Below are 96,825 nucleotides of genomic sequence, written 5' to 3' on the forward strand. Positions count from 1 at the left end.
GAGTTTTGGGGGGCGGGCGTGGTTCTTCCTCCCCGGGTTTTTGGGAAGCGCGGTCCGGTGGAGGTGTCTGGCGCGGCCGGCCGCGCCTCGACCTGACGGACGTTGCCGAGCCGGGCGATCGTCTGCAGCGCGTAATGGAGCTGGAAGTCCTCGATCCCGCGCGCCTTCAGCTCCTCGGGCGTGGCGGCGAAGCGCGGATCCGGGCGGCCGTCGTCCTGCAGCACGTCCTCGCCCACCGCCGCCTCGTTCACGAGGTGGCGGCGCAGGTCCGATTCGCGGATGCGGGTGCGGGTGCGGTAATCCGGGTCCGAAATCTGCGGCACCATGATGTCGGGCGTGATGCCGCCTTCCTGCACCGACTTGCCGGACGGGGTGTAATAGCGGGCGGTGGTCAGCCGGATGGCCGCTTCACCGCGGCCGAGCGGGATCAGCGTCTGCACCGATCCCTTGCCGAAGGTGCGGTCGCCCATCACCACCGCGCGGCGATGGTCCTGAAGCGCGCCGGCGACGATCTCGGCGGCCGAGGCGCTGCCGGCATCGACCAGCACCACAACCGGCAAGCCCTTCGCGGCGTCGCCGGGGCGGGCATAATAGCGTTCGATGTCGGTGCGCTTGCGGCCGCGCTGCGACACCACCTCGCCCCGCTCGAGGAACAGATCGGTGAGGCTCACCGCCTGGTCGAGCAGGCCGCCGGGGTTGGAGCGCATGTCGAGCACATAGCCGAGCGGCTTGCCGCCGACCTGCCGGTCGATGTCGGCGATCGCCTGGCGGACCATATCGGTGGTGGTGCGGTTGAAGGTGACGACGTTGATGATGCCGACCCGGTCCTTCACTTCCCACTTCACCGCCTGAAGGTCGATGACGGCGCGGGTCAGCGTGACGTCGAACGGCCGGTCGCGGCCGGGGCGCACGATGGTGAGGCGGATCGACGTGCCCGGCTGGCCGCGCATCTGTTCCACCGCCTCGTCGAGCGTGCCGCCGTAGATCAGCCGCCCGTCGAGATGGGTGATATAGTCGCCCGCCTTGATGCCGGCGCGGTCGGCCGGCGTGTCCTTGGTCGGGGCGATCACCTTCACCGCCCCGTCCTCGATCGTGACGCTGAGCCCCAGGCCGCCATAATTGCCGTCGGTGGTCGACATCAACGTGCGGAAGTTGCGTTCGTCGAGATAGGAGGAATGCGGGTCGAGGCTGGACAGCATGCCGTCGATCGCGCCGCGCATCAAAGTCGCGTCGTCGACCTGGTCGACATATTCGGCGCGCACCCGCTCGAACACGGCGAGGAACTGGCGCACCTCGCGATAGGTCGACACGTCGACCTGCGCCATCGCCGCCGTGGCCATCGGAACCATCGCAATCGCGCTGACAAGTCCCAGCGAACGAACGAGATTTTTGGGCATCATCTATCCTTGGAAGGCACGCGGCCGCTTTACCCTCTTTTTAGCGCGGCGAAAAGCAACGTCCGATGAACGTTCAACTCCGTTCGACGAGCGCGGCGACCGGCACCGGCCGGCCCCCGCGGCGCAGCTCCAGCGACACGCGCGGCCGCCCCTCGCCCGCGGCCCGGCCGAGCGGCGCGCCGCGGCCCACCGTCTGCCCGGCGACGACCTCGCTCTCGCCGAGATCGGTGAGCACGGTGGCATAGCCGCGGCCATGGTCGATGATCACCACCTGGCCATATCCCCGGAAGGCGCCCGCATAAGCGATCCGTCCGGCCGCGGGCGCGACCACCCGCGCGCCGGGCGCGGTCTCGAAGGTGAGGCCGCGCGAATGGACGCCCGCGTCCGATATCTCGCCGACGCCGGCGACCAGCCGCCCTTCGACCGGGAGGAGATAGCGCGGCCCCTGCTCCGCGCGCGGCGGCGGATCGCCGGGGCGGGGCAGCGGACCGGGAAGCTCGGCCAGCTGGCCGGCGAGCCGCGCCTGGAATTCGCGGGTCCGCACCAGCCGGTCGAGCGCGCGCGCCTCCTCGCCCAGCGCCAGCGCGCGGTCCGATTCGAACAAGGCGGATTCGGCGAGGTCGCGGGACCGCTCGCGCTGCGTGGCTTCCAGCCGGGCGAGATCGGCCCGCCGCTGCTGCAAGGTCGCGCGGCTGTCGACCAGCGCCGCATAGGCGACCCGCGCCTGCTCGGCGAGCCGGTTGCCGGCCGCGACCTCGCGGCGCAGCGCCTCGGTGCGCTTCTCGATCACCGGCAGGGTGGAGGCGAGCAGCGAGCGGACATGGACCACGTCCTCGATCGAACCGGGCTGGACCAGCGCCAGCGCCGGCGGCCGCCGGGCCATGGTCTGGAGCGCGGCGGTGAGCCGCACCACCGGCGCCTGCCGCTCGGCCAGCCGGGCGCGCTGTTCGGCCTGCAGCGCCTCGATCATCCGCACCCGCGTCTCGGCGGCGGTGATCTCCGCTTCGGCCGCCTCGATCCGCGCGGCGAGCGCCTCCGCCTCGGCGCGGGCGCGGGCGGCGGCGTCGGTCGCACCGGCCGCCTGCCGCTCCAGCTCCTCCGAGCGGCGGGTCGCTTCCTCCGCCTCCGCCTTGGCGCGGCGCAGCTCCGCCGCCTCGCCCCCGCCGCCCGGCTGCGCCCAGGCGAGGCCGCCTCCGACGGTGGCGGCGAGACAGAGGCTGAGAAGGATGCGGCGCATGGCTCATCCTTCCCTATGATAGGGGTGGTTCGCAAGGATGGAGGTGGCGCGGAACAATTGTTCGGCGAGCATGGCGCGGGCGAGGAGGTGCGGCCAGGTCGCCTTGCCGAAGGCGAGCAGCAGGTCTGCCGACGCCCGTTCGGCCTCGCCGAAGCCGTCGGCGCCGCCGATCAGGAAACGCGCCTCGCGCCGCCCGGCGTCGCGCCAGCGCTCCAGATGGCGGGCGAACTCCACCGATCCGAGCTGCGCGCCTTTCTCATCGAGAAGGACGGTGACCGACTGGTCCGCGGGCGGCGGCACGCGTCCGCCGCTTTCCGGAAGCTCGGTCACCTTCACCGGCCAGGCGATGCGGCGCAGATAGCGCTCCACCAGCTCGGCCTCCGGGCCGCGGCCGATCTTGCCGCGCGCGACGATGTGGAGGAGCAAGGCTCAGTGGCTGGTCGGGACCGGCGACGGGCCGCCGCTCTCCTCGAACGCCCACATCCGCTCCAGATTGTAGAAGCTGCGCACTTCCGGCCGGAACAGGTGGACGATCACATCCTCGGCGTCGATCAGCACCCAGTCGGCGACCGGAAGCCCCTCGATCCGCACGTTGCGGCCGAGTTCGCGCTTGATCCGTTCGGTCAGCTTCTGGGCCATGGAGGCGACCTGACGGGACGATCGGCCGCTGGCGATCACCATATGATCGGCGATGCTCGATTTGCCGGTCAGCGGGATCGATACGACATCGACCGCCTGGTCGTCGTCGAGGGAGCGGAGGACGAGGTCGTGAAGCGCCTCGACCGGGGCTGGGGCTCCGTCCTGATGCGGAGCGGGTTGGGGTACGGGCAATGTGCCTCCTTGTTTACACGGGCCGCCGCGTCACGCCGTCGCGGAGCGCCCTCGGGTTGAACGAACGAAGGGGTGATTGGTGCCAGTCGGGCGCGGCGGCGCGGATGCCGGTGGCGGATGTCGGATCGGACGGCAGTTGAAGCAGCACGAGTGCCGGCAGTCTCCACTTCGTCCATGAGCGCGCCATGGCCGCGGGCCGGACGAAGCGACGCAGCCAGCCCATGGCGGGCGCCGCCAGGGCGGGGCCATCATATCCCGGCCGGCCGATCACGGCAATCGGAACCGTCGCCGCGATGCCGCGCCAGTCGCGCCACAGATGGAATTGCGCGAGATTGTCGGCGCCCATCAGCCAGACGAAGTCGCGGTCCGGCCAGCGGCGCCTCAGCGCGCGCAGCGTATCGGCGGTGTAGCGGGTGCCGAGATCGCGCTCGACGGCGGTGACCCGGATCGGCGCCCCGCGCGCGGCCCGGCGCGCCGAGGCGAAGCGGGCGGGCAGCGGCGCCATGCCTGCGGCCGGTTTCAGCGGATTGCCCGGCGACACCAGCCACCACACCTCGTCCAGCCCCAGCGCGCGCATGGCCGCGAGGCTGATCCGCCGATGCCCGCGATGCGCCGGATTGAACGACCCGCCGAGGAGGCCGACACGGTTCATGTCCGGCCGGTCCGATCCTGTCGGTCGTCGGGGGGATGGGTGTCCCGTTTGGCGGGCGGCGCGCTGACCAGCTTCAAACGGCGTCCTTGCCGCCGAAGCGCTTCTTGAGGTCCGCCATCACCTGTTCATGGCTGATTAGATCACCCCTGTCCGCGGCATCGATGCCGATCTGAACAAATGCGCGGAGGGCCGCGGCATATTCGCTCTGTGCGCGGAGCAGTTCACGCCCCTCGGCGTCGGGAGGGACATAGCCGGGCAGGTCCCCCGCCTCTTCTCCATGGCCGGCGGAGATGGTCTTCGGCTTTCCCATCACGCTATGATAAGGCAGGCGGGTCGGGGGTTCAACGGGACGGCGGCGATGGGGATCGACGGGGTCGGGGAGGTGATGACGGGCGCTCTGGCGGCGCGGGCGGTGGAACCCGCGACCGGCGCCGGGGCCGACGCGACGGGCGGCGGGGAGGCATCCGGCGCCGCCTGTCTCAATTGCTCCACCATTCTCGTCGGCGATTATTGCCATCGCTGCGGCCAGTCCGGCCATGTCCACCGCTCCGTCGCCGCCTGGTGGCACGACATCGCGCACGGCGTCCTCCATCTCGACGGCAAGGTGTGGCGCACCCTGCCGAAGCTCGCCTTCCGGCCGGGCGAGCTCACGCGGCGCTACATCGACGGGCAGCGCGCGAGCTTCGTCTCGCCGATCGCGATGTTCCTCTTCTCCGTCTTCCTGATGTTCGCCGTGTTCAGCATGGTCGGCGGCCCCTTCTCCTTCAGCGACGAAGCCGGCCAGGCGTCGGAGGAGATGCGCACCGAACTCGCCGCCATCGACCGGCAGATCGTCGAACTCCAGGCCGAGCGCGAGCGGCGCGTCGCCGCGGGCGAACCGGTCGAGGACCTTGACCGCCGTCTCGCCGACGGGCGGCAGGCGCGGCAGGTGATCGTCGCCACGGCGCGCGCCTTCGATCCGTCGCGCGACATTCCGACCGGCCCCTCAGCGGGCGACGAGGGCTTCCGCGCGATCGGCTTCGAGACCGGCAATGCCAGGCTCGATGCCGCCATCGCCAAGGCCAACGAAAATCCTTCGCTGCTCCTCTACAAGGTGCAGGCGAACGCCTATAAATTCTCCTGGGCGCTCATTCCGCTGTCGGTGCCGTTCGTTTGGCTGCTCTTCCTGTGGCGGCGCGGCCACCGGGTCTACGACCACACAGTGTTCGTCACCTATTCGATCGCCTTCATGAGCCTGCTGCTGGTGACGGTGAGCCTGCTGCGCCCGCTCGGCCTCAGCCCGGGCGTGGCGGCGCTGGCGCTCACCTTCATCCCGCCCATCCACATGTACAAGCAATTGCGCGGCACCTACGGCCTCGGCCGCTTCAGCGCGCTGTGGCGCACCGTCTTCCTGATCGCCTTCGCGAGCGTCGCGCTCACCGCATTCCTGCTGCTGCTGGTGACGATGGGCGCCTTCGCCTGATCAGGCGGGGCAGGGGAATTTGCGGGCGAGCAGGCTGCGCATCGCGTCCTTCACCTCGGTGCGCTCGCGCTGCGGCGCCGGGATGGCGCGAAAATGGTCGAGCAGCTCGCGCGAGTTCATCGATCCGCCCTGCTGCGGCGGGCAATAGGCGCCGCGCCGGCCGGCGCGCTCGGCCGCCAGCCGCTCCTCCTTCAGCGACTTGGTCGCGCCTTCCACTTCCCGCTTCAACAGGCGCAGGTCGCTCGAGAACAGAGCGGTCGCGCCGCGTTTCTCCAGCGCCTCGGCCTTCTGCAGAAAGGTCGCGACCGTCATCGCGTGGAGCGCCGTCACCGGCAGCACCACCAGCATCGCGCCGAACAGCAGCTTCTTCATCGAACATCCCCTCCCCGAACGAGCGCCGGAATTGGCGGTTCGCCGCCTGAACGGCGCTTGAATGCGGCCAGCCGATTCCGCCCTTTCCGTAAGCCGCGGTTCAGGACTTTCGCCTACATTGTCATTGCGCCCCGATCGCCTATCTAGGCGGGGAGACGGAGTGAGACGGAAGCTATGAGCGACAACGGCAGGGATCCCAAGCAGGAACCGCAGCAGCCCAACCCCTGGATGAAGAGTCTTCTCATCTGGGCCGGCATCCTCCTGGGGCTCGTCCTGTTCGTGCAGATGGTGGACGGCGGGCGCACCAATGCGACCGACGGCCTCACTTATTCGCAATTCCTGAACCGGGTCGAGGAAGGCCAGGTGAAGCAGGTCGCGATCGGCAAGGACGTGATTTCCGGCCGCCTCACCAGCGGCGAGACCTTCCGCACCCACACCGTGCCCGATCCCGAGCTCACCAACCGCCTGCGCGAGCGCGGCGTGGAGTTCAGCGGCGAGCCGGAGCAGACGACCAGCGTCTGGCTGATCCTCCTCTACCAGTCTTTGCCCTTCCTCCTCATCCTCGGCATCGCCTTCTTCGTGATGCGCCAGATGCAGAAGAATGCGGGCTCGGGCGCGATGGGCTTCGGCAAGTCCAAGGCCAAGATGCTGACCGAGAAGCACGGCCGCGTCACCTTCGACGACGTCGCCGGCATCGACGAGGCGCGCGAGGAGCTGCAGGAGATCGTCGATTTCCTGAAGGACCCGACCAAGTTCGCGCGGCTGGGCGGCAAGATCCCGAAGGGCGCGCTGCTGGTCGGCTCGCCCGGCACCGGCAAGACCCTGCTCGCCCGCGCCATCGCCGGCGAGGCGAACGTGCCCTTCTTCACCATTTCGGGCTCCGACTTCGTCGAGATGTTCGTCGGCGTCGGCGCGAGCCGGGTGCGCGACATGTTCGAGCAGGCGAAGAAGAACGCGCCCTGCATCGTCTTCATCGACGAGATCGACGCGGTCGGCCGCCATCGCGGCGCGGGCCTCGGCAACGGCAATGACGAGCGCGAGCAGACGCTGAACCAGCTGCTCGTCGAGATGGACGGTTTCGAGGCGAACGAAGGCATCATCATCATCGCCGCCACCAACCGCCCCGACGTGCTCGATCCGGCGCTGCTGCGCCCCGGCCGCTTCGACCGCCAGGTCGTGGTGCCGCGCCCCGACATCGAGGGCCGCGAGAAGATCCTCGCCGTCCACATGAAGAAGGTGCCGCTCGCGCCCGACGTCGACGCGCGCACCATCGCCCGCGGCACGCCCGGCTTTTCCGGCGCGGACCTCGCCAATCTCGTCAACGAGGCGGCGCTGATGGCGGCCCGCAAGGGCAAGCGCCTCGTCGCGATGAAGGAGTTCGAGGAGGCCAAGGACAAGGTGATGATGGGCGCCGAGAGGAAGTCCATGGTCATGACCGAGGACGAGAAGAAGGCGACCGCCTATCACGAGGCCGGCCACGCCCTCGTCTCGCTCCACGTCCCCGGCTGCGATCCGCTGCACAAGGTGACCATCATTCCGCGCGGCCGTGCGCTGGGCGTCACCTGGAACCTGCCGGAGCGCGACCGCTACTCGATGTCGATGAAGCAGATGAAGGCGCGGCTCGCGCTCTGCTTCGGCGGCCGCATCGCCGAGCAGCTGATCTACGGCGAGGACGAGCTCAACACCGGCGCCTCCAACGACATCCAGCAGGCCACCGACATGGCCCGCGCGATGGTGATGGAATATGGCATGTCGGAAAAGCTCGGCTGGCTGCGCTACCGCGACAATCAGGACGAGGTGTTCCTCGGCCATTCGGTCGCCCGCACCCAGTCGATCTCCGGCGAGACCGCCAAGCTGATCGACGAGGAGGTGCGCCGCCTGATCGAGGAAGCCGAGGCGACCGCGCGCAAGGTGCTGACCGACAATCTCGACGAGCTGCACCGGCTGGCCAACGCCCTGCTCGAATATGAGACGCTGAGCGGCGAGGAATCGAAGAAGGCGATCCGCGGCGAGGATATCGGCCGCGAGGATCCGGGCGCGAAGCAGCCGGTGCTCCCGGTCGCCGGCTCGTCCATCCCCAGCACCCGCCGCCCGCGCGGCGGCTTCGGCGGCCCCGCCCCCCAAGGCGCCTGAGGCGATCTCATCCCCCTCCCTGGAACAGGGAGGGGAGAGCGGGCCGCGCCTTCCACCCTAGCGCGGCGTGCGCGGCGGGGCGGGGGTGAGCAGCCAGTCCGTCCCCGCCGGCCGGGCCAGCACGCCGGCGAGCGTGCCGGTCTCGCCTTGCTCCAGCGCCTCGATCAGCCGGATGAGCTTGGGGCCGGGCGGCGCTTCGGCGCCCAGCCGGGCCAGTGCCGCCGCCAGCAGCCGCCGCTTCAGCTCGCGCGGCAGGCCTTCCGTGGCGAGGCGAAGGCCGTCGCCGTCCTCCCGCACCCGTTCCTCCCACAGCCGCTCCGCCGTCCAGGCGAGCGCCTCCTCCGCTTCGGCGAGGTGGGCGGCGGCCGCCGCCAGCCGCTCGGGCGCCGGCCAGTTCGCCTCCGCCAGCAGCGCGCGCGCCCGCGTCCGGTCGTAGCGCGCATCCCGGTTGCTGGGATCGTCGGCGGGGGTGAGACCGGCGGCGCGCACGATCTCCACCAGCTCCGCCTTGCGCCAGCCGAGCAGCGGCCGCACCAGCACCACCCCGTCCGCCAGCGCCCGCCTGGCCCGCACGCCGGCGAGCCCGCCGATGCCCGCGCCCCGCGCCAGCCGCATCAGCAGCGTTTCGGCCTGGTCGTCGGCATGGTGAGCGGTGGCGACCAGCGCCAGGCCGCGCTCCCGCGCCCAGCGGCCGAGCGCCGCATAGCGCGCCGCCCGCGCCTCCGCCTGGACGTTGGCCGCCGGCGCCTCGGGCCAGTCCGGCGCGAGCACGGCATGCGCCACGCCGATCGCCGCGCAGCAGGCGGCGGCGGCCCCCGCCTCGGCCGCGCTCTCCGTCCTCAGCTTGTGGTCCACCGTCGCCGCCTCGACCCGGCCGGGCCAGGCGGCGGCGGCGAGCAGCAGCAGCGCCAGGCTGTCCGGCCCGCCCGACAGCGCGATTCCGATCCGCTCCGGTTCCCCGCCCGCGAGCACCGCCAGGTCGCCGCGGAACCGGGCCAGCGTGTCCGGCGCGACGGCCATCGGCCTCAGCTGCAGGGCACGCGGCAGGGCGCCGCGGCCGGCGCCCGTCCGCGGTCGACCGACTGCCGCACGCCCGCGCCCAGCCCCGGCCGGTCGCGGCGATAGCCGAGCGCCTCCAGGCAGCGATGGGCGTTCTCATAGGTGACCAGCGGATCGGGCTGCCACACCGCCTTGGCCTCGGCCGAGCAGCGGTCGATGTCCGCGCGCATCTCCTCCTCGCTCTTCTCCGGATGGTAGACGGCGGTGGCGCAGGCGGCGAGCGCGAGCGGGAGCAGCGGCGCGGCGATCCTCATCGCGCCTCTGTCCACTCCCGTCCGCCGCGACGCAAGCCCCTTCAAAGCCTTCGACAAGGGCGGGGGGACGGCTTAAGCTTCGCCGCGTGGGCGGGAACGACGAGTCTTTCGAGGATGCGCCGGCCGTTGCGGCGGCCGACCGGCTGACGCTCGATCTCGACGGCTGGGAAGGGCCGCTCGACCTGCTGCTGACGCTCGCCCGCACCCAGAAGGTCGATCTCGCCAAGATCTCGATCCTGGCTCTGGTCGAACAATATCTCGCCTTCATCCAGGACGCGAAGAAGCTGAAGCTGGAGATCGCGGCCGATTATCTGGTGATGGCGGCCTGGCTCGCTTATCTCAAATCCTGCCTGCTGCTGCCCAAGGATCCGGAACAGGATCCGAGCCCCGAGGAGCTGGCGCTACGCCTGCAGCTCCGCCTCCAGCGGCTGAACGCGATGCGCGAGGCCGGCGCCCGGCTGATGGCGCGCGACCGGATCGGGCGCGACGTCTTCCTGCGCGGCGCGCCGGAGGGGCTGCGCGTGGTCCGCAGGGCCGCCTGGCAGGTCGATCTCTACGATCTCATCGCCGCCTACGGCATCGTGCGCGCCCGCACCGAGCCGGCGCTGCACATCGTCTCCCGCCGCCCGGTGATGACGCTGGAGGACGCGCTGCAGCGGATCGAGCGGCTGATCGGCGCGAGCATGGACTGGGCGACGCTCGAATCCTTCCTCCCCGCCACGCCCGACCCCGAATATCGCAAGTCCGCCCTCGCCTCGAGCTTCGTCGCCGCCCTCGAACTCGCCCGCCAGGGCCGGGTCGAGCTCGACCAGCAAGCCGGCCCCTTCACCCCCCTCTACGTGAGGGCGGCGTGAGGGAGCTTTCCGACGGGGTGCGGGCGGTGGAGGCGGCGTTGTTCGCGGCGGCGGAGCCGCTCAGCGTCGCCGATCTCGAAGCTTATGTGGGAGAAGGCGTCGACGTGAAGGCGGCGCTGGCCGAGCTGCAGGCGCATTATGCCGGCCGCGGCGTCGAGCTGGTGGAGCGCGGGCGCGCCTGGCACTTCCAGACGGCGGCCGATCTCGCCCATGTCCTGCGCCGCGAGCGGGCGGAGAGCCGCAAGCTCAGCCGCGCCGCGGTCGAGACGCTGGCGATCATCGCCTATCACGAGCCGGTCAGCCGCGCCGAGATCGAGGCGATCCGCGGCGTCCAGATCTCCAAGGGCACGCTGGACGTGCTGATGGAGGCGGGCTGGGTCCGGCCCGCCGGGCGGCGCGAAGTGCCGGGGCGGCCGCTCACCTTCGCCACCACCGGCCATTTCCTGTCGCATTTCGGCCTCGCCAGCCGGCGCGACCTGCCCGGCATCGACGATCTGAAGGCCGCGGGCCTGCTCGATCCGGTCGATCTGGCGATCGAACAGCTGGGCGTCGGGCAGGCGGAACTGGAAAGTGAGGCCGAGGACGACTAGGTAGGAGCCTGGCGCGTCACCGGAGAAGACATATGGGTACCTTCAGCATCTGGCATTGGCTGGTCGTCGGCATCATCATCCTGCTGCTGTTCGGCAAGGGCCGCTTCTCCGAGATGATGGGCGATGTCGCCAAGGGCATCAAAAGCTTCAAGAAAGGCATGACGGAGGAGGAGCAGGCCTCCACCGCCGCGCCGCGCCGGATCGAAGGCGACCGCACGGTCGAGCATCCGCCGGTGCGCCCGGCCGACGAGCGCGCGGCCGAGCCGACGCGCGCCGACCGCGCGCCGTCGCCCGACGCCGACCGCCACTAGAACCGGCCGGAGCGCCGCCGCAGGGGCGTCATGTTCGACATCGCTTCCACCGAGCTGCTGATCATCTGCGTCGTCGCGCTGGTGGTGATCGGGCCCAAGGACCTGCCCCGGGTGATGCGCACCGTCGGCAACTGGATCGGCCAGGCCCGCGGCATGGCGCGCCACTTCCGCGCCGGCATGGAAACGATGATGCGAGAGGCCGAGCTCGAGGAGATGGAGAAGAAGTGGAAGGCGGAGAATGAGCGGATCATGCGCGAGCATCCGATGCCCGCGTCCGCCGACGCCGCCGACGAGATGAGCGACTGGGGCCGGCCGGCCGCGCCGCCCGCCGCGCCGGCGCTGGCGCCGCCCGCGCCCGCCGCCGCCGCTCCGGCGCCGCCTCCGCGCGAGGGCCCGCCGCCGCCGCCCGCTCCCGAGCCGCGCGAGCTGCCATGAACGCCCCGCTTCCCGCGCCGCCGGAGGACGGGCTCGACCAGAGCCGGGCGCCGCTGATGGACCATCTGCTCGAGCTTCGGAAGCGCCTGATCCGCGCCTTCCTGGCGCTCGGCGTCGCCTTCGGCATCTGCTTCTATTTCGCCGACGACATCTTCGCCTTCCTCGCCCAGCCGCTGGTCAACGCCTTCGGCGGCGAGGGGCAGGGGCGGATGATCTACACCCGCCTCTACGAAGCCTTCTTCGTCGAGATCCGCGTCGCCTTCTTCGCCGCCTTCTTCGTCGCTTTCCCGTTCATCGCCAACCAGGTCTGGGCGTTCATCGCGCCCGGCCTCTACCGCAACGAGAAGAAGGCGTTCCTCCCCTTCCTGTTCGCGACGCCGCTGCTGTTCACGCTGGGCGGCGCGCTCGCTTATTATGTCGTGATGCCCACCGCGTTCCGCTTCTTCCTCAATTTCCAGGGGAATATCGGCGGGATCGAGCAGGAGGCGCTGCCGGCGGTCGGCGACTATCTGACGCTCGTCATGCACTTCATCCTGGCGTTCGGGATCGCCTTCCTGCTGCCGGTGCTGCTGATGCTGCTGGAGCGGGCCGGGCTCGTCACCCGCGACCAGCTGAAGCGCGGCCGGCGCTATGCGATCCTGGGCGCCTTCGTGATCGCGGCGGTCGCGACCCCGCCCGACATCCTGTCCCAGTTCATGCTCGCGGTGCCGCTCATCTTTCTCTACGAACTGTCGCTGATCGCGATCTGGTTCACCGAGCGCCGCCGCAACCGCGAATCCGCCGCCGAAGCCGCACCGCCGGCCGCCTGATCTCTCCGCGACGCGAAACGGCCTCGCTCCCTAGGGAGCGAGGCCGTTCGTGTCTGCCGGTCGCCGGCGAAGGGAGGTCGCGCGGGATCGCCCGGCGCCCTCCCGGCGGCGGCTCAGCTGACGTGATTCGAAATGTGCTTGTTCATCTCGAACATGGACACGCGGTCCTTGCCGCCGAAGATCGGGCGGAGCGTGTCGTCGGCGATGATCTCGCGCTTGTTCTCCGGGTTCTGGAGATTGTTCTTCTTGATGTAATCCCACATCTTGCTGACGATCTGGGCGCGCGGCAGCGGATCGTTGCCGGTCACCTTCGCCAGATCGCCCGACGGCTTCACCGGCCGCTGAAGTCCGTCCTGCTTACCCTGTGCCATAAAGTCCCTCCTGTTTGGCTTTGTGCGGATAGAGCGCAAAAGCGCGGGCAATGCAATAAGGGGTTGGCTCCGAAACGGACGCTTCGCCCCTCCGGGAGCGCGGCGCGGCTCATGTCGAGACCGGAACGGCTTGATCTCGCCGCCGTTAACGTGATTACTCGCGCACGATTGTCCTGGCGTTGGGAGTAGAGGATGAGCGAGACGACAGCCGCGGAGCCGGCCCGCAAGGGGGTGCTGGCCTGGATCGAGCGGACCGGCAACAAGCTGCCGGACCCGGTGTTCATCTTCTTCTATCTGATCGGCGGGCTGATCGTGATCAGCCTGCTCGCGGCTCTGGCCGGCTGGTCCGCCCTCCACCCGACCGAGGTGGACGAGGCGACCGGCGCTCCTACCGTCATCGCCGCGCAAAGCCTGTTGTCGGCCGAGAATATCCGGCGGCTGTGGGTGGAGATGCCGACCACCTTCACCCATTTCCACCCGCTGGGCTACGTCCTCGTCGTCATGCTCGGCGCCGGCGTCGCCGAACGCTCCGGCCTGTTCGGGACGGCGATGCGGGCGGGCGTGCGCAACGCCCCCAAATTCCTCCTCACCCCGATCGTGGCGCTGGTGGCGATGATCGGCAATCTCGCCGCCGACGCGGCCTATGTCGTCCTCATCCCGCTCGCCGGCGTGATCTACGCCGCCGCCGGCCGCCATCCGATCGCCGGCATCGCCGCCGCCTTCGCGGGCGTGTCGGGCGGCTTTTCGGCCAACCTGCTGCCGGGCCAGCTCGACGCCCTCCTGTTCGGGATCACCCAGGCCGCGGCCGAGGCGATCGTGCCGACCTGGACGCCGAACATCGCCGGCAACTGGTATTTCATCATGGCGATGACCTTCGTCTTCCTGCCGGTCATCTGGTACGTGACCGACCGGATCATCGAGCCGCGGCTCGGCCGCTACGTCGCCGAAGGGCAGGCGGCGGTCTCGGCCGGCGCCGCGCCCGCCGGCGACGCCCCGCTCGCCGAAGGCGAGGCGGAGGATCCCAACGCCCCGCTCACCGACCGCCAGAAGAAGGGCCTGCGCCGCGCCGGCCTCGCCGCGCTCGCCATCGTCGCTTTGTGGGTGTTCTTCACCGTCGGACCGGGCACGCCGCTGATGGATCCGGACGCGCCGCCGGAAGGGCGCCTCACGCCCTTCTACCGCTCGCTGGTGGCCGGCTTCTTCATCCTCTTCCTCGCCACCGCCTGGGCCTATGGCAAGGCGGCCGGATCGATCAACGACCATCGCGACGTGGTGCGGATGATGTCGCAGTCGATGGGCGACCTCGCTTACTATCTCGTCCTCGCCTTCGCGGCGGCGCATTTCGTGGCGATGTTCAACTGGTCGAATCTCGGCCTCATCACCGCGGTCCACGGCGCCCACGGGCTGGAGCAGCTCGCGCTGCCGGCGCCGATCCTGCTCGGCCTCATCGTGCTCTTCTCGGCGACGCTCAACCTGTTCGTCGGCTCGGCCAGCGCGAAATGGGCGCTGATGGCGCCGGTGCTGGTGCCGATGCTGATGCTGCTCGGCATCAGCGCGGAAACGACCACCGCCGCCTATCGCGTCGGCGACAGCGCGACCAACATCATCACCCCGCTGATGGTCTATTTCCCGCTGATCCTCATCTTCTGCCAGCGCTGGCAGAAGGATTTCGGCCTCGGGAGCCTGGCGGCGATGATGCTGCCTTATTCGCTCTGGCTGCTGGCCAGCGGTACGGCGCTGATGATGATCTGGGTCGGCCTCGACCTGCCGCTCGGCCCCAACGCCCCGGTCGGCTACGTCATTCCGGCCGGGACGACCGTGCCCGCCGCCGCGCCCTAAGGAGACTGGCGCCCGCCCCCTCCCCGCCCGGGGAAGGGGCGGCGCGTCACTCCTGGCCGTCCTCCGGCGGGCGGGCCGCGCGGGCCTGCGCCTTGCGGCGGCGCAGATTTTCGCGCAGCGCCTCGGCCAGCCGCTTGGCGCGTTCCTCGTCCTTTCCGTTCATCCCCGCCGCATAGGCGCGGGGCGCCGCCTGCCGCAAGCCGGGTTGACATTGCGCGCCAGCCATGGCCATAGCGCCGCGTCCCCCGACAGGCGATGCTGCCGTAGCTCAGTGGTAGAGCGCATCCTTGGTAAGGCTGAGGTCGTGAGTTCAATCCTCACCGGCAGCACCATCGCCCCTTCGGACATGACGAAGAAGCCGGCCTCGCCGGCGGCGAAGCGAAGCGGCCGGCTCAACCGGCGGCGAACTGCCTCTCGCCGGGCTGGCGCCGCTGTTCGGCCTTGGTCGCGAACAAGGCGGCCAGCTCCTGGTGGCGGTCCCGCGCCGCGGGCGTCACCGCGCGCATCGCGGCCCTGCGCTCCTCGGCCGCGCGTCGCACATAATATCTGTGGTCCGATTCCATCCGAGTCGCCTCCCCAAACGACTCGACCCCCCTATCACAGCTTCGGCGATTCGCGGAATCGGCGCCGCCGGCGCAGCAGCCCGGCCGGGATAAGCACGATGAGGATGCCGGCAATGTCGGCGATCCAGTCGGCGAAATCGCCGTGCCGGTTCAGCCCGGGGATGAGCTGCGCGAACTCGATCGCCGCCCCCGCCGCCGCCAGCCCGACCCCGATCCGCCACAGCGGCGTCTTCGGATAAGCGAGGAGCGCGAGCATCGTCAGCCCGGCAAAGGCCGCGAAATGCTGGATCTTGTCCGACGTCGGCGGAAAGACCGGCGGCGGCGCGGGATGCAGCGCGAGCGCGAAGGCGGCGGTGAAGGCGGTCCAGAACAGGACCCGCCACAGATGGATCGGCATCGCGGCGACTTAGGGCGTGAGCTCGACATCCACAACAAGAAGCCCTCTTCCAGGGGGAGGGTCGCGAAAAGGCCGAAGCATCTCCGCTTACGCCGGTCACCCTCACCCCAGCCCTCTCCCGGGGGGAGAGGGGGCAAAAGGCCGCACGACGCAAAAGCCCTCTCCCCCCGGGAGAGGGTTGGGTGAGGGTGACGGACGATCGCGAACGGGGCGGGGCATCGACGCCGCCCCCGAATGCAGGGAGTGAAGAAGGGGCCGGCCCCCTCAGTCGCGCCGGCTCCCCCGCACCACCATGTCGAGCACGGCGGGATGGAGCGGCCGCTCGAAGGCGCAGCCGATATAGAGGCCCTCGGCCCAGACCACCTTGGCGTGGAACGGCTCGAGCTTGGGCAGCCGCAGCCACACGTCGGTGCCCTGCGACAGTTCCAGATGGGTGGCCGCGCGAAAACCGTCGGTGGAAAGGTCCATGATCTGGACGGAGACCCCCGTGGCGCCGCGCTGGCGCAGCGCCGCGCCGAGCTCCACCGGCACGCGCGCCGATTTGCGCGCCGACCGCTGAGGCGCCGCGGCGGCGCCGTGGCCGGGCCGGCAGGTCGACAGTTCCGCGGAGAAGCCGGCGCAGCCCGGGGCCTCGCCCGCGTCCCAGGGGCTGGCGAACGCGTCCATCGCGCGCCTACCCGTCGCTGTCCGGCAGGTTGATGCCGACGGTGACGCCCCAGGCGGCGGCGCGCTCCAGGTCCTTGGCGCTCAGATCCTCGTTGAGGCCGGGGCGGCGGAAGCGCTGCTGCGCACCGCCCGCGCCGGTCTTCTTCAGCTGGACCAGCACCTCGTTCTCGTCGATCATGTAGAGGAATTCGAGGCCGACTCGCCCGCTGCCGTCGGACCAGGCGACTCGGGCCGGCACGACGGTCGAACCGCGCATGAACACGACCTCGCTGCCGACCGGGGGCACCTTGGTGCATTCCACCAGCGCGCCCTTGCGCGACAGGTCGCGCAGGCGCGCGTCGACTTCCCCGAACGGAGTCTTGAGCTTGGCGGCGAGCAGCACGCGCGCGCGCTTGGCCTGCCGCTTGCCGTCACCCGAGACCCGAACGATATTTTCGACGCCCATCTATGCCTTCCCTGATCAAAGCTCGCCCGACCCTAGCCGCGCGCCCCCTAAAACAAGGTTAAGACCAGCTTGCGAAAAGCCGCCCCCGAGGACGTCCGGCGGCCGGTTCCCGCGCCTCCGTCCGCGGGCGCCGCAATCGCCGATTGACGGGGCGGCAAGCGGGCTTATGGGGCCGGCATGCGCTTTTTCTCGGACAATGCCGCCGCCGTCTGCCCGGAGGCGATGGCCGCGATCGCCACGGCGGACGGGCTCGACACCGCTTATGACGGCGACCGGCTGAGCCGACGGCTGTCGGAGGCTTTTTCCGAACTGTTCGGGACCGAGGTCGCGGCCCTGTGGGTGGCGACCGGCACGGCGGCGAACAGCCTGGCGCTGGCCGCGCTCTGCCCGCCGCACGGCGCGATCGTCTGCCACCGCGACGCCCATATCCAGAACGACGAATGCGGCGCGCCCGAATTCTACACCCATGGCGCCAAGCTGCTGCTGGCCGAGGGGCCGGGCGCGAAGCTGACGCCGGAGGCGGTGACGGCGCTGCTCGCTACCGTCCGCGACGACGTGCACCAGGTCCAGCCGGCGGCTTTGTCGATCACCAACGCGACCGAATATGGCCTCGTCTACACGCCCGAGGAGACGGCGGCGCTCGGCGAATTGTGCAAGGCGAAGGGGCTCGGCTTCCATGTCGACGGCGCGCGCTTCGCCAATGCCGCGGCGCGGATCGGCTGCCATCCCGCCGACCTCACCTGGAAGGCGGGCGTGGACGCCTTGTCCTTCGGCTTCGTCAAGAATGGCGGCATGTCGGCCGAGGCCCTGGTCTTCTTCCGGACCGAGCTCGCCGCCGCCACGCTCTATCGCCGCAAGCGCGCGGGCCATCTCCTGTCCAAGGGGCGCTACATGGCCGCCCAGATCCTCGCCATGCTGGACGGCGACGTGTGGCTGCGCAACGCCCGCGCCGCGAACGACGCGGCGGCGCGGCTGGCGGCGGCGGCCGGCGCGGACCGGCTCGTCCTCCCGGTCGAGGCGAACGAGGTGTTCGTGCGCGTCTCTCCCGGCGAAGCGGCGGCGCTGCGCGCGCAGGGCTTCGACTTTTACGACTGGGGGCCGGGCGAGGCGCGGCTGGTGACCAGCTGGGACAGCGACGGGGCGGCGGTCGACCGGCTGGCCGCGGCGATCGCGGCGCTGTGAGCGCGGCCACCGGCTTTCGCGACCCGCGGATCCTCCTCCCCTTCATCCTGATCACCCTGATCTGGGGATCGACCTGGATCGTGATCAAGGACCAATTGGGCGAGGTGCCGGCGCCCTGGTCGGTCACCTACCGTTTCGTCATCGCCGGCGCGGCGATGTTCGCCACCGCCTGGTGGAGCGGCGCGTCGCTGCGCCTCGGCGCGCGCGGCCACGCCATGGCGGCGACGCTCGGCATTCCGCAGTTCGTGCTCAATTTCAACTTCGTCTACGCGGCCGAACATTACATCACCTCCGGCCTGGTCGCGGTGGTGTTCGCGCTGCTGCTCGTCCCCAATTCGGCGCTCGCCTGGCTGTTCTTCCGGCAACGGATCACCCTCAATTTCGCGGTCGGATCGGCGGTGGCGCTGGCCGGCGTCGCCTTGCTGTTCGTGCAGGAAATGCGGATCAGCGAGGTCGCCCCGGGCGCGGTGCTGGCGGGCATCGGCCTCACCGTGCTCGGCGTGCTCGCCGCCTCGGCGGCCAACGTCATGCAGTTGGCGCGCGAGCTGCGCAGCCGGCCGATCGCCTCCATCCTCGCCTGGGCGATGAGCTACGGCGTGCTGTTCAACGCGCTGGTCGCCTGGGGCACGCACGGCCCGCCGGTGTTCGAGGCGCGGATCGGCTATTGGGCGGGCCTTGTCTATCTCGGCCTGTTCGCCTCCGCGCTCGCCTTCAGCTATTATTTCCGGATCATCCGCGCGGTCGGGCCGGCCAAGGCGGCCTATTCCTCCGTGCTGGTGCCGATCATCGCCATGGCGCTGTCGACCCTGTTCGAAAACTATCGCTGGTCGGCGCTGGCGGCGGCGGGCGGGCTGCTGGCGCTGGCGGGGCTGGTCATCGCGCTGCGCTCCCGCGCGGCCTGATCGCGCGCCTTCCAGTCCATCGCCATCCGCACCCGGGTGGCGCCGGACGGATGGTCGAAGAACAGCACCTCCTCCAGCGGCAGCGGCTCGATCTTGCGATATTCGGAGAGCTTCATCGCGACCGAGGCGAACCCGTCCGGCTCGCGCGCGGCGTCGAGGCCGAAGGCGTCCGCCTGACTTTCCACCGTCCGCACCAGGCTGTTGGTGACGGGCGTCATCGCCAGCATGAACAGGGTGAGGATGATCGCGAACAGCGGCAGCACCGCCGGATCGTCCACCCCGCGCACGCCCCAGCGCGCGCCGTAGCGGGCGAGGATCAGCGGCGTCAGCCGCCACAGCAGCCAGAAGCCGGCGAGCAGGATCAACGCCATCGCGCCGAGCAGCACCAGCCCGTGGTTCAGCACATAATGGCCGAGCTCATGGCCCATCACCGCCCGCACTTCCTCCGGCGTGCCGCGCGCCAGCAGATTGTCGTTGAGCGAGATGCGGATGGTGGGTCCCAGGCCCGACACGTTGGCCGAGATGCGGTTGTGCTGCTTCGACTGGTCGAACACGTAGATATTGTCGGCCGGCACGTCGTGGGCGCGCGCCATTTCGAGGATGGAGTCGCGCAGCGGCCCTTCCTCCATCGGCCGGTAGTCGTTGAACAAAGGCGACAGGAAGACCGGGCTCACCACCATCATCAGCGCCATGAAGGCGATCACCGTGCCCGATCCCCACAGCCACCAGCCGCGCGGCGCCCGGCGGATCACGGCGAACACCACCGTCAGCAGCAGCGCCAGCACCACGATCTGCACGGCAAGGCCGATCGCCTGCTCGCCCAGCCATTGCGGCAGCGTGAGGTTCATCAGCCCATATTGCCGCTCGCGGTACCAGCCGGCGTAGATCGACCAGGGCAGGAGGGCGATGGCGGCGACGATCACATAGGGAACGGCATAGAGCGCCGGCTGCAGCCAGCGCCGCCCGGTCACCCGCTCCGCCCAGCTCCGCCACGCCGCCGACCAGCCGAAATGCAGCAGCGCGAGGCCGAGCCCGATGCCGACCAGCGCGTTCCACAGCAGCAGCCAGTAGCCGCCTTCGAAATAGGCGTCGGACCGCGCCCGCGCCGGCCCCTGAAGCGTGTCGAGCCAGGCCCGCGTCGCCGCTTCCGGATCGAAGCTCCCCGCCGCCTGCGCCGCCGCCGCCACCAGATCGATCATCGCGCCCCTCCCTGTTCCCCGCCCCGGAGCCTAACCGAGCGGCGCTCGGGTGCAAGCGGCAACGCTCCCCTCCCTGGGAACAGGGAGGGGCCGGGGGTGGGTGGGTATCCGGAAAAGCCCCGCAGGCGGAGGCCGACCCAACCCTAACCCCTCCCTGTGGCTAGGGAGGGGGGAAGGAAGAGCCGTGCCTCGCCTCCGCCTACAGCCGCACCAGCATCTTCCCCATATTCTCGCCCTTGAAGAGGCCCAGGAAGGCGTCGGGCGCGGTTTCGATGCCCTCGTGGATCGTCTCGCGCCCCGTGACGGCGCCGCTCGCGACCCAGCCGCCCATGTCGCGGTAGAAGTCGCCCATCTCCGCCATATAATCGGTGTAGATGAAGCCCTTCATCATGATCCGCGCCGCGATCACCCGCATGATGTAGCGGAAGGCGGGCGGCGGGCCGGCATTGTAGTTTTCGATCATGCCGCAGATCGCGAAGCGGGCGTTCTGGCGCGCGGCGGCGAAGGCGGCGTCGAGATGGTCGCCGCCGACATTGTCGAAATAGACGTCGATCCCCTTCGGCGCGGCGGCGAGCAGCGACTTCACCACCGGCCCGTCCTTGTAATCGATCGCCGCGTCCGCGCCGAGTTCGCGCACCCAGGCGCATTTGTCGGCGCCGCCGGCCGATCCGATCACGGTCATGCCCTTGGCCTTGGCGATCTGCACCACCGCCGATCCGACCGCGCCGGCCGCGGCCGACACGAACACGATGTCGCCTTCCTTCGCCTCGGCGACGCGCAGCAGGCCGAAATAGGCGGTCGCGCCGGTGAGGCCGAGATTGCCGAGCCATTGATGGTCCTCGACGGGCATCTGCGGCAGCTTGTTGAACGCCGACGCCGGGCCGGCCGCGCTCTCGCGCCATCCGAGCATGTGGAAGACGGTCTCGCCGACCTCGAAATGCGGCGAGCGGCTCTCGACCACCTTGCCGACCGCGCCGCCCTGCATCGGCTCGCCGAGCGCGAAGGGCGGGACGTAGCTCTTCACGTCGTTCATGCGGCCGCGCATATAGGGATCGACCGACAGCCACTTGTTCTCGACCCGGATCCAGCCGTCTTCCAGCGGCTCGGCGCCGATGTCGCGAAGCTCGAAATTGGACATGTCGGGCAGCCCTTCGGGCCGCGATTTCAGGATCCACGCGCGGTTGCCGGCCATTCGATCTCTCCCGTTGGTTGCAATCCGCAACCTAGCTCCGCCGCGCGCCCAAAAAAAGCCCGGCCGGCGCGTGTGGGCGCCGGCCGGGCCTCTGGTCGCGCGCGCGGCGGCTCAGTCGTCGCGGTCGCTATAGGTGCCGGAGAAGCTGCGGTTCAGCATGTGCGGCCCCGGGCTTCCCTGGTCCTCGCGCTCGAACAAGGCGCGGCTGCGCTCCTCGTCCCGCCAGGCGTTCATCGCCTCTTCGGCGGTCTTGTTGACGCGCACCTTGTCGTCCACGCTGTCGATCCATCCGCACGGGATCGAATGGTGGATGCCGCCGGCATTCTCGTCGTTGCGGGTGAGGATGATGCGCTCGCCGCGGACCTTGTCGACGGTGCCGATATGGGCGCCGTCCGATCCGATCACCTCCATATGCTCGCGCACCTTGTTCATCGACTTGCGCTGCTCGCCGCGCCGCTGGCGCCAGGTGGCGAATTCCTGGTCGAAGCGCGACTGATGCTCGCGGCGATATTCCTCATAGTCGCGGTCGATCTCGTCGATCTGGCGGTTGCGCCACTGGCTGTAATGCGGATCGAATTCGCCGCCGCTGCCGCCGCTGCCGCCGCTGCCGCCGCTTTGACGCCGGCCGCCCCGGTCGTCGCCCTGCTGCCGGCCGAGCGCCGCATAGCTGCGCGCGGAGCTGCCGAAGCCGCCCGCCGACGCGCCGTAGCCGCCGCCATAGGCCCCGCCCGACGCGGACGCGACCGGATGGACGCCGTGGGTCCCGGTATGGCCGGCATCGGCGCGGTCGAAGCGCGGTCCGACGAAGCTGCCGTCATGGCCCGGCCCGCCATAACCGCCGTCCGACCCGGAGAAGAAGCCGCCGCCGCCGCCGAAGCCTTCGCTCGAGCCGCGTCCATAGCGGTTGCGGTCGCTATAATCCTGGTCCCACCGGTCGCCGCGCCCGCTCCGCTCGCCGCGCGGCGCGTCGTCGCGATAGCGGCGCGGGGTCTGGTTGCCCCAGCCGCCGCCGAAGCTGCTGTCGTCGCCGCTCCAGCGCTCGGCCCGGCCGTAATCGCGGCGGTGGTCGCCGTCGTCGCGGCCGCCGAACCATTCGCCGCGCTCCTCGCCATGGCGGCGATAGTCGCGCTCGCGCCGCCGCTCGGCATCGTCGTCGCCGAACCAGGAGCGGACCTCGTCGCCGGCGCGCTCGAAGAAGCCGCGATCGTCGTCGTCGCGGCCATAATCCCGGTCGCGGTCCCAGCTGCCGCGTTCGCGGTATCCGCCGTCGCGGCCGTAGCGGCCGCCGCCGTGGCGATTGTCGTAAGCCATACCTTCTCTCCTTCTGCTGATCTCCGGGCGCGCGGCAGGTCCCGCGTCGTCTTGGCGGGGGTAAAAACGAAGGGCGGGGGCGGGTCGTTCCGGGGCGGAAAGGCAATGCGTGGCGCGGCGGCGGCAAAGCGGGGCGGCGGGCGGCGCGCGCGGCCCGGCCGTCCGTCATTTGGCGCATTGCATCCCGCGCCGCGCGCGGCTATTGGGAGCGCCTTCGCGGGCCCGCCACGGCGGAAGATCCCAGCCGCGACGGGGCCGTAGCTCAGATGGGAGAGCGCTGCAATCGCACTGCAGAGGTCAGGGGTTCGATTCCCCTCGGCTCCACCATTCCTCAGCTTTAACTGTTTTCACAAATGGTGCCGCGTAAGCAGGCGTCACCCAGACACCGCCAACAGTCTCGGAAGATGATCCTGGCAGGCCGGCTGACCCGGCTTTCGAGCCGTACGAGGATCAGCAACAACTCGGCTTCGGTGCGATCGCTCTTCCCCGCCGCAAGCGGCGCCTTCAATCCGTCGGATCGGCAGCCTGGTGGGGTTCCGAGGTCAGGAAGCGGGCGAGAGAGACGATGTCGATGCCGCAGTGGCCGCCATAGAGCGGATACCACTCGACCGGCAGGCCCCGGGCGGCGGCCCTTTCCGCCAGCCGCAGGGTTCCTTCGAAATTTCCGAAGCGGTCGTAGAGGCCGTTGGACAGATAGAGGTCGGGGGCGTTCGCGCCGACCCGCTCGATCAGAGCAAGCGGCGAAGCGCGTTGCCACTCTTCATCGTCGGCGAAGTAGCGGCGCGCCATCGTCCAGATCGCGAACGCCACTTTGGGATTGGCCCCCGTGCGCACCAGCCCCTCCCTCATCGAAGAAAAGGAGGCGAACGGCGACACCGCATATACGCCGGGGCAGAGGGCGGCCACTTTCGTAAACCGCTCCGGAGCCGAGAGGCCGGCGATCAGGACATTCAGTCCGCCCATCGATTCTCCCAGCAGCATCCGGCGCCGCGGCTGCCCTGTTTGCGCTTCGATCTCGGGCAAACGCGACAGGAAGTCCTCGAGCAGGCCGCTGTCCGGTTTCCTGCCTTGGGGCGCGAGCAGCCAGGTCGGGCCGTAGGACACCGTCACCACGGTCGGCGGGAGCACGCCCATGCGCTGCCATTCGCTCTGCAGCATGGCGGTGTAGTAGGTGTCGTCGTTCCAGATCCGCTCGTCGAGGTTTCGGCCCGGCAGGTGGTATAAAATGTCTTCGCTGGTGCCGCCGCGGGCACGGGAGACGCAGTATCGCAGCGGGCCGGCGGAAGCGCATGCATGCTCCGCGGGATCGAACGCGACTTTCTGGGCTCCGCGCGTCCGCGTCGCTTCGCCCCAGGCGAGATAGAAAAGGACGAACACAAGGACCGCGGCCAGCAGCCATCGATTGCGCGCACGTTTCAGGAACGCCATGTCGGCCTCGCGAATATGAGAGAAATGGGACACCGGCACGCGACCGACGGAAGAATCTTGCCTGACGTTCAGGCGGATGAAGGGGCCGCGCGCAGTGTCGGTCGGCCCGGCGGTTTCGCCTCCACATCGCTGATGCTGGAGCGACCTTCCCTGCGGCCCGCGGCGGTCTTGGGCAGGGCCGCCAACGCGAGGAAGTAGCCAAGGATGGCACTTCCTCCATAGCCCACCACCGGGGTGGGATAATTGCCCAATGCCGCGGCCAGGACGATCGCGGACCAGACCGCACCATGTGCGGCGTAGAGGATCCGGCCGTCGCGGTCCCGCGCCAGTCCCATGATCGCGGGCAGGATTAGGAGAAAGGCTCCTCCCAGCATTGCCATGCCCGCCCCGGTCCCGGTCCCGAAGGCAGTGTAGAGGATCTGGTCGACATGAGGCACGGCCGGCAGCCGGTCGGGCCTGAAAAGGGTTGCGGCGAAGCCGGCCGCAGCACCGAGCGCGGCCATCACGGCGGTCCGGTCGGGGCGCAGCAGGGCGATCGCGATCATGCCGGCCGCAAGGGCTCCGGCCATGCCTCGATCGGGCTGCAGCGCGAGCGCGAGGGCCACGACGAGAACCCCCGCAGTGGACAGCCAGTCCTTCGCCCGTGCGAACGCCAGAACCAGAAGCGGCACGAGGATAAGGCTCGGCTGGATGGACAAGCCTGCGACCCGTGCCCAGCGCGACGCACCCTCCACCGGTTGGCCGAGCACAGCGGTGAAGAGGATCGCGGCGGCAGCGGCGACGATGACAGCGGGACGCCAAGCGCCAGAGCGCGCCGACAGCCGGTCGAGCATCGCCATGAGGACGAAGCCGATCAGGAGCGCCAGCGCGTTGACCGCCAGATGGCTCGAAGGAGCATCGGCAAGCCCGAGATAGGCCAGCCCCGACAGCACGGCGCCCGCGCCGCATGCGACGGCAAACCGGCGAGGCCGGAAAACACTCTCCCGTGACTCGGACATGTGCGTGCTCTCCCTGGATAGCGTTTGCCGTGGCTCGTGCCCGACCATTGGATGGCTGAGATGGGTGGCGAGGGCGCGCGGGAGCAGGCCGGCAAGACTGCCCAACGCGTAGAGAAGAGCTTCCGTCTGGTCCGGAATGTGCGTCACCTCCTGCCGAACGGCGTCGCCCCAGGGGCGCAGGTGGGTTGGCAGGCTCGCCAGCAGAAGCCTGCAGACAAGATCGGCGGCCCCGCGGCGCAGCCCCCGGCTCACCGCGGACCGCCTTCCGGCAGGAGCCCGCGACCCGACGGGCGCGCCGGGCCGATGCTCCTGGCGAGCGCCGCTCCAGCCGCCGTCAGCCGATAGGCATGGCGGGGCGGGCGCCCGGCTTCGGTCGGCGGCTGCCACTCGGCCTTGAGATATCCCTGCTCCGCCAGACGGATGAGGAGGGGGTAGAGCGTGCCGGACTTGATGGCGGCACCCTGCGCCAGTTCATAGCCATGCGACCAGCGGCCGCCGGCCTCCAGCAGCAGGGAAAGGACCTTCTGTGCGTGGGGCGAGAGTGCTCGTGGCCGCTTCATGAAGATTACTCTACATAGGTAGACTTATGTGTCAATCTGCTCATCCGGAGGTGCCGCGGACGCCGCCAGGCGACCTGACCTCCTCCCCTTGCAATGTAGGAATTCGCCTGCGAGGCTCGGCGGGAAGCGCTCTTTGACATCGTCAGGCCACCAGCCGCTCCGCCGCGCTGTTTCGGCCGCGCGCGCCGGGCGAAGTTCACTCTTTTGGCCGCTCAACACGTGCAAGTCGTGAACTTCGACGCAAATCCGCGGCTTTGTCGGGCGCGATTGCAGCGCCGACGTGCAGATTCAGTGCTGTTTGCAAGCGATAAGCGTAAAAACCGGGCGCAAAGCGCCGCTTTGGCGGCGTCGAAGGCGGTGAATGGCGCACCCGACAGGATTCGAACCTGTGACCTCTGCCTTCGGAGGGCAGCGCTCTATCCAGCTGAGCTACGGGTGCGTGGCCGGGATGTGGGCGCTTAGCAAAGGCGGCGGGCGGGTTCCAGCGCTTTGTGCGTCAGCCGCCGGGCAGGTCGACCGGCTGGAAGGGGCCGAGCGCGCAGGTCGCGCCCGGACCCTGGGGATGGTTGACGCGGATGAGATCGGCCGAGCACAGCCGGTCGAGCGTGGTGCGGTAGCTGAAGCTGCGTTCGAAGCCGAGCCCGGCGCAGCTGCCCGGCAGCGTGCTGCGCAGCACCCGCCCGCCCTGCAGGAAGAAGTCGATGGTGCGATCGTCCCGCACCTCGGTGCGGCGGATCTGGGCGAGCGGCACGCAGCCGACCGGCGCGCCGGTCGGCCGCGCCTCGGCGAGCGCGCGGGCGTCCGCCTGCTGGCGGGCGGTGAGGCCGCCGTCCATCGCGCAGCCGGCAAGCGCCGGTGCGATCAGGAAGGCGGCGGCGGGAAGGGAGCGGCGTGTCATGTCCTGGCCTTTCCGGTTCGACGCGGGGACAACGCCCGGCCGCCCGCTTCGCTGCCGGGCGGCGGCGTCTTGGGCTTGTAGCGGCACAGGTCCGCCACGACGCAGCGCCAGCATTCGGGCTTCCGCGCCTTGCAGACGTAGCGGCCGTGCAGGATCAGCCAGTGGTGCGCGCCCAGCCGCCACGGCGGCGGCGTCGCCTTGTCGAGTTTGCGCTCCACCTCCAGCACGTTCTTGCCGGGCGCCAGCCCGGTGCGGTTCGAGACGCGGAAGATGTGGGTGTCGACCGCGAAGGTCTCGGCGCCGAAGGCGGTGTTCATGACGACGTTGGCGGTCTTGCGCCCGACGCCGGGCAGCGCCTCCAGCGCGTCGCGGTCGGCGGGCACCTTGCCGCCGTGCCGCGCCACCAGCGCCTCGGACAGAGCGATCACGTTCTTCGCCTTGGTGTTGAACAGGCCGATCGTCTTGATGTGCCGCTTGAGCCCCTCCTCGCCGAGCGCGACCATCTGCTCCGGCGTGGTCACCTGGGCGAACAGGTCGCGGGTGGCGCGGTTGACGCCCGCGTCGGTCGCCTGGGCGGAGAGCACCACGGCGACCAGCAGGGTATAGTCGTTCACATATTCGAGCTCGGTCTCCGGCCGCGGCGTGCGGTCCGCCAGCCGCCGGTAGAATTCGGCGACGTCGGCCTTCCTCATCCCAGCCCCAGCATGTCCGCCATCGCGTAGCGGCCGGCGGGCTTGTTCGCGAGCCACAGCGCCGCGCGCACCGCGCCGCGGGCGAAGATTTCGCGGCTCTCGGCGCGGTGGCCGAGCTCGATCCGCTCGCCCTCGCCCGCGAACACGACCTGGTGGTCGCCCGCCACCGATCCGCCGCGCAGCGCCGCGAAGCCGATATGGCCCGCCGTGCGCGGGCCGGTGAGGCCGTCGCGCCCGCGATCGCTGACCCGCGCCAGGTCGACGCCCCGCCCCTCGGCCGCCGCGCCGCCGAGCAGCAGCGCCGTGCCGGACGGCGCGTCCGCCTTGTGGCGGTGGTGCATCTCGGCGATCTCGATATCCCAATCCTCGCCCAGCCGCGCCGCCGCCTCGCGCACCAGATGCGCGAGGAGATTGACGCCGAGCGAGGTGTTGGCCGCCTGCAGCACCGCGACCCGCTCCGCCGCCGCGTCGATCATGCGGCCGTGATCCGCGCCGAGGCCGGTGGTGCCCACCAGGATTGGCCGGCCGGCCGCGACCGCCGCGTCGAGATGCGCCCGGAGCGCGCCGGGCGCGGAGAAATCCACCAGCACGTCGCAGCGCTCCGCCAGCGCGCGCGGGTCGCCGTCCCGTCCGACGCCGCCGGCGAGCGCGGCGGGCGGGGCGATGATGGCGGCGATGGCGCGGCCCATCCGGCCGCCCGCGCCCAGCAATCCGATCCTCGTCATCCGCCGCTTCATGGGCGAGGCCGCGGCGCTCCGCAACCGGCAAGACCGGACCGGCTCCGGAACAGCGGCGCGGTCCGGGCGTTACGAAGCCATAACGAACCCAAACGGAGTATCGAGATGGCTGAGCGCGAGAAGGAAACCGTGGTCCACACCGACGGCGGCGGCGGCGGCGGCGCGGTGATCGCCGTGGTGCTGCTGATCGCGGTGATCGTCGTTCTGTTCCTGCTGTTCGGCGGCAATCTGTTCGGCGGCGGCGCCGACGGCGTGACCGACATCAATGCCGACGTGAACATCGACGGCGGCGGTGCCGGCGGCGGCGGCGGCGGCGGCACCGGCAACTAAGCTTTGCGAGGGCGGCCTCGGCGCGAACCGCGCCGGGGCCGCACATCAGCGGGCGGCGAGCTCCGCCCGCGCGATGCGGAGCCGGCGCTCCCGGTTCCATTCCGATTCGAGCGCGGCGATCCTGTCCGCTTCGGCCCGCCCCAGTTCGGAGCGGCGCACCCAGGCCCCCTTGGCGCTGGTCCAGACCTCGTCCTCGCCGAGGTTGAGGATCGTCCAGGCGCCGCCCGGCTCGACGAAGCCGATCGCGCCGGGTCGCTCCAGCGTCCCCAGATATTGGAACACCCGCCGCGGCCCCCGGGGCGTCGCCGGCGGCGCACCCGCGGCCGAAAGGATGATGCCGCGCATGTCGGACAGGCCGATCGGGCGGGGAAGGTCGATGCCCGGGCGGCTCAGGATGAACGGAATGTGGGTCTGCACCCGGTTCAGCATGTGGCCGTGGCCCAGGAATCCGTCCTCGAACAGCGATTCGCCATGGTCCGAGGTGATGACGAGCAAGGTGTCGTCGAGCACGCCGAGCCGCTTCAGCCGCTCGATGAGCGCCGCCACCAGCCGGTCGTTGTTGGCGAGCGCGTTCCAATAGGTGCGTTCCACCTGCTCGCGATTGGCGGGTTTGATCTCCCGCCGCGCGACCGGCGCGTCGGTGAGGATTAGGTCCATGCCGTCCATATGGTATGGGAAGTGCGCGGACTGGAGGTTCATGTAGAGGAAGTTCGGCCGGCTCCAAGCCTCGGCCGATCCCCAATGCCGGTCGAATTCGCGCAGGAGCACCTTGCCTTCCACCGCCAGCGAGGCGAGCGCGGTGAAGCCGAAGGCGCGCTCATGCTTGAGATCGGCGGCGTCGACATAGACGGAGGCGAAGCGGCGCATGCCGCTGATCCGGGCCGTGTCGCCGAAATCCTCGGGCTGGGCGGAAAGGACGCCGACGCGGTAGCCGTTCGCCGCGAAGTCCCGGAACAGCGACTGGCTGTCGTCGGCCGGCGCCAGCATGCCGCTGAACAGGCTCTGCAGCGAATGGGTGGTGAAGCCGACATGGCTGTAGGCTTCGGGCGCGCTGCTGCCGGCGTGGGCGATCGCCTCGATCACCGGCGCCACGGGACGGCCGTTGACGCGCTTGCCGATCAGGTCGCCGCGCGCGCTTTCGAGCACGATCAGGATGACGTGCGGCTTCGCGCCCGTCAGCACCGGCGACGGCAGCGCCGCGGCGTCGGCGGGCGCCGGCGCGCTCATGTCGAGCGCATAAGGGTAGCGCGCCGGATCGAAGGGATGGGCGTCGATCGGGTGCGAGAACCAACTCCAGCCGTCGCGGTCGACGTCGGTCGCCTGGTGGAGAATGGCGGTGAACAGCCAGGGCGCGTTGAAGCGCGGCAGCGCGGCGCGGCTGTCCTCCACCCGCATCGCCGCGAACAGCAGGAAGGGAAGGAGGAGACAGGCCGCCGCGAGCGAGCGCCAGCCCAGCGGCGGCGCGGCCACGGTCCGGCCCGGCCAGCGGCGGCGCAGAAGCATCAGCCCGGCAAGGTAGAAGCCGGCCGCGCCCGCGGTCACCATCAGCAGCAGCCCCGCCTCGCTCATCACGTAGAGCGCCGCCTGGAACAGGCTTCCGCCTCCCAGGTTGCGGACGATCTGGAAGCTCATCGCGTCGCTGAAATAGCTCAGCGCCTGATATTTGGCGATCAGCACGGCAAAGCCGCCGAAACCGGCGATCCAGGCGAAATTGTAGAGGAAGATCAGGTTGTCGCCGCGCCGGCCGTGCAGGCGGCGCAGCAGCAGGAACAGCGCCTGGAAGAGGAGGAGCTGGCAGAAGACGAGCGCCGCCAGGAAGGCGCCGATCTCGAGCGGCGTGTCGAGCGCGCGCGGCTGGCCGAAGCCGCCGCCGAAGATCGCGAACTTGCGTTCGGCCAGCGCCAGCTCGACGAGAAGGAGGAGGAAGGCGACCGCCGGCACGGTGAGCGCGGCCGCGGACAGGTGTCGCCGCCGCGCGCGCGGCGCGGTCGCCGGCGGCAGGGGCAAGGCGGCGGCGGGTTCCATCCGCCCTTCCTAGAAGCGATTGCTTAAGGACGGGTTTGCGGCCGCGCGACCTTGACTTTCCGGCGCCGATCCGCTTTGGGAGCGCGGCACGAAGGCGGGGCTGGGGCCCCGCTTTGTCGTTTCGGGGAATGGGCGGCCCCGACGAAGACCGCCTGGCCCGGGATACCTCGAACGGTCCCGGTACGAACGAAAGGAAAGACCCATGCGTCATCGCGTCGGCGGGCGTAAGCTCCAGCGCACCTCCAGCCACCGCGCGGCCCTGTTCCGCAACATGGCGGCGGCCCTCATCAAGCACGAGCAGATCAAGACGACGACGGCCAAGGCCAAGGAGCTTCGCCCCTATGTCGAGAAGCTGATCACGCTCGCCAAGAAGGGCGGCCTGTCGAACCGCCGCCTCGCCCATGCGCGGCTGATGGACGACACCCAGCTCGTCAAGCTGTTCGACGTGCTGGCGGCCCGCTATGCGGACCGCAACGGCGGCTACACCCGCATCATCAAGGCCGGCATCCGCGCCTCGGACGCGGCGCCGATGGCGATCATCGAGCTGGTCGACCGCGACGTTTCCGCCAAGGGCCAGGATTCGGGCCCGGTGATGAGCGACGAAGAGATGGACGAAGCGGCCTGATCCCGCCTCGAACCGGATGATGACAGGGCCGTCCCGCCGGGGCGGCCCTTTCTTTATGCGGCGGACGGCGCCTTGCGCATCGGCTGGAGGCGGCCGCGCGCCAGCGAGCGCCACAGCCATTCGAACGGGCCGTAGCGATTGCGGTCGAGCCACGGCTTCGACCAGAGCAGCATCAGCGCCCAGGCGAGCGGCACCAGCAGATAGATTTCCGCCCGGCCGAGCTGCCCGTAGAGGCCGAGGCCCCAGCCGTAGAAGATGAAGGTCATCAGGATCGACGTGCCGAGATAGTTGGTGAACGCCGCCCGGCCCGCCGCGCCGATCCGGTCGGCCAGCCAGCCGCCGCCGCCGAAGGCGAGCACGATGAGCGCGGCATGGGCGATGATCATCACCGGGCGCACCGGCGTCGGCGCCGCGAAGCCGAGCGCCACCGTCAGCGCCGTGTCGAAGCCCGACCGGACCACCAGCCAGGCGAACAGCGCGTAGACGGGAACGCTGATCGCATAGCCGACCAGCGCCCAGCGGCGGTAGCGCGCCCGGTCCCAGGCGCCGGTCAGGAAGCCGCTCTTCAGCCCCGCCATGCCGAGCAGCATGTAGGCCAGCGTCTCCCAGCCGAAGAAGGGGAGGAAGGTGACCGGCCCGTGCCAATCCTCCAGCCGGTGCACCACCTGCCCCACCCACGGCCCGCGATGAGTGGCGAGATCCTCTTCCAGCACATCGGGCGGCGGCGGCGCGAAATCGGCCTTGAGCGCCTGCCACTGGGCGACCACGTCAGGGCTGGCGTCGGGGGCGGCGGCGGCGGCGCTCACGGTCAGGAAGCCGAACGCCATCATCGCCATCACGGCCGTCTGGACGACCAGCAGGCCGGCCGCCCATTTGATCAACGTCGCCACTTTCTGGTTGCGGAAGAAATAGGCGACGAGGCCGATCAGGGCGTAATGGGACAGGATGTCGCCCCACCAGATGAAGTAGAGATGCGCGAGGCCGAACAGGAGCAACCAGGCCATCCGGCGATAATGGACGGCGGCCGGATTCTCGTTCTTCGCCGCGGCCCGTTCGATGACGAGCAGCATGCTGGCGCCGAACAGGAAGGAGAAGAGGCCGCGCATCTTCCCGTCGACGAAGATGAAGCTCAGGATCCAGGCCCACAGGTCCGCCCCGTCCGCCCCGCCATATGCGCGCGGGTTGAAATAGGCCTGGGAGGGCAAAGCGAAGCCGAGGATGTTCATCGCCAGGATGCCCATCACCGCCACGCCGCGGACGATGTCGAGCGTCGCGATCCGCGGTCCCGGCGCGGTGGTTGCCGTCATCTGCCCCTCCCCTGGCGGTGGAAAGCGCTTGATGATCGCTTCGGCGGCTTTGTTCAACCGCGCTTTTGGCGCTTGCCTCCGGGGCCGGCGCTGACCATGTGCGGGCCATGGCAGCGCCCGATCCCGTCCTCCACGAATCCTTCCGCCAGGCGATGCGGCGGGTCGCCTCCACGGTGAACGTGATCAGCATCTGCGTCGACGGGCAGCCGATGGGGATCACCGCCACCGCCATGTCGTCAATCGCGATGGACCCGCCGAGCCTGCTCGTCTGCATCAACCGCGCCGCCTCGGTCCACGCCTCGATGGGCGACGTGTCGCATTTCGGCGTGAACGTGCTCCACCGCGAGCAGGAGCATATCGCCCGCATGTTCGCCGACCGGAACCAGGCGGCGCTGCGCTTCGCCGGCGGTTGGCACGTCGACTGCGCCCGCCCGCCCCGGCTCGCCGACGCCCAGGCGAGCCTGCTGTGCCGGCGCATCGACCATCACCAGTTCGGCACCCATTCGATCTTCATCGGCGTGGTGGAGGAAGTGGTGGTGCGCGACGACGTTGACCCGCTCGTCTATCTGAACGGAGCCTATGCCAGCGCGCTCTGAGCGCGCGCGCCAAGCTGCATCATAGGCCGGAAGTCACGGGCGCAGGGACCGACCTCCGGCACTTATCCGATTGATTCACAAGGAGCAGAACCGACGGACACGAGTGAAGGAACAATCATGCTTCGGTCCGTCAGCCTCATTGCCATTCTTGTCGCCTCTGCAACCCCTGCGCTCGGCCAACGCGCCGACGAGAATGCCGTGAGAGCTGCCGACGACGCGTTCGGCACCAGCGTCGGCAATGAACGGATCGGCCTCTACACTGTGGTGGACGTGCGCGGCTTCAATCCGATCGTCGCCGGCAACATCCGCATCGACGGGCTGTCCGTCACCGAACATGGCGGCTTCGTCTCCCGCCTGGTGACCGGCTCCACGATCAGGGTCGGCCTGACGGCCCAGAGCTACCCCTTTCCCGCCCCGACGGGGATCGCCGACTTTTCGCTGAGGAGCCCGGGGAACGACGCCGTGTTGAGCCCAATGCTGTCCATCGGGCCGTTCGGAACCCGGCTGGTGGACATCGACGCCCAGCTCCCGATCGTTCGCGACCGGCTGGCCGTGGCCGGCGGCCTGACCTACCGCTACGAGGAGAATTTTCCGGGGGAGACGTCCAAGGCGCTGCAGGGCGGCGGCGTGCTGCGCTGGCGTCCGGACGAGGCAGTCGAGGTCAAGACCTTCTACGGACGCTTCGACACGCGCGACGACAAGGACGTCCCCTTCATCTTCGTCGGCGGACCCTATTTGCCGCCCAGGATCGAGCGCAGCTATTTCGGGCTCGACTGGGCCAGGAGCGACGTCAGCCGCCAGCATTATGGCGGCCTCGGCTCGGTCCGGCTGTCCGGCGGCTGGACCATCCGGGCCGGCCTGTTCCGCTGGGAAACCGTGCAGGAGACCGGCCTTACCGAACTTTACCGCAACGTTCAGCCGGACGGCTCGGCGCAGCGAACGATCGTGGCCCAGCAGGACCAGAGGACCGCCTCGACTTCCGGGGAATTGCGCTCCACCCACACGCATACGGAAGGCACCCGCCAGCACGTCTTCCACCTTTCGGCCCGCGGCCGTGACACCGCCCGATCCTATGGCGGCGCGGACGTGCGCGACCTCGGCCCGGGCGTCATCGGCCGGACGGAGGACGTGCCGGAGCCGGATTTCAGCTTCGGATCCATGTCGCGCGACCGGGTTCGCCAGATCACCGGCGGGATCGGCTATGAATTGCGCTGGCTCGGGGTCGGCGAGCTCAGCCTCGGGCTTCAGACAACCGACTATGAAAAGCGCACGGACATTCCCGGCCGCACGACCCTGACGAGCAAGGACAAGCCGTGGCTCTACAACGGGACCATGGCGCTCCACCTCGCGAACCGCCTGGTCGCTTATGCGGGTTATACGAGGGGCCTGGAGGAGAGCGGGGTGGCGCCGGCCAATGCCGTGAACCGGAACGCGGCGCCGCCCGCGCTCAGGACGAGCCAGCGCGACGCCGGGCTGCGCTGGGCGGTCCTGCCGCGCCTCAGCCTGGTCGCCGGCCTGTTCGACGTGCGCAAGCCCTATTTCAACCTCGATCCGGACCGAATCTATCGGGAGCTCGGCACGGTCCGGCATCGCGGCGTGGAACTTTCGCTCGCCGGACAGCCGGTCGACGGCCTGAGCGTGGTGGTCGGCGCGGTGTTCCTGGACGCCGAAGTCTCCGGCGAGGCGGTGGAATTGGGGATCATCGGCCGGAGGCCGGTGGGGACGGCCGGCAGGATCGTCCGAGCGAATTTCGACTATAGGCTGCCCTTTCTCCAGCCCGTCTCGCTTGATCTCGGCGTCACCAACCAGAGCGGGAAGATCGCCGGCGCGGCCGAGCATGCAGAGCTTGGAGGGCGACAACTCACCACCGATCCGACGACGATCGTCGACCTCGGTGCCCGCTACCGGTTTACGGCGGGAGGCACCCCGGCCACGCTGCGGGCCCGCGTCACGAACGTCTTTAACGTCTATGACTGGAACGTCTTCTCCAACTCCGCCTTCCGTTTCATCGACACGCGCCGCTTCATGCTCAGCCTGACGGCGGACTTCTGACGGAGTGGAGTCCGGGCTCGTCGCCCGGGCGATCCGTCCGGCCGTCCGCGATCACCTTCACATCATCAGCATGATGGCGTTGCCGAAATTGTGGAGGAGGATGGGGAGGAGGAGGCTGCCGGTGCGCAGGCGCAGCCAGACGGCGATGAAGGCGGGGAGGGCGGTGAGCGCCATCGTCAGCGGGTCGAACGCGAAGGCGCCGTCCGAATAGCCGAAGGCGTGGGTCAGGCCGAACAGGACGGACGACAGCAATGCGCCCCAGCCCCAGTCCACCCCCAAAAAGCGCCAGCGGCCGGCGAACGCCTTGTAGAGCGCGAACAGCAGCAGGCCGCGGTAGAACGGCTCTTCCTCCAGCCCCGGCAGGGTGAGCTGGAAGGCGACGTCCTCGCCGCTCGCGGCGCCGCCGTCGAACAGGAGGGCGAGCAGCAGGAAGAAGCCGCAATAGAGCGCCGCCACCGGCAGCGCGGCGACGAGGCTGCCGGGCGCCTGCCGCAGGGTGAGGCCGACGCGGCGCCAGCCGAACGCGGGCAGCGCGGCGATGGCGAGCGTCGCGGCGAGCGCGAGGAGCTTGCCCTGCCAGTTCCAGTCGCCTTCCGGCAGCAGCTGGGGGAGGGTGCCGAAGCCCCGCGTCAGCAGCGCGTCGTTGACCGCCACCAGCGCGGCGGCGGCGAGCAGCCAGCGCGGCGCGAAGCGCTCGCGGTCGGCAAGGCCGATGGCGCCGCCCAGGAGCAGCAGGATGGCGATGGTGGCGGCAAGTCCGATGAGGGCGTTCACGGGCGAGGCTTTCCTGTGGATGACGCCCGCTTTGTGGCGCTTTTCGCCGCCGCGCGCTTCTCAAAAGGCGGCGCGGCGTTGCTCGAAAGCCGGCTTTTCGTCAGGCGCCGCGGGCGGCGCTGCGATATTCGCCGGGCGTGCAATCCTCGAGGTCGCGGAACACGCGGTTGAAGCTCGGCAAAGAGGCGAAGCCGCTGTCGAGCGCGATCGCGATCAGCTTGTCGGAGGACCGCGCCGGATCCGCGAGCAGGCGCCGCGCCTCGGCCATGCGGTGGTGATTGAGGAAGGCGCGGAAATGATCGAAGCCGAGATCGTGGTTGATCAGCCTGCGCACCGCCCGCTCGGGCGCCGCCATGCGCCGGACGAAGGCCGCGAAGCTGAGCTCCGGATCGAGATGGACCCGCTCCACCTCGATCAGCTCCGACAGGCGGCGGCGCAGCGGATCGTCGCGGTCCGGCCCGGTCGGGGCGGCCGGGGCGGGACGTGCGGCGGCGTCGAAGCTGAGCACGTTCGCCCGCGCATGGATGGTGCGGCCGGCGAGCCAGACGGCGAAGCCCAGGATGAAGCCGTTCTGCGCCAGCGCGAAGGGCAAGGGCCGCCAGCCGAAGCCGAAGACCAGATCGACCGTGAGGTCGACCAGCAGCAGGCCGCCGAGCGCCACCGCCACCAGCGCCCGCGCGTCGTAGCGCGCCTCGATGAGGTCGCCTTCGCGCTCGTCATAGAGCCGCCAGACGAGGTTGGCGACGATGCCGAAGCCCATCGCGACGAGCAGCGGCGACAGGCTCGGCAGGTCCTCGCCCGTCGCCCGGTCCGCCGCGGCGAGCGCCAGCCAGGCGAGGCCGGTCGCCAGCACGGCGCCGCGCGGCCGGAAGCGCGGATCGAAGCAGGCGAGGCAGAACCACCACAGGAAGACGACGGCGAATCCGCTGGCGGCGCTCGCGGCCGCGGCCGGCGGGCCGGACAGGCGCAAGGCAGGATCGGGCGTGTTGCCGATGAGGAAGCCCGACACGCAGACCGCGAGCGGGGCGAACAGCAGGCCAGGGAGCCCGATCCGCGCCCGTTCCCGGAACAGCAGCCATGCGAGCAGCAGCAGGACGGCGATGGCGCCGATCCTCACCGCGACGTCGACATGCCCCCAGCTCATCGCCGCCCCTTCCTAGAAATGATGGCCGCTGCGATCGCGCTTGGTGGCGAGGTAGAGGCGGTTGTGCGGGTTGAGGCCGGCCTTCAGCGGCACCCGCTCCGCGACGCGGATCCCCTGCGCCTCCAGCCCCTCCACCTTGCGCGGATTGTTGGTGAGGAGACGCACTTCGTCCTGCGACAGCCGCGCCAGCATGCTCGCCGCCACCGCGAAGTTGCGCTCGTCGTCGCCGAAGCCGAGCCGCAGATTGGCGTCGACCGTATCGTAGCCCTGGTCCTGCAGCGCATAGGCCCGCAGCTTGTTGACGAGGCCGATCGCCCGCCCTTCCTGGCGCAGATAAAGGAGGATGCCCCAGCCTTCGGCCGCGATAGCGGCGAGCGCGGCGTCGAGCTGCGGCCCGCAATCGCATTTGAGCGATCCGAGCACGTCGCCGGTCAGGCACTCGCTGTGCAGCCGGACGAGCGGCGGTCGGCCGGTCGGCGCGCCGATCACGAGCGCGACATGTTCGGCGGCGTCGCCGGACACGCGGAAGGCGACGATCTCCGCCTGTTCGGCCGCCGCGACCGGCAGCCGCGCGCGCGAGGCGATCGACACCTCCGGCGAATCGAGCGCCGCCGCGACGTCGGCCGACGCGATCGCGGTGCCGTCGCCGCGCCCGCCGATGAAGAAGGCGGGGAGGAGCCCCGCCAGCCGGGCGAGCCGCAGCGCGGCCCCGGCCGCATCGGGCGCACCGAGCGGCACCGCCTGGAACGGCCCCTTGAGCGGAGTTTTGAGATCGAGCGCGGGATCGGCGATCGCGGTGGCGCCGGCCAGGTCGTGCCAGGGCGCGCGGGCGATCCGCACCGGCCCGGTCGGAACGCCCTCGATCTGGTTGGCGAGCTTCAGCGTCACCGCGCGGTTGCCGGAGACGAGGATGTCCGCGCTTCCGTCCGCGTCGAAGGCGGCGAGCGCGGCCTCGTCGGCCGTCTCGACGGCGAGGAAGGCGGTGCCGTCGATCTCGACCGGCCAGCCCCGCCGCAGCGCGTCGACCGCGCGGGCGACGTCGCGCCCGCCGTTCACACCGCGAACCCGGTGACCAGCGGCACGTGGTCCGACGGCCGCTCCCAGCCGCGGCACGGCTCGTAGACATGATGGTCGACGGCGGTCAGCGCCACGTCGGGCGTCGCCCACATATGGTCGAGCCGCCGGCCGCGATCGTTGCGGGTCCAGTCGGGCGAGCGGTAGCTCCACCAGGTGAACATGCGGCCGGGCGCCGGCACGAAGGTGCGGCCGAGATCGACCCAGCCGTTGCTGTCCTGGAGCCGGCCGAGCGCCTCCACCTCGACGGGCGTGTGGCTGACGACGTTCAGCAGCTGCTTGTGGCTCCACACGTCGCATTCGAGCGGCGCCACGTTGAAATCGCCCACCATGATGGTCGGGCGGCGGCAGGTCTCCGACCAGCGCGTCATCCGTCCGAGGAAATCGAGCTTCTGCCCGAACTTGGGATTGGCCTCCCGGTCGGGCACGTCGCCGCCGGCCGGAACATAGACGTTCTCGAGCCGGATGCCGCAATCGAGCCGGACGCCGACGTGGCGCGCCTCGCCGTTCGCCTGCCAGTCGTGCCGCTCCTCCTCCTGCAGGGGAATGCGGCTGACGATGGCGACGCCATGATGCATCTGCTGGCCGCAGATGACGATGTGGGTGTAGCCGAGCTTGTGGAAGAAGGCGTGCGGGAAGTCGCTGTCGCGGACCTTGGTTTCCTGCAGGCACAGGATGTCGGGCCGCTCCTCGGTCAGGAAGCGCTCGACGATGGCGGCGCGCGCGCGCACCGAATTGATGTTCCAGGAGGCGATCTTGAGAGTGGCGTTACCGTTGGTCGACATGGCCGGGGCTTAGCTTCAGCGACATCGCCTGTCGATGTTTCAGGCCCTGTCGATATTGCAGGCGGCGCAAAGGAAAGGCCCCCGCTCCGGGGGCGTGGAGCGAGGGCCTACCTAGCGCTTATGACGCGAGGTCAATTGCAGGAGCCGGTCCGGACAACAGGGGGAAAATCCGGATGCGATCCCTCGCAATTGCAGTCTTTCAAATAACGACCCTTTCCTGTCGGGCCGATGAACATTCCCAACTTTCCCGGTTGGCTTCAAAAATTTAGCCGCGCGGACCGCCGCTGCGGCGCGGATCGGTCCAGCGGAAGGCGCTGTCCGCCACCTGGACGTTGAACCGCTGGTTGGACAGGCGGATGGTGGTGCGGTTGTTCTGCGCGTCGACCGTGGTCCACCCGCTCAGCAACAGGCCCGCCGGCGCCGACGGCACCTTGGCGAACGCGATCGAGATCGTGCCGAATTCCGGACGGCGCGGGTCGCGGGCCTCGACCAGCAGCGCCTGGCGGTTCTCTTCGACCACCCGGGCGAAGCGGCCGAGATCCTGGTCGGGGTTGAGGAGGACCGACAGCGGCGAATCGTTGATCGGCCAGCGCGAGACCTGCCGCACGTCATAATCGATCATGTGCAGCGCGCGACCGTCGCCGACGATCAGCATGTTGGTGCCGCGGCCATATTCGAAGCGGATCTTGCCGGGCCGCTTCAGCGTCAGCTGGCCGTTCAGCGACTGGCCGCGCCGGTCGGTTTGGGTGAAATTGGCCGTCATCGTCGAGGTGGCCTTGAGGTGCGCCTGCACCTGGGCGAGGCCGGAGGCCTGCGCCTGGGCCGCGACCGGCATCTGCACCGCCACCGCGGCGAGGGCCACCGGTGCCGCGGCCAAAGCGAGCGCGCGAAAAGCCGTCATGAGACAATCTCCGTAAAATTGATCCGATTTGGCGGGGGACATAGGTGCGCCGCCTTGAATGCGCACTGAACCCTCCGGTTCCCCCGCGTTCAGGTGGGACCGAGGCGGGCGAACCCTCCCTCCGGCGCCGGATCAGATCGGATGGCCTTCCGTGTCGATCAGCACTTCGCGCCGGCCGACATGGTCGGGCGCGGAGACGATGCCGTCTTTCTCCATCCGCTCGATGAGGCGGGCGGCGTTGTTGTAGCCGACCCGGAGCTGGCGCTGGAGCCAGGAGGTGGAGGCCTTCTGCCCTTCCGCCACCGTCTGCACCGCCTTGCGGTAGAGCTGGGTCTCCGGATCGTCGTCGCCGGTCGGCTGGCCCTCGAACATGTAGCCGCCGTCCTCCGGCTCCTCGGTCACCGCCATGATGTAATCGGGCGTGCCCTGGCCGCGCCAATGTTCGGCGACGCGGCGCACCTCGTCGTCGGAGACGAAGGGGCCATGGACGCGGGCGATCTGCTTGCCGCCGGGCATGTAGAGCATGTCGCCCTTGCCGAGCAGCTGCTCGGCGCCCTGCTCGCCGAGGATGGTGCGGCTGTCGATCTTCGACGTGACCGAGAAGGAGATGCGGGTCGGCAGGTTCGCCTTGATGACGCCGGTGATGACGTCGACCGACGGGCGCTGCGTCGCCATGATGAGGTGGATGCCGGCCGCCCGCGCCTTCTGCGCCAGCCGCTGGATCAGGAACTCGACCTCCTTGCCCGCCGTCATCATCAGGTCGGCGAGCTCATCCACCACCACGACGATCTGGGGGAGCACGTCATATTCGAGCTCCTCCATCTCATATTTGGGCTGGCCGGTCTCCGGATCGTAGCCGGTCTGGACGCGGCGGCCGAGCGTCTGGCTCTTCATCCGCGCCTCGCGCACCTTGGCGTTGAAGCTGGACAGCTGCCGCACGCCGATCGACGCCATCATGCGATAGCGCTCCTCCATCTGCTCGACCGTCCATTTCAAGGCGCGGATCGCCTTGGCGGGCTCCGTCACCACCGGGGCGAGCAGATGCGGGATGTCGTCATAGACGCTGAGTTCCAGCATCTTGGGGTCGATCATGATCATTTTGCACTGCTCGGGCGTCAGCCGGTAGAGCAGCGAGAGGATCATGCAGTTGAGGCCGACCGACTTGCCCGAGCCGGTGGTGCCGGCGACGAGCAGGTGGGGCATCGGCGCGAGATCGGCGACGACCGGATCGCCGGCGATGTTCTTGCCCAGGATCAGCGGCAAAGCGGCGACCTGGTCCTCGAACGCCTCGCTTTCCATCAGCTCGCGCAGCGACACCATTTCGCGCTTGGCGTTGGGAAGCTCGATGCCGATCACCGAGCGACCGGGAATGGTCGCGACGCGGGCCGACAGCGCCGACATGTTGCGCGCGATGTCGTCGGCGAGCTGGATGACCCGGCTCGCTTTGATGCCGGAGGCGGGCTCCAGCTCGTACATCGTCACCACCGGGCCGGGCCGAACCTCGACGATCTCGCCCTTCACCGAGAAATCCTCGAGCACCGATTCGAGCAGGCGCGCGTTCCGCTCCAGCGCCGCCTTGTCGATATGGGCGTTGGCGGGCGGCGGCACCGCGTTCAGCAGCTCGACCGAGGGGAGCGCATAGCTGTCGCCGAGCGCGAGCGAGGGCTGCCGCTCGCGCGGGGGGCGGCGCGCCTCGGGCGCCCGGCGCTCCGCGATGACGGTGTTGCGCGGCTCCGGCGGGACGATGACCGGCGCGCGGGCCGGCCGCTCGGCGGGGTCGGGCAGCGGCTCCCCCTCCTCGTCCAGCTCCGCGCCCAAAGCGGCGCGGCGCAGGCGCCGGCTGGCGAGCCATTCGCGTTCCTCCGGCTGGAGACCGAGGCCGAACCAGGCGAGCACCAGGCCCGCCAGCGCCGACAGGCCGATGACGACGATCCGGAACGGCTCGGAAATGCCCGGCTCGCCGATCGCGCCGAGGCCGAGTTCGATCAGGCCGGCGAGCGTCAGTCCGAAGGCGCCGCCCCAGCCCGCCGGCAGGCCATCGACCGCGCCCGCGATCAGCAGCGCGGTCGCGGTGCCGAGGAAGACGGTCGCCGCCAGCATCGTCAGCAGCGCGCGCAGCCAGCGTCCGGCCGGCGCGGCGCGTAGCAGCCTCAGCCCCACGATCACCGCCAGCGGCAGCAGCAGGCCGGCGGCCGGCCCCATCATCGTCAGAAGGAAATCGGCCGCATAGGCGCCGGCGCCGCCCATCCAGTTGCCGACCGGTCCGCCCGCGGCGGTGTTGAGCGAGGGATCGGTGGGGCGATAGCTGACCATCGCCAGCCCCGCTCCCGCCGCGCCGCCGATCAGCACGGTTCCGCAGGCGATCCCCGCGGATCGCTTCGCCGCCCGCTTCAGGGCGTCTCCCCATTCCGCCAGCCGATCGTTCCGACCGGCGCGCGTCGCTGCCGTCGCCATCGCTCGTGCCCCGTATGTTCCGCCCTTAACCTTAATGCGCCCGTCGGGACTCCCCGGTCAAGCGCTTGGCGTTGCACGCCTGCATCGCTAGACGGACAAAATGGAGCGCGCGGACGTCATCATCCTCGGCGGAGGCCTGGTCGGGCTGACGCTCGCCATCGCGCTGGACCGGCATGGCCTCTCCAGCATCGTCGTCGATCCGCAGGATCCGGAGGCGACGCTGAGCGCCGTCTATGACGGCCGCGCGACCGCCGTCTCCTCCTCCTCCTATCGGATGCTCGAGGCGATCGGCGTCGCCGACCGGCTGGAGGGCGCGGGCTGCCCGATCGAATCGATTCGGGTGAGCGACGGGCTGGAGCCGGGCGGCCTCGTCTTCGACGCCCCGCCGGGCGACGATCCGCTCGGCATCATGTTCGAAAACCGGCTGATTCGCCGGGCGCTGCGCGACTGCGCGGTCGCGGCGGACGGGATCAGCCTGGTCATGCCCGCCCACCCGGCGGAGGTGGTGCGGGACGCGAGCGGCGTGCGCGTCGCGACCGAGGACAGCCGGCTGCTCTCGGCGCCGCTGCTGATCGGCGCGGAAGGACGCAACTCGCCGACGCGCGATCTCGCCCGCATCCCGCTCGCGCGCTGGAGCTACGATCATGTCGCGCTGATCGTCACCGTGAACCACGCCCGCGCGCACGAAAATGTCGCCTACGAGATCTTCTATCCGGAAGGCCCGTTCGCGATCCTGCCGATGCTTCCGGGCGACCGGTCCGCGATCGTCTGGTCGGTGCGCGCGGAAGACGCGCCCGCCCTCATCGACCTGCCCGGCCGGGCGCTGACGCACGAGCTGGAAAAGAAGATTGGCGGCTTCCTCGGGCCGCTCGAGATCGCCGGTCCGCGTTCCAGCTACCGGCTCGGCTTCCACCATGCCGTCCAGATCACCGCCGAGCGGCTGGCCCTGGTCGGCGATGCGGCGCACGGCATCCACCCGATCGCCGGCCAGGGCCTCAATCTCGGCTTCCGCGACGTGGCGGCGCTCACCCAGGTGCTGGTCGAAGGCGCGCGGCTCGGGCTCGACCTCGGCGACGCGCAGCTGCTCGATCGCTACCGCCGCTGGCGCAGCCTCGACACCTTCGCCGTCGCCGCCGCCACCGACGCGCTCACCCGCGTCTACGGCGTTCCCGGCCGGCTCGCTTCCCAGGTGCGCCGCTTCGGCATGTCGGCGATCCACCGCCTCGGCCCGGTCAAGGACCGCCTGATGGCCGAAGCCCGCGGCGAAAGCGGCGACCTGCCCCTCCTCCTGCGCGGGCTTACCGTCTAGCTAGACCCGCCGCGCGTCCTCGATCAGCAGGACCGGGACGCCGTCGCGGATCGGATAAGCGAGGCCGGCTTCGTCGGAGACCCATTCATGGCGCTCCGCGTCCAGGCGCAGGGGCGTGCGCGTGGCGGGGCAGACCAGGACGGTGGCCAGATCCTCCGCCGTCACTGCAGCGTCTCCGGGCCGTCGGCGCCGCCCGGCGACATGCGCTGGAACTGGAGGAACTGGACGAGCAGGTCGGCGCGCACCGCGAGGTCGCCGGCTTCGAGCAACGCCTGTTTCGAGGAGATGTCGAGCGGCGCCACCTGGGCGATGCCGTTCACCAGCATCTCGTCGTCGAGGTTGGACACCGCCGTCCAGTCGACCCGGTAGCCGAGCGCGTCGGCATAGCGGCGCGCCTCGCGCTCGATCTCCGCGCGCTGGGCCAGGCCGAGCGGCTCGGGCTCGGTGCCGTCGTCGAAGCCGCTGCGATCGGCGTCGACCTGGCGGTAGAGCGTGTCGACCTCCGCCTCGCGCGCGATGCGGAAGCGCGACAGCCCTTCGAGCACGATGTTGAAGCGCCCGTCGTCGAGCTCATTGCAGGCCGCGATCCGGCCGATGCAGCCGATTTCGAACACCGGCGGCGGGTCGTTGCGGTCGGCGCGCGGCGTGCCCGCCGGGTCGGCGACCACCGGCTTGGGCTGCACCATCGCGATCAGCCGGTCGCTGGCGAGCGCGTCGCGCACCATCGCCCGGTAGCGCGGCTCGAAGATGTGGAGCGGGAGCTGCGCGCGCGGAAACAGCAGCGCCCCGCCCAGCGGGAAGATCGGGACCCGAAGGAGCGCCGCCCGGGTCATCAGGTGAACAGGATGGCGGAAAGGCGCCGCCGCTGCTGGCCGGTCCAGGGGTCTTCCAGCCCGACCACCTCCAGGAACTGGAGCAGGCGCTTGCGCGCCGCGCCCTCGTTCCAGTCGCGGTCGCGCCGCACCGACTCGAGCAGCTGGTCGGCGGCTTCGTCGCGCTCGCCGCGGCTCATCAGCAGCCCGGCCAGCTCGTAGCGCGCCTCATGATCGTCCGGATCGGCGTCGATTCGCCGCTCCAGCGCGGACCGGTCGGCATCGGCGGGGGCGATGTCGGCCAGCGCCAGCGTCGAGCGCGCCCGTGCGATCGCCGGGTCGGCGGCGAGCTTTTCCGGTGCCGCGTCCAGCAGGCCGCGCGCCTCGTCGGCATGGCCGCCGGCCACCAGCGCGCGCGCCAGGCCCGAGACGACCTCGGCATTGTCCGGCGCCATCTCCAGAAGCTGGCGGAAGATCGAGGCGGCGCGCTCGGCGTCGCCGTCGGCCAGCACCTGCTCGCCCATCTCGACGAGCGGCGCGATCTCGGCCTCCAGCTGCTGTTCCTCGCCTTCGACCGGGATCTGCGCCAGGATCTGGTCGAGCGCGCGGGCGAGCTGGCTCTCGGTGCGGGCCGGGGTGAGGTCGGCGACGGGCTGGCCCTGAAAAAAGGCGTAGACGGTCGGGATCGACTGCACCCGGAATTGCGCGGCGATGAACTTGTTCTCGTCGACGTTGATCTTGACGAGCTTCACGCCGCGGGCCGCGTAATCGGCCGCCACCTTTTCCAGCACCGGCGTCAGCTGCTTGCACGGGCCGCACCATTCCGCCCAGAAATCGAGGATGATCAGCGCCGTCCGGCTCGGCTCGATCACATCGCGCCGGAATGTCTCCAGCGCCTCGCGCTCGGCCGCGCTCATACCCAAAGTCGCCACTTCACATTCTCCGCTGTGCCACCTATCTGACGCCCGTCTATGTGGGATCGGCGGCCTGTCTGCCAACCCCGCACGGACGCGCGGCGGAAGGGGGTTGCGGGGCCGAATGGCCCGTGCTAGCTGCGCCGCCTCACCCGGGCCGCTTGCCAGCGGCACCAAACGCCAGAGCGGGCGTAGCTCAGGGGTAGAGCACAACCTTGCCAAGGTTGGGGTCGAGGGTTCGAATCCCTTCGCCCGCTCCAGTTTTCCAGAAATTCAGAGGCACATGCGCGCCGCCCGGCGCGCGACCTGCGCCCTCAGCCGCCGACGAGGTCGCTGAGGTCGGCGGCGACGGGGACGGTGCGGTCGGTGATGGTGCGGCCGGTTTCGTCGCGGACGAGGACGCGCTGTTCGCGGGGCGGGGAATCCTGGCCGCAGGCGGCTTCAACCGCGAGCGCCTGGACGATCTGGTCCTGAGCCGCCCCGCCCAGCTGCATCCACACTGTATTCTCGATCGTCGCCTCGCCATTTTCGTAGACGATGCCGACCCGCGTGCTGAGCTCGCCCAGCGCCTTGCGCACGTCCGCGCAGGCCTGCTCGGGCAGCGGCGCGGCCGCGGTCTCGGCGGTGTTGAAGGTCGGCGTCTCGCCGCAGGCGGCGAGCAGGCCCACAGCGGCGAGCGCCAGGACGGAGGTTTTGGTCATGACGATGTCCCGTGAATTCGGCGGCTGGCGGAGACGGAGGGATTCGAACCCTCGGTAGGAGTAATCCCCCTACGGCGGTTTAGCAAACCGCTGGTTTCAGCCACTCACCCACGTCTCCGGAAAAGCGCTGCGGCACTGGCATATAGAGGCCGCCCGCGCGTCAATCAATCCGCCCGCTTGGCAAATCCGGCCAGGTGCAGCCGTTCAGATAAAGCCCGACTTTCCTGAACGTCCCCCTACAGGCCGGTTCAGTACGAGGTCATGGCCCCTCCTGTAAAAGGGGAACATGGCCGGAAACGTCCGGCGACCAGGAAAAGGAGGCACCAGATGAAAGCTTTGATGAAGCTGACCACCGGCGCCGCCGCAGCCGCTCTCCTGTCCGCGGCCGCCGCGAGCCCGGCCCAGGCACAATATTACGAGCGCGACCGCGGCGTCAGCGCGGGCGAGATCATCGCCGGCGTGGCGGCGGTGGCCGGCGTCGTCGCCATCGCGTCGGCCGCCAGCCGCGACCGTTACGGCCATGGCTATGGCTATGACCGCTACGGCTACGATCGCGGCTTCGAACGGCATGCGGTGAACGCCTGCCAATATGAGGCCGACCGGCGCTACGCCCGCCGCGGCGACGTGCGCTTCCACGTCAGCGACGTGCAGCGCTTCCGCGACCGGGTTCGCGTGCTCGGCGCGGTCGACGTGCGCGACTATCGCCGCAATGTCGGCTGGGACCGTCGCGGCGTCGCGCAGCGGGTCGCGGTGACCTGCGAAGTGCGCACCAACGGCCGCATCGCCAGCTTCCGCACCCACAATTATCGCTGGTAACGGCGTTCGGGCGGGCCACAGCCCTGTGGCCCGCCCGCAACAATCTCCCCTCAATCTTCCTACCGGGGAAACCGCAGGTCCGCGTCGGCGTTGAACGACATCTGAGCACAACCAGCGCGGCTTTCCCATGTCCGAACTCGAATTGCTGAAGGAAGAAGCGGCGCGCTGCCGCCGGCTCGCGGCCGCGGTGACGGACAAGCGGGTCGAGGAAACGCTGATCCAGATGGCGGTCGAATGCGAGCGCCGCGTCGACGGCATCGAGCGCAACCTCACCCTCACCCTTCGCGCCACCACCGACATCCAGATCCAGGCTTGACGCCGCGCCGCCTGCGCGCCGACACATGACGGCGTGCGCCTCGCGGCGCGCCTGTCTCCTTAACAAGAAGCGCAACCACCGGGGGGTTTCGACATGGGAGAGTTCAAGGCCTTCATCGCGCGCGGCAACGTGCTCGACCTCGCCGTCGCCGTCATCATCGGCGCCGCGTTCGCCACCATCGTCTCGTCGCTGACCGACGACGTGCTGATGCCGGTGATCGGTGCCATCTTCGGCGGCCTCGATTTCTCGAACTATTTCATCCGCCTGGGTCCGATCCCCGAAGCCTATGCGGGATCGCTCGACAATTATGCGGCGCTGAAGGAAGCGGGCGTACCGATGCTAGGCTACGGCCAGTTCATCACGGCGGTGGTCAATTTCCTGATCCTCGCCTTCATCATCTTCCAGTTCGTCCGCATGGCCGCCCGACTCAGCCGGAGGAAGGAGGAAGAGGCGGGCGCCCCGCCGGCCCCGACCGACGAGCTGCTGGTCCTGCGCGAGATCCGCGACGAACTGAAGCGCCGCTGAGGACACGAAAAAGCGGGGCGCCTGGATACAGGGCGCCCCGCCGTTACACACGCATCGATAGGGAAGAGGGCCTTAGCGGCAGCGGGCCCGGCCGCGCTCGACCTCGCGGCCGATGAGGGCGCCCGCCGCGCCGCCGATGATCGCGCCCATCGTGCGGTCGCCGCGGCCGGCCACTTCGCGGCCGATCAGGGCGCCGGCGGCGCCGCCGATCAGAAGGCCGGTCGTGCCGTTCGGGCGACGGCAGTAGATGCGGCCGTCGCGCCCGCGCCAGGTCGGGCCGTTATAGTAGCCGCGCTGGTCGTAATAGCTGGCGTAGCGCTGCGCCTCCGCCGGGGCCGGCAGCGCCAGCGTGGCCGGGATCGCCATCGTGGCCGCCGCGGCGGCGAGGGTGATGTTACGCATGACTTGCAACTCCGTCTTTGTCGAAACTCACCCCTAAAACGATCGCCGCCGCGGCAATGTTGCATGAACATAAAACAACGATCGGCTCATGCGCGGGCAAGCTGGACGTGGGCACGCCCAGCCCGTAGAGGCGGCGCGGGATTTTTCCGGAAAGGCGCGACTTGGCGAACGTAACCGTGATCGGCGGCCAGTGGGGCGACGAGGGCAAGGGCAAGATCGTCGACTGGCTGGCCAGCCGGGCCGATGTCGTCGCCCGCTTCCAGGGCGGCCACAATGCCGGCCACACTTTGGTCGTGGGCGACCAGATCTACAAATTGTCGCTGCTCCCCTCCGGCATCGTGCGCGGCACCCTGTCGGTAATCGGCAACGGCGTGGTGCTCGACCCGTGGGCGCTCCGCACCGAGGTCGGAAAGCTCAGGGAACAGGGCGTCGCCGTCACCCCCGACACGCTCCAGATCGCCGACACCTGCCCGCTCATCCTTCCTTTCCACCGCGATCTCGACGCGCTGCGCGAAGATGCGTCGGGCCAGGGCAAGATCGGCACCACCCGCCGCGGCATCGGCCCGGCCTATGAGGACAAGGTCGGCCGCCGCGCGATCCGGGTCTGCGACCTCGCCCATCTCGGCGATCTCGGCCCGCAGCTCGATCGCCTCTGCGCCCATCACGACGCGCTGCGCGCCGGCTTCGGCGAGCCGCCGATCGACCGCGCGCGGCTGGAGCGGGACCTCGGCGAAATCGCCGACTTCGTCCTGCAGTTCGCCCGCCCGGTGTGGATGACGCTGAACGCGGCCCGCGCCGAAGGCCGCCGCATCCTGTTCGAAGGCGCGCAGGGCGTGCTGCTCGACGTCGATCACGGCACCTACCCGTTCGTCACCTCGTCCAACACCATCGCCGGAACGGCCGCGGGCGGCACCGGCCTCGGCCCCTCGGCGGCGGGCTTCGTGCTCGGCATCGTCAAGGCCTACACCACCCGTGTCGGCTCCGGCCCGTTCCCGACCGAGCTGGACGACGAAATCGGCCAGCGGCTCGGCGAGCGCGGGCGCGAGTTCGGCACGGTGACGGGGCGCAAGCGCCGCTGCGGCTGGTTCGACGCGGTGCTGGTGCGCCAGTCCTGCGCGGTTTCCGGCGTCACCGGCATCGCGCTCACCAAGCTGGACGTGCTCGACGGGCTCGACGAGATCCGCATCTGCACCGGCTATCGGCTCGGCGACCGCGTCCTCGGTCACCTGCCCGCCCATGCCGCCGACCAGGCGGCGGTGGAGCCGATCTACGAGACGATCGACGGCTGGTCCGAGTCCACCGCCGGCGCCCGCAGCTGGGCCCAGCTCCCCGCCCAGGCGATCAAGTACATCCGGCGCGTGGAGGAACTCATCGCATGTCCGGTCGCTTTGGTTTCAACCAGTCCGGAGCGGGAAGACACGATTCTCGTGCGCGATCCCTTCGCCGGCTGATCCAATTGCTATAAAGGCGTAACGATTATGACGTCTCGTGAAGCCACCAGCCTGCTCTCGCGCACCCATGCCGCGGAGGAATGGCTGCGCGACCAGTGGGGGGTGAGGGATTGGGCGACCCTGCTCGCCTTCGGCGCGCTCAACGCCCCCTGGCTCGCCAAGAGCCTCTACGGCGGCAGCAAGGCCTCGAAGCGGGCGCTGCTCGCCGGCCTCGACCTTCCGCAGGACGCCCTCCCCAATCTCGGCAGCTGGAAGGCCGATACCGGGCTGCTGCAGCTCGTCGCCGACCATATCCTCGCCGAACGGCCGGAGACGGTGGTCGAATTCGGCACCGGCGCCTCGACCCTGATCGTCGCCAAGGCGCTGAAGCTGGCCGGCGGGCCGCGCACCTTCATCAGCATCGAGCAGCATGAGGAATTCGCCCAGAAGACCCGCGAGTGGCTGGCCGAACACGGGTTGGAGGCGGATCTGCGCGCCGTGCCGCTGCGTCCCTCGCCGGGCGGCTGGCCGGGCCTGTGGTACGACCACGAACCGCTGCCCGACCGCATCGACTTCATGCTGGTCGACGGGCCGCCCTGGTCGATCCACCCCTTCACCCGCGGCGCCGCCGCCACCCTGTTCGGCCGCATCCCGGTCGGCGGCGTGGTGATGCTCGACGACGCCGCCCGCCCCGGGGAACGCGTGGTGGCGCGGCGCTGGAAGAAGATGTGGCCGAACTTCGATTTCGTGCTCGACAAGCGCGGCGTCAAAGGCACCCTGATCGGCAGGCGGGTGAGGTAGATCCAATTCCTCCCCTGAGCGAAGACTCAGGGGAGGGGGACCGCCGCCGAAGGCGGTGGTGGAGGGGCCATGGGGCGGTTGTTCTTGCGCCGCGGCCTTCCAGAGGCGTTTTACCCCTCCACCACGCGCTTGCGGCGCGCGGCCCCCTCCCCGTACCGGGGAGGAGTTTTAGAGCGTCGGCCGCTTCTCGAAGCCGGCGGGAGCCGGGCCATGCGCCGCTTCGCTCTCGATCCCCGTGACCTCCGCCGCGGGCGGGCCTTCGCGGCAGAGCGCTACCAGCCGATCCAGCGCCTCGATTGGGCCGAACGCCTCCGCCTCGACGCTGCCGTCGCTCCGGTTGCGTACCCAGCCGGCGAGGCCGAGGTCGCGGGCGGCGTTCACCATCCAGTTGCGGTAGAACACGCCCTGGACCCGTCCCCGGATCCGCAGCCGCCGACCAGGCTCAGACGTCATCGGCCGATTCGAACTCCTCGACATCGATGTCGCCCGTCATCCGCGCCACCGCGACCGACACCGCGCCGTCGCCGGTGATGTTGGTGGCGGTGCGCATCATGTCCATGATCCGGTCGACGCCGGCGACGAAGGCGATGGTCTCGAGCGGCACGCCGACGCTGGTGAAGACGAGGCCCATCATGATGAGCCCCGCGCCCGGTATGCCGGCCGCGCCGATCGCGCCCAGCGTGGCGGTGATGGCGATCATCACATAATCGCCGAAGGTCAGCGTCACGCCAAAGATCTGCGCGCCGAACAAGGTGGCGAGGCCCAGATACATGGCCGTGCCGTTCATGTTGATGGTCGCGCCCAGCGACACGACGAAGCTCGACACCGACTTGGAGACGCCGAGGTTGCGCTGGACGCAGCGCAGGGTCACCGGCAGCGTCGCCGAGGACGAGGCGGTCGAATAAGCGACCGCCATCGCGTCCGCCATGCCGCGGAAGAAATCGATCAGCGGCAGGCGCGCGACCAGCCGCACCAGCCCGCCATAGATGACCGCGATGATGATGAGGCAGCCCAGATAATTGAGCGCGACGAGGCTCGCGAGCGGGATCAGCCCTTCATAACCGAACGTGCCGGCGACCCAGGCCATCAGCGCGAACACGCCGAACGGGGTGAGTTCCATCACCAGCATCGTCATCTTCTGCATGACCAGCGCCGCCGCATCGACGCCGCGCGCGACCGGCGCCGCGTCCTTGCCCGCCATCAGGATGCCGATGCCGAACAGCAAGGCGAAAACGATCAGCGGCAGGACGTCGCCCTGCGCCATCGTCTGAACCGGGTTGGACGGGATCATCGCCAGGATCATCTCGGTGACGGAGGTTTCCGCCGGCTCGGGAATGGTGGCGCCTTCGGGAAGTTCGAACGTCCGTCCCGCGCCCGGCGTCACCAGCGTGCCCAGCGTCAGCCCTAGCGTCACCGACGCGAAGCCGGTGATGACGAACAGCAGGAGGGCCCGGCCGCCGACCGTCCCGAGCTTCCGGAGGTCGCCGATGGCGGCGACGCCGGCGACCAGCGAGAAGAGGATGAGCGGCACCACCAGCATCCGGATCGCGCGGATGAAGAAGTCGCCGATCCATTTGATCTGCTCGGCGCCCTCCCCCCACAGGAGGCCGGTGATCACGCCCAGGATCAGCGCGCCGATCACCCTCTGCCACAACGGAATCCGGAACCAGGCTCTCACCACGCGCACATCCTCCCTATGCCCGCTCGGGCGGCGGGTGTGCGAGGATCAGTAAAGCACGGACAAGGCGATGCAAGTGGCGAGGCCGACGATGAGGTTCATCGGCACGCCCACCTTCACGAAGTCCAGGAAGCGGTAGTTGCCGGCCGCATAGACCATGGTGTTGGTCTGGTAGCCGATCGGGGTGGCGAAGCTCGCCGACGCGGCGAACATGACGGCGATGACGAGCGGGCGGGGATCGATGCCGAGATCGACGCCCAAAGCGATGACGAGCGGCGTCATGATCACCGCCACCGCATTGTTGGTGACGACTTCGGTGAGGATGCTGGACACCACGTAGATGGTAAACAGCAGGATGAGGGGCGACATGCCGCCCAGCCAGGGCGAGATGCCGCTGATGATGAGCTGCACGCTCCCCGCCCGGTCGAGCGCCACGCCGACCGCCAGCATCGCGAAGATGAGGACGAGGACGTTGCCGTCGATCGACCGCCAGGCTTCCTCGGTGTCGATGCAGCGCGTGACGAGGATGATGCCGACCGCGAGGATCGCCGCGACGCCGATGCCGACGAGGTCGAGCGCGCTCAGCGTCACCACCGCCGCGAGCGCCAGCGCCGCGATCGGCGCCTTGCCGCGACGGAACGCCTGGGCGCGGGTCTGGCCGACGCCGATCAGATGGGGATTCTCGTACATCCGCCGGATCGCCTCTTCCGAGCCGGTGACGAGCAGCCGGTCGGCCGGGCGGATGCGGCTGTTGGGAAGATCCGGGCCGGGCAGGTGGTTGTGGCGGTTGACGCCCAGGATCCGCACCGGAAGCCGGTTGAGGAACGGGATTTCGGCGAGCCGCCGGCCAAGGCTCGGATGGCTCGGCGCCACCGTCGCCTCGACGACCGCTTCGCTGTCCGGCGCCGCATCGCCGACGATGGCGAGCCCGGCCTGAAAACGGCGGGAGTTGCGCAGCGTCAGCAGCTCCTGCAGCCCCGCCCGGACCACCAGCCGGTCGCCGGCCGCGATCGCCTCCTCGCCCACCTCGCCGCGGATCATCTCCGCGTCGCGCTTGATCGCGATCACGCTCACCTGGCGCAGCGCGGCGAGCGACTTGATCGTGCGGCCGACCGCCTCGCTGTCTTCGGGCACGTACAATTCGGTGAGGAAGGCGGCGTCCTCGCCGCTGTGGAACAGCTCGTCCGGCTCGCCTTCCGGCAGCAGCCAGCGGCCGAGCAGCAGCAGGGCCGCCGTCCCCGCCGCCGCGGCGACCAGGCCGTAGACGGTGATCTCGAAGATGCCGAAGCGGGCGAGGCCCTGCTCGCTCGCCACGCCGTCGACCAGCAGGTTGGTGGACGTGCCGATCAGCGTCGTCGTGCCGCCCATGATCGCGAAGAAGCTCAAGGGGATGAGCAGCTTCTTCACCGAAAAACCGGTCGCCGCCGCGAGCCGCGCGATGATCGGGATCATCACGATCACGATCGGGGTGTTGTTCATGAAGGCGGAGGCGACGAACACGCCGACCATCAGTTCGGCGGTGGCGAGGCGGGGATGCTTGCGGGCGCGCGCGACCACGAAGTTCGCCGCCGCCTCCAGCGTGCCGGTGCGGATGAGCGCGCCCGACAGCACGAACATCGCCGCGATGGTGATCGGCGCATGATTGGAAAAGACGCCGAACAGGCTCGCCGAATCCAGGATGCCGAGCGCGAGGAAGGTGCAGGCGCCGGTGATCGCGACCACCGTCGCCGGGACCCGTTCGGTGACGAAGGCGGTCAGCATCAGGCCCAGGATGACGAGCCCGATCACCGCCTGGTTGGCGGCGATGAACGCCTGGATCGCCGTCATCACGCGTCGCGCCCCCTGGAGCCGGTCGCGCGCAGCAAAGCAGCTTTTCCGGCCCGGCGGAAGCGGCGCGGGCGGTTTTCGACGGGCAATCGGCTCACGGACGCTCCAGCCAGACGGCCTGCCCAGATCGGTGCCCGGCCCACCGCCGCACGACGCGCCGGCCCCGCCTTCGTTCCGCCGGCACCAGAAGGCGCCGCATCACGCAAGCGAGGATGAAGAATGAAGAAATGGTCGGGGAGAGAGGATTCGAACCTCCGGCCCCTGCCTCCCGAAGACAGTGCTCTACCAGGCTGAGCTACTCCCCGACCGGGTGTCTGGCCAAGGCCAGCCGGAAGACAGGTTGGGCGTCTATAGGTAGGCGATCGGCGGAGCGCAAGCGTCCTCCGCACGGTCGCGGCGACTATTTTCGGGCGGCGGCCGGTGCCCTAGCCGCCGCGCGCGGCCAGCATGTCGGCGATGGAGGTGAACTTCTCGCGCGGGCTGCCGGCCCGGGCGCGGCCGGCTTCCGCCGCCTCGATCTTCTGCCAGTCGCGGAAGGTGACGATGTCGACGCCGCGGCTTTCGAGAAGCCGGTCGAGCCCCGGCCGTCCCGCTTTCCCGCTCGCGCCGCCGCCGAGATCGGCCGCGATCCGTTCGGCGACCTCATAGCCGTCGGGACGGTTGGTGCCGATCGTGCCGGTGGGCCCACGCCGCGCCCAGCCGACGCAGTAGAGCCCGTCGCCGATCGCCCCGTCCGTGTTGCGGAAGCGGCCGAGCCGGTCGTCATAGGGCACCCCTTCAATCGGCGGGGTGGAATAGCCGATGCAGCTCACCACCAGGCCGCAGGATATGTCCTGCGTCTCGCCGGTGGGCACGGCTCGCCGCGCCTCGTCCAGCCGGGTCTTTTCGACACGGATGCGCTCGACCCGGTCGTCCCCCTCGATCGCGACCGGCATGGCGAAGAAGCGGAAGTGGATGGACTTGCGCTTGCCCAGACCCGCGCCCGCGCCGCCGGCGAAATCGCGCAGATGCGCCACCGACTTGCGCAGCCCGGGCTCCAGCGCCGCATCGTCGGCCGCCGGCGGGAGATCGGCCGGATCGACCCGCGGCATCGCGTCGGCGAGGTGGCCGAGCTCGCCCAGTTCCTTCGGCGTCATCGCGATCTGGTGCGGGCCGCGGCGGCCAAGGATGTGGATGTCGCGCACCGCCGAATTGCCGAGCGCCTCGAAGGCATGGGCGACGATGTCGGAGCCGACGAATTCGACCGGCGTCTTGGCCAGGATGCGTGCGACGTCGAGCGCGACATTGCCGTTGCCGATTACCGCCGCCCCTTCCACGCCGAGCGGCGGATCGAGATCGGCGAAATCGGGATGGCCGTTATACCAGCCGACGAAGGCGGCCGATCCCACCACGCCCGGCAGGTCGCTTCCCGGGATGCCGAGCGGGCGGTCGTTCGGCGCGCCGGTGGCGAGGATCACGGCGTCGTAAAGGTCGAGCAGCTCGGCCACCGACACGTCGCGGCCGACGGCGACGTTGCCGACGAAGCGCACATCGTCGGTCAGCGCGACCTTTTCGTAGCGGCGATAGACCGCCTTGATCGATTGATGGTCGGGCGCGACCCCGGACCGGATCAGGCCGTAAGGCACCGGCAGCCGGTCGATCACGTCGATCCGGACCGCGCCGCCGAACGATTTCTGAAGCGCTTCGGCGCTGTAATAGCCGGCCGGTCCCGAGCCGATCACCGCCACGTGCCGCATGCGCGCTCCTCCGCCTGTCCGCCGGGCAGCGTAGCGTCGCCACGGGCGCTGGCAAGGGCGCGCGGGTCAGCGTCGGTTCATTGCGGGAAGGCTATGTCCGGGCGCATGATGAAGAAAGCTCTCCTGACCCTCGGCGCCGCCCTCGTCGCCGCAGGCGGCATCTCCGCGGCGGGCGCCGCGCCGGCGCGGGACGCGCCGCGGGAAGCCCGCATTCCGTTCGTCAACCATGGCGGCATCCGCGATTTTGTGCCGGCCGGGCGCGACGTCGTCTATCTGCAGGACCGTAGCCGGCAATGGTATCGCGCCGAGCTGATGGGGCCGTGCCTCGGCCTGCCCTTCGCCCGCGCGATCGGCGTCGAGACCTGGGGCGCGTCGAGCTTCGACCGGTTCGGCATGCTGATCGTCGAAGGGCAGCGTTGCCCGGTCCAGTCGCTGGTCAGGACGGAACGGCCGAGCCGCGCCTGAGCCCTCCACCACCTCCCGGCCAGGGAGGCGTTGGGAATCAGGCGCGTTTGTCTTCGAGCAGTTCGCCGCCCTTGCGGCGGAGCAGCGCTTCGACGGGGCCGGCGAACATGCCGAGCATGCCGGGCAGCAGCACTTCGAGGCGCACGATCGCCTCGAACACCTCGATGCGCGCTGACACGGTCTGCCCCATCGCATCGACTTCGAGGTCGAGCCGGTCGCCGATCCAGTTGGCGCGCACCTGGGCGCCGCCGGGCACATGGTCCTTGAGGCTGCCGAGCCCGTTCTGCATGCGGCGGCGCGCCTCGGCCGCGCCCAGGCTGTGCGGAAGATCGACGATGACGGGCTTGCTCATGGCAGGGGCTTAGCGGCTGTCGCGGGCCTCGGCCAAGCCTTTTCAACGATCTGGGCGGCCGGAGCGCGGCCGTTTACCATCTTCCGCAACGCCATGCTTACCGCGTCCCTCCTAGGTTCGGCCTCCGCAACCGGATCGAGGAACCGCAATGTCCGCAAACGTCCCGCCGGCACGGCATCCCTCCGGCGCGCGCCTCGTGCGCCCGCTCGGCCGCGATGCGCGGGGAACGAGCGTGGTCGAGTTCGGCCTGCTCCTCCCGATCATCTTCGTGATGCTGGTCGGCACGATCGACATGGCCCGCGCCTTCGCCAGCCGCCTCGCGCTCGAACAGGCGGTGCACCGCACGATCGAGATGGCGGCCGTTGGCGTGGTCGGAAGCGATTACGAATTCCTGCGCGCGGAAGCGGCGCAGGCCGCCGACGTGCCCGAGGCGCAGGTGCGCCTGCGGCAATGGACCCGCTGCGGCACCGAGACGGCGGAGCGCGCCTTCGAACATGATTGCGGCGCGGCGGAAGGCGCCCGCTACATCGCGATCGAGGTGTGGAAGAGCCACATGCCGAGCTTCAGCTTCGGCTATCTGTCGAAGCTGTTCAAAGGCGCGCAGCCGGACGGATCGATCCGGTTCACCGCCGTCTCGTCGCTGAGGGTGCAATGAACCGCGCGCCCCGCCTGCTTCGCCGCCTGATCCGTTCCGAACGCGGCCTCGGCGCGGTCGAATTCGCGCTGGTGGCGCCGGTGCTGCTGCTGCTCATCTTCGGCATGCTGCAGCTGGGCATGCTGTTCATCGCCAGCAACGGCCTCACCCATGCCGTCGCGGAAGGCGCGCGCTACGCCACCATCTTCCCGCGCCCGACCGACGAGGAGCTGATCGCCCATATCGAAGGCGCGCGGTTCGGCATGAAGGAGAGCCGCGTGACCGAGCCGAAGATCGAATGGCAGCAGGTCGAAGGCAGCGGCGCCCATTTCGTCGACATCGAAATGCGCTACGCCATGCCGCTCAACTTCGTCTTCTTCGAGACGCCGCCGATCACGCTGCGCGAGACGCGCCGCGCCTACGTCCAGCCGCCGCGTCCCGAGAGCTGAGGAACGGCGCGGGCGCGGAACGATTCCGGCGGCGCTGCCGTTTGCCCGTCGCCGGCGCTCCGCCGGACGAGGGAGCGCAGATGAGCCTCAACCGCCGTGAATTCGTCGTCAGCGCCGGGGCCGCGGCCGCGGGCGCCGCGCTGCTCGCCGGCTGCGACCGGCAGGCGGCCGGGCCGCTCCACAGCCCGGAGGAGGTCGCCGCCTCGGCCGGTCGCTGGCAGGACGTGCGCGCCGCCTTCGCTCTGTCGCCCGACACGATCCACATGAGCGCGATGCTGATCTCCTCCCACCCGCGGCCGGTGCGCGAGGCGATCGAGCGCCACCGGCGCGGGCTGGACCGGGACCCGGTCACCTATCTCGAGGACAATCACCGGCCGCGGATGAACGCGGCGCGCGAGGCGGCGGCGAACTATCTCGGCGTCGGCACCGACGCGGTTGCGCTGACCGACAGCACGACGATGGGCGTCGGCCTCGTCTATAACGGCCTGCGGCTGCGGCCCGGCGACGAGATCGTCTCCACCGAGCAGGATTATTACGTCACCATCGAGGCGCTGCGCCTGCTCGCCGAGCGCAGCGGCGCGCGGGTGGTGCAGGTGCCGCTCTACGAGAGGACGGAGACGCTCGGCCCGGACGAGGCGGTGGCGCGGATCCTGGCGGGCGTGACGCCGCGGACCCGGGTGGTGGCGCTCACCTGGGTCCATTCCTCGACCGGCTACAAGCTTCCCGCGCGGGCGGTGGCCGACGCCATAGCGGAGCTCAACCGCGATCGGCCGGAGGAGCGTCGCATCCTCTTCTGCCTGGACGGGGTCCATGGCTTCGGGGTGGAGGATTTCACCCTGGCCGATCTCGGCTGCGACTTCTTCATGGCCGGCTGCCACAAATGGCTGTTCGGGCCGCGCGGCACCGGCATCGTCGCCGCCGGCCCGCTGGGCTTCGAACCGCTGATTCCGGCCATTCCGAGCTTCATCGAACAAGGCGGCGGCTTCGACGCCTGGATCACGGGCGAGGGCGATCCGGGGCCCAACAACGGCGCCCGCATGACGCCGGGCGGGTTCAAGGCGTTCGAACACAAATGGGCTTTGGCCGAGGCGTTCGAATGGCAAAGCGGCATCGGCAAGGCGCGGGTGGCCGAGCGCACGCATGCTCTGGCCCGGCGGCTGAAGGAGGGGCTGCGCGGCATCGACGGCGTGACGCTGCTGACGCCGATGGAGGACGACCGGTCGGCGGGGATCGTCTCGTTCGACATCGACGGAATGTCTCCCGACGCCGTGGTGTCGCGGCTGCGCCAGCGCAAGATCATCGCCTCGGTCGCGCCTTACGCCATCCCGCATGTGCGGCTGACCCCCAGCATCCGCAACAGCGCGGGCGAAGTCGACGTGGCGATCGAAGCGGTGCGGGCGCTCGCCTGATCAGGAGCCGGGCGGCGCGGCGTGGGGCACGCGGTCGGGCACCGCGGTGGCCGGGACGGACGGCGCGTCCGGCGGCGTGTCCTGCCAGGCCCAGATGACCAGCACGGCGACCAGGATCATGAGGACGAGCAGCAAGGCGATGCTCATGCCCCGGCCGTAGCGGCCCTCCGGATTGTCGCGCACCCGATGCTCCTCCTGACTGGCGTGGAGCAAAGGGAACGGGCGCGCGGGGCCGGGGTTCCTGCGGGGGCGCGGATCAGGCCGGCTTGGGGCGGGGGCCGCCATTGCCGCGCTTGGGCCGGTTACTCTTGGCGTTCTCCGCCGCCGCGCGGGCGGCGCGTTCCGCTTCCTCGGCCTCGGCGCGGGCGGCGCGTTCGGCTTCCTCCGCTTCGGCGGCCGCGGTCTGCTCCTGCCGTTCGGCCTCGGCCGCCGCGCCTTCGGCCTCCTGCTCCTCGGCGGCCCGCGCGTCGGCCGCCTCCGCTGCGGCGCGCTCCAGCCGCTCCCGCGCCTCTTCCAGCTCGTCGAGCAGCCGCTTGGCGGCCTCGCCCAGCGCGGCACGGATCGCGTCGCCGATCTTCGTGGCCTCGCGCCGCACCTCTTCGGCGGCGCCCGCCACGTCGTCGCGCACCTGTCCCGCCGCACGGCGGAGATCTTCACGCGCGTCATGGGCCACGGCGCGGGCCTGATCGGCGGCCACCCACGCCTGCTCGCGCACCTCGCGGGCCGCCTCGCGCGCCTGTTCGCGCGCGGCGCGGAAGGCGTCGCCCGCCTCCGCCCCGGCCTCACCGCACGCATGCGCGCGCCGCCGACCGCTCTTGGCGGCGAGCGACGCGGCCGCGGCGCCGAATGCCGCCATGGCCAGCTTGCGCGCCGCCGGATCCTCGGCGATGCGGAACGCCTTCTTCGCCTTCTTGCGCAGCTTCTTCGGCACCTTGATGCCGGCCACTTCCTTGGGAATCTTCATCTTCCTGTCCTTGCCCACGGCGATTCTCCCGCTCATAACCGTGTTATTAGCATAAGACAGCGGCCGTGGCTATTCCACCACGATCAGCCCCGACATGCCGAGCAGGCGGTGGAAGAGATTGGCGCTGCGCACCCGGTAGCGGCCGGGCGCGGGGACGAGGGCGATGGTGCGACGTTCGCCGGGGCCGAGCCGGACATTGCCGTTGCGGACGATCGCCTCGTCCTCCTCGCGGATCCGGGCGGCGGCGAAGAAGTCGCGGGCGGCGAAATGCTGGGCGACTTCGCTGTTGTTGACCAGGGTGAGGCGGATCGGCTGGCCCGCCTCCAGCCGGATCGTGCGCGGCTCGTAGCGCCAGGGGGCGAGCAGGACGTCGTGCGCGATCGCCTGGCGCCAGTCGGGCGCTAAGGCGGCCGCGGGGGATGCGAGGAGCAGGGCGGCGACGATCGGCAGCAGGCGGTGCATGGACGGCCCCCTTGTCAGGCGAAACCCTTCAGACTTCAGGAGAATAGAGGAAGAGGGGCGGTGCGGATAGAGGGGAGTTCCCGCCAAAAAAAGAACCCGCGGGCACCGGGTGGCGCCCGCGGGTCAATGTCCCCTTCACGGGGAGCTTCGGGTCAGAAGCGGATGGTGAAGTCCGCGACCGCCCGGTCGTCGCGCAGGTCGGACCGGCCGATGCTGCTTTCGACGCCGGCGCCGAAGGAGAGACGGCCGCTGGTCATCTTGAGGCCGCCGCGCACTTCGCCCCACATCCGGTCGCCGTTGGCGATCGGCAGGTAGAAGGTGTGGCCCGCCGCGTTGGCGAAGCGCACCGCCATGCCGTCGTTCGCGCCCGACAGGGTGCTGACGAGATCGGCGGTGAGCTGCGGCTCGACCGTCCAGCCGGCGACGCTGGCGCTGCCCGCGACCCGGGCGCCCATGCGGGCGTCGAGGCGCTGCAGCTTCAGATCGTCGAGGTGGAGGGCCAGGTCGCCGCCATTCTCGCGGAAGCCGCCGAGATGGTAGGACGAATAGCCCAGCTGCGCCCGCGGCGTGACGGTGAGCCCCGGGGCCGCCGTCAGGTTGACGCCGGCTTCGGCCATGGCGGTGTAACGCTGCGTGGCGGTCGCGCCGTAGAGATCGAAGGCGATCTCGCCGGTGCTGGCGCTGCGCTGCATGGTCGTGCGGCTGTTCTCGGCCGAGGCGAGGCCGGCGACATAGGCGCCGCCGCCCAGCTGATAGGAGCCGTAGACCGCCGCCTGGGTGGTCCGCGCCTCGGTCCGGCCCTGCAGCGCGCCGGCGGCCGAGAAGCCGTCGGCATAGCCGAAGGCGCTGCCGACGGTGAGGCCCGGCGCCATCTCCATCTCCAGGCCCATGCCGACATGGACGCTGTGCTGGCCGCCGCCGATGCCCGCCCGGCTGTCGCCGATCGTGGAACCGCCGGTGGTGTAGCCGCTGCTGACGAAGCCGGTCATGCCTTCCGGCAGGACCTTCGCCGAAGCCTGCGAGGGCACCATGCTCTGGAAGCCGAGCGTCGGTGAGGGACGGCCCTCGGCCAGCGACTGGAGCATCGCGCCCGAGCCGTTGACGCTGAGATGCCCGCCCGACGCCGTGCCGAGGCTGGAGAGACGGTCGCTGATCGTGTTCAGCAGCACCCGGCTCTGCCGCTCCTGCAGCACCCGGTTCTCGGTCGCGATGTCCGGCGCCAGGCCGCGCAAAGTGCGCGACAGGGTGGCCGAATCCATCAGGTCGATCGAGGCGTAGAGGCTGCCCAGCTGGTGGTAGTAATTGCCGCGCAGCTGATCCAGCGCACGGGCGAAGGCCTGTTCGGTCGGACCGGACTGGCCGATCTGATTGGCGAGGCTGCCCGCGCGCAGGTTGGCGGTGACGCTGTTCGGACCATAGGTCAGCTCCGGACGGAGCACGCCCTGGAAGGCGTAGATCTGGCCGAACGTGCCGGTGACGCCGCCATTGGCGGTGAGGATGACGAAGCTGTCCCCATGCTTGGGCGCCGCGCCCTGAGCCTTGTTCATCACCAGCGAGCCGCCCAGCGAAGCCGCGCCCGTCACGGCGAGCCGGTCGGCGGCCTGACGGTTGGCATCGATGAACAGCGCCGAGGCGGACGACATGACCAGGTTGCCGTCGACGGTGAGGGTGCCGATCCGGTCCGCGCCGCCGGGGGCGACGATGCCGCCGACCACGGTGACGTAGGGCGCACGGAAGGTGCCCGAACCCGACAGCAGGCCGCTCAGGACCAGCGCGTCGCGCCCGCTGTGCACGAGCCCGTCGACATTGGTCCAGCCGTTCAGCTGGTTATATTCGCCGAGCACGCGAAGCGAGCCGCCCTGGCGCACGTCGAGCCGGGTCTGGCCGTCGAGCGTCATGCGGTCAATCGTCACGGCCGAGCTCAGGGTGGTGATGCCCGGGGCGGCGAGGGTCACGTCGTAATAACGCGCTTTGATGCCCTGCGACGGATTGGCGACGCGGTTGTTGGGCACGAAGTTGGTCGAGCCCGGGCCGCCCGGAACGACGATATAGCTGCCGGTGCCGGTGGGCGCCGCCTGGTCGAGCTGGGTGCAATCGTCAAGGAAGCAGATATAGCCCCACTTGGCGCCCGATCCGCTCACGCCTTCTTCCGGCGTGTTCGGCAGGCCGTTCACCAACTGGCCGTTGACGTCGATCATGTAGTTGGGATCCATCAGCTGGACCCAGTGATTGGCGTCTTCCCAATTGCCGTTGCCGCCCTTGTTACCGGCATAGACATAGGGATTGTTGGCGACGATCGTCTCCCAATAGGCATGCAGCGGCTGGTAGAAGCTGTGCGAGCCGTAGCTGTGGAACTGCTGCGCGGCGAAGAAGCGCGAGCCGCCCGACAGCACGCCCGCCACCACCTGGCGGTCGTACTTGTCTTCGACGACCAGCGGCCCGCCGGAATCGCCGCCCGCGGTCGTGCCTTCGCGCGGACGCACGGGATCGCCCCGCTCCGGGCCACCGAACAGGCCGAAGTCGAACTTGCCTGCGGCCGGGTTGTAGGCCGGATTGGGATCGTTGAAGCTCAGCATGTAGAGGTTGTTGACGACGCTGCCGCTGCCGAACAGCCACTGGTTGCGATCGTCGAGCGAGCCGAGCAGCGAGATGATGTTCTCGGCCGTGCGGCGGCGCCAGTCGATCGCGATGCCGCCGGGCGTACCCGAAGCGCCCTGGTTCTCACGGCCGGCATTGCCGTAGCCGATCTGCAGCGCGTTGGTCGGACCGTCGAGCGGAGAGAAAAGCACCGCCCAGGTGGGAATGTCGAACGCCGGCGTGTCGAGCGTCGCGATGGCGATGTCGGCGGTGAGGAAGCCGCTGGAGCCGGGATTCAGCGAGCGCGGATCCCACCACACCTGCTCCACCGCATAGAGCGCGCGGGCAAGGTTGGTCTTGTGAAGCAGCGCGGGGTTGGCCGCTTCGCCGTCGCCGGAGGAGAGGCCCAGCCAGAGCCGCACGGCGGGAAGATTGTCGGCGTTGAAGCCGAACGCGATCGGCGTGCCGCCGGTGTGCGGGCCGAACGGCGTGCCGTTCACGCCATAAACATCCGCCGGGCGGGTGTTCACGCAGTGGGCCGCGAAAATCACGGTGCGCGGATTGATCAGCGTGCCGGTGCACAGATTCATGCCGGTCGTGGCGGGGTTGCCGCGAATCGTCATCTGGCCGACGCCGGTGATCCCGCTGTCGAGGATGCCGGAAGGCGGCAGGGTGTTCGGATTCAGATCGTTGCGGATGACGATGCCGGGGCTTTCTTCCGAACCGGTCGGCCGGTCGGCCGCGGTGGCGGCGCTGGCCACGCCGGCGGTCAGAAGGATCCCGGTAGCCGTAAGCAAGCTGCGACGGACCACCGCGAAACGGGTACTTCTCATCAGACTGTCTCCCCATGTTTACATCCGGGGGGAGGCGTTTCCTGTTCTGTTATTTTCCCGAGTCGCCCCCCCAGGAAGTTCGGGAGGCTATGCGAAGAAAATCGCAACGCAAAGAGATATTTACAAAAAAGTTAATTGACCGCTTGGGCTGTTCAGAGCCGGTAGCTGGAACAGGTTGTTTCCCGCAGCCGAATCAATTTGCTAGCCCCCAAAGCTGGGGGGCGTTGTGAAAGGGTGCCGAATTTGAACGTCCCGTTTCGGGACGTTCCTCAGCCGCCCCAGCGAACTCCGATCCACAAGGTGCGCGGAGTGGCGCGTTCGACGATCCCCGCGCCCGAAATGCCCGCTTCGACCTTGGCGTCGAGCAGGTTCTCCGCCCGTGCCTCAAGGCGCATAGCGGGCGACAGGGCGATGCCGGCGAGCGCGTCGAAGGTGAGCGCGGGGGCGAGCCGATCCCGGTTGAGATCGTCCTCGAACTGCGCGCCGACATAGCGAGCGGACAGCGCGGCCGCATGACCCATTGGCGACCGCCATCCCAGCGTTCCCGCGAAGCTGTGGCGCGGCGCCTGGGCGGGGCGCAGGCCGTCCAGCGGCGCGGCCGGGCCGCGTGCCCGCACGCCGGCGTCGGCGAAGCTGTAGCCCGCCGCCAGCCGCCACGGCCCGCGCACGATCTCGCCGTCGATCTCGACGCCGCGCGTGGTGACCGCGTCGAGGTTGCGGCGCTGGCGATACTCGCCGGCGACGAAGCCGACGCCGGGGAAAGTCCCCGGTCCGCGGCCGAGCGTCACATTGGCGATCGCATCGTCCAACCGGTTGAGGAAGAAGGTGGCGCCGAGGCGCATGCCGCCCGCCGCAAAGTCGGCGCCCGCTTCGATCCCCTTCAGCCGTTCGGGATCCAGGTCGGCATTGGCGGCGGTCGCGTCCGGCCCCACCCGGAAGGGGCGATAAAGCTCGTTCAGCGTCGGCAGGCGCCAGCCGAGATAGGCCGCCGCGCGCAAGGTCAGCGGCTCCGCGGCGCGATAGGCGATGCCGCCCCGCCCTGTCGGCAGCCAGCCGGAGCGATCGGGGAAGGCGGCGTCGGTCAGCCGCTCGCCGGTCGCGAACACCGTCTCCAGGAGCCGGCCGTCCGAGATCCGCCAGCGGTCGATCCGGCCGCCGCCGTGGAGGGTGAGCGGGCCGCGCTCCCAGCCGCCCTCGGCATAGAGGCCGAACGTATCGGTGCGCCCGCCGGCGAGGCGTTGCCGCGTGCCGGTTCCGGCCACGAACTGGAAGCGCTCCTGCGTCCGCCCCTCCGCGCCGCGCCAGTCGCCGCCGACGCGCAGCTCCACCGGACCGAGCCGCGGCCGCGCCTCGAGCCGGACGCCGAGACCGGTCGCGGGAACGCCATATTGCTCGGCGGTGCGGGAGACCGCGTCGCGCGCCGGATTGGCGGCGGCGAAGCTGGTGTAGAAGTCGCGGGTCTGGACATAAGCGAGCGCCGACCAGTCGCGGCCGACCAGGCGCAGCGAGGCGTCGGCGCCTTCGCTGCGGACGTCGCTCAAGTCCGTGCCCCGCTCCCGCCGGTCGTCGAACAGCAGCAAGGCGGCCTGCAATTCGGTGCCCGGCGCGATCGGCGCGACGGCGCGGGCGGACAGGCTCTTCTGGTCGTAGGGCGAGGGCCGGTCGACCGGGCCGCGCTGGGCGGCGACCACAGGGACGAAGCCGTCGCCGCGCATCCAGGCGCCGGAGACGGAGACGAAGCCCTCCCCCAGATCGAGGCCGGCGGCGGCGAAGGCGTCGATCGCGTTGCGGCTGCCATAAAAGATGCCGCCGCCGAGCCCCGCGAGGTCGGCGGGAGCGGCGCTTTCGAGTTCGATCGTGCCGGCGAGCGCGCCGGGTCCGGCCGCGCCGGTGCCGCCGCCGCGCACCACCCGCACCGCGCCGAGGCGGCGCGGATCGTAGGCCGGCCAGGCGACCCATCCGCCGAACGGATCGGTCTGCGGCACGCCGTCGAGAAGGAGGAGCGCGCGGCTCGACGCATTGCCGCCGAGCGCGCGCAGGGTCGCGCCTTGCGCGGTGGGATTGGCCGAACGCGCGTCGGAGCGCCGGAACAGCTGGAAGCCCGGCACCTCGCGCAGCAGCTCGTCCAGCCGGTTGGAAGGGGAAGCCGCGAGCCGGTCGCGGCCGATCTCCACGGCCGCATAGACCCGCTCGCCCGCCGGCGCCTCCAGCCCGCGGCCGGTCACGACGATCTCGGACGGCTGGGCGGCGGCGGCGGAAAGGACGAGGGGAAGAATTGCGGAAGCGGCCATGGCGGGGGCCTTAGGGACGACCCGCCGCCATGGCCACCTCTGCTTTAGCCGCGGCCCGAGGCGCGGCGCCGGGCGCGGTTGCTCTTGGGCGCGCCGGCAGATCCGAAGTTCGGGCGGCGGCTGCGCGGGCGGCGGACGCGGCCGCGTTCCCGCTCCTCGCCGGCCGCCGCGCTCTGCGGACGGGCCGCGGGGGCGGCGGCGCGGGTCGACTTGATCCGCTCCGCCTCGGCCAGGAAATTGGCCGGAAGCGGCACCACCTCGATGCGCTGGCGGGTGAGCTTCTCGATGCCCTTCAGATAGGCCCGCTCATCCTCCGCGCAGAAGGCGATGGCGACGCCCGCCGCGCCGGCGCGCGCGGTGCGGCCGATACGGTGGACATATTGCTCGGCCACGTTCGGCAGCTCGAAGTTGATGACGTGGCTGACGCCCGACACGTCGATGCCGCGCGCCGCGATGTCCGTCGCGATCAGGATCTTGACCTCGCCGGAGCGGAACGCCGCCAGCGCGCGCTCGCGCTGCGGCTGGCTCTTGTTGCCGTGGATGGCGTTGGCGGCGATGCCGTTGCCGGCCAGCAGCTTCACCACCCGGTCCGCGCCATGCTTGGTGCGGGTGAAGATCAACACCCGGTCCATCGTCCCGCGCTCGGAAAAGCCCGCGCGCAGCATGATGGTGAGCAGGGCCTGCTTCTCCGCCTGCTGGCAGAAGGTGACATATTGGTCGACCCGTTCCGCCGTGGTGGCGGCCGGCGCGACCGACACTTCGGCCGGATCGGTGAGGAAGCGGTCGGCAAGGTCGCGGATCGTCTTCGGCATGGTGGCCGAGAAGAACAGGCTCTGCCGCTTGGCCGGCAGCAGCCGTACGATCGCCTTCAGCGCGTGGATGAAGCCGAGATCGAGCATCTGGTCGGCCTCGTCGAGGACGAGGATCTCGACCTTGGAGAGGCTGAGGAAGCCCTGTTCGACGAGATCGATCAGGCGACCCGGCGTCGCCACCAGCACGTCGACGCCGCGCGCCACGTCCTGCTTGTTGCGGCCGATCGACGTGCCGCCGAACACCGTCGCCACCGACAGGTGGCTGAACCGGCTGTAGGCGCGGGCACTCTCGGCGATCTGCGAGGCGAGCTCGCGGGTGGGGGCGAGCACCAGCATCCGGCAGCTGCGCGGCTGCGGACGCTTGTCGGCCTTCACCAGCCGGTCGATCGACGGCAGCATGAAGGCGGCGGTCTTGCCGGTTCCGGTCTGGGCGATGCCCAGCAGGTCGCGGCCCTTCAGGAGGGTCGGGATCGCCTGGGCCTGGATCGGCGTCGCGGTGTCATATTCCTTGAGCGCGAGCGCCTGGAGGACGGGCTGCGACAGCCCGAGTTGTTCGAATTGCATGAAGGTAACTCACATAAGAGCGGCGCCTTCCGCGCAGCCGAAACGGCGCGCGGATGACGCGGCGGGTTCTGCCAACCCGCGTGAAAAGGGAAAGCCTTGGGAAAAACGAAGCGGAGCCGGTCCCGTGGGGACGTTCACGCTGCATGGCGCTTCGATGGGGGCGATGTGGGCGCATGAGACCCCAAAGTCAAGCGAACGCGCAACTTCGCCCGGAAGCGGGAGTTTGGACATCCGCCATGCGCCTTCCGATTTTCCTCCTCTTGCCGCTGGCGCTCGCCGCCTGCGTTCCGGCCGCGTCGCCGCCCGCCGAGGCGCCGCCCCCGCCTTCCGTGCCGCCGCCGCCGGTCCCTCCGCCGCCTCCGGAAGGCACCGCCTTTCTCGCCGGACCCGAACCGGTGCTGCAGCCGACCGGCGACCCGCGGCTCGACGCCTGGATCCGCAGCACGATCGCGGAGAGCGGCCCGGCCTGGCGGCCGTTCCTGCTGCGCGCCTTCGCGCCGGTCCGCGCCAATCCGCTGGTCCTCCAGACGCTGGAGGCGGAGCCCGCCGATCCGGCCGCCTTCGTGCGCCGCTACGTGACTCCCGCCAGGGTGGCGGAGGGCCGGCGCCTCTACACCGCGCTACACGGACGCCCGCTGTTCCAGGGCGACCAGACGGTGCCGACCGAATATCTGATCGCCTTGTGGGGCATGCTCGCCGATTACGGGGTGGATCCGCCGCCCTTCGACATGATCGAGGCGATCGCCAACGCCGCCGCTTACGGCCGGGCGAGCGCCGCGACCGAGTTCCAGCTGTTCCACGCGGTCCACATCCTCGCCGAAGGCCGCATCCCGCGCGCGCGGCTCACCGCTTATGCGGACGGGCGGATCGGCGAGGTGCGCTGGCTGCCCGACCAGTATCGGGACTGGCGGGAGGACGGCGACGGCGACGGGACGGCGGACGTCTGGGACAATCGCGCCGACATCCTGCGCAACCTGCAGCGCACCCTCGCCGCCTGGGAAGGCAGCGTGCCGGCCTTCATCGAGGTGCTGCCGCCCGATCCCGCCAACCCGCGCATGGCCACGCCCAGCTCCATCGCCCTCGCTTACCTGCGCAGCCCGGACGGGCGGCCTTGGCCGGAGGCGTGGCGGAGCGCGGGCGGCGAGCTCGTCCGTCCGTTCGGCGAGGACGGGCCGCTGTTCCTCACCACCCGCAACGCGACGCCGCTCAACCATGCGAGCCCCTTCCGGTCGCGCTACGGCACCCCGCCCGGCATCGGCTTCGCCTTCGCCGCGCAGCTGCTGGCGGACCGGATCGCCGGCCGGCCCGGCCCGCGCCTGCCCGACCCCTAAGCCCCCTCGACAGCGCACCGGCTTGCGCTAAAGCTGCCGGGCTCAAGTGGAGCAGGACCGCATCCTTTCGGCCGGGCGCAAGCCCGAGGATCTCGACGCCGCGCTGCGGCCGAAGACGCTCGACGATTTCGTCGGGCAGAAGGCTGCGCGCGAAAATCTGCGCGTGTTCATCGAAGCGGCGCGCCACCGGGGCGACGCGCTCGACCATGTGCTCTTCTTCGGCCCGCCCGGCCTCGGCAAGACCACGCTCGCCCAGATCATCGCGCGCGAGCTGGGTGTCGGCTTCCGCGCCACCTCCGGCCCGGTCATCGCCAAGTCCGGCGACCTCGCCGCTCTCCTCACCAATCTCGAGGACGGCGACGTGCTGTTCATCGACGAGATCCACCGGCTCAATCCGGCGGTGGAGGAAATCCTCTATCCTGCGATGGAGGACCGCGCGCTCGACATCATGATCGGCGAAGGCCCGTCGGCGCGGTCGGTGCGGATCGATCTTCCCAAATTCACCCTGGTCGGCGCCACCACCCGCCAGGGGCTGATCACCACGCCGCTGCGCGACCGGTTCGGCATTCCGGTGCGGCTCAATTTCTACACGGTCGGGGAACTGGAACAGGTGGTGCGCCGCGCCGCCCGTCTGCTCGACCTGCCGCTGACCGAGGACGGCGCGCACGAGGTCGCGCGCCGTTCGCGCGGCACGCCGCGCATCGCCGGGCGGCTGCTGCGGCGGGTGCGCGATTTCGCCCATGCCGCGGGCGCCCCCCGGGTCGACGCCGCGGTGGCGGACGGCGCGCTCACCCGGATGGAAGTGGACAAGCTCGGCCTCGACGCTATGGACCGGCGCTATCTCCATATGATCGCCGACATCTATCGGGGCGGGCCGGTCGGGGTGGAGACGCTGGCGGCGGGGCTCAGCGAGCCGCGCGACACGATCGAGGAAGTGATCGAACCTTATCTCATCCAGCTCGGCCTCGTCGCGCGGACGGCGCGGGGGCGCTGCCTCAACGGGCGGGGCTGGACGCATCTGGGATTGCCGCCGCCGCAGGGCGCGCAGGACGGACTTTTCGACGCCAAGTGACAGCAGGGGGTGGGGACATGAAGCTGAAATGGATCGCGGCCGCGGCCGCCCTCGTGATCGGTGCCGCGGCGCCGGCGCAGCCCGCGCAGACCGAGGCCGCGGCGCCCGACTATGCCGATCCGGCGACCTGGCTGTGCCTTCCGGGCCGGGCCGACGCCTGCGGCCAGCCGCTGCCGACGACGGCGCTCAACCCCAACGGCTACGGCTCGGTCGGCCTGAGCGCGATCGCCCGGGACCCGGTCGCCGACTGCTTCTACGTCTATCCCACCGTCTCGCGCGACGAGACGCTGCACAGCGACCTCAATCCCGGCGTCGAGGAGCAGGCGGCCGCCGCCGTCCAGTTCGCGCGCTTCGCCGGGGTCTGCCGCACCTTCGCGCCGGTCTACCGCCAGTTCACCTTGTCGGCCCTGCGCCGGGCGATGATGGGCGAGAATATCGATCGCGCCGGCGGCATCGCTTACGAGGACGTGCGCGCCGCCTGGCGCCATTATCTCGCCAACCACAATCAGGGCCGCCCGTTCGTCCTGATCGGCCACAGCCAGGGCACGATCCATCTCACCCGCCTGCTCGCCGAGGAGATCGAGGGGACGGAGGCGCATCAAAGGCTGCTGTCGGCGATGCTGATCGGCTACAATGTCGAAGTGCCCGAAGGGCGCGACGTCGGCGGCAGCCTGCAGCGCACGCCGCTCTGCACCCGGCCGGGACAGACCGGCTGCGTCGTCAGCTACGTCTCCTTCCGGGCGACCAACCCGCCGCCGCCGGGCGCGCTGTTCGGCCGTGCGGCCAACCCCGGCATGACCGTCGCCTGCACCAACCCCGCCTTGCTGGCCAAGGGCAGGCCGGAGCTCGACAGCTATTGGTTCACCGCCGCGCCGCCGACGCCGGGCGGACCGCCGCCGGTCGCCTGGTCGAGCCAAGGCGCGCCGCCGACGCCGTTCGTCCGCACCGAGGGGCTCGCCAGCGCCGCTTGCGTCAATCGCGGCCAGACCGGCTATCTGTCCGTCCTGGTCCATGCCGATCCCGCAGACGCGCGCACCGACGACATTCCGGGCGACGTCGTGGTGGCGGGCCAGCTCCAGCCGGGCTGGGGCCTTCATCTCGGCGACGTCAACCTGGCGCTCGGCGATCTCGTCGCCATCGTCGAGCGGCAGAGCGAGGCGTGGCGCCGGCGGCGCTGACGCGGCGCCCCGGCACGCTTCTTCTTCCTCCGACGCAAAAAGCGCTCGGCTCGGCGCTCGGCACGCGAATGGGCTTGCCCCGGATTTCCGCGCGGATAGAGCGGCTTGGTGGGCGGGACCATTGATATACCATATCGCGGCGGCTTCGTGGGCAACACCCACCGCTTCGCCCTGCGCGTCTATTTCGAGGACACCGACCTCGCCGGCATCGTCTATTACGCCAATTATCTGAAGTTCATGGAGCGGGCGCGCTCCGACATGCTGCGCGCCGTCGGCATCGCCCAGCGTGACGCGATCGAGGCGGGCGAGGGCGTCTATGCCGTGGCCGATCTCGCCATCAAATATCGCCGCCCCGCCAAGCTCGACGACGAGCTGGTGGTGGTGAGCGAGGTGGTGGAGGTCCGCGCCGCGAGCTGCGTCATTCATCAGAGAGTCATGCGGGGGGATGAAATCCTCACCGACGCTACGGTCACGGCCGCGTTCCTGACGTTGGACGGCCGTCCGAAGCGTCAGCCGCGCGCCTGGATCGACACATTCGAACGGCTGAAAAGGGAAGGGGAATAGTGGCGAATATCGGAATGCACGGCGGGGCAGCGGACGTCATGTCCCCCGTCGCATTGTTTCTTCAGGCGGACATCGTCGTCAAATCGGTGATGATCGGTCTCGTCCTCGCGAGCATCTGGACGTGGGCGATCATCATCGGCCAGTGGCTGAAGATGCGGCGCATCGCGCAGGAGAATGAGCGCTTCGAGCGCGATTTCTGGAAGAGCGAGGACATCGACCGCTTCTTCGAGGCGCGCGGCCGCGAGGAGCTGCCCGCCTCCAAGATCTTCGCCGCCGGCATCGCCGAATGGCGGCGCTCCACCGCCGGCCGGTCGATCGACAAGGAAGGCACGCGTTCGCGCCTGTCGGTGGCGATGCATTCGGCGGTCGCGGCCGAGGTCGACCGGCTCGCCCACCGGCTCAACATCCTCGCGACGGTCGGATCGGTGGCGCCCTTCGTCGGCCTGTTCGGCACCGTCTGGGGCATCATGCGCGCCTTCGCGGACATCGCCGGCGCGCAGAACACGTCGCTCGCCGTCGTCGCGCCCGGCATCGCCGAGGCCTTGTTCGCGACCGCGCTCGGCCTGTTCGCCGCCATCCCGGCGGTGATCGCCTACAACCGCTTCAGCTACGGCATCAACCGCATGGAGGCGCGCCTCTCCCGCTTCGCCGACGGCTTCCACGGCACCCTCTCCCGCGAGCTGGAGGTGGACGGATGAGGGGGGTTGAAATCCTCCCCGGAACGGGGAGGGGGACCATGCGCAGCATGGTGGAGGGGTCCCGCGCCTCCATGCTCGCTGCGCTCGCCCCCCTCCACCGCCGTTCCGGCGGTCCCCCTCCCCGTTCCGGGGAGGAGTTCTAGATGGCCATGGGTCCCATCCTCGGCCCGGGGCGGCGCGGGCGGCGGTCGCCGATGGCGGAGATCAACGTCACGCCGATGGTGGACGTGATGCTGGTGCTGCTGATCATCTTCATGGTCGCCGCGCCGCTGATGGTCGCCGGCGTGCAGGTCGACCTTCCCCAGTCCAAGGCGGCCGCGCTGGAGCAGGACCAGCAGCCGGTGTCGATCTCGCTCGACGCCGACGGTTCGCTGTTCATCGACGAGGAGCCGGTCGCGCCCGCGAACCTGGCTCCGCGGCTACAACAGATCGCCGCCGGCTCCACCGAGGAAGGCGGCCCGCGCATCTTCCTGCGCGCCGACCGGGGCCTGGAATATGGCCGCGTGATGCGGGTGATGGGCGAGATCAACCAGGCCGGCCTGCGCCGCGTCGCGCTGGTGACGGTGGGCGGCGAGGAACGCTGATGGACCGGGCGGAGGCGACCGGCTTCGGCATCGCGACGACGGGCCATGTCGCCCTGCTCGTCGCGCTGTCGGTCGGCTTCGCCGCGTCCCAGAACGTGCCGGCCCCGCCCGTCCAGACGATCGAGGTGAGCTTCGCCGAGGACGTCGCCCTGGTCTCGTCCGCGCCCGAACCGACGATCGAGCCGCCGGCGCAGAGCGTCGCGCCCGAACTCGGTCCTCCGGAGGAGCCGGCGCCCGCGCCCGAGCCGGAACCCGCGCCGCCCCAGCCGCAGCCGGAACCCGCGCCGGCGCCGCCCCAGCCGCAGCCCCGCCCCCAGCCCAAGCAGGCCGCGCCCGCGCCGGCGCAGGAAAAGGCGCGGCCGCAGCCGGCGCGCGAACAGCCCGCGCCCAAGCAGAAGGCGGCCGCGCCTCCCGCCACCAAGGCGACGGAAAGCGGCACCGCGGCCGCCGAGCGCCCGCGCGGCTCCCGGCTCGGCCCCGATCTCCTGAAAGGCATCGGCCGCGATCCCTCGCCCTCCACCGACACGCGCCCGACCGGCGCGGTGATGAGCGCCCAGGCGGCGGCCGACATCGGATCGGCCATCCTCCGCCAGGTCCAGCCCTGCGCCGACCGGCAGGTCTCGCCCGGTCCGGGCGCCGAGCGGATCGTCACGCCGATCAGCCTGCGCCTCAACCGCGACGGCTCGCTCGCCGCGCGGCCGACCGTCGGACGCCAGACCGGCATCGACGACGAGAACCGCCGCTATGCCGAACGGGTGGCCGATCTCGCCATCGCCACCTTCGTCGGCTGCTCGCCGCTACGCGGGCTTCCGCAGGAGCTTTACGAAGTGCCGAACGGCTGGCGCAATTTCACGCTTCGATACAGATTGCCGGGGTGAGGTAAGGACATGAAAGTACGCGTTTTCGCTTCGATCGCTTTGGCCGCGCTCGCCGCCGCCCATATCGCGCCCGCGGCCGCCCAGACCCCGCCCGAGGAACCCGGCGGCCTCGTGGTCGACGTGGTCGGCGGCATTTCGGCGCCGATGCCGATCGCCATCCCGGCGATGCCGACGCCCGCCTCGGTCGGCACCGCCGCCGGCGAGACCTCCGACCTCGGCCGCCAGGTGGCGGAGATCGTCACCAACAATCTGAGGAATTCCGGCCTGTTCACGCCGCTCGGCCCGGACCGGCTGCGCCCCGTCGCCTACAGCCAGGTGACGGCGCCCGATTTCGGCTATTGGTCGGGCAGCGGCGCGCAGGCCTTGGTCCAGGGCTTCGTCCAGGCGAACGGCGACGGGACGCTCACCGTCGGCTGCTATCTCTACGACGTCTACGCCCGCACCGAGCTCGCCCGCCAGGGCTTCGTGGTGCAGCCGGCCAATTGGCGCCGCGCCGCCCACAAATGCTCGGACACGATCTACACCCGCCTCACCGGCGAGGGCCCCTATTTCGACAGCCGCGTGGTCTACGTCTCCGAAACGGGGCCGAAGGGCCGGCGCACCAAGCGGCTGGCGATCATGGACCAGGACGGCGCCAACCACCGCTTCCTCACCAACGGCCAGTGGACGGTGCTGACGCCGCGCTTCGCGCCCAACCACCAGACCATCGTCTACATGTCCTATCAGGACGATCGGCCGCGGCTGTTCGTCTACGACATCGGCACCGGCCGACAGCGGGCGCTGGTGGACGAGCCGCACATGACCTTCGCGCCGCGCTTCTCGCCGGACGGCCGCTGGGTCCTCTTCTCCATGTCGGTCAACGGCAACACCGACATCTACCGCGTCGCCGCGAGCGGCGGCCGGCCGCAGCGCCTCACCAACGCGCCCGGCATCGACACGGGCGGCTCCTATTCGCCCGACGGCAGCCGGATCGTGTTCGAAAGCGACCGCGGCGGATCGCAGCAGCTCTATGTGATGAACGCCGACGGATCGAACCAGCGCCGGATCAGCTTCGGCGGCGGCGGCTACGGCACGCCGGTGTGGAGCCCGCGCGGCGACCTCATCGCCTTCACCAAGACCGGCGGGGGCTTCCGCATCGGCATCATGGCGCCGGACGGATCGGGCGAGCGCGTGCTCACCAATGCCTGGCAGGACGAGGGGCCGAGCTGGGCGCCGAACGGCCGGGTGATCACCTTCTTCCGCACCGCGCAGGGCTCCGGCCGCGCCGACGTCTGGACGGTGGATCTCACCGGCCGCGCCTCGCGCCGCGTGCCGACCCCGCTCGACGGATCGGACCCGGCCTGGTCGCCGCTCCTGCCCTGAGTTTTCGCGCGCCCGGGGGGAACCTTCACCCCCGGCGCACTTTGAACGTTTCGGAGGTAAAACGGAGGTTTTGATGAAGAACAAGTTGGTGAAGCTCGTCATGCTCGGCACCGCGCTGTCGATGACCGCCGCCTGCGGCCGACGCGCCCCCGCGCCGGACCAGATCCCGCCCGCCCCGCGCACCGACGCTTTCGATCCCAACCAGCAGACCGGCCAGCCGGGCACCGGCATCGGCACCGCGCCGCTGCCCGGCTCGCGCGCCGACTTCCTGCAGAACGTCCGGTCGGACCGCGTCTTCTTCGCTTTCGACAGCTATTCGCTCGACGCCGAAGCGCGCGGCGTGCTCGACCAGCAGGCGCAGTGGCTGACGCGCAACCCCAATGTCCGCGTGACCATCGAAGGCCATGCCGACGAGCGCGGCACCCGCGAATACAATCTCGCGCTCGGCGATCGCCGCGCCAACGCGGCCCGCAACTATCTGGAAAGCCGCGGCATCGCGGCCAGCCGGATACAGACGATCAGCTGGGGCAAGGAGCGTCCCGAAGCGCTCGGCTCCAACGAATCCGCCTGGGCCCAGAACCGCCGCGCCGTGACGGTGGTGCCGGAATAAGACGACGATGCCGGCTGGCGGCGCCGCGCGGCGTCGTCAGCCGAGCGCCTCGTCGAGCAGGCGGGCGAGGCGCAGCCCGGCCCGGGCGACCTGCGTGCGCACCACCGGGATCAGCCTCTGGACATCCTCTTCGCCGATCACCGGCCGCCCCTCGGGCATCGCCGCGCACGGGTCTTCCGCGATGGTGCCATAGGCATGGCGGCGGCTGATCTCCCAGCTCTCCCGCGCCCAGTCCGTCACCGTCCCCTCGCGCTTCACCGCCTTGCGATCGGGCGTGAGTTCCGACAAGAGCCCGCGCGCGCCGGCGGCCGGCGTGGAGATTGCGCGCTCGGCGATATAGCCGTCCCAGGCGGAATGAAGGTTGGTGCGGCCCTCGATCAGCCCGTAGGACACCGGCACCCGATTGCCGCCGAGATCGCCGCGGTCGCCCGCATGGAGCGGCATGTGAAGGTCGCCCACGAAATGGACGAGGAAGGCGAGCGCCATCAGCCGCTCGCGGTCCGGCAGGCTCCGGTCGGCGAGCAGGCGGGCGTTGCGCTCGATCTGCGCCGACACGCAATTGCCGTCGCGGCACGCCGCCGCCTGGTCGAAGTCGCGGCAGATATGGACGTTCTGATAATGCCAGCTGTTCTGGTAGCTGAAGCGGTCGCCGAGCGGCTTGATGCAGTCCGCCCACACGCTCGCTTCCTCGATGGTGCGCACCGGGCAGGTCGGCGTGTCGAGCCGCGCCTGCAGCGCCATCAGCCGGCGCATCTCGGCGCGCGCCCGAGGCGTCGTTTCCAGCCAGGCGATGCGGGCCACCACCTCATGCCCATATTCCCACCAGGCGAAAGCGGGCGCGGGCATGGCGAACAGGGCGGCGAAGGCGACAAGGTAACGCAACATGAGAGGCGGCTAACTCCGGACGGTGACGATTTGAAGGCGCTCAGCGGCGGCCGAGCGCGGCGACGACGTGCGGCGCGATGCCGCTCACCATCCGCTTGATGCCCTGGAAATTGGGATGGATGCCGTCGGGCAGGTTGAGGTCGCGCTCCATCGCCACGCCGTCCAGGAAGAAGGGGTAGAGCGCCGCGCCATGGGCGCGGGCGAGATCGGGATAGAGGCTGTCGAACGCCTGGACATAAGCGGGTCCCAGATTGGGCGAGGCGCGCATGCCGGCGAGCAGCACCGGGATGTCGCGCCGCTTCAGCTCGGCCAGGATCGCGTCCAGCCCCTCGCGGGTGCGCGCCGGATCCTGCCCGCGCAGCATGTCGTTGCCGCCGAGCGCGACGATGGCGAGATCGGGCTTCTGCGCCAGGCCGTCCAGCGTCCATGCGAGCCGCGCCCGCGCCGCCGCGACCGTGTCGCCCGACACGCCGGCATTCACCACCCGCGCCGGGACGCCATGGCGGCGCAAAGTCGCCTCGAGCTGGGGCGCGAAGCCTTGCCCCGCCTGCAGGCCGTAGCCCGCCGTCAAACTGTCGCCGAGCGCGAAGACGTGCACTTCCCGCGCGGCGGCGGGGGACGCGAACAGAAAGGCCATCAGAAAGGCCGCATGGACAAAGACGAGACGCACACCATATTCGATCCGTAACGACATTTCCGGACTGCCCTTCCCTCCATGCCCCAGCCCCATATCGTGATCGACGCGAAGAATGTCACCCTTTCGCTGGGAAGCGGCGCGGCGCGCGTCGACATCCTGCGCGGAATCGACCTGGAGATCGCGCGCGGCGAGAGCGTCGCCCTGCTCGGCCCGTCCGGGTCGGGCAAGTCGTCGCTGATGGCGGTCCTGTCCGGGCTGGAGCGGGCGAGCGGCGGGCGGATCGAAGTGGCCGGCGCCGATTTCACCGCGCTGGACGAGGACGGGCTCGCCAAGGCGCGGCGCGGGCGCATCGGCATCGTCCTGCAGGCCTTCCACCTGCTCCCGACCATGACCGCGCATGAAAATGTCGCGGTGCCGCTGGAGCTTGCCGGCGAGGCCGACGCCTTTCCCACCGCCGCCCGCGAGCTGGAGGCGGTCAGGCTCGGCCACCGGCTGACCCATTATCCGGTGCAGCTTTCGGGCGGCGAGCAGCAGCGCGTGGCGATCGCCCGCGCGATGGCGCCGCAGCCCGAAATCCTGTTCGCCGACGAGCCGACCGGCAATCTCGACGCCAAAACCGGCCACGCCATCCTCGACCTCCTCTTCGACCGCCAGCGCGACACCGGCGCCACCCTGCTCGTCATCACTCACGATCCGACCCTGGCCGAACGCTGCGGCCGGGTGCTGGAGATGATGGACGGTCGCATCGTCAGGGATACGGGGAGGTGAGCGGGGTTCGCGCCATCCTCCCTGTCGCGAAGCGATGGGGAGGGGGACCGCGCGAAGCGCGGTGGAGGGGCGAACGGCGCCGATTGCCCCTCCACCACGCTATGCGTGGTCCCCCTCCCCACGAAGCTCCGCTTCGCAGGGAGGATAGACCTTGAGCCTGCCCTTCCGCCTTGCCTTGCGCGACTTGCGCGGCGGCCTGACCGGGCTTCGCCTGCTCGCCGTCTGCCTGTTCCTCGGCGTCGCGGCGCTGGCGGGGGTGGGGAGCCTGTCCTCCGCCATCGTCGCCGGCCTCGCCGAGCGGGGACAGGAGATATTGGGCGGCGACCTCCAGATCTCCGTCGCCCAGCGCGAAGCCTCGCCGGAGGAGCGCGCGGCCTTCGAGGCCGAGGGCCAGGTCAGCCACATCACCCGCATGCGCGCCATGGCGGCGCGGCTCGACGGCAACGAAAGCGTGCTGGTGGAGCTGAAGGGCGTGGACGACGCCTATCCGCTCTACGGGGCGCTGAGGATGGAGCCGGGGGCGCTCGCGCCGCGGCCGAGCGGTACCGACGTCGCCGTCGGGCCGGAGCTCGCCGACCGGCTCGGGCTGGGCATCGGCGACCGGCTGCGGATCGGCGCCGCCGAACTGCGCATCGTCGGCTTCATCGCCGAGGAGCCGGACCGGGTGGGGCAGGGCTTCACCATGGGATCGACCGCGCTCGTCGACCGCGCGGGCCTCGCCGCGACCGGCCTCGTCCAGCCGGGCAGTCTCTTCACCAGCGCCTACCGCATCCGCATCGCGCCCGGCGGGGATCCGGACCCGGTGCGGGAGCGGCTGACGCAGAGCTTCCGCGACGCCGGCTTCCAGATCCAGGATCGCTCGAACGGCGCGCCGGGCGTGCGCCGCTTCATCGAACGGCTCGGCCAGTTCCTCACCCTGGTCGGCCTCGCCGCCCTGATCATCGCCGGCATCGGCGTCGGCAACGGCGTCTCCTCCTATCTCGACATGAAGCGGGGGATCATCGCCACGCTGAAGCTGCTCGGCGCCACCTCCGCCACCATCTTCCAGTCCTACCTGATCCAGATCGGCCTGGTGGCGCTCGGCGCCATTCTGCTTGGCCTCGCGGTCGGCGCGCTGGTGCCGGGCATCGTCCTCCTCGTGGCCGGCGACGCGCTGCCGGTGGCGCCGCGCCTCTCCGTCTATCCGCTGCCGCTGCTGGCGAGCGCGCTCTACGGCCTGCTGATCGCCTTCGTGTTCGCGCTGGTGCCGCTCGCCCGCGCCCGCACCGTGCCGGCCGCCTCGCTGTTCCGCGGCGGGCTGGAGCGGCTGCCGCGGCCGGGCTGGCCGATCCTCGCCGGTGTCGCCCTCGCCGCGGCCGCCATCGCCGCGCTCGCCATCTTCACCGCGCGCGAGCCGATGTTCGCGGCCATGTTCATCGGCGCGGCGCTCGGGCTCGTCTTGCTGCTGACCCTGCTCGGCGGCCTCATCCGGCTGACCGCTGCGAAGCTGCCGCGGCCGCGCAATCCGGTGTTCCGGCTCGCGCTGACCAATCTCCACCGCCCGGGCGCGCAGACCGGCCGGCTGGTGGTGGCGCTCGGGCTCGGCTTCACCCTGTTCACCGCGCTGGCGGTGATCGAGACCAATCTCGCCGGCCAGATCCGCACGACCGTCCCGGAACGCGCGCCGAGCTTCTTCATGCTCGACATACCGGTCGAGGAGGTCGGCCGCTTCCGCTCCCTCGCCGGGCAGGCCGCGCCGGAGGGCGACCTCGTCACCATCCCGTCGCTGCGTGGATCGGTGGTGGCGGTGAACGGCCGCCGCGTCGCCGACATGGAGGAGATCCCGCCCGAAGCCTGGTTCCTGCGCGGCGACCGCGGCCTTACCTATTCCCCGACCCTGCCGGAGGGCAGCCGCATCGTCGAAGGCGAATGGTGGCCGGAAGATTATGCCGGGCCGCCGCTCATCTCGCTGGACGTGGAGCCCGCGCGCGCGCTCGGCATCGGCCCGGGCGACACGCTCACCGTCTCCGTGCTCGGCCGCGAGATCGAGGCGCGGATCGCCAGCCTTCGCGAAATCAACTGGGACACGATGGGCTTCAACTTCGTGATCGTGTTCGCCCCCGGCGCGCTCGAACAGGCGCCGCACAGCTTCATGGCCACCATCTCCATGCCCGAGGCGCAGGAGCGCTCCTTCCAGCGGATGGTCGGCCGCGCCTTTCCCACCGTCTCCGCGATCCGGGTCAAGGAAGTGGTGGAGACCGTGTCGGGCATGCTCGGCCAGATGAGCGTCGCCATCCGCTCCGCCGCCTCGGTCGCCATCCTGGCCGGCATCGCCGTGCTGATCGGCGCGCTCGCCGCCTCGCGCCGGGCGCGGGTCTATGACAGCGTGATCCTGAAGCTGCTCGGCGCCACCCGCGGCCGCATCCTCGCCGCCCAGGCGATCGAGTTCGCCGCGCTCGCCTTCGTCCTTTGCGCCGTGGCCTTCGCGCTCGGCGCCGCGGCGGGCTGGTACGTGATCGTCCGCATCTTCGAGCTCGACTGGGCCCCGGACTGGCCGGTTGTCGCCCTGACCCTGGCGGTGGGCGCGCTCATCACCCTGGGGCTCGGCCTGCTCGGCTCGCTGCCCGCGCTCGCCGCCCGGCCGGCGCGCGCGCTCAGGACCCTGTGAGGCGCGGCGGGACGAACTGGAGGCGGCCGCCCGCAGCCGCTATAGACTTGCCCCGAAGGAGACTCGCCGATGAACGAGATGTCGAAGATCGCCGCCCAGCCCGAATATAGCGAGGCCGTCCGCAACCAGCTGAAGCGCGCGCCCGCTTTGTTCATCGGCGGCGAATGGGTGGCTTCCAGCCACGACAAGACCATCGCCGTCTACGATCCGTCGACCGGCAAGGAAATCGCGCGGATCGCCGACGCGTCCGACCAGGACGTCGATCGCGCCGTCGCCGCGGCCCGGACCGCCTTCGACGACGGCCGCTGGTCGGGCCTGCCGCCCTATCAGCGCCAGCGGCTGATCGAGAAGCTCGCCGACCTTCTGGAAGCCGCCATCCCGGAACTCGCCGAGCTCGAATCGATCGACAACGGCAAGCCGCGCATGGCCAGCGAGCATTACGATCTGCCGCGCTCGGTCGCGACGCTGCGCTACATGGCCGGCTGGGCGACCAAGATTTCGGGCGAGCATATCGAGCCGGCGGGCGTCCCGGCGGGAACGATGCACGCTTATGTCCGGCGCGAGCCGATCGGCGTGTGCGCCCAGATCGTGCCGTGGAACTTCCCCCTGATGATGGCGGTGCAGAAGATCGCGCCCGCCCTCGCGGCCGGCTGCACGATCGTGCTGAAGCCGGCCGAGCAGACCTCGCTCACCGCCTTGCGCCTCGCCGATCTCGCCGCCGAGGCGGGGCTGCCCGCGGGCGTCCTCAACATCGTCACGGGCCTCGGCGAAACGGCGGGCGACCGGATGGTCCGCCACCCGGACGTCGACAAGGTCGCCTTCACCGGATCGACCGAGGTCGGCAAGATCATCAACCGCAACGCCACCGAGACGCTGAAGCGGGTGACGCTGGAGCTTGGCGGCAAGTCGCCGGTGATCGTCCTCCCGGACGTCGACATCCGCAAGACCGCGCAGGGCGCCGCCCGCTCGATCTTCGCCAATAGCGGACAGGTCTGCATCGCCGGATCGCGCCTCTATGCGCACAAGGACGTGTTCGACGCGCTGCTGGAGGCGGTGGCCGAAAATGCCTCGCAGTGGAAGGTCGGCCCCAGCCTCGCCCCCGACACGATGATGGGTCCGCTCGTCTCTACCGAGCAGCATGAGCGGGTGCTCGGCTATATCGAGCAGGGCCGCAAAGCGGGCGCGACCGTGCTGGCGGGCGGCGACGCTCCGGGCGGCGACGGCTATTTCGTCAATCCCACCATCCTCGTCGACGTGAAGCCGGACATGAGCGTGGTGCGCGAGGAGATTTTCGGGCCCGTCCTCACCGCCCAGCGCTACGACGATCTCGACGAAGTCGCGCGCGCGGCCAACGACACCACCTACGGCCTCGCCGCTTCGGTGTGGACGCGCGACGTGTCGGCGATGCACCGCCTCGCGGCCAAGCTCAAGGCCGGCATGGTGTGGGGCAACACCCCCTCCGCGGCCGACACCGCGCTCCCGTTCGGCGGCTACAAGCAGTCCGGCTTCGGCCGAGAGAACGGCCGCTACGGCATCGAAGCCTATACCGAGCTCAAGACCGTCGCGATCGCGCTTTGACCTGATCCTCCCTGTCCGCGCAGCGGATGGGGAGGGGGACCATGCGAAGCATGGTAGAGGGGCGCGAGCGAAGCGAGCTTACGGACGCAGAGTGCCCCTCCACCGCGCTGAGCGCGGTCCCCCTCCCCATGGAGCTTCGCTCCACAGGGAGGATGTCGCGCCCCTTCAGAAGCTCAGCCGGTCCTGGGCGGGGCCTTCCTGTTCGCCGAGGTTGAGGGCGGTGTTGACGAGGGCGAGGTGGGAAAAGGCCTGGGGGAAGTTGCCGAGCATCATCTTGCGCTCGGGATCATATTCCTCCGACAGCAAGCCGAGATCGTTGCGCAGGGTCAGCAGCCGCTCGAACAGCGCCTCGGCGTCGGCGCGGCGGCCCTGGAGCAGGTAATTGTCGGCCAGCCAGAAGCTGCAGGCGAGGAAGGCGCCCTCGCCGGCCGGCAGCCCGTCGTCCACCTTTTGAGTGTCGTAGCGCAGCACGAGCCCGTCCCAGCTGAGGTCCCGCTCGATCGCCGCGACGGTGCCGAGCGCGCGCGGATCGTCGGGCGGGATGAGGCCGATGATCGGGAGCAGCAGGGTGGAGGCGTCGAGCACGTCATGGTCGTAGGCGCGCAGGAAGGTCTTGCGCTCCGGATCGTAGCCGCGCTCCAGCACCTCGTCGCGGACGCGGTCGCGCAGCTTCGACCAGCGCGCCAGCCGCTCGGCGTCGCACGGCTCGAACCCCGCCTCCATCGCCCGCACCGCCCGGTCGAACGCCACCCAGGCGAGCGCCTTGGAATGGACATGGTGCTGCGGATCGGCGCGAATTTCCCAGATGCCTTCGTCGGGCTGGTCCCAGCAGCGCTCCAGTTCGTCCAGCAGGCCGGTCTGCAGGCGCCAGGCGGCCTCGCGGTCATGTTCGAGGCCGTGCTTGCGGGAAAGGTGGAAGGCTTCCATCACCGATCCGAAGATGTCGATCTGCAGCTGGTCCTCGGCATGGTTGCCGAACCGCACCGGACTGGCGCCGTAGAGGCCGGGCAGCCAGTCGGCCGTCCATTCGAAATTCCGGCGGCTGCCGTCGATGCCGTAGAGCGGCTTCACCGCCGCCGGCTCCCCCGCGATGGCGCGCAGCAGCCAGTCGTGCCACGCTTCCGCCTCCTCGCGATAGCCGCAATGGAGGAAGGCGAGCAGGGCGAAGACCGCGTCGCGCGGCCAGCAATAGCGATAGTCCCAGTTGCGCTCTCCGCCCGGCCATTCGGGCAGGGAGGCGGTAAGCGCCGCGACCTTGCCGCCGGTGGGCGCGTAGGTGAGCGCCTTCAGCGTGATCATCGATCGCAGCACCGCCTCGCTATACGGCCCCTCATAGCTGCACTTGCCCCTGAATTCCTCCCAGAAGCGGCGGGTCCGCTCCAGCGCCTCTTCCGCCCCCGGCGCCGGCGGCGGTTTCAGGTGCGAGGCATAATGGGTGAGGACGAAGGCGGCGCGCTCGCCCTCCTCCACGTCGAACGTCGCGCCGATGTCCGGCCGCGCGACGTCGAGCGGCACGGTGGAGCGCAGCGCCACGGCGTGGGGGCCGGCGAGCGCCAGCGCCTCGTGGTCGTGCGCCTCGCGGATCAGCGGCTGGAGCTGGCCGTACTGGAAGCGCAGCGCGAGGTCGGAGCGCATGCGGACGCGTCCCCGCCGCCCCTCGACGATGCGGACGACATGGCTCGCCTCCTCGTCCGCCGGCATGAAATCGATCAGCGCCGCGCAGCCGTCATCCGTTTCGAACAGGGTTTCGAGGATCAGGGTGTCGCCGGCATAGCGGCGCGACGCGCAGGCGCGGCCGTCCTCCGGCGCGATCCTCCAGCGGCCGCATTCGTCGCCGCCCAGGAGGGCGGTCATGCAGGCGTCCGAATCGAAGCGGGGCCAGCACAGCCAGTCGATCGACCCGTCCCGCCCCACCAGCGCGCCGGTGCGGCAATCGCCGATCAGGCCATAATCCTCGATCCGCCGCCCGGTCATGCCGCGCGCGAACTGCGGCTGAGGAGGGCGAGGCCGACGCCGGCCGCCACGGCGGCGCCGGTGGCAAGCAGCCCGCGATTGCGGTTGGCCCACATCTGCACGCTGTAATCCCAGGCGCGCTCGTCGAAGCGGCCATGGGCGCCCGGATCGCCGGGCGGCACGTCAAACAGATTGTCGGGCCGGCCGGTGCGGGCCAGGCGGTCGCCCTGCTGCCCCTCGATCCCGGTCGCGCCGAGATAGGTGTCGAGCAAAGGCGAGGCGACGCGGTTGCCGAGGATCGCCTGCGCGCTGGTATGGCCGACCCACACTTCCTTGCGGTCGGAATAAGCGGCGAAGCGGATCGCGCGGGCGGCGACCTCGGGCTGGTAGATCTTGCCGACCGGCCGCGGCTCGCCCTGCACCTTGGCACGGGCCCAGTCGAATTGCGGCGTGTTGACGGCGGGAAGCTGCACCATCGTCATGTGGATGGCGCTGTCCATGCCGGACAGTTCGGAGCGCACCGCGTCCAGGAAGCCGAGCATCGCATGCTTGGCCGAACAATAAGCGGACTGGAGCGGAATGCCGCGATGGGCGAGAGCGGAGCCGACCTGGACGATCGTCCCGGAATTGCGCGGCACCATCCGGCGCAGCGCCGCACGGGTGCCGTTCACCGCGCCCATGAAGGTCACGTCGACGACGCGGCGGAACTCCGCGTCGCTCATGTCCATGAAGGTCGCGAACATGCCGGCGAAGGCGTTGTTGATCCAGATGTCGATCGGCCCGAGTTCCGCCTCGATCCGCGCCGCGGCGGCTTCGAGAGCGTCATTGTCCGCGACGTCCGCGACGATGCCGAGCGCGCGGCCGCCTTCCGCCTCCACCTCGCGGCAGGCCGCGTCGATCCGTTCCCTGCCGCGGGCGATCACCGCCACGTCGCAGCCATGCGCCGCGAACTCCCGCACCGTCGCGCGGCCGATGCCGGCGCTGCCGCCGGTCACCACCACGATCTCCCGTCTTGCCTGCGCCACCAGTCCACACCTCCGTCATTTGCCGCGCGAACCGAACGAGGCGCGGGCAAGCGGGGTTCCGGCGGGTTGCCGCCGCCCGCCGCCGGGCCTATGCCAAGCGGCGAAAAAGTAGGGGATTTGAACTCCATGCGTATTTTTGGACGTTTCGCCGCCGCGGCGGCCCTCGCGCTCGTGGCCGCCATGCCGGCCGCCGCCCAGACCGAGGCGGAGCAGGCGCAGATCGCGGCCGCGGTGGAGCGCGGGCGCCTGCTCTACGCGCTCGACCGCGCGGCCGCGCTCGCCACCCGCGACATGTTCGGCCGGATCGAGAATCCCGAAGACGCCGGCATCGACGGCTTCGTGATCGTGCCCGAGGGCCAGGATCTGGCGATCATCTTCTACGGCGCCGGCGCGGACGGGCCGGAGGCGATCTACCGCGGCATCTTCCGCGGCGGGCGGATCGCGGAGGCGACCGTCCATCCCGAAGGCGAGCGGCCGGCGCTGAGCGCGGTCCAGCGCCGGATGGCGGCGGCGCGGGCGGCGGCCGGCCGGGCGAACCGCCAGTCCTGCGCCCAGGACGCGCCGTTCAACGTCACCGTCATCCCGCCCGAAGCGGACGACGCGCCGCTGGAAGTCTATCTGTTCACGCCGCAGACGCAGCGCGGGCGCTTTCCCGCGGGCGGCCATCACCGCGTCGTCTATACGGGCGACGCCGTGCCGGCGGAGGAGCGGGCGTTCGCGTCCGGATGCCAGCTGCTGTCGGCCGAAGGCGCCGTCGCGGGCATCGAGACGGAGGCGCTCTACCTCACCCATCCGCTCGATCCGGTTCCGACCGAGGTCCATATGTTCCTGTCGCTGTGGACCGGAAAGCCGCTGATCGTCGGCGCGGGCGGGCGCAGCTGGCGGGTCGACCGCGACGGCATCCGGCTGGAGGCGGACGGCCAATAGTCGCGATTGGCCGGGTCCCAACCCTACGCTACAGGGAAAGCGGAGGTCCGATGGTGGGAGAGTGGCCAGCAAGGCAGTCGGCGGAGCCGCGCGCGCTCGAGGATGACGTGACGCGCCTCGCCATCGCCGCCCGGGCCGCCGAAATCGGCATCTGGGACTGGGACCTGGCGACCGGCCGGATGGACTATTCGCCGCGCGCCCGGGCGATCTGCGGCTTTTCCGACGACGAGCCGCTGGATTACGAGAAGGTCCGCGCCCTCGTCCATCCGGACGATCTCCCGCGCACCAGCGAGCTCGCGCGGCACGCGCTCGATCCCGACGTGCGGGCGCGCGAGCCCTATGAATATCGCATCCTGCTGCCCGACGGATCGACGCGCTGGGTGCTGGCGCATGGCGAGGCCGAGTTCGAGGAGGTGGACGGCGCCGCGCGGGCGGTCCGCTATCTCGGCACCATCCAGGACGTGACCGCGCGGCACCGGCTGGAGGAAGACCGCGCCCGCAGCGAGCAGCGGCTGCGTCTCGCCATCGACGCCGGCCGCATGGCGGTATGGGAAGTGATCGTCGCCGAGGACCGGCTGGTCGGCACGCCGGAGCTCAACCGGCTGCTCGGCTTTCCCGAAGGCAAGGCGCTCGACATCGACGAGGTACGGGCCGGCTACTATCCGGGCGAGCGCGAGCGGCTGCAGGCGATCGGCCAGGAGGTGCTGGCGCGCGGCGAACGCTTCCTGGAAACCGAATATCGCTATTATCGCCCGGACGGAGAGCTGCGCTGGCTGATGCTGCGCGCCGAGATGCTGTTCGGCGACGACGGCGCCCCGACGCGCGCCGTCGGCGTGCTGATCGACGTCACCGACCGCAAGAAGACCGAGGAGGCGCTGCGCACCAGCGAGGCGCGGCTCAACGTCGCGCTGCAGGCCGCGGGCGCGGGCGTGTTCGAATGGGACGCTCGGACCGGTGACCTGCAATGGTCGCCGCAATGCTATGCGCTCTACGGCCTCGATCCGTCGCTGCGCGGGCAGGCGCTGCACGAGGCCTGGCTGCGGGTCGTCCACCCCGACGATGTCGAGGACGCGCAGGCGGCGGGCTTCCGCGCGCTGAACGACGGCGAGGGGTTCGGGATCGACTTCAGGGTGCGCCTCCCGTCCGGCGACATCCGCTGGATCCGCAGCCACGGCACCGTCGTCAAGGCGCCGGACGGCAAGGTGGAAAAAGTCACCGGCATCAACATCGACGTCACCGCCCAGCATCGCGGCGAGGAGAGCCTGCGCGCCCGGGCGGAGGAGACGGAGCGGCAGCGCGACCGCATCTACCAATTGTCGAACGACCTGTTCGCCGTCGCCGGCTTCGACGGCTATCTGAAGGTGGTCAATCCCGCATGGGGCCGGCTGCTCGGCTATGAGGAAGCGGAGCTGCTGGCGGGCGCGTTCATCGAGCGCATCCATCCCGAGGACCGCGCCCGCACCGCCGAGACGGTCGGCCTGCTGCGCTCCGGCCACGATGTCCGCCAGTTCGAGAACCGGGTGCTGGACGCCCAGGGCCGGGCCGTGTGGATCAACTGGTCGGCGGTGGCGGAGGGCGATTTGTTCTACGCGATCGGCCGCGACGTCACCCGCGACAAGGAGCGGGAGGAGGCGCTGCGTCAGGCGCAGAAGATGGAGGCGGTGGGCCATCTCACCGGCGGCATCGCGCACGATTTCAACAACCTGCTCCAGGCGGTGCACGGCAATCTCGACCTCATCCGCCGGCGCAGCACCGACGAGCGGCTGACCCGCTGGGCCGAGCAGGGGCTGCAGGCGGCCGAGCGCGGTTCCCGCCTCACCGCCCAGCTGCTCGCTTTCTCGCGCGCGCAGAAACTGGAGCTGCGGCCGGTGCGGGTCACCGGGCTGATCGAGGGCATGCGCGACCTTCTGGCGCGCACGCTGGGCCCGATGATCCGCATCCGGCTCGACCTCGCGGACGGGCCGGACACGGTGCTCGGCGATCCGACCCAGCTCGAAATGGCGATCCTCAATCTCGCCATCAACGCGCGCGACGCCATGCCCGAAGGCGGCGCGCTGACGATCCGCACCGAACCGTGCGGCACGGCCGATCTCGAAGGGCTGGAGCCGGGCGACTATCTGAAGATCGAGGTCGCCGACACCGGCAGCGGCATGCCGCCCGAAGTGGCGGAGCAGGCCTTCGACCCCTTCTTCACCACCAAGGGCGTGGGCAAGGGCACCGGCCTCGGCCTCAGCCAGGTCTATGGCATGGCGCGCCAGGCGGGCGGCACCGCGCGCATCGCAAGCGCCGCCGGCAAGGGCACGACGGTCACTCTCTATCTGCGCTGCACGGGCGACAAGAGCGCCGAGGAGCCGGCATCCGCCGCCCGCGCCGCCGCCCGCGCCCGCGCCGCGGCGACGGTGCTGGTCGTCGACGACGATTCCGACGTGCGCCGCTTCCTCGCCGACAGTCTGGGCGATCTCGGCTACAGGGTGGAAGAGGCGGAGGACGGCCCATCGGCCCTGACGCGCATCGAAGGCGGCGCCCCCGATCTGCTGCTGGTCGATTATGCCATGCCGGGCATGACCGGCGCCGAAGTCGCGGATCGCGCGCGGTCGCTGCGGCCGGACCTGCCGGTGCTGTTCGCCAGCGGCTATTCCGACACCGCGGCGATCGAGAAGGCGGTCGGCCCGTCGGCGACCGTGCTGCGCAAGCCCTTCCGCATCGATGAGCTGGAAGAGGCCGTCGCCGCGGCCCTGAAGCCCTGACCTAGCGGACGATTCCGCCGGCGGCGAGGACGGCGAGGGTCACGAGGTCGGACGCGGTCGCCGTCATCGGCGCGATCTGCACCGGATGGGCGGTACCGACCAGCATCGGCCCGATCACCGAATCGCCGCCCAGTTCCTTCAGCAGCTTGGCCGACAGGTTGGCGGACTGGAGCCCCGGCATGATGAGCACGTTGGCCGGGCCGGTCAGCCGGCTGAACGGATAGACGCGCTGCAGCCCTTCGTTCAGCGCCACGTCGGGCGCCATTTCGCCTTCATATTCGAAGTCGATGTCGTCGCGCTGGTCGAGGATGCGGACGGCGCCGCGCAGATTGTCGAGGAAGCTGCCCTCCGGATTGCCGAAGGTCGAATAGGACAGGAAGGCGACGCGCGGCTCGTGGCCCATGCGCCGCGCCACGCCCGCCGTGCCGATTGCGATCTCGGCGAGCTGCTCGGAGGTCGGACGTTCGGTGACGGTCGTGTCGGCCATGAAGGTGGTGTGGCTGCGGCCGACCAGGATGTGGACGCCGAACGGCGTCACGCCCGGCTTGGGATCGAGTACCCGGCCGATCTGGCGCAGCGTCTGCGCATAGGGTCGGGTGACGCCGCTGATCATCGCGTCCGCCTCACCCATCGCCAGCAGCAGCGAGGCGAAGGTGTTGCGGTCCTGGTTCACCATCCGCTCCACCTCGCGCTGGAGATAGCCGCGGCGCTGCAGGCGGCGGTAGAGATGGTCGACCATTTCCGGCACGCGGGCGAAGGTGCGGCTGTTCACCACCTCGAAGTCGCGCGGCTCGTCGACGCCGAGCGCGCGCAGCCGGTCGTGCACGTCCTCGCGGCCGACCAGCACCGGTATGCCGTAGCCGCCGTCGCGGAAGGCGATGGCGGCGCGCAGCACCACTTCCTCTTCCCCTTCCGCGAACAAAACGCGCTTCGGGTTTTCGCGCGCCGCCTCATAAGCGAGCGTCAGCACCGAAGTGGTGGGGTTGAGCCGGGAGCGCAGCGTCGTCCGGTAGGCGTCGAGATCGTCGATCCGCTTCTGGGCGATGCCGCTGTCCATCGCCGCCCTGGCGACGGCGGCGGGCACCACTTCCATCAATCGGGGATCGAAGGGCGCGGGGATGATGTAATCGGGGCCGAAGCTGTGCGCCTTGCCGCCATAGGCCGCGGCAACCTCTTCCGGCACCTGCTGGCGGGCGAGCGCGGCCAGCGCCTCGGCGGCGGCGATCTTCATCTCGTCGTTGATGGTGGTCGCGCGCACGTCGAGCGCGCCGCGGAAGATGAAGGGGAAGCCCAGCACGTTGTTGACCTGGTTCGGATAATCCGAACGGCCGGTGGCGATGATCGCGTCGGGCCGGGCGGCCCGCGCCTCGGGCGGCGTGATCTCCGGATCGGGATTGGCCATGGCGAAGATGATCGGGCGATCCGCCATCGCCATCACCATGTCAGGCTTCAGCGCGCCCGCCGCCGACAGGCCGAGGAACACGTCCGCGCCGACCAGCGCCTCGCCCAGCGTCCGCGCGTCGGTCGGGACGGCATGGGCGGACTTCCACTGGTCCATGCCTTCGCCGCGTCCCTGCCAGATGACGCCCTTGCGGTCGCACATGATGACATTTTCGTGGCGCACGCCCATCGCCTTGATGAGTTCGGTGCAGGCGATCGCCGCCGCGCCGGCGCCGTTCACCACCACCTTCACGTCCTCCAGCCGCCGGCCGGTCAGATAGCAGGCGTTGATGAGCCCGGCGGCGGTGATGATCGCCGTCCCGTGCTGGTCGTCGTGGAAGACGGGAATGTTCATCCGCTCGCGCAGCGTCTGCTCGATGATGAAGCAGGCCGGGGCGGCGATGTCTTCGAGATTGATGCCGCCGAAGCTCGGCTCGAGCAGCGCCACCGCGTTGATGAAGGCGTCGACATCCTCGGTCGCGAGTTCGAGGTCGATCGAATCGACGTCGGCGAAGCGCTTGAACAGCACCGCCTTGCCTTCCATCACCGGCTTCGACGCCAGCGCGCCGAGATTGCCGAGCCCCAGGATCGCGGTGCCGTTGGAGATGACGGCGACGAGATTGCCCTTGGTGGTGTAATCGTAGGCGCAGCCGGGGTTTTCGGCGATGGCGCGGACGGGAACGGCGACGCCCGGGGAGTAAGCAAGGCTGAGGTCGCGCTGCGTCGCCATCGGCTTCGACGCGATGATCTCGATCTTGCCCGGCCGGCCCGCGGCGTGAAAGCGTAGCGCCTCCGCCTCGGAAAATTTGACGTTGCCGCCTTCGCTCATCGCATGCTCTCCGCTTTTGCAGCCGCTCTAGGCAACACGCCGCCTCCCCCGCAAGGTTCCGCGAAGGGAAGCCTTGCTCCCCAAACCAGGTAGGATTAAATCCTATTTGATGCGCAGCACCCGCCAACTCAGCATCACTCTGCCCCACCAGATGGCGGAGGCGGTGCGCGCACGCGTGGAATCCGGCGCCTATGCCAGCGAGAGCGAGGTGGTCCGGGAGGGGCTTCGCGCGCTCGACGCCCGCGAGCGCGCGCAGGAGGCCTGGTTGCACGGCGAAGTGGCGGCGGCTTACGACGCGTTGCAGGCCGATCCGTCACGGGCACGCAGCGTCGATCAGGTGCGCGAGACGATTGCGCGCGCCCACCGCAAGGCTTCGCGACAGGACGCATGACGCATTCGGTGCGCCTGGCGCCCGAGGCCGAAGCTCAGCTTCTCGCTCTTTACCACTATGTCGCCGGCCAGGCGGGACCGGATGTGGCGCGACGTTATGTCGACGCCGTTTTGGCGCGCTGCGAATCCCTGGGAAGCTTCCGTCGCGAGGAACGCCTCGGCACGATGTTCGGCCGGGTGTCAGGACGATACCCTTTCGTCGCCGGGCAACGATCGCCTTCCATGTCGGGGACGAAGAGGTCACGATCCTCGGCGTCTACTCGGCGGGACAGGATGTGGACGCGCTTCTGCGCGACGGCTGACGCGCAAAGCCGGTTCCCCCCGGGGCGTTCACCCTCTAACCTCCCCGCCATGGCCACAAAGGCGAAATCCGATCCGGCGCCCACGCCGATGATGGCGCAATATCTCGCCCTGAAGGCGGAGGCGCAGGACTGTCTGCTCTTCTATCGGATGGGCGATTTCTTCGAACTGTTCTTCGAAGACGCGAAGCTGGCGGCGGCCTGCCTCGACATCGCGCTCACCGCCCGCGGCGAGCATGAGGGGGAGCCGATCCCGATGTGCGGCGTGCCGATCCACGCCGCCGAGGCCTATCTCGCCCGGCTGATCAAGGCCGGCCACCGCGTCGCCATCGCGGAGCAGACCGAAAGCCCGGCCGAGGCCAAGAAGCGCGGCCACAAGGCGGTGGTGAACCGGGCCATCGTGCGGGTGGTGACGGCGGGCACGCTGACCGAGGAGGCTCTGCTCGATTCGCGTGCGGCGAACTGGCTGGTGGCGCTGGCGCGAGTGGGCGAACGCTGGGGCCTCGCCGCCGCCGACGTCTCCACCGGCCGCTTCGAACTTACCTCCATCCTCTCCTCGGCGCTCGATGCCGAGCTCGCCCGGCTGGGCGCGGCCGAGATCCTGACGCCGGGCGATCCGGACAAGGGGGGCGCGGGCATCGCCTTCCCGGCCGCGCAGACGGTGAGCCGGCCGGCGCGCGATTTCGACAGCCTCGCCGGCGAGCGGCGGCTGCGCGAGCGGTTCGAAGTGGCGACGCTCGACGGCTTCGGCCGGTTCGACCGGGCCGCGCTCGCCGCCGCGGGCGGGCTCCTCGCCTATCTGGACGACGTGGCGCGCGAGTCGCTGCCCTTCCTCCGTCCGCCGGTCGCGCGGGCGTCGGGCGATCATATGATGATCGACGCGGCGACCCGCGAGAGCCTGGAGCTGACCTGCTCGGCCGGCGGCACCCGCGCCGGCAGCCTTCTCCACGCGGTCGACCGTACGGTGACCGGCGCCGGGGCGCGCCTGCTGGCCGCCGATCTCGGCGCGCCTTTGCTCGACCGGGCGCGGATCGAGGCGCGGCTGGCGGTCGTCGCCTTGTTCGAGGGCGACGGGGGGCTGCGCGATTCGGTGCGCCGGCAGCTCAAGGCGTTGCCGGACATCGGCCGCGCGCTCGGCCGGCTGGTGGCGGGTCGGGGCAGCCCGCGCGACCTCGGGCAGCTGCGCGACGGCCTCAACGAAGCGCGGCGGCTGCATCGCCAGCTCGCGGCGGTCGCCGAGCCGCCGGCCCTGCTCGCCGAGCTTCTCCCCTGCCTCACCGGCCATGGCGAGCTGACCGACCTTCTCTCCCGCGCGCTGGTGCCCGCGCCGCCGATCGATTCGGCCCAGGGCGGCTATATCGCCGAAGGCTATGACGAGGCGCTCGACGCGCTGCGCGCCACCGGCGGCGAGGGACGCCGCGCCATCGCGGCACTGGAGGCGCGCTACCGCACCCAGACCGGCATCCAGGCGCTCAAGATCCGCCACAACGCGGTGCTCGGCTATCATATCGAGGTGCCGGCCAAGCATGCCGACCGGCTGATGGCGGCGGACAGCGGCTTCACCCACCGCCAGACGCTGGCCGGCGCCGTGCGCTTCAACGCGCCCGATCTGCACGAACAGGCGATGCGGGTCGGCCAGGCCGGCGCCCACGCCCTCGCCGCCGAGGCCGCGCATCTCGAGGAGCTGATCGACGAGGCGCTGAAGCGCGCCGAGCCGATCGCCGCCGCCGCCGACGCGCTCGCCCGGCTGGACGTGGCGGCGGGCCTCGCCGAACGGGCGGCGGAAGGCGGCTGGTGCCGGCCGGCGTTCGACGAGACGAACTGCTTCGACGTGGAAGGCGGCCGCCATCCGGTGGTGGAGGATGCGCTGCGGACCGGCGGCGAGCGGTTCGTCGCCAACGACTGCCGCCTGTCGGAGACGGAACGGCTGTGGCTGGTGACCGGCCCCAATATGGGCGGCAAATCGACCTTCCTCCGCCAGAACGCGCTCATCGCTCTCCTCGCCCAGGCCGGCGCTTTCGTGCCCGCCGCCCGCGCGCGGCTCGGCCTCGTGGACCGCCTGTTCAGCCGCGTCGGCGCGTCAGACAATCTGGCGCGCGGGCGATCGACCTTCATGGTGGAGATGGTGGAGACCGCCGCCATCCTGTCCCAGGCGACCGACCGGAGCTTCGTCATCCTGGACGAGGTCGGCCGCGGCACGTCGACCTATGACGGCCTCGCCATCGCCTGGGCGGTGGTGGAAGCGATCCACGATACGGCGCGCTGCCGCTGCCTGTTCGCCACCCATTATCACGAGCTCACCCGCCTCGCCGAGCGGCTGGACGCCTTGTCGCTCCACCATGTCCGCGCGCGCGAATGGAAGGGCCAGCTCGTCTTCCTCCACGAAGTCGCCACCGGACCCGCCGACCGCAGCTACGGCATCGCCGTCGCCAAGCTCGCCGGGCTGCCGCCGCCGGTGCTCGCCCGCGCCCGATCGGTGCTCGCCAAGCTGGAGGAAGGCCGCGCGGCGACCGGTGGCATCGCCGCCGGGCTGGACGACCTGCCGCTCTTCGCCGCCGCCGCGGCGCAGGAGGAGGCGGCGCCCGATCCGCTCGTCGCCGCGCTCGACGGGATCGACGCCGATGCCTTGAGCCCGCGCGAGGCGCTCGACCTCGTCTACCGGTTGAAGCGGATCGCGGCGGAGCAAGGCGGCTGACGACAAAGCGCGCCGCGTCGCCTAGATAGAGGCATGCCCAGCCGCTTCGCATCGGTGCCCCGCAAGCGCGCGATCGTCGATCGCCCGATGCTCGCCGAACGGCTGGCCGCGGCCGACCGGGCCCAGGCCACCGCGATCCTCAAGGAGGCGCTCGCCGCCGGGCGGGCGGAGATCGCGCGCCGGATCGAGGAGAAGCCGTGGCAGGGGACGGAGACCGCCGCCGCCTACGCCTTCCTCACCGATCAGGTGCTGCGGCTTGCCTATGATTTCGTCGCCGGCCGGCTCTTCCCCAATCCCAATCCGACCGCGTCCGAACGGCTGCTCTTGATGGCGGTGGGCGGCTATGGCCGCGGCGAGATGGCGCTCCATTCGGACGTCGACATCGCCTTCGTGACGCCGTGGAAGCCGGTCGGCTGGACCGAGCAGGCGATCGAGGCGCTGCTCTATCTGTTCTGGGACCTCGGCCTCAAGGTCGGCCATTCCAGCCGCTCGGTCGACGAGCTCATCCGCATCGCCGGCCAGGACCATACGGTCCGCACCGCCGTGCTGGAGGCGCGCTACGTCTGGGGCGAGGAGCGTCTATTCGACGAGGTGCAACGCCGCTTTTGGTCGGAGGTGGTGTCCGGCCAGTCCGCCGTGTTCGTCACCGAGAAGCTGGAGGAGCGCAACGCCCGCCACAAGCGGATGGGCGACAGCCGCTACGTGGTCGAACCCAACGTCAAGGAGGGCAAGGGCGGGCTACGCGACCTCCACACCCTCTTCTGGATCGGCAAATATGCCTATCAGGTGGGCTCGCTGTCCGAACTGGTCGACGCCGGTTTGCTGTCGCGCGAGGAGCTGCGCCGCTTCCAGAAGGCGGAGCGCTTCCTGTGGGCGGTGCGCTGCCATCTCCACATCGTCGCCGGCCGGGCCGAGGACCGGCTGACCTTCGACTATCAGCGCGAGCTCGCGCAGCGGATGAACTATGCCGACCGGCCGGGCGGCTCGCCGGTCGAGCGGTTCATGCGCCACTATTTCCTCCACGCGAAGATGGTCGGCGATCTCACCGGCGTCTTCCTCGCCCATCTCGACGAGAAGTTCGCCAAGCGGGGCCGCCGCTTCGGCCTTCCGGCGCTGCGGCGGCGGCCGGGCAAGCTTGAAGGCTTCGTGCTCGACCGGGGCCGGCTCGCGCTCCCGAGCGACGGCTTCCTGGCGGAGGATCCGGTCCGCCTCATCCAGATGTTCGCGCTTGCCGACCGCTACGGCCTTGAAATCCATCCGCTGGCGATGCGGGCGGCGGCGCGCAGCGCCAAGCTGATCGACGGCGACGTGCGCGCGGATGCGCGCGCCAACGCTTTGTTCCTCGACATCCTCGCCAGCCCGCGCGATCCCGAAACGGTGCTGCGCTGGATGAACGAGGCCGGCATCTTCGGCCGCTTCGTTCCCGATTTCGGCCGCGTCGTCGCGCAGATGCAGTTCGACATGTACCACCACTACACGGTGGACGAACATTCGATCCGGGCGATCGGCCTGCTCGCGCGGATCGAGAAAGGCGAGCTGAAGGACGACCATCCGCTCGCCACCACCATGTTCCGCCGGATCGCGTCGCGCCGCGTCCTCTATGTCGCCGTGCTGCTGCACGACATCGCCAAGGGACGGGGCGGAGACCACAGCCTGCTCGGCGCCGAAGTGGCGCGCGAGCTGTGCCCCCGCTTCGGCCTGACCGAGGCGGAGACGGAGACGGTCGCCTGGCTGGTGCGCTGGCACCTGCTCATGTCCGCCACCGCCTTCAAGCGCGATTTGGCCGATCCGAAGACGATTCAGGACTTCGCCGACCGGGTGAAGAGCCCGGAGCGGCTGCGGCTATTGTTCCTGCTGACGGTGGTCGACATCCGCGCCGTCGGCCCGGGCATCTGGAACGACTGGAAGCGCCAGCTGCTGAGGGAATTGTTCGAAAGCGCCGAGGAGGTGCTTCGGCTCGGCCACAAGCAGAAGGGCCGCAAGGAGCGGATCGCCGCCATCCAGGACGAACTCGGCCGCAGGCTCGGCTGGGACGACGCGCGCTTCGCCCGCCTCACCTGGCGCTTCCCGGACAGCTACTGGCTGTCGGAGCCGCCCGAGGTGCTGGAGCGCAACGCCCGTTTCATCGACGCCGCAGATCGCGGCGGCGACCGCGCCGCGCCGGTCGAGGCGGCGGTGCAGGAGGAGCGCGGCGCGACCCTGGTTACCGTCTATGCCAAGGACCAGCCCGGCCTGTTCTACCGGCTCGCCGGCGCCATCAGCCTCGTCGGCGGCAACATCATCGATGCGCGCATCCACACCACCGACGACGGCATGGCGCTCGACAATTTCCTGGTCCAGGACGCGGCGGGGCGCCCGTTCGACGATCCGCACCAGCTCGCCCGGCTCGAAGAGGCGGTGGCGCGGGCCGCCGGGGGGCAGGAGCCGCCGCGCGAGAAGCTGGAGGCGCGCCCGCTGCCGCTCGCCCGGGCCGAGGCCTTTTCCATCCAGCCCGCCGTCTTCGTCGATAACGAGGCGTCCAACCGCTACACCGTGATCGAGGTCAACGCCCGTGACCGGGCGGCGCTGTTGAGCGGCCTCGCCCGCGCCTTGTTCGAATCGCGGGCGCAGATCCATTCGGCCCACATCGCCACTTATGGCGAGCGGGCGGTCGACGTCTTCTATCTGACCGACGCCGCCGGCGGTAAGATCGAGAACCCTGCCCGCCTCCGCGCCCTCCGCGCCCGCCTCCTCAAGGCCGCCCGCGACGACGTCCCTGAACGCGCCGCCGCCTGAGCGGCGGCGGCAAGCGCCGTTTCCCCCCCAC

93 protein-coding genes, 6 tRNA genes and 1 pseudogene are annotated in these 96,825 nt (G+C 70.3%); 45 read left to right on the top strand and 55 right to left on the bottom strand.

Going from position 1 to position 96,825, the window contains the following annotated elements; genetic code table 11:
- The 6 genes from ACK4K7_RS04370 to ACK4K7_RS04395 all read right to left on the bottom strand — a co-directional run.
- On the bottom strand, positions 1–1,397 hold a 1,397-nt coding region (locus ACK4K7_RS04370; RefSeq protein WP_431864005.1), incomplete at its 3' end, for a S41 family peptidase.
- A 73-nt stretch (positions 1,398–1,470) separates the two neighbouring features.
- On the bottom strand, positions 1,471–2,634 hold the full coding sequence (locus ACK4K7_RS04375; RefSeq protein ID WP_431864006.1) for a murein hydrolase activator EnvC family protein: 1,164 nt from the start codon (positions 2,632–2,634) through the stop codon (positions 1,471–1,473).
- 3 nt (positions 2,635–2,637) lie between these two features.
- Positions 2,638–3,060 (bottom strand): 23S rRNA (pseudouridine(1915)-N(3))-methyltransferase RlmH, encoded by a 423-nt coding sequence (locus ACK4K7_RS04380; RefSeq protein WP_431864007.1) that lies wholly within the window; start codon positions 3,058–3,060, stop codon positions 2,638–2,640.
- A 3-nt stretch (positions 3,061–3,063) separates the two neighbouring features.
- Positions 3,064–3,465, bottom strand: a complete 402-nt coding sequence (rsfS, locus tag ACK4K7_RS04385) for a ribosome silencing factor (protein ID WP_431864008.1) — start codon at positions 3,463–3,465, stop codon at positions 3,064–3,066.
- A gap of 13 nt (positions 3,466–3,478) precedes the next feature.
- Positions 3,479–4,117, bottom strand: coding sequence for a nicotinate-nucleotide adenylyltransferase (locus ACK4K7_RS04390; RefSeq protein WP_431864009.1), 639 nt, complete (start codon positions 4,115–4,117; stop codon positions 3,479–3,481).
- Positions 4,118–4,190: 73 nt separating this feature from the next.
- Positions 4,191–4,427 (bottom strand): hypothetical protein, encoded by a 237-nt coding sequence (locus tag ACK4K7_RS04395; RefSeq protein WP_431864010.1) that lies wholly within the window; start codon positions 4,425–4,427, stop codon positions 4,191–4,193.
- Positions 4,428–4,433: 6 nt separating this feature from the next.
- Between ACK4K7_RS04395 and ACK4K7_RS04400 the strand changes: the two genes are divergently transcribed.
- A complete protein-coding gene (locus ACK4K7_RS04400) occupies positions 4,434–5,579 on the top strand; it encodes a DUF3667 domain-containing protein (RefSeq protein WP_431864011.1) in 1,146 nt (381 codons plus the stop codon).
- On the opposite strand, the gene ACK4K7_RS04405 is transcribed toward ACK4K7_RS04400, so the two are convergent.
- Positions 5,580–5,951 carry a hypothetical protein gene (locus tag ACK4K7_RS04405; protein WP_431864012.1) on the bottom strand — a complete coding sequence of 124 codons (372 nt, stop codon included), beginning with the start codon at positions 5,949–5,951 and terminating at the stop codon, positions 5,580–5,582.
- Between the two features lie 174 nt (positions 5,952–6,125).
- Here ACK4K7_RS04405 and ftsH point away from each other — a divergent pair, with 174 nt between their 5' ends.
- On the top strand, positions 6,126–8,084 hold the full coding sequence (gene ftsH / locus ACK4K7_RS04410; RefSeq protein ID WP_431864013.1) for an ATP-dependent zinc metalloprotease FtsH: 1,959 nt from the start codon (positions 6,126–6,128) through the stop codon (positions 8,082–8,084).
- 57 nt (positions 8,085–8,141) lie between these two features.
- On the opposite strand, the gene tilS is transcribed toward ftsH, so the two are convergent.
- The gene (gene tilS / locus ACK4K7_RS04415; RefSeq protein WP_431864014.1) at positions 8,142–9,104 is read right to left on the bottom strand and encodes a tRNA lysidine(34) synthetase TilS; all 963 of its coding nucleotides are present in this window, start codon (positions 9,102–9,104) and stop codon (positions 8,142–8,144) included.
- A 5-nt stretch (positions 9,105–9,109) separates the two neighbouring features.
- Positions 9,110–9,397, bottom strand: coding sequence for a hypothetical protein (locus ACK4K7_RS04420; RefSeq protein ID WP_431864015.1), 288 nt, complete (start codon positions 9,395–9,397; stop codon positions 9,110–9,112).
- An 86-nt stretch (positions 9,398–9,483) separates the two neighbouring features.
- Here ACK4K7_RS04420 and ACK4K7_RS04425 point away from each other — a divergent pair, with 86 nt between their 5' ends.
- Genes ACK4K7_RS04425 through tatC form a run of 5 tightly spaced genes read left to right on the top strand, consistent with a single transcriptional unit; the run spans position 9,484 to position 12,396 of the window.
- On the top strand, positions 9,484–10,251 hold the full coding sequence (locus ACK4K7_RS04425; protein ID WP_431864016.1) for a segregation and condensation protein A: 768 nt from the start codon (positions 9,484–9,486) through the stop codon (positions 10,249–10,251).
- Positions 10,248–10,841: an SMC-Scp complex subunit ScpB gene (scpB, locus tag ACK4K7_RS04430; RefSeq protein ID WP_431864017.1), complete on the top strand. Its 594-nt coding sequence runs from the start codon at positions 10,248–10,250 to the stop codon at positions 10,839–10,841. The genes ACK4K7_RS04425 and scpB overlap by 4 nt, the downstream gene beginning before the upstream one ends.
- Positions 10,842–10,873: 32 nt before the next feature.
- Entirely contained in the window at positions 10,874–11,152 is a 279-nt protein-coding gene (locus ACK4K7_RS04435; protein ID WP_431864018.1) for a twin-arginine translocase TatA/TatE family subunit, read from the top strand.
- Between the two features lie 30 nt (positions 11,153–11,182).
- The gene (gene tatB, locus ACK4K7_RS04440; RefSeq protein ID WP_431864019.1) at positions 11,183–11,587 is read left to right on the top strand and encodes a Sec-independent protein translocase protein TatB; all 405 of its coding nucleotides are present in this window, start codon (positions 11,183–11,185) and stop codon (positions 11,585–11,587) included.
- A complete protein-coding gene (gene tatC, locus ACK4K7_RS04445) occupies positions 11,584–12,396 on the top strand; it encodes a twin-arginine translocase subunit TatC (RefSeq protein ID WP_431864020.1) in 813 nt (270 codons plus the stop codon). The genes tatB and tatC overlap by 4 nt, the downstream gene beginning before the upstream one ends.
- Before the next feature lie 113 nt (positions 12,397–12,509).
- Here tatC and ACK4K7_RS04450 read toward each other — a convergent pair whose 3' ends face one another.
- Positions 12,510–12,767 carry an SWIB/MDM2 domain-containing protein gene (locus ACK4K7_RS04450; RefSeq protein ID WP_431864021.1) on the bottom strand — a complete coding sequence of 86 codons (258 nt, stop codon included), beginning with the start codon at positions 12,765–12,767 and terminating at the stop codon, positions 12,510–12,512.
- A 192-nt stretch (positions 12,768–12,959) separates the two neighbouring features.
- Here ACK4K7_RS04450 and ACK4K7_RS04455 point away from each other — a divergent pair, with 192 nt between their 5' ends.
- Entirely contained in the window at positions 12,960–14,606 is a 1,647-nt protein-coding gene (locus tag ACK4K7_RS04455; protein WP_431864022.1) for an AbgT family transporter, read from the top strand.
- A 257-nt stretch (positions 14,607–14,863) separates the two neighbouring features.
- Positions 14,864–14,938: transfer RNA gene (locus ACK4K7_RS04460), tRNA-Thr, on the top strand.
- 60 nt (positions 14,939–14,998) lie between these two features.
- Here ACK4K7_RS04460 and ACK4K7_RS04465 read toward each other — a convergent pair.
- From ACK4K7_RS04465 to ACK4K7_RS04480, 4 genes are all read right to left on the bottom strand, one after another.
- Positions 14,999–15,169 carry a hypothetical protein gene (locus tag ACK4K7_RS04465; protein ID WP_431864023.1) on the bottom strand — a complete coding sequence of 57 codons (171 nt, stop codon included), beginning with the start codon at positions 15,167–15,169 and terminating at the stop codon, positions 14,999–15,001.
- A gap of 34 nt (positions 15,170–15,203) precedes the next feature.
- Positions 15,204–15,566: a teicoplanin resistance protein VanZ gene (locus tag ACK4K7_RS04470; protein WP_431864024.1), complete on the bottom strand. Its 363-nt coding sequence runs from the start codon at positions 15,564–15,566 to the stop codon at positions 15,204–15,206.
- A gap of 264 nt (positions 15,567–15,830) precedes the next feature.
- On the bottom strand, positions 15,831–16,232 hold the full coding sequence (locus ACK4K7_RS04475) for a PilZ domain-containing protein (protein WP_431864025.1): 402 nt from the start codon (positions 16,230–16,232) through the stop codon (positions 15,831–15,833).
- 7 nt (positions 16,233–16,239) lie between these two features.
- On the bottom strand, positions 16,240–16,677 hold the full coding sequence (locus ACK4K7_RS04480; RefSeq protein WP_431864026.1) for a PilZ domain-containing protein: 438 nt from the start codon (positions 16,675–16,677) through the stop codon (positions 16,240–16,242).
- A 177-nt stretch (positions 16,678–16,854) separates the two neighbouring features.
- Between ACK4K7_RS04480 and ACK4K7_RS04485 the strand changes: the two genes are divergently transcribed.
- Together ACK4K7_RS04485 and ACK4K7_RS04490 are read left to right on the top strand one after the other, a co-directional pair.
- Positions 16,855–17,859 carry a threonine aldolase family protein gene (locus ACK4K7_RS04485; protein ID WP_431864027.1) on the top strand — a complete coding sequence of 335 codons (1,005 nt, stop codon included), beginning with the start codon at positions 16,855–16,857 and terminating at the stop codon, positions 17,857–17,859.
- On the top strand, positions 17,856–18,761 hold the full coding sequence (locus ACK4K7_RS04490) for a DMT family transporter (protein WP_431864028.1): 906 nt from the start codon (positions 17,856–17,858) through the stop codon (positions 18,759–18,761). Before ACK4K7_RS04485 ends, ACK4K7_RS04490 begins: the two co-directional genes overlap by 4 nt.
- On the opposite strand, the gene ACK4K7_RS04495 is transcribed toward ACK4K7_RS04490, so the two are convergent.
- From ACK4K7_RS04495 to ACK4K7_RS04505, 3 genes are all read right to left on the bottom strand, one after another.
- A complete protein-coding gene (locus ACK4K7_RS04495) occupies positions 18,677–19,960 on the bottom strand; it encodes a M48 family metallopeptidase (RefSeq protein ID WP_431864029.1) in 1,284 nt (427 codons plus the stop codon). The two genes, ACK4K7_RS04490 and ACK4K7_RS04495, sit on opposite strands and share 85 nt — an antisense overlap.
- A gap of 199 nt (positions 19,961–20,159) precedes the next feature.
- A complete protein-coding gene (locus tag ACK4K7_RS04500) occupies positions 20,160–21,152 on the bottom strand; it encodes an NADP-dependent oxidoreductase (RefSeq protein ID WP_431864030.1) in 993 nt (330 codons plus the stop codon).
- Between the two features lie 111 nt (positions 21,153–21,263).
- The gene (locus ACK4K7_RS04505; protein WP_431864031.1) at positions 21,264–22,463 is read right to left on the bottom strand and encodes a DUF2171 domain-containing protein; all 1,200 of its coding nucleotides are present in this window, start codon (positions 22,461–22,463) and stop codon (positions 21,264–21,266) included.
- 251 nt (positions 22,464–22,714) lie between these two features.
- On the opposite strand from ACK4K7_RS04505, the gene ACK4K7_RS04510 reads away from it, so the two are divergent.
- Positions 22,715–22,790 (top strand) — tRNA-Ala (locus ACK4K7_RS04510).
- 177 nt (positions 22,791–22,967) lie between these two features.
- Here ACK4K7_RS04510 and ACK4K7_RS04515 read toward each other — a convergent pair.
- From ACK4K7_RS04515 to dapB, 7 genes are all read right to left on the bottom strand, one after another.
- The gene (locus ACK4K7_RS04515; protein WP_431864032.1) at positions 22,968–23,891 is read right to left on the bottom strand and encodes an alpha/beta hydrolase-fold protein; all 924 of its coding nucleotides are present in this window, start codon (positions 23,889–23,891) and stop codon (positions 22,968–22,970) included.
- Positions 23,892–23,959: 68 nt separating this feature from the next.
- Entirely contained in the window at positions 23,960–25,141 is a 1,182-nt protein-coding gene (locus ACK4K7_RS04520; RefSeq protein ID WP_431864033.1) for an FtsW/RodA/SpoVE family cell cycle protein, read from the bottom strand.
- Positions 25,138–25,449: a PadR family transcriptional regulator gene (locus tag ACK4K7_RS04525; RefSeq protein ID WP_431864034.1), complete on the bottom strand. Its 312-nt coding sequence runs from the start codon at positions 25,447–25,449 to the stop codon at positions 25,138–25,140. Before ACK4K7_RS04525 ends, ACK4K7_RS04520 begins: the two co-directional genes overlap by 4 nt.
- A 362-nt stretch (positions 25,450–25,811) precedes the next feature.
- Positions 25,812–25,888: transfer RNA gene (locus ACK4K7_RS04530), tRNA-Arg, on the bottom strand.
- A gap of 57 nt (positions 25,889–25,945) precedes the next feature.
- Positions 25,946–26,347, bottom strand: a complete 402-nt coding sequence (locus ACK4K7_RS04535; protein ID WP_431864035.1) for a hypothetical protein — start codon at positions 26,345–26,347, stop codon at positions 25,946–25,948.
- The gene (nth, locus tag ACK4K7_RS04540; RefSeq protein ID WP_431864036.1) at positions 26,344–27,039 is read right to left on the bottom strand and encodes an endonuclease III; all 696 of its coding nucleotides are present in this window, start codon (positions 27,037–27,039) and stop codon (positions 26,344–26,346) included. The genes ACK4K7_RS04535 and nth overlap by 4 nt, the downstream gene beginning before the upstream one ends.
- A complete protein-coding gene (gene dapB, locus ACK4K7_RS04545) occupies positions 27,036–27,764 on the bottom strand; it encodes a 4-hydroxy-tetrahydrodipicolinate reductase (protein ID WP_431864037.1) in 729 nt (242 codons plus the stop codon). Before dapB ends, nth begins: the two co-directional genes overlap by 4 nt.
- Before the next feature lie 117 nt (positions 27,765–27,881).
- On the opposite strand from dapB, the gene ACK4K7_RS04550 reads away from it, so the two are divergent.
- Positions 27,882–28,106 carry a hypothetical protein gene (locus ACK4K7_RS04550; protein WP_431864038.1) on the top strand — a complete coding sequence of 75 codons (225 nt, stop codon included), beginning with the start codon at positions 27,882–27,884 and terminating at the stop codon, positions 28,104–28,106.
- Positions 28,107–28,151: 45 nt separating this feature from the next.
- Here the strand turns inward: ACK4K7_RS04550 and ACK4K7_RS04555 are convergent, their stop codons facing one another.
- Complete coding sequence (locus tag ACK4K7_RS04555) at positions 28,152–30,131, bottom strand: sulfatase-like hydrolase/transferase (protein ID WP_431864039.1); 1,980 nt, start codon at positions 30,129–30,131, stop codon at positions 28,152–28,154.
- Positions 30,132–30,333: 202 nt separating this feature from the next.
- Here ACK4K7_RS04555 and rplQ point away from each other — a divergent pair, with 202 nt between their 5' ends.
- A complete protein-coding gene (gene rplQ / locus ACK4K7_RS04560; protein WP_431864040.1) occupies positions 30,334–30,756 on the top strand; it encodes a 50S ribosomal protein L17 in 423 nt (140 codons plus the stop codon).
- A gap of 53 nt (positions 30,757–30,809) precedes the next feature.
- Here rplQ and ACK4K7_RS04565 read toward each other — a convergent pair whose 3' ends face one another.
- Positions 30,810–32,063, bottom strand: a complete 1,254-nt coding sequence (locus ACK4K7_RS04565; protein ID WP_431864041.1) for a DUF418 domain-containing protein — start codon at positions 32,061–32,063, stop codon at positions 30,810–30,812.
- A gap of 107 nt (positions 32,064–32,170) precedes the next feature.
- On the opposite strand from ACK4K7_RS04565, the gene ACK4K7_RS04570 reads away from it, so the two are divergent.
- Both ACK4K7_RS04570 and ACK4K7_RS04575 read left to right on the top strand, forming a co-directional pair.
- The gene (locus ACK4K7_RS04570) at positions 32,171–32,659 is read left to right on the top strand and encodes a flavin reductase family protein (protein ID WP_431864042.1); all 489 of its coding nucleotides are present in this window, start codon (positions 32,171–32,173) and stop codon (positions 32,657–32,659) included.
- Between the two features lie 117 nt (positions 32,660–32,776).
- Entirely contained in the window at positions 32,777–34,711 is a 1,935-nt protein-coding gene (locus ACK4K7_RS04575; RefSeq protein ID WP_431864043.1) for a TonB-dependent siderophore receptor, read from the top strand.
- A gap of 57 nt (positions 34,712–34,768) precedes the next feature.
- Here ACK4K7_RS04575 and ACK4K7_RS04580 read toward each other — a convergent pair whose 3' ends face one another.
- The 6 genes from ACK4K7_RS04580 to ACK4K7_RS04605 all read right to left on the bottom strand — a co-directional run bounded on the left by ACK4K7_RS04580 (position 34,769) and on the right by ACK4K7_RS04605 (position 41,843).
- On the bottom strand, positions 34,769–35,485 hold the full coding sequence (locus tag ACK4K7_RS04580; RefSeq protein ID WP_431864045.1) for a CPBP family intramembrane glutamic endopeptidase, BDIM_20840 family: 717 nt from the start codon (positions 35,483–35,485) through the stop codon (positions 34,769–34,771).
- 100 nt (positions 35,486–35,585) lie between these two features.
- Positions 35,586–36,629: a helix-turn-helix domain-containing protein gene (locus ACK4K7_RS04585; protein ID WP_431864046.1), complete on the bottom strand. Its 1,044-nt coding sequence runs from the start codon at positions 36,627–36,629 to the stop codon at positions 35,586–35,588.
- A 12-nt stretch (positions 36,630–36,641) separates the two neighbouring features.
- Positions 36,642–37,685, bottom strand: coding sequence for a GTP cyclohydrolase II (gene ribA / locus ACK4K7_RS04590; protein WP_431864047.1), 1,044 nt, complete (start codon positions 37,683–37,685; stop codon positions 36,642–36,644).
- Positions 37,682–38,488: an exodeoxyribonuclease III gene (locus tag ACK4K7_RS04595; protein WP_431864048.1), complete on the bottom strand. Its 807-nt coding sequence runs from the start codon at positions 38,486–38,488 to the stop codon at positions 37,682–37,684. The genes ribA and ACK4K7_RS04595 overlap by 4 nt, the downstream gene beginning before the upstream one ends.
- Before the next feature lie 265 nt (positions 38,489–38,753).
- Positions 38,754–39,389: a LolA family protein gene (locus tag ACK4K7_RS04600; protein ID WP_431864049.1), complete on the bottom strand. Its 636-nt coding sequence runs from the start codon at positions 39,387–39,389 to the stop codon at positions 38,754–38,756.
- Positions 39,390–39,521: 132 nt separating this feature from the next.
- Positions 39,522–41,843, bottom strand: a complete 2,322-nt coding sequence (locus ACK4K7_RS04605; protein WP_431864050.1) for a DNA translocase FtsK — start codon at positions 41,841–41,843, stop codon at positions 39,522–39,524.
- Positions 41,844–41,943: 100 nt separating this feature from the next.
- Here ACK4K7_RS04605 and ACK4K7_RS04610 point away from each other — a divergent pair, with 100 nt between their 5' ends.
- On the top strand, positions 41,944–43,152 hold the full coding sequence (locus tag ACK4K7_RS04610) for an FAD-dependent monooxygenase (RefSeq protein WP_431864051.1): 1,209 nt from the start codon (positions 41,944–41,946) through the stop codon (positions 43,150–43,152).
- Here the strand turns inward: ACK4K7_RS04610 and ACK4K7_RS04615 are convergent, their stop codons facing one another.
- Genes ACK4K7_RS04615 through ACK4K7_RS04625 form a run of 3 tightly spaced genes read right to left on the bottom strand, consistent with a single transcriptional unit; the run spans position 43,153 to position 44,896 of the window.
- Positions 43,153–43,317: a Trm112 family protein gene (locus ACK4K7_RS04615; protein ID WP_431864053.1), complete on the bottom strand. Its 165-nt coding sequence runs from the start codon at positions 43,315–43,317 to the stop codon at positions 43,153–43,155. It abuts the gene before it with no gap.
- On the bottom strand, positions 43,314–43,985 hold the full coding sequence (locus ACK4K7_RS04620; RefSeq protein ID WP_431864054.1) for an LON peptidase substrate-binding domain-containing protein: 672 nt from the start codon (positions 43,983–43,985) through the stop codon (positions 43,314–43,316). The genes ACK4K7_RS04615 and ACK4K7_RS04620 overlap by 4 nt, the downstream gene beginning before the upstream one ends.
- Positions 43,985–44,896 carry a tetratricopeptide repeat protein gene (locus ACK4K7_RS04625; protein WP_431864055.1) on the bottom strand — a complete coding sequence of 304 codons (912 nt, stop codon included), beginning with the start codon at positions 44,894–44,896 and terminating at the stop codon, positions 43,985–43,987. Before ACK4K7_RS04625 ends, ACK4K7_RS04620 begins: the two co-directional genes overlap by 1 nt.
- 167 nt (positions 44,897–45,063) lie before the next feature.
- Between ACK4K7_RS04625 and ACK4K7_RS04630 the strand changes: the two genes are divergently transcribed.
- Positions 45,064–45,138 (top strand) — tRNA-Gly (locus ACK4K7_RS04630).
- A 54-nt stretch (positions 45,139–45,192) separates the two neighbouring features.
- Here the strand turns inward: ACK4K7_RS04630 and ACK4K7_RS04635 are convergent.
- Together ACK4K7_RS04635 and ACK4K7_RS04640 are read right to left on the bottom strand one after the other, a co-directional pair.
- On the bottom strand, positions 45,193–45,579 hold the full coding sequence (locus ACK4K7_RS04635) for a hypothetical protein (protein ID WP_431864057.1): 387 nt from the start codon (positions 45,577–45,579) through the stop codon (positions 45,193–45,195).
- A gap of 25 nt (positions 45,580–45,604) precedes the next feature.
- A tRNA-Ser gene (locus ACK4K7_RS04640) sits at positions 45,605–45,697 on the bottom strand.
- A 209-nt stretch (positions 45,698–45,906) separates the two neighbouring features.
- Between ACK4K7_RS04640 and ACK4K7_RS04645 the strand changes: the two genes are divergently transcribed.
- The 3 genes from ACK4K7_RS04645 (at position 45,907) to mscL (ending at position 47,236) form a co-directional block, all read left to right on the top strand.
- Positions 45,907–46,395, top strand: coding sequence for a hypothetical protein (locus ACK4K7_RS04645; RefSeq protein WP_431864058.1), 489 nt, complete (start codon positions 45,907–45,909; stop codon positions 46,393–46,395).
- Positions 46,396–46,522: 127 nt separating this feature from the next.
- Positions 46,523–46,711, top strand: coding sequence for a hypothetical protein (locus ACK4K7_RS04650; RefSeq protein WP_431864059.1), 189 nt, complete (start codon positions 46,523–46,525; stop codon positions 46,709–46,711).
- Between the two features lie 93 nt (positions 46,712–46,804).
- Positions 46,805–47,236 carry a large conductance mechanosensitive channel protein MscL gene (mscL, locus tag ACK4K7_RS04655; RefSeq protein ID WP_431864060.1) on the top strand — a complete coding sequence of 144 codons (432 nt, stop codon included), beginning with the start codon at positions 46,805–46,807 and terminating at the stop codon, positions 47,234–47,236.
- Between the two features lie 72 nt (positions 47,237–47,308).
- On the opposite strand, the gene ACK4K7_RS04660 is transcribed toward mscL, so the two are convergent.
- Positions 47,309–47,638, bottom strand: a complete 330-nt coding sequence (locus ACK4K7_RS04660; RefSeq protein WP_431864061.1) for a glycine zipper 2TM domain-containing protein — start codon at positions 47,636–47,638, stop codon at positions 47,309–47,311.
- A 161-nt stretch (positions 47,639–47,799) separates the two neighbouring features.
- Here ACK4K7_RS04660 and ACK4K7_RS04665 point away from each other — a divergent pair, with 161 nt between their 5' ends.
- Positions 47,800–49,089, top strand: coding sequence for an adenylosuccinate synthase (locus tag ACK4K7_RS04665; RefSeq protein ID WP_431864062.1), 1,290 nt, complete (start codon positions 47,800–47,802; stop codon positions 49,087–49,089).
- A 27-nt stretch (positions 49,090–49,116) separates the two neighbouring features.
- Positions 49,117–49,869, top strand: coding sequence for a class I SAM-dependent methyltransferase (locus tag ACK4K7_RS04670; RefSeq protein ID WP_431864063.1), 753 nt, complete (start codon positions 49,117–49,119; stop codon positions 49,867–49,869).
- A gap of 168 nt (positions 49,870–50,037) precedes the next feature.
- Here the strand turns inward: ACK4K7_RS04670 and ACK4K7_RS04675 are convergent, their stop codons facing one another.
- The 5 genes from ACK4K7_RS04675 to ACK4K7_RS04695 form a co-directional block, all read right to left on the bottom strand.
- Positions 50,038–50,322, bottom strand: a complete 285-nt coding sequence (locus ACK4K7_RS04675; RefSeq protein WP_431864064.1) for an acylphosphatase — start codon at positions 50,320–50,322, stop codon at positions 50,038–50,040.
- The gene (locus tag ACK4K7_RS04680; protein ID WP_431864065.1) at positions 50,312–51,550 is read right to left on the bottom strand and encodes a dicarboxylate/amino acid:cation symporter; all 1,239 of its coding nucleotides are present in this window, start codon (positions 51,548–51,550) and stop codon (positions 50,312–50,314) included. The genes ACK4K7_RS04675 and ACK4K7_RS04680 overlap by 11 nt, the downstream gene beginning before the upstream one ends.
- A gap of 45 nt (positions 51,551–51,595) precedes the next feature.
- Entirely contained in the window at positions 51,596–53,374 is a 1,779-nt protein-coding gene (locus ACK4K7_RS04685) for an SLC13 family permease (protein WP_431864099.1), read from the bottom strand.
- A 228-nt stretch (positions 53,375–53,602) separates the two neighbouring features.
- Positions 53,603–53,679: transfer RNA gene (locus tag ACK4K7_RS04690), tRNA-Pro, on the bottom strand.
- Between the two features lie 120 nt (positions 53,680–53,799).
- Complete coding sequence (locus ACK4K7_RS04695) at positions 53,800–55,110, bottom strand: FAD-dependent oxidoreductase (RefSeq protein ID WP_431864066.1); 1,311 nt, start codon at positions 55,108–55,110, stop codon at positions 53,800–53,802.
- A gap of 105 nt (positions 55,111–55,215) precedes the next feature.
- Between ACK4K7_RS04695 and ACK4K7_RS04700 the strand changes: the two genes are divergently transcribed.
- Positions 55,216–55,575 carry a DUF6491 family protein gene (locus ACK4K7_RS04700; protein WP_431864067.1) on the top strand — a complete coding sequence of 120 codons (360 nt, stop codon included), beginning with the start codon at positions 55,216–55,218 and terminating at the stop codon, positions 55,573–55,575.
- A 37-nt stretch (positions 55,576–55,612) separates the two neighbouring features.
- Here ACK4K7_RS04700 and ACK4K7_RS04705 read toward each other — a convergent pair whose 3' ends face one another.
- Positions 55,613–55,927 carry a polyhydroxyalkanoic acid system family protein gene (locus ACK4K7_RS04705; protein ID WP_431864068.1) on the bottom strand — a complete coding sequence of 105 codons (315 nt, stop codon included), beginning with the start codon at positions 55,925–55,927 and terminating at the stop codon, positions 55,613–55,615.
- A 148-nt stretch (positions 55,928–56,075) separates the two neighbouring features.
- Between ACK4K7_RS04705 and ACK4K7_RS04710 the strand changes: the two genes are divergently transcribed.
- From ACK4K7_RS04710 to ACK4K7_RS04720, 3 genes are all read left to right on the top strand, one after another.
- Positions 56,076–56,582, top strand: a complete 507-nt coding sequence (locus ACK4K7_RS04710; RefSeq protein ID WP_431864069.1) for a TadE/TadG family type IV pilus assembly protein — start codon at positions 56,076–56,078, stop codon at positions 56,580–56,582.
- A complete protein-coding gene (locus tag ACK4K7_RS04715; RefSeq protein WP_431864070.1) occupies positions 56,579–57,010 on the top strand; it encodes a TadE/TadG family type IV pilus assembly protein in 432 nt (143 codons plus the stop codon). The genes ACK4K7_RS04710 and ACK4K7_RS04715 overlap by 4 nt, the downstream gene beginning before the upstream one ends.
- A gap of 80 nt (positions 57,011–57,090) precedes the next feature.
- On the top strand, positions 57,091–58,419 hold the full coding sequence (locus ACK4K7_RS04720) for an aminotransferase class V-fold PLP-dependent enzyme (RefSeq protein WP_431864071.1): 1,329 nt from the start codon (positions 57,091–57,093) through the stop codon (positions 58,417–58,419).
- Here the strand turns inward: ACK4K7_RS04720 and ACK4K7_RS04725 are convergent, their stop codons facing one another.
- From ACK4K7_RS04725 to ACK4K7_RS04750, 6 genes are all read right to left on the bottom strand, one after another.
- Positions 58,420–58,602: a hypothetical protein gene (locus tag ACK4K7_RS04725; protein ID WP_431864072.1), complete on the bottom strand. Its 183-nt coding sequence runs from the start codon at positions 58,600–58,602 to the stop codon at positions 58,420–58,422.
- A gap of 73 nt (positions 58,603–58,675) precedes the next feature.
- Positions 58,676–59,383 carry a hypothetical protein gene (locus tag ACK4K7_RS04730; protein WP_431864073.1) on the bottom strand — a complete coding sequence of 236 codons (708 nt, stop codon included), beginning with the start codon at positions 59,381–59,383 and terminating at the stop codon, positions 58,676–58,678.
- 69 nt (positions 59,384–59,452) lie between these two features.
- A complete protein-coding gene (locus ACK4K7_RS04735; protein WP_431864074.1) occupies positions 59,453–59,845 on the bottom strand; it encodes a copper-binding protein in 393 nt (130 codons plus the stop codon).
- Between the two features lie 152 nt (positions 59,846–59,997).
- Complete coding sequence (locus tag ACK4K7_RS04740; RefSeq protein ID WP_431864075.1) at positions 59,998–63,255, bottom strand: autotransporter domain-containing protein; 3,258 nt, start codon at positions 63,253–63,255, stop codon at positions 59,998–60,000.
- A gap of 269 nt (positions 63,256–63,524) precedes the next feature.
- The gene (locus tag ACK4K7_RS04745) at positions 63,525–65,546 is read right to left on the bottom strand and encodes a TonB-dependent receptor (RefSeq protein WP_431864076.1); all 2,022 of its coding nucleotides are present in this window, start codon (positions 65,544–65,546) and stop codon (positions 63,525–63,527) included.
- A 44-nt stretch (positions 65,547–65,590) separates the two neighbouring features.
- Entirely contained in the window at positions 65,591–66,922 is a 1,332-nt protein-coding gene (locus tag ACK4K7_RS04750; protein ID WP_431864077.1) for a DEAD/DEAH box helicase, read from the bottom strand.
- 236 nt (positions 66,923–67,158) lie between these two features.
- Here ACK4K7_RS04750 and ACK4K7_RS04755 point away from each other — a divergent pair, with 236 nt between their 5' ends.
- The 9 genes from ACK4K7_RS04755 (at position 67,159) to pal (ending at position 75,199) form a co-directional block, all read left to right on the top strand.
- A complete protein-coding gene (locus tag ACK4K7_RS04755) occupies positions 67,159–68,253 on the top strand; it encodes a lytic murein transglycosylase (RefSeq protein ID WP_431864078.1) in 1,095 nt (364 codons plus the stop codon).
- Positions 68,254–68,299: 46 nt separating this feature from the next.
- Entirely contained in the window at positions 68,300–69,325 is a 1,026-nt protein-coding gene (gene ruvB / locus ACK4K7_RS04760) for a Holliday junction branch migration DNA helicase RuvB (protein WP_431864079.1), read from the top strand.
- A gap of 17 nt (positions 69,326–69,342) precedes the next feature.
- On the top strand, positions 69,343–70,503 hold the full coding sequence (locus ACK4K7_RS04765) for a DUF3089 domain-containing protein (RefSeq protein WP_431864080.1): 1,161 nt from the start codon (positions 69,343–69,345) through the stop codon (positions 70,501–70,503).
- A 108-nt stretch (positions 70,504–70,611) separates the two neighbouring features.
- The gene (gene ybgC / locus ACK4K7_RS04770; RefSeq protein WP_431864081.1) at positions 70,612–71,067 is read left to right on the top strand and encodes a tol-pal system-associated acyl-CoA thioesterase; all 456 of its coding nucleotides are present in this window, start codon (positions 70,612–70,614) and stop codon (positions 71,065–71,067) included.
- A gap of 14 nt (positions 71,068–71,081) precedes the next feature.
- The gene (gene tolQ / locus ACK4K7_RS04775) at positions 71,082–71,765 is read left to right on the top strand and encodes a protein TolQ (protein ID WP_431864100.1); all 684 of its coding nucleotides are present in this window, start codon (positions 71,082–71,084) and stop codon (positions 71,763–71,765) included.
- A 143-nt stretch (positions 71,766–71,908) separates the two neighbouring features.
- Positions 71,909–72,349, top strand: a complete 441-nt coding sequence (gene tolR / locus ACK4K7_RS04780) for a protein TolR (RefSeq protein ID WP_431864082.1) — start codon at positions 71,909–71,911, stop codon at positions 72,347–72,349.
- On the top strand, positions 72,349–73,227 hold the full coding sequence (locus tag ACK4K7_RS04785) for a cell envelope biogenesis protein TolA (RefSeq protein WP_431864083.1): 879 nt from the start codon (positions 72,349–72,351) through the stop codon (positions 73,225–73,227). Before tolR ends, ACK4K7_RS04785 begins: the two co-directional genes overlap by 1 nt.
- A 9-nt stretch (positions 73,228–73,236) precedes the next feature.
- On the top strand, positions 73,237–74,589 hold the full coding sequence (gene tolB, locus ACK4K7_RS04790) for a Tol-Pal system beta propeller repeat protein TolB (RefSeq protein ID WP_431864084.1): 1,353 nt from the start codon (positions 73,237–73,239) through the stop codon (positions 74,587–74,589).
- Between the two features lie 73 nt (positions 74,590–74,662).
- On the top strand, positions 74,663–75,199 hold the full coding sequence (pal, locus tag ACK4K7_RS04795) for a peptidoglycan-associated lipoprotein Pal (protein ID WP_431864085.1): 537 nt from the start codon (positions 74,663–74,665) through the stop codon (positions 75,197–75,199).
- Between the two features lie 36 nt (positions 75,200–75,235).
- Here the strand turns inward: pal and ACK4K7_RS04800 are convergent, their stop codons facing one another.
- Together ACK4K7_RS04800 and ACK4K7_RS04805 are read right to left on the bottom strand one after the other, a co-directional pair.
- On the bottom strand, positions 75,236–76,084 hold the full coding sequence (locus ACK4K7_RS04800) for a S1/P1 nuclease (RefSeq protein WP_431864086.1): 849 nt from the start codon (positions 76,082–76,084) through the stop codon (positions 75,236–75,238).
- Between the two features lie 40 nt (positions 76,085–76,124).
- On the bottom strand, positions 76,125–76,721 hold the full coding sequence (locus ACK4K7_RS04805; protein WP_431864087.1) for an arylesterase: 597 nt from the start codon (positions 76,719–76,721) through the stop codon (positions 76,125–76,127).
- Positions 76,722–76,799: 78 nt separating this feature from the next.
- Between ACK4K7_RS04805 and ACK4K7_RS04810 the strand changes: the two genes are divergently transcribed.
- The 3 genes from ACK4K7_RS04810 to ACK4K7_RS04820 all read left to right on the top strand — a co-directional run bounded on the left by ACK4K7_RS04810 (position 76,800) and on the right by ACK4K7_RS04820 (position 81,714).
- Positions 76,800–77,489: an ABC transporter ATP-binding protein gene (locus ACK4K7_RS04810; RefSeq protein ID WP_431864088.1), complete on the top strand. Its 690-nt coding sequence runs from the start codon at positions 76,800–76,802 to the stop codon at positions 77,487–77,489.
- A 151-nt stretch (positions 77,490–77,640) separates the two neighbouring features.
- A complete protein-coding gene (locus ACK4K7_RS04815) occupies positions 77,641–80,136 on the top strand; it encodes an ABC transporter permease (RefSeq protein WP_431864089.1) in 2,496 nt (831 codons plus the stop codon).
- Positions 80,137–80,205: 69 nt separating this feature from the next.
- A complete protein-coding gene (locus ACK4K7_RS04820; RefSeq protein WP_431864090.1) occupies positions 80,206–81,714 on the top strand; it encodes an aldehyde dehydrogenase family protein in 1,509 nt (502 codons plus the stop codon).
- A 165-nt stretch (positions 81,715–81,879) separates the two neighbouring features.
- Here ACK4K7_RS04820 and ACK4K7_RS04825 read toward each other — a convergent pair whose 3' ends face one another.
- Together ACK4K7_RS04825 and ACK4K7_RS04830 are read right to left on the bottom strand one after the other, a co-directional pair.
- A complete protein-coding gene (locus ACK4K7_RS04825) occupies positions 81,880–83,688 on the bottom strand; it encodes a glycoside hydrolase family 15 protein (RefSeq protein WP_431864091.1) in 1,809 nt (602 codons plus the stop codon).
- Positions 83,685–84,692: an SDR family oxidoreductase gene (locus ACK4K7_RS04830; protein WP_431864092.1), complete on the bottom strand. Its 1,008-nt coding sequence runs from the start codon at positions 84,690–84,692 to the stop codon at positions 83,685–83,687. Before ACK4K7_RS04830 ends, ACK4K7_RS04825 begins: the two co-directional genes overlap by 4 nt.
- 126 nt (positions 84,693–84,818) lie before the next feature.
- Here ACK4K7_RS04830 and ACK4K7_RS04835 point away from each other — a divergent pair, with 126 nt between their 5' ends.
- Both ACK4K7_RS04835 and ACK4K7_RS04840 read left to right on the top strand, forming a co-directional pair.
- The gene (locus tag ACK4K7_RS04835) at positions 84,819–85,619 is read left to right on the top strand and encodes a hypothetical protein (RefSeq protein ID WP_431864093.1); all 801 of its coding nucleotides are present in this window, start codon (positions 84,819–84,821) and stop codon (positions 85,617–85,619) included.
- Positions 85,620–85,669: 50 nt separating this feature from the next.
- Positions 85,670–88,366 carry a PAS domain-containing protein gene (locus ACK4K7_RS04840; RefSeq protein WP_431864094.1) on the top strand — a complete coding sequence of 899 codons (2,697 nt, stop codon included), beginning with the start codon at positions 85,670–85,672 and terminating at the stop codon, positions 88,364–88,366.
- 1 nt (position 88,367) lies between these two features.
- On the opposite strand, the gene ACK4K7_RS04845 is transcribed toward ACK4K7_RS04840, so the two are convergent.
- On the bottom strand, positions 88,368–90,635 hold the full coding sequence (locus ACK4K7_RS04845) for an NADP-dependent malic enzyme (RefSeq protein WP_431864095.1): 2,268 nt from the start codon (positions 90,633–90,635) through the stop codon (positions 88,368–88,370).
- Positions 90,636–90,744: 109 nt separating this feature from the next.
- On the opposite strand from ACK4K7_RS04845, the gene ACK4K7_RS04850 reads away from it, so the two are divergent.
- The 4 genes and pseudogenes from ACK4K7_RS04850 (at position 90,745) to ACK4K7_RS04865 (ending at position 96,794) form a co-directional block, all read left to right on the top strand.
- Entirely contained in the window at positions 90,745–91,026 is a 282-nt protein-coding gene (locus ACK4K7_RS04850; RefSeq protein ID WP_431864096.1) for a type II toxin-antitoxin system ParD family antitoxin, read from the top strand.
- A pseudogene (locus tag ACK4K7_RS04855) lies at positions 91,023–91,175 on the top strand (type II toxin-antitoxin system RelE/ParE family toxin); the annotation flags it as partial. The gene ACK4K7_RS04850 and the pseudogene ACK4K7_RS04855, both read left to right, overlap by 4 nt.
- 201 nt (positions 91,176–91,376) lie before the next feature.
- Complete coding sequence (gene mutS, locus ACK4K7_RS04860; RefSeq protein WP_431864101.1) at positions 91,377–94,019, top strand: DNA mismatch repair protein MutS; 2,643 nt, start codon at positions 91,377–91,379, stop codon at positions 94,017–94,019.
- Between the two features lie 33 nt (positions 94,020–94,052).
- Entirely contained in the window at positions 94,053–96,794 is a 2,742-nt protein-coding gene (locus ACK4K7_RS04865) for a [protein-PII] uridylyltransferase (RefSeq protein WP_431864097.1), read from the top strand.
- The last annotated feature ends 31 nt before the right edge of the window (positions 96,795–96,825 follow it).

The organism is Allosphingosinicella sp. (assembly GCF_046295735.1).
In the GTDB taxonomy this organism is placed as follows: domain Bacteria; phylum Pseudomonadota; class Alphaproteobacteria; order Sphingomonadales; family Sphingomonadaceae; genus Allosphingosinicella.

What these genes read in the sequence shown, in the direction of transcription:
- ACK4K7_RS04375 (WP_431864006.1), bottom strand. Translation starts at nt 2,634, where the DNA reads ATGCGCCGCATCCTTCTCAGCCTCTGTCTCGCCGCCACCGTCGGAGGC.
- ACK4K7_RS04390 (WP_431864009.1), bottom strand. Translation starts at nt 4,117, where the DNA reads ATGAACCGTGTCGGCCTCCTCGGCGGGTCGTTCAATCCGGCGCATCGC.
- ACK4K7_RS04395 (WP_431864010.1), bottom strand. Translation starts at nt 4,427, where the DNA reads ATGGGAAAGCCGAAGACCATCTCCGCCGGCCATGGAGAAGAGGCGGGG.
- ACK4K7_RS04400 (WP_431864011.1), top strand. Translation starts at nt 4,434, where the DNA reads ATGATAAGGCAGGCGGGTCGGGGGTTCAACGGGACGGCGGCGATGGGG.
- ACK4K7_RS04405 (WP_431864012.1), bottom strand. Translation starts at nt 5,951, where the DNA reads ATGAAGAAGCTGCTGTTCGGCGCGATGCTGGTGGTGCTGCCGGTGACG.
- ftsH (WP_431864013.1), top strand. Translation starts at nt 6,126, where the DNA reads ATGAGCGACAACGGCAGGGATCCCAAGCAGGAACCGCAGCAGCCCAAC.
- tilS (WP_431864014.1), bottom strand. Translation starts at nt 9,104, where the DNA reads ATGGCCGTCGCGCCGGACACGCTGGCCCGGTTCCGCGGCGACCTGGCG.
- ACK4K7_RS04420 (WP_431864015.1), bottom strand. Translation starts at nt 9,397, where the DNA reads ATGAGGATCGCCGCGCCGCTGCTCCCGCTCGCGCTCGCCGCCTGCGCC.
- ACK4K7_RS04435 (WP_431864018.1), top strand. Translation starts at nt 10,874, where the DNA reads ATGGGTACCTTCAGCATCTGGCATTGGCTGGTCGTCGGCATCATCATC.
- tatB (WP_431864019.1), top strand. Translation starts at nt 11,183, where the DNA reads ATGTTCGACATCGCTTCCACCGAGCTGCTGATCATCTGCGTCGTCGCG.
- tatC (WP_431864020.1), top strand. Translation starts at nt 11,584, where the DNA reads ATGAACGCCCCGCTTCCCGCGCCGCCGGAGGACGGGCTCGACCAGAGC.
- ACK4K7_RS04450 (WP_431864021.1), bottom strand. Translation starts at nt 12,767, where the DNA reads ATGGCACAGGGTAAGCAGGACGGACTTCAGCGGCCGGTGAAGCCGTCG.
- ACK4K7_RS04455 (WP_431864022.1), top strand. Translation starts at nt 12,960, where the DNA reads ATGAGCGAGACGACAGCCGCGGAGCCGGCCCGCAAGGGGGTGCTGGCC.
- ACK4K7_RS04465 (WP_431864023.1), bottom strand. Translation starts at nt 15,169, where the DNA reads ATGGAATCGGACCACAGATATTATGTGCGACGCGCGGCCGAGGAGCGC.
- ACK4K7_RS04470 (WP_431864024.1), bottom strand. Translation starts at nt 15,566, where the DNA reads ATGCCGATCCATCTGTGGCGGGTCCTGTTCTGGACCGCCTTCACCGCC.
- ACK4K7_RS04475 (WP_431864025.1), bottom strand. Translation starts at nt 16,232, where the DNA reads ATGGACGCGTTCGCCAGCCCCTGGGACGCGGGCGAGGCCCCGGGCTGC.
- ACK4K7_RS04480 (WP_431864026.1), bottom strand. Translation starts at nt 16,677, where the DNA reads ATGGGCGTCGAAAATATCGTTCGGGTCTCGGGTGACGGCAAGCGGCAG.
- ACK4K7_RS04485 (WP_431864027.1), top strand. Translation starts at nt 16,855, where the DNA reads ATGCGCTTTTTCTCGGACAATGCCGCCGCCGTCTGCCCGGAGGCGATG.
- ACK4K7_RS04495 (WP_431864029.1), bottom strand. Translation starts at nt 19,960, where the DNA reads ATGATCGATCTGGTGGCGGCGGCGGCGCAGGCGGCGGGGAGCTTCGAT.
- ACK4K7_RS04500 (WP_431864030.1), bottom strand. Translation starts at nt 21,152, where the DNA reads ATGGCCGGCAACCGCGCGTGGATCCTGAAATCGCGGCCCGAAGGGCTG.
- ACK4K7_RS04505 (WP_431864031.1), bottom strand. Translation starts at nt 22,463, where the DNA reads ATGGCTTACGACAATCGCCACGGCGGCGGCCGCTACGGCCGCGACGGC.
- ACK4K7_RS04515 (WP_431864032.1), bottom strand. Translation starts at nt 23,891, where the DNA reads ATGGCGTTCCTGAAACGTGCGCGCAATCGATGGCTGCTGGCCGCGGTC.
- ACK4K7_RS04525 (WP_431864034.1), bottom strand. Translation starts at nt 25,449, where the DNA reads ATGAAGCGGCCACGAGCACTCTCGCCCCACGCACAGAAGGTCCTTTCC.
- ACK4K7_RS04535 (WP_431864035.1), bottom strand. Translation starts at nt 26,347, where the DNA reads ATGACACGCCGCTCCCTTCCCGCCGCCGCCTTCCTGATCGCACCGGCG.
- nth (WP_431864036.1), bottom strand. Translation starts at nt 27,039, where the DNA reads ATGAGGAAGGCCGACGTCGCCGAATTCTACCGGCGGCTGGCGGACCGC.
- dapB (WP_431864037.1), bottom strand. Translation starts at nt 27,764, where the DNA reads ATGACGAGGATCGGATTGCTGGGCGCGGGCGGCCGGATGGGCCGCGCC.
- ACK4K7_RS04550 (WP_431864038.1), top strand. Translation starts at nt 27,882, where the DNA reads ATGGCTGAGCGCGAGAAGGAAACCGTGGTCCACACCGACGGCGGCGGC.
- ACK4K7_RS04555 (WP_431864039.1), bottom strand. Translation starts at nt 30,131, where the DNA reads ATGGAACCCGCCGCCGCCTTGCCCCTGCCGCCGGCGACCGCGCCGCGC.
- rplQ (WP_431864040.1), top strand. Translation starts at nt 30,334, where the DNA reads ATGCGTCATCGCGTCGGCGGGCGTAAGCTCCAGCGCACCTCCAGCCAC.
- ACK4K7_RS04565 (WP_431864041.1), bottom strand. Translation starts at nt 32,063, where the DNA reads ATGACGGCAACCACCGCGCCGGGACCGCGGATCGCGACGCTCGACATC.
- ACK4K7_RS04570 (WP_431864042.1), top strand. Translation starts at nt 32,171, where the DNA reads ATGGCAGCGCCCGATCCCGTCCTCCACGAATCCTTCCGCCAGGCGATG.
- ACK4K7_RS04575 (WP_431864043.1), top strand. Translation starts at nt 32,777, where the DNA reads ATGCTTCGGTCCGTCAGCCTCATTGCCATTCTTGTCGCCTCTGCAACC.
- ACK4K7_RS04585 (WP_431864046.1), bottom strand. Translation starts at nt 36,629, where the DNA reads ATGAGCTGGGGGCATGTCGACGTCGCGGTGAGGATCGGCGCCATCGCC.
- ACK4K7_RS04595 (WP_431864048.1), bottom strand. Translation starts at nt 38,488, where the DNA reads ATGTCGACCAACGGTAACGCCACTCTCAAGATCGCCTCCTGGAACATC.
- ACK4K7_RS04600 (WP_431864049.1), bottom strand. Translation starts at nt 39,389, where the DNA reads ATGACGGCTTTTCGCGCGCTCGCTTTGGCCGCGGCACCGGTGGCCCTC.
- ACK4K7_RS04605 (WP_431864050.1), bottom strand. Translation starts at nt 41,843, where the DNA reads ATGGCGACGGCAGCGACGCGCGCCGGTCGGAACGATCGGCTGGCGGAA.
- ACK4K7_RS04610 (WP_431864051.1), top strand. Translation starts at nt 41,944, where the DNA reads ATGGAGCGCGCGGACGTCATCATCCTCGGCGGAGGCCTGGTCGGGCTG.
- ACK4K7_RS04620 (WP_431864054.1), bottom strand. Translation starts at nt 43,985, where the DNA reads ATGACCCGGGCGGCGCTCCTTCGGGTCCCGATCTTCCCGCTGGGCGGG.
- ACK4K7_RS04635 (WP_431864057.1), bottom strand. Translation starts at nt 45,579, where the DNA reads ATGACCAAAACCTCCGTCCTGGCGCTCGCCGCTGTGGGCCTGCTCGCC.
- ACK4K7_RS04645 (WP_431864058.1), top strand. Translation starts at nt 45,907, where the DNA reads ATGAAAGCTTTGATGAAGCTGACCACCGGCGCCGCCGCAGCCGCTCTC.
- ACK4K7_RS04650 (WP_431864059.1), top strand. Translation starts at nt 46,523, where the DNA reads ATGTCCGAACTCGAATTGCTGAAGGAAGAAGCGGCGCGCTGCCGCCGG.
- mscL (WP_431864060.1), top strand. Translation starts at nt 46,805, where the DNA reads ATGGGAGAGTTCAAGGCCTTCATCGCGCGCGGCAACGTGCTCGACCTC.
- ACK4K7_RS04660 (WP_431864061.1), bottom strand. Translation starts at nt 47,638, where the DNA reads ATGCGTAACATCACCCTCGCCGCCGCGGCGGCCACGATGGCGATCCCG.
- ACK4K7_RS04670 (WP_431864063.1), top strand. Translation starts at nt 49,117, where the DNA reads ATGACGTCTCGTGAAGCCACCAGCCTGCTCTCGCGCACCCATGCCGCG.
- ACK4K7_RS04675 (WP_431864064.1), bottom strand. Translation starts at nt 50,322, where the DNA reads ATGACGTCTGAGCCTGGTCGGCGGCTGCGGATCCGGGGACGGGTCCAG.
- ACK4K7_RS04685 (WP_431864099.1), bottom strand. Translation starts at nt 53,374, where the DNA reads ATGACGGCGATCCAGGCGTTCATCGCCGCCAACCAGGCGGTGATCGGG.
- ACK4K7_RS04695 (WP_431864066.1), bottom strand. Translation starts at nt 55,110, where the DNA reads ATGCGGCACGTGGCGGTGATCGGCTCGGGACCGGCCGGCTATTACAGC.
- ACK4K7_RS04700 (WP_431864067.1), top strand. Translation starts at nt 55,216, where the DNA reads ATGATGAAGAAAGCTCTCCTGACCCTCGGCGCCGCCCTCGTCGCCGCA.
- ACK4K7_RS04705 (WP_431864068.1), bottom strand. Translation starts at nt 55,927, where the DNA reads ATGAGCAAGCCCGTCATCGTCGATCTTCCGCACAGCCTGGGCGCGGCC.
- ACK4K7_RS04710 (WP_431864069.1), top strand. Translation starts at nt 56,076, where the DNA reads ATGTCCGCAAACGTCCCGCCGGCACGGCATCCCTCCGGCGCGCGCCTC.
- ACK4K7_RS04715 (WP_431864070.1), top strand. Translation starts at nt 56,579, where the DNA reads ATGAACCGCGCGCCCCGCCTGCTTCGCCGCCTGATCCGTTCCGAACGC.
- ACK4K7_RS04720 (WP_431864071.1), top strand. Translation starts at nt 57,091, where the DNA reads ATGAGCCTCAACCGCCGTGAATTCGTCGTCAGCGCCGGGGCCGCGGCC.
- ACK4K7_RS04730 (WP_431864073.1), bottom strand. Translation starts at nt 59,383, where the DNA reads ATGAAGATTCCCAAGGAAGTGGCCGGCATCAAGGTGCCGAAGAAGCTG.
- ACK4K7_RS04735 (WP_431864074.1), bottom strand. Translation starts at nt 59,845, where the DNA reads ATGCACCGCCTGCTGCCGATCGTCGCCGCCCTGCTCCTCGCATCCCCC.
- ACK4K7_RS04740 (WP_431864075.1), bottom strand. Translation starts at nt 63,255, where the DNA reads ATGAGAAGTACCCGTTTCGCGGTGGTCCGTCGCAGCTTGCTTACGGCT.
- ACK4K7_RS04745 (WP_431864076.1), bottom strand. Translation starts at nt 65,546, where the DNA reads ATGGCCGCTTCCGCAATTCTTCCCCTCGTCCTTTCCGCCGCCGCCGCC.
- ACK4K7_RS04750 (WP_431864077.1), bottom strand. Translation starts at nt 66,922, where the DNA reads ATGCAATTCGAACAACTCGGGCTGTCGCAGCCCGTCCTCCAGGCGCTC.
- ACK4K7_RS04755 (WP_431864078.1), top strand. Translation starts at nt 67,159, where the DNA reads ATGCGCCTTCCGATTTTCCTCCTCTTGCCGCTGGCGCTCGCCGCCTGC.
- ACK4K7_RS04765 (WP_431864080.1), top strand. Translation starts at nt 69,343, where the DNA reads ATGAAGCTGAAATGGATCGCGGCCGCGGCCGCCCTCGTGATCGGTGCC.
- tolQ (WP_431864100.1), top strand. Translation starts at nt 71,082, where the DNA reads ATGCACGGCGGGGCAGCGGACGTCATGTCCCCCGTCGCATTGTTTCTT.
- tolR (WP_431864082.1), top strand. Translation starts at nt 71,909, where the DNA reads ATGGCCATGGGTCCCATCCTCGGCCCGGGGCGGCGCGGGCGGCGGTCG.
- ACK4K7_RS04785 (WP_431864083.1), top strand. Translation starts at nt 72,349, where the DNA reads ATGGACCGGGCGGAGGCGACCGGCTTCGGCATCGCGACGACGGGCCAT.
- tolB (WP_431864084.1), top strand. Translation starts at nt 73,237, where the DNA reads ATGAAAGTACGCGTTTTCGCTTCGATCGCTTTGGCCGCGCTCGCCGCC.
- pal (WP_431864085.1), top strand. Translation starts at nt 74,663, where the DNA reads ATGAAGAACAAGTTGGTGAAGCTCGTCATGCTCGGCACCGCGCTGTCG.
- ACK4K7_RS04800 (WP_431864086.1), bottom strand. Translation starts at nt 76,084, where the DNA reads ATGTTGCGTTACCTTGTCGCCTTCGCCGCCCTGTTCGCCATGCCCGCG.
- ACK4K7_RS04805 (WP_431864087.1), bottom strand. Translation starts at nt 76,721, where the DNA reads ATGGCCTTTCTGTTCGCGTCCCCCGCCGCCGCGCGGGAAGTGCACGTC.
- ACK4K7_RS04810 (WP_431864088.1), top strand. Translation starts at nt 76,800, where the DNA reads ATGCCCCAGCCCCATATCGTGATCGACGCGAAGAATGTCACCCTTTCG.
- ACK4K7_RS04820 (WP_431864090.1), top strand. Translation starts at nt 80,206, where the DNA reads ATGAACGAGATGTCGAAGATCGCCGCCCAGCCCGAATATAGCGAGGCC.
- ACK4K7_RS04825 (WP_431864091.1), bottom strand. Translation starts at nt 83,688, where the DNA reads ATGACCGGGCGGCGGATCGAGGATTATGGCCTGATCGGCGATTGCCGC.
- ACK4K7_RS04835 (WP_431864093.1), top strand. Translation starts at nt 84,819, where the DNA reads ATGCGTATTTTTGGACGTTTCGCCGCCGCGGCGGCCCTCGCGCTCGTG.
- ACK4K7_RS04840 (WP_431864094.1), top strand. Translation starts at nt 85,670, where the DNA reads ATGGTGGGAGAGTGGCCAGCAAGGCAGTCGGCGGAGCCGCGCGCGCTC.
- ACK4K7_RS04845 (WP_431864095.1), bottom strand. Translation starts at nt 90,635, where the DNA reads ATGAGCGAAGGCGGCAACGTCAAATTTTCCGAGGCGGAGGCGCTACGC.
- ACK4K7_RS04850 (WP_431864096.1), top strand. Translation starts at nt 90,745, where the DNA reads ATGCGCAGCACCCGCCAACTCAGCATCACTCTGCCCCACCAGATGGCG.
- mutS (WP_431864101.1), top strand. Translation starts at nt 91,377, where the DNA reads ATGGCCACAAAGGCGAAATCCGATCCGGCGCCCACGCCGATGATGGCG.
- ACK4K7_RS04865 (WP_431864097.1), top strand. Translation starts at nt 94,053, where the DNA reads ATGCCCAGCCGCTTCGCATCGGTGCCCCGCAAGCGCGCGATCGTCGAT.